Source organism: Stenotrophomonas sp. B1-1 (genome assembly GCF_010894375.1).
Classification (GTDB): Bacteria; Pseudomonadota; Gammaproteobacteria; order Xanthomonadales; family Xanthomonadaceae; genus Stenotrophomonas.
The window spans coordinates 112,532-226,117 of record NZ_JAAIUZ010000005.1; the positions used below are offsets into that span (position 1 = coordinate 112,532).

Annotated in this window: 98 protein-coding genes, 1 other RNA gene and 1 pseudogene (2 of these 100 only partly in view); 36 read left to right on the forward strand and 64 right to left on the reverse strand. The window is 67.2% G+C overall.

Features of this window, described 5'->3' with window-relative positions; translation table 11 throughout:
• From moeB to ndk, 8 genes are all read right to left on the reverse strand, one after another.
• A protein-coding gene (gene moeB / locus G4G00_RS03740; protein ID WP_164271332.1) for a molybdopterin-synthase adenylyltransferase MoeB crosses the window boundary here: on the reverse strand, nt 1-1,121 show its 5' portion. Its footprint begins 16 nt before the window's first position; only the first 1,121 of its 1,137 coding nucleotides appear in the window; its start codon is at nt 1,119-1,121; the stop codon falls past the left edge of the window.
• Between the two features lie 207 nt (nt 1,122-1,328).
• Nucleotides 1,329-2,726: a ribosome biogenesis GTPase Der gene (gene der, locus G4G00_RS03745; RefSeq protein ID WP_164271336.1), complete on the reverse strand. Its 1,398-nt coding sequence runs from the start codon at nt 2,724-2,726 to the stop codon at nt 1,329-1,331.
• A 15-nt stretch (nt 2,727-2,741) separates the two neighbouring features.
• Complete coding sequence (gene bamB, locus G4G00_RS03750) at nt 2,742-3,950, reverse strand: outer membrane protein assembly factor BamB (RefSeq protein ID WP_108752880.1); 1,209 nt, start codon at nt 3,948-3,950, stop codon at nt 2,742-2,744.
• Nucleotides 3,950-4,588, reverse strand: a complete 639-nt coding sequence (locus G4G00_RS03755; protein ID WP_164271339.1) for a tetratricopeptide repeat protein — start codon at nt 4,586-4,588, stop codon at nt 3,950-3,952. Before G4G00_RS03755 ends, bamB begins: the two co-directional genes overlap by 1 nt.
• Nucleotides 4,589-4,652: 64 nt before the next feature.
• Nucleotides 4,653-5,519 carry a RodZ domain-containing protein gene (locus G4G00_RS03760; RefSeq protein ID WP_164271342.1) on the reverse strand — a complete coding sequence of 289 codons (867 nt, stop codon included), beginning with the start codon at nt 5,517-5,519 and terminating at the stop codon, nt 4,653-4,655.
• A 19-nt stretch (nt 5,520-5,538) separates the two neighbouring features.
• Nucleotides 5,539-6,327 (reverse strand): type IV pilus biogenesis/stability protein PilW, encoded by a 789-nt coding sequence (gene pilW, locus G4G00_RS03765; RefSeq protein ID WP_108752877.1) that lies wholly within the window; start codon nt 6,325-6,327, stop codon nt 5,539-5,541.
• Nucleotides 6,314-7,519: a 23S rRNA (adenine(2503)-C(2))-methyltransferase RlmN gene (gene rlmN / locus G4G00_RS03770; RefSeq protein WP_164271345.1), complete on the reverse strand. Its 1,206-nt coding sequence runs from the start codon at nt 7,517-7,519 to the stop codon at nt 6,314-6,316. Before rlmN ends, pilW begins: the two co-directional genes overlap by 14 nt.
• A gap of 10 nt (nt 7,520-7,529) precedes the next feature.
• On the reverse strand, nt 7,530-7,955 hold the full coding sequence (gene ndk, locus G4G00_RS03775; protein ID WP_108749396.1) for a nucleoside-diphosphate kinase: 426 nt from the start codon (nt 7,953-7,955) through the stop codon (nt 7,530-7,532).
• A 423-nt stretch (nt 7,956-8,378) separates the two neighbouring features.
• Here ndk and G4G00_RS03780 point away from each other — a divergent pair, with 423 nt between their 5' ends.
• From G4G00_RS03780 to G4G00_RS03790, 3 genes are all read left to right on the forward strand, one after another.
• Nucleotides 8,379-9,044: a TetR family transcriptional regulator gene (locus G4G00_RS03780; protein WP_108752876.1), complete on the forward strand. Its 666-nt coding sequence runs from the start codon at nt 8,379-8,381 to the stop codon at nt 9,042-9,044.
• 26 nt (nt 9,045-9,070) lie between these two features.
• Complete coding sequence (locus G4G00_RS03785) at nt 9,071-11,443, forward strand: 3-hydroxyacyl-CoA dehydrogenase/enoyl-CoA hydratase family protein (RefSeq protein ID WP_108752875.1); 2,373 nt, start codon at nt 9,071-9,073, stop codon at nt 11,441-11,443.
• A 135-nt stretch (nt 11,444-11,578) separates the two neighbouring features.
• The gene (locus G4G00_RS03790; protein ID WP_108752874.1) at nt 11,579-12,787 is read left to right on the forward strand and encodes an acetyl-CoA C-acyltransferase; all 1,209 of its coding nucleotides are present in this window, start codon (nt 11,579-11,581) and stop codon (nt 12,785-12,787) included.
• Nucleotides 12,788-13,138: 351 nt separating this feature from the next.
• Here the strand turns inward: G4G00_RS03790 and galU are convergent, their stop codons facing one another.
• From galU to cmk, 8 genes are all read right to left on the reverse strand, one after another.
• Entirely contained in the window at nt 13,139-14,017 is an 879-nt protein-coding gene (galU, locus tag G4G00_RS03795) for a UTP--glucose-1-phosphate uridylyltransferase GalU (protein ID WP_108752873.1), read from the reverse strand.
• On the reverse strand, nt 14,017-15,927 hold the full coding sequence (locus G4G00_RS03800) for a nucleoside-diphosphate sugar epimerase/dehydratase (protein ID WP_164271348.1): 1,911 nt from the start codon (nt 15,925-15,927) through the stop codon (nt 14,017-14,019). Before G4G00_RS03800 ends, galU begins: the two co-directional genes overlap by 1 nt.
• A gap of 15 nt (nt 15,928-15,942) precedes the next feature.
• Nucleotides 15,943-16,920: a glycosyltransferase family 4 protein gene (locus G4G00_RS03805; protein ID WP_108752872.1), complete on the reverse strand. Its 978-nt coding sequence runs from the start codon at nt 16,918-16,920 to the stop codon at nt 15,943-15,945.
• A gap of 3 nt (nt 16,921-16,923) precedes the next feature.
• The gene (lapB, locus tag G4G00_RS03810; protein ID WP_108752871.1) at nt 16,924-18,102 is read right to left on the reverse strand and encodes a lipopolysaccharide assembly protein LapB; all 1,179 of its coding nucleotides are present in this window, start codon (nt 18,100-18,102) and stop codon (nt 16,924-16,926) included.
• Nucleotides 18,103-18,108: 6 nt separating this feature from the next.
• Nucleotides 18,109-18,393, reverse strand: coding sequence for a lipopolysaccharide assembly protein LapA domain-containing protein (locus G4G00_RS03815; RefSeq protein WP_108749389.1), 285 nt, complete (start codon nt 18,391-18,393; stop codon nt 18,109-18,111).
• A gap of 77 nt (nt 18,394-18,470) precedes the next feature.
• Nucleotides 18,471-18,776, reverse strand: coding sequence for an integration host factor subunit beta (locus G4G00_RS03820; RefSeq protein ID WP_005409286.1), 306 nt, complete (start codon nt 18,774-18,776; stop codon nt 18,471-18,473).
• 89 nt (nt 18,777-18,865) lie between these two features.
• Nucleotides 18,866-20,551, reverse strand: a complete 1,686-nt coding sequence (rpsA, locus tag G4G00_RS03825; protein ID WP_057498113.1) for a 30S ribosomal protein S1 — start codon at nt 20,549-20,551, stop codon at nt 18,866-18,868.
• A gap of 198 nt (nt 20,552-20,749) precedes the next feature.
• A complete protein-coding gene (cmk, locus tag G4G00_RS03830) occupies nt 20,750-21,427 on the reverse strand; it encodes a (d)CMP kinase (RefSeq protein WP_108749388.1) in 678 nt (225 codons plus the stop codon).
• 197 nt (nt 21,428-21,624) lie between these two features.
• Between cmk and ykgO the strand changes: the two genes are divergently transcribed.
• From ykgO to G4G00_RS03865, 7 genes are all read left to right on the forward strand, one after another.
• The gene (gene ykgO, locus G4G00_RS03835) at nt 21,625-21,750 is read left to right on the forward strand and encodes a type B 50S ribosomal protein L36 (protein ID WP_005409283.1); all 126 of its coding nucleotides are present in this window, start codon (nt 21,625-21,627) and stop codon (nt 21,748-21,750) included.
• Nucleotides 21,751-21,893: 143 nt separating this feature from the next.
• The gene (locus G4G00_RS03840; protein ID WP_108749387.1) at nt 21,894-22,223 is read left to right on the forward strand and encodes a hypothetical protein; all 330 of its coding nucleotides are present in this window, start codon (nt 21,894-21,896) and stop codon (nt 22,221-22,223) included.
• 39 nt (nt 22,224-22,262) lie between these two features.
• A complete protein-coding gene (locus G4G00_RS03845) occupies nt 22,263-23,300 on the forward strand; it encodes an agmatine deiminase family protein (RefSeq protein ID WP_108761817.1) in 1,038 nt (345 codons plus the stop codon).
• Nucleotides 23,301-23,597: 297 nt separating this feature from the next.
• Nucleotides 23,598-24,485: a carbon-nitrogen hydrolase gene (locus G4G00_RS03850; RefSeq protein WP_046983810.1), complete on the forward strand. Its 888-nt coding sequence runs from the start codon at nt 23,598-23,600 to the stop codon at nt 24,483-24,485.
• A 14-nt stretch (nt 24,486-24,499) separates the two neighbouring features.
• Nucleotides 24,500-25,030 carry a GNAT family N-acetyltransferase gene (locus G4G00_RS03855; protein ID WP_164271351.1) on the forward strand — a complete coding sequence of 177 codons (531 nt, stop codon included), beginning with the start codon at nt 24,500-24,502 and terminating at the stop codon, nt 25,028-25,030.
• Complete coding sequence (locus G4G00_RS03860) at nt 25,023-26,255, forward strand: TraB/GumN family protein (protein ID WP_164271354.1); 1,233 nt, start codon at nt 25,023-25,025, stop codon at nt 26,253-26,255. The genes G4G00_RS03855 and G4G00_RS03860 overlap by 8 nt, the downstream gene beginning before the upstream one ends.
• Before the next feature lie 48 nt (nt 26,256-26,303).
• Complete coding sequence (locus G4G00_RS03865; protein ID WP_164271357.1) at nt 26,304-27,149, forward strand: phytanoyl-CoA dioxygenase family protein; 846 nt, start codon at nt 26,304-26,306, stop codon at nt 27,147-27,149.
• 101 nt (nt 27,150-27,250) lie between these two features.
• Here the strand turns inward: G4G00_RS03865 and G4G00_RS03870 are convergent, their stop codons facing one another.
• The 3 genes and pseudogenes from G4G00_RS03870 to G4G00_RS03880 all read right to left on the reverse strand — a co-directional run bounded on the left by G4G00_RS03870 (nt 27,251) and on the right by G4G00_RS03880 (nt 35,000).
• The gene (locus G4G00_RS03870; protein ID WP_164271360.1) at nt 27,251-30,331 is read right to left on the reverse strand and encodes an efflux RND transporter permease subunit; all 3,081 of its coding nucleotides are present in this window, start codon (nt 30,329-30,331) and stop codon (nt 27,251-27,253) included.
• A pseudogene (locus tag G4G00_RS03875) lies at nt 30,328-33,780 on the reverse strand (efflux RND transporter permease subunit); the annotation flags it as partial. The gene G4G00_RS03870 and the pseudogene G4G00_RS03875, both read right to left, overlap by 4 nt.
• A 62-nt stretch (nt 33,781-33,842) precedes the next feature.
• The gene (locus G4G00_RS03880) at nt 33,843-35,000 is read right to left on the reverse strand and encodes an efflux RND transporter periplasmic adaptor subunit (protein ID WP_164271366.1); all 1,158 of its coding nucleotides are present in this window, start codon (nt 34,998-35,000) and stop codon (nt 33,843-33,845) included.
• A 217-nt stretch (nt 35,001-35,217) separates the two neighbouring features.
• On the opposite strand from G4G00_RS03880, the gene G4G00_RS03885 reads away from it, so the two are divergent.
• Complete coding sequence (locus tag G4G00_RS03885; protein ID WP_108752863.1) at nt 35,218-35,613, forward strand: c-type cytochrome; 396 nt, start codon at nt 35,218-35,220, stop codon at nt 35,611-35,613.
• A gap of 9 nt (nt 35,614-35,622) precedes the next feature.
• On the forward strand, nt 35,623-36,084 hold the full coding sequence (locus G4G00_RS03890) for a cytochrome c (RefSeq protein WP_108752862.1): 462 nt from the start codon (nt 35,623-35,625) through the stop codon (nt 36,082-36,084).
• A 224-nt stretch (nt 36,085-36,308) separates the two neighbouring features.
• Here G4G00_RS03890 and G4G00_RS03895 read toward each other — a convergent pair whose 3' ends face one another.
• From G4G00_RS03895 to G4G00_RS03905, 3 genes are all read right to left on the reverse strand, one after another.
• Nucleotides 36,309-38,192, reverse strand: coding sequence for an ATP-binding cassette domain-containing protein (locus G4G00_RS03895; RefSeq protein ID WP_108752861.1), 1,884 nt, complete (start codon nt 38,190-38,192; stop codon nt 36,309-36,311).
• A gap of 174 nt (nt 38,193-38,366) precedes the next feature.
• Nucleotides 38,367-38,744, reverse strand: a complete 378-nt coding sequence (locus tag G4G00_RS03900; RefSeq protein ID WP_164271369.1) for a hypothetical protein — start codon at nt 38,742-38,744, stop codon at nt 38,367-38,369.
• Nucleotides 38,732-39,649: a LysR family transcriptional regulator gene (locus G4G00_RS03905; protein ID WP_164271372.1), complete on the reverse strand. Its 918-nt coding sequence runs from the start codon at nt 39,647-39,649 to the stop codon at nt 38,732-38,734. Before G4G00_RS03905 ends, G4G00_RS03900 begins: the two co-directional genes overlap by 13 nt.
• 100 nt (nt 39,650-39,749) lie before the next feature.
• On the opposite strand from G4G00_RS03905, the gene G4G00_RS03910 reads away from it, so the two are divergent.
• A complete protein-coding gene (locus G4G00_RS03910) occupies nt 39,750-40,829 on the forward strand; it encodes a YeiH family protein (RefSeq protein ID WP_164271375.1) in 1,080 nt (359 codons plus the stop codon).
• A 126-nt stretch (nt 40,830-40,955) separates the two neighbouring features.
• On the forward strand, nt 40,956-42,332 hold the full coding sequence (dbpA, locus tag G4G00_RS03915; protein ID WP_108755980.1) for an ATP-dependent RNA helicase DbpA: 1,377 nt from the start codon (nt 40,956-40,958) through the stop codon (nt 42,330-42,332).
• A 349-nt stretch (nt 42,333-42,681) separates the two neighbouring features.
• Here dbpA and G4G00_RS03920 read toward each other — a convergent pair whose 3' ends face one another.
• Nucleotides 42,682-43,221, reverse strand: coding sequence for an adenine phosphoribosyltransferase (locus G4G00_RS03920; RefSeq protein WP_108752856.1), 540 nt, complete (start codon nt 43,219-43,221; stop codon nt 42,682-42,684).
• Nucleotides 43,222-43,520: 299 nt separating this feature from the next.
• Between G4G00_RS03920 and G4G00_RS03925 the strand changes: the two genes are divergently transcribed.
• Both G4G00_RS03925 and G4G00_RS03930 read left to right on the forward strand, forming a co-directional pair.
• Nucleotides 43,521-45,944, forward strand: coding sequence for a membrane-bound PQQ-dependent dehydrogenase, glucose/quinate/shikimate family (locus G4G00_RS03925; protein WP_164271378.1), 2,424 nt, complete (start codon nt 43,521-43,523; stop codon nt 45,942-45,944).
• A 101-nt stretch (nt 45,945-46,045) separates the two neighbouring features.
• Nucleotides 46,046-46,900, forward strand: coding sequence for an IclR family transcriptional regulator C-terminal domain-containing protein (locus tag G4G00_RS03930; protein WP_108751533.1), 855 nt, complete (start codon nt 46,046-46,048; stop codon nt 46,898-46,900).
• A gap of 102 nt (nt 46,901-47,002) precedes the next feature.
• On the opposite strand, the gene pcaC is transcribed toward G4G00_RS03930, so the two are convergent.
• From pcaC to G4G00_RS04010, 16 genes are all read right to left on the reverse strand, one after another.
• Entirely contained in the window at nt 47,003-47,386 is a 384-nt protein-coding gene (pcaC, locus tag G4G00_RS03935; RefSeq protein ID WP_108752854.1) for a 4-carboxymuconolactone decarboxylase, read from the reverse strand.
• A 21-nt stretch (nt 47,387-47,407) separates the two neighbouring features.
• Nucleotides 47,408-48,196: a 3-oxoadipate enol-lactonase gene (gene pcaD, locus G4G00_RS03940; RefSeq protein WP_164271381.1), complete on the reverse strand. Its 789-nt coding sequence runs from the start codon at nt 48,194-48,196 to the stop codon at nt 47,408-47,410.
• A 26-nt stretch (nt 48,197-48,222) separates the two neighbouring features.
• A complete protein-coding gene (locus tag G4G00_RS03945) occupies nt 48,223-49,566 on the reverse strand; it encodes a 3-carboxy-cis,cis-muconate cycloisomerase (protein WP_164271384.1) in 1,344 nt (447 codons plus the stop codon).
• Nucleotides 49,567-49,644: 78 nt separating this feature from the next.
• Nucleotides 49,645-50,208, reverse strand: coding sequence for a protocatechuate 3,4-dioxygenase subunit alpha (gene pcaG / locus G4G00_RS03950; RefSeq protein ID WP_164271387.1), 564 nt, complete (start codon nt 50,206-50,208; stop codon nt 49,645-49,647).
• A gap of 4 nt (nt 50,209-50,212) precedes the next feature.
• On the reverse strand, nt 50,213-50,923 hold the full coding sequence (gene pcaH / locus G4G00_RS03955) for a protocatechuate 3,4-dioxygenase subunit beta (RefSeq protein ID WP_108752850.1): 711 nt from the start codon (nt 50,921-50,923) through the stop codon (nt 50,213-50,215).
• 78 nt (nt 50,924-51,001) lie between these two features.
• Nucleotides 51,002-52,210 (reverse strand): 3-oxoadipyl-CoA thiolase, encoded by a 1,209-nt coding sequence (gene pcaF / locus G4G00_RS03960; protein WP_108751532.1) that lies wholly within the window; start codon nt 52,208-52,210, stop codon nt 51,002-51,004.
• A 7-nt stretch (nt 52,211-52,217) separates the two neighbouring features.
• Nucleotides 52,218-52,865 (reverse strand): 3-oxoacid CoA-transferase subunit B, encoded by a 648-nt coding sequence (locus G4G00_RS03965; protein ID WP_164271390.1) that lies wholly within the window; start codon nt 52,863-52,865, stop codon nt 52,218-52,220.
• Complete coding sequence (locus tag G4G00_RS03970; RefSeq protein WP_108752848.1) at nt 52,862-53,542, reverse strand: 3-oxoacid CoA-transferase subunit A; 681 nt, start codon at nt 53,540-53,542, stop codon at nt 52,862-52,864. Before G4G00_RS03970 ends, G4G00_RS03965 begins: the two co-directional genes overlap by 4 nt.
• 171 nt (nt 53,543-53,713) lie before the next feature.
• Nucleotides 53,714-55,033: an MFS transporter gene (locus G4G00_RS03975; RefSeq protein WP_164271393.1), complete on the reverse strand. Its 1,320-nt coding sequence runs from the start codon at nt 55,031-55,033 to the stop codon at nt 53,714-53,716.
• A 52-nt stretch (nt 55,034-55,085) separates the two neighbouring features.
• Nucleotides 55,086-55,973, reverse strand: a complete 888-nt coding sequence (aroD, locus tag G4G00_RS03980; protein ID WP_164271396.1) for a type I 3-dehydroquinate dehydratase — start codon at nt 55,971-55,973, stop codon at nt 55,086-55,088.
• Nucleotides 55,973-57,265, reverse strand: coding sequence for a carbohydrate porin (locus G4G00_RS03985; RefSeq protein WP_164271398.1), 1,293 nt, complete (start codon nt 57,263-57,265; stop codon nt 55,973-55,975). Before G4G00_RS03985 ends, aroD begins: the two co-directional genes overlap by 1 nt.
• 22 nt (nt 57,266-57,287) lie before the next feature.
• Nucleotides 57,288-58,799 (reverse strand): right-handed parallel beta-helix repeat-containing protein, encoded by a 1,512-nt coding sequence (locus tag G4G00_RS03990; RefSeq protein ID WP_164271401.1) that lies wholly within the window; start codon nt 58,797-58,799, stop codon nt 57,288-57,290.
• Between the two features lie 253 nt (nt 58,800-59,052).
• Nucleotides 59,053-59,430 carry a hypothetical protein gene (locus G4G00_RS03995; RefSeq protein ID WP_164271404.1) on the reverse strand — a complete coding sequence of 126 codons (378 nt, stop codon included), beginning with the start codon at nt 59,428-59,430 and terminating at the stop codon, nt 59,053-59,055.
• Nucleotides 59,431-59,573: 143 nt separating this feature from the next.
• Nucleotides 59,574-61,139, reverse strand: a complete 1,566-nt coding sequence (locus G4G00_RS04000; RefSeq protein WP_164271406.1) for a YdiU family protein — start codon at nt 61,137-61,139, stop codon at nt 59,574-59,576.
• A 31-nt stretch (nt 61,140-61,170) separates the two neighbouring features.
• On the reverse strand, nt 61,171-61,860 hold the full coding sequence (locus tag G4G00_RS04005) for a glutathione S-transferase (protein WP_164271409.1): 690 nt from the start codon (nt 61,858-61,860) through the stop codon (nt 61,171-61,173).
• Between the two features lie 117 nt (nt 61,861-61,977).
• Nucleotides 61,978-62,187 (reverse strand): cold-shock protein, encoded by a 210-nt coding sequence (locus G4G00_RS04010; RefSeq protein ID WP_004153307.1) that lies wholly within the window; start codon nt 62,185-62,187, stop codon nt 61,978-61,980.
• Between the two features lie 302 nt (nt 62,188-62,489).
• On the opposite strand from G4G00_RS04010, the gene G4G00_RS04015 reads away from it, so the two are divergent.
• On the forward strand, nt 62,490-62,978 hold the full coding sequence (locus G4G00_RS04015) for a YaiI/YqxD family protein (RefSeq protein ID WP_164271412.1): 489 nt from the start codon (nt 62,490-62,492) through the stop codon (nt 62,976-62,978).
• A 14-nt stretch (nt 62,979-62,992) separates the two neighbouring features.
• Here G4G00_RS04015 and G4G00_RS04020 read toward each other — a convergent pair whose 3' ends face one another.
• Nucleotides 62,993-63,871, reverse strand: a complete 879-nt coding sequence (locus G4G00_RS04020; protein ID WP_164271415.1) for a pseudouridine synthase — start codon at nt 63,869-63,871, stop codon at nt 62,993-62,995.
• 121 nt (nt 63,872-63,992) lie between these two features.
• Here G4G00_RS04020 and G4G00_RS04025 point away from each other — a divergent pair, with 121 nt between their 5' ends.
• From G4G00_RS04025 to G4G00_RS04035, 3 genes are all read left to right on the forward strand, one after another.
• On the forward strand, nt 63,993-64,541 hold the full coding sequence (locus G4G00_RS04025; protein ID WP_164271418.1) for a YaeQ family protein: 549 nt from the start codon (nt 63,993-63,995) through the stop codon (nt 64,539-64,541).
• On the forward strand, nt 64,538-65,722 hold the full coding sequence (locus G4G00_RS04030) for an NAD(P)/FAD-dependent oxidoreductase (protein ID WP_164271421.1): 1,185 nt from the start codon (nt 64,538-64,540) through the stop codon (nt 65,720-65,722). The genes G4G00_RS04025 and G4G00_RS04030 overlap by 4 nt, the downstream gene beginning before the upstream one ends.
• A gap of 91 nt (nt 65,723-65,813) precedes the next feature.
• Nucleotides 65,814-67,883, forward strand: a complete 2,070-nt coding sequence (locus tag G4G00_RS04035; protein ID WP_108754776.1) for an EAL domain-containing protein — start codon at nt 65,814-65,816, stop codon at nt 67,881-67,883.
• Nucleotides 67,884-67,991: 108 nt separating this feature from the next.
• Here the strand turns inward: G4G00_RS04035 and fabV are convergent, their stop codons facing one another.
• From fabV to queA, 6 genes are all read right to left on the reverse strand, one after another.
• Nucleotides 67,992-69,251 (reverse strand): enoyl-ACP reductase FabV, encoded by a 1,260-nt coding sequence (fabV, locus tag G4G00_RS04040; protein WP_164271423.1) that lies wholly within the window; start codon nt 69,249-69,251, stop codon nt 67,992-67,994.
• Nucleotides 69,252-70,093: 842 nt separating this feature from the next.
• Complete coding sequence (gene secF / locus G4G00_RS04045) at nt 70,094-71,074, reverse strand: protein translocase subunit SecF (RefSeq protein WP_108749354.1); 981 nt, start codon at nt 71,072-71,074, stop codon at nt 70,094-70,096.
• A gap of 16 nt (nt 71,075-71,090) precedes the next feature.
• On the reverse strand, nt 71,091-72,947 hold the full coding sequence (gene secD / locus G4G00_RS04050; protein WP_108752836.1) for a protein translocase subunit SecD: 1,857 nt from the start codon (nt 72,945-72,947) through the stop codon (nt 71,091-71,093).
• A 61-nt stretch (nt 72,948-73,008) separates the two neighbouring features.
• Nucleotides 73,009-73,353: a preprotein translocase subunit YajC gene (gene yajC / locus G4G00_RS04055; RefSeq protein WP_108749352.1), complete on the reverse strand. Its 345-nt coding sequence runs from the start codon at nt 73,351-73,353 to the stop codon at nt 73,009-73,011.
• Nucleotides 73,354-73,487: 134 nt separating this feature from the next.
• Complete coding sequence (tgt, locus tag G4G00_RS04060) at nt 73,488-74,618, reverse strand: tRNA guanosine(34) transglycosylase Tgt (protein ID WP_108755962.1); 1,131 nt, start codon at nt 74,616-74,618, stop codon at nt 73,488-73,490.
• A gap of 126 nt (nt 74,619-74,744) precedes the next feature.
• Nucleotides 74,745-75,776 (reverse strand): tRNA preQ1(34) S-adenosylmethionine ribosyltransferase-isomerase QueA, encoded by a 1,032-nt coding sequence (gene queA, locus G4G00_RS04065; protein WP_164271426.1) that lies wholly within the window; start codon nt 75,774-75,776, stop codon nt 74,745-74,747.
• A gap of 246 nt (nt 75,777-76,022) precedes the next feature.
• Between queA and G4G00_RS04070 the strand changes: the two genes are divergently transcribed.
• Entirely contained in the window at nt 76,023-77,519 is a 1,497-nt protein-coding gene (locus G4G00_RS04070) for an aminotransferase class III-fold pyridoxal phosphate-dependent enzyme (RefSeq protein ID WP_108755960.1), read from the forward strand.
• A 252-nt stretch (nt 77,520-77,771) separates the two neighbouring features.
• Complete coding sequence (locus tag G4G00_RS04075; protein ID WP_108749348.1) at nt 77,772-78,365, forward strand: TIGR00730 family Rossman fold protein; 594 nt, start codon at nt 77,772-77,774, stop codon at nt 78,363-78,365.
• Between the two features lie 19 nt (nt 78,366-78,384).
• Here the strand turns inward: G4G00_RS04075 and G4G00_RS04080 are convergent, their stop codons facing one another.
• Nucleotides 78,385-81,231 (reverse strand): EAL domain-containing protein, encoded by a 2,847-nt coding sequence (locus G4G00_RS04080; RefSeq protein ID WP_108752832.1) that lies wholly within the window; start codon nt 81,229-81,231, stop codon nt 78,385-78,387.
• 254 nt (nt 81,232-81,485) lie between these two features.
• On the opposite strand from G4G00_RS04080, the gene G4G00_RS04085 reads away from it, so the two are divergent.
• The 5 genes from G4G00_RS04085 (at nt 81,486) to G4G00_RS04105 (ending at nt 85,621) form a co-directional block, all read left to right on the forward strand.
• Complete coding sequence (locus tag G4G00_RS04085) at nt 81,486-82,004, forward strand: RNA polymerase sigma factor (RefSeq protein WP_234412775.1); 519 nt, start codon at nt 81,486-81,488, stop codon at nt 82,002-82,004.
• Nucleotides 82,001-82,960, forward strand: a complete 960-nt coding sequence (locus G4G00_RS04090; RefSeq protein WP_164271429.1) for a hypothetical protein — start codon at nt 82,001-82,003, stop codon at nt 82,958-82,960. Before G4G00_RS04085 ends, G4G00_RS04090 begins: the two co-directional genes overlap by 4 nt.
• 34 nt (nt 82,961-82,994) lie before the next feature.
• Entirely contained in the window at nt 82,995-83,591 is a 597-nt protein-coding gene (locus tag G4G00_RS04095; RefSeq protein WP_108752829.1) for a YigZ family protein, read from the forward strand.
• Nucleotides 83,584-85,356 carry an ABC transporter transmembrane domain-containing protein gene (locus tag G4G00_RS04100; protein ID WP_164271432.1) on the forward strand — a complete coding sequence of 591 codons (1,773 nt, stop codon included), beginning with the start codon at nt 83,584-83,586 and terminating at the stop codon, nt 85,354-85,356. The genes G4G00_RS04095 and G4G00_RS04100 overlap by 8 nt, the downstream gene beginning before the upstream one ends.
• 70 nt (nt 85,357-85,426) lie before the next feature.
• Nucleotides 85,427-85,621, forward strand: a complete 195-nt coding sequence (locus tag G4G00_RS04105) for a hypothetical protein (protein WP_108752827.1) — start codon at nt 85,427-85,429, stop codon at nt 85,619-85,621.
• 238 nt (nt 85,622-85,859) lie between these two features.
• On the opposite strand, the gene G4G00_RS04110 is transcribed toward G4G00_RS04105, so the two are convergent.
• The 3 genes from G4G00_RS04110 to G4G00_RS04120 form a co-directional block, all read right to left on the reverse strand.
• Complete coding sequence (locus G4G00_RS04110) at nt 85,860-86,984, reverse strand: prephenate dehydrogenase (protein ID WP_164271435.1); 1,125 nt, start codon at nt 86,982-86,984, stop codon at nt 85,860-85,862.
• Nucleotides 86,981-87,889, reverse strand: a complete 909-nt coding sequence (pdxY, locus tag G4G00_RS04115; RefSeq protein WP_164271438.1) for a pyridoxal kinase — start codon at nt 87,887-87,889, stop codon at nt 86,981-86,983. The genes G4G00_RS04110 and pdxY overlap by 4 nt, the downstream gene beginning before the upstream one ends.
• Before the next feature lie 752 nt (nt 87,890-88,641).
• On the reverse strand, nt 88,642-89,841 hold the full coding sequence (locus tag G4G00_RS04120) for an MFS transporter (RefSeq protein ID WP_164271441.1): 1,200 nt from the start codon (nt 89,839-89,841) through the stop codon (nt 88,642-88,644).
• 73 nt (nt 89,842-89,914) lie between these two features.
• Between G4G00_RS04120 and G4G00_RS04125 the strand changes: the two genes are divergently transcribed.
• Nucleotides 89,915-90,712, forward strand: a complete 798-nt coding sequence (locus G4G00_RS04125; RefSeq protein WP_164271444.1) for a helix-turn-helix transcriptional regulator — start codon at nt 89,915-89,917, stop codon at nt 90,710-90,712.
• A gap of 151 nt (nt 90,713-90,863) precedes the next feature.
• Here the strand turns inward: G4G00_RS04125 and dnaJ are convergent, their stop codons facing one another.
• The 4 genes from dnaJ to hrcA all read right to left on the reverse strand — a co-directional run bounded on the left by dnaJ (nt 90,864) and on the right by hrcA (nt 95,895).
• A complete protein-coding gene (dnaJ, locus tag G4G00_RS04130) occupies nt 90,864-91,991 on the reverse strand; it encodes a molecular chaperone DnaJ (protein ID WP_108749336.1) in 1,128 nt (375 codons plus the stop codon).
• A 154-nt stretch (nt 91,992-92,145) separates the two neighbouring features.
• Nucleotides 92,146-94,068 (reverse strand): molecular chaperone DnaK, encoded by a 1,923-nt coding sequence (gene dnaK, locus G4G00_RS04135; protein WP_108752822.1) that lies wholly within the window; start codon nt 94,066-94,068, stop codon nt 92,146-92,148.
• Nucleotides 94,069-94,251: 183 nt separating this feature from the next.
• Entirely contained in the window at nt 94,252-94,767 is a 516-nt protein-coding gene (grpE, locus tag G4G00_RS04140) for a nucleotide exchange factor GrpE (protein WP_108749334.1), read from the reverse strand.
• A 63-nt stretch (nt 94,768-94,830) separates the two neighbouring features.
• The gene (hrcA, locus tag G4G00_RS04145) at nt 94,831-95,895 is read right to left on the reverse strand and encodes a heat-inducible transcriptional repressor HrcA (protein ID WP_108752821.1); all 1,065 of its coding nucleotides are present in this window, start codon (nt 95,893-95,895) and stop codon (nt 94,831-94,833) included.
• Nucleotides 95,896-96,010: 115 nt separating this feature from the next.
• Here hrcA and recN point away from each other — a divergent pair, with 115 nt between their 5' ends.
• Nucleotides 96,011-97,687 carry a DNA repair protein RecN gene (gene recN / locus G4G00_RS04150; protein ID WP_108752820.1) on the forward strand — a complete coding sequence of 559 codons (1,677 nt, stop codon included), beginning with the start codon at nt 96,011-96,013 and terminating at the stop codon, nt 97,685-97,687.
• Between the two features lie 124 nt (nt 97,688-97,811).
• Here recN and G4G00_RS04155 read toward each other — a convergent pair whose 3' ends face one another.
• Nucleotides 97,812-98,729 carry a LysR family transcriptional regulator gene (locus tag G4G00_RS04155; RefSeq protein ID WP_108752819.1) on the reverse strand — a complete coding sequence of 306 codons (918 nt, stop codon included), beginning with the start codon at nt 98,727-98,729 and terminating at the stop codon, nt 97,812-97,814.
• A 93-nt stretch (nt 98,730-98,822) separates the two neighbouring features.
• On the opposite strand from G4G00_RS04155, the gene G4G00_RS04160 reads away from it, so the two are divergent.
• Nucleotides 98,823-100,088, forward strand: coding sequence for an SGNH/GDSL hydrolase family protein (locus tag G4G00_RS04160; protein ID WP_164271447.1), 1,266 nt, complete (start codon nt 98,823-98,825; stop codon nt 100,086-100,088).
• A 105-nt stretch (nt 100,089-100,193) separates the two neighbouring features.
• Here the strand turns inward: G4G00_RS04160 and fur are convergent, their stop codons facing one another.
• The gene (fur, locus tag G4G00_RS04165; RefSeq protein WP_108749330.1) at nt 100,194-100,601 is read right to left on the reverse strand and encodes a ferric iron uptake transcriptional regulator; all 408 of its coding nucleotides are present in this window, start codon (nt 100,599-100,601) and stop codon (nt 100,194-100,196) included.
• A gap of 103 nt (nt 100,602-100,704) precedes the next feature.
• Here fur and bamE point away from each other — a divergent pair, with 103 nt between their 5' ends.
• Nucleotides 100,705-101,094 carry an outer membrane protein assembly factor BamE gene (gene bamE / locus G4G00_RS04170; protein WP_108749329.1) on the forward strand — a complete coding sequence of 130 codons (390 nt, stop codon included), beginning with the start codon at nt 100,705-100,707 and terminating at the stop codon, nt 101,092-101,094.
• 36 nt (nt 101,095-101,130) lie between these two features.
• On the opposite strand, the gene G4G00_RS04175 is transcribed toward bamE, so the two are convergent.
• Both G4G00_RS04175 and G4G00_RS04180 read right to left on the reverse strand, forming a co-directional pair.
• Nucleotides 101,131-101,388, reverse strand: coding sequence for an RnfH family protein (locus G4G00_RS04175; RefSeq protein ID WP_108752817.1), 258 nt, complete (start codon nt 101,386-101,388; stop codon nt 101,131-101,133).
• 3 nt (nt 101,389-101,391) lie between these two features.
• Nucleotides 101,392-101,817, reverse strand: a complete 426-nt coding sequence (locus G4G00_RS04180) for a type II toxin-antitoxin system RatA family toxin (RefSeq protein ID WP_164271450.1) — start codon at nt 101,815-101,817, stop codon at nt 101,392-101,394.
• Between the two features lie 57 nt (nt 101,818-101,874).
• Here G4G00_RS04180 and smpB point away from each other — a divergent pair, with 57 nt between their 5' ends.
• Nucleotides 101,875-102,378, forward strand: coding sequence for an SsrA-binding protein SmpB (gene smpB / locus G4G00_RS04185; protein WP_065722998.1), 504 nt, complete (start codon nt 101,875-101,877; stop codon nt 102,376-102,378).
• Between the two features lie 229 nt (nt 102,379-102,607).
• Here smpB and G4G00_RS04190 read toward each other — a convergent pair whose 3' ends face one another.
• Entirely contained in the window at nt 102,608-103,180 is a 573-nt protein-coding gene (locus G4G00_RS04190; RefSeq protein WP_164271452.1) for a hypothetical protein, read from the reverse strand.
• A gap of 228 nt (nt 103,181-103,408) precedes the next feature.
• Between G4G00_RS04190 and ssrA the strand changes: the two genes are divergently transcribed.
• Together ssrA and G4G00_RS04200 are read left to right on the forward strand one after the other, a co-directional pair.
• Nucleotides 103,409-103,762: a transfer-messenger RNA gene (gene ssrA, locus G4G00_RS04195) on the forward strand.
• A gap of 163 nt (nt 103,763-103,925) precedes the next feature.
• Nucleotides 103,926-104,402 (forward strand): hypothetical protein, encoded by a 477-nt coding sequence (locus G4G00_RS04200; RefSeq protein ID WP_164271455.1) that lies wholly within the window; start codon nt 103,926-103,928, stop codon nt 104,400-104,402.
• 18 nt (nt 104,403-104,420) lie between these two features.
• On the opposite strand, the gene G4G00_RS04205 is transcribed toward G4G00_RS04200, so the two are convergent.
• Entirely contained in the window at nt 104,421-104,876 is a 456-nt protein-coding gene (locus tag G4G00_RS04205) for an isoprenylcysteine carboxylmethyltransferase family protein (protein WP_108754775.1), read from the reverse strand.
• A 108-nt stretch (nt 104,877-104,984) separates the two neighbouring features.
• Between G4G00_RS04205 and G4G00_RS04210 the strand changes: the two genes are divergently transcribed.
• Both G4G00_RS04210 and G4G00_RS04215 read left to right on the forward strand, forming a co-directional pair.
• Nucleotides 104,985-107,015, forward strand: a complete 2,031-nt coding sequence (locus tag G4G00_RS04210; protein WP_164271458.1) for an alpha/beta hydrolase — start codon at nt 104,985-104,987, stop codon at nt 107,013-107,015.
• Nucleotides 107,016-107,113: 98 nt separating this feature from the next.
• Entirely contained in the window at nt 107,114-107,968 is an 855-nt protein-coding gene (locus tag G4G00_RS04215) for an endonuclease/exonuclease/phosphatase family protein (RefSeq protein ID WP_108771469.1), read from the forward strand.
• A gap of 16 nt (nt 107,969-107,984) precedes the next feature.
• On the opposite strand, the gene G4G00_RS04220 is transcribed toward G4G00_RS04215, so the two are convergent.
• The 4 genes from G4G00_RS04220 to G4G00_RS04235 form a co-directional block, all read right to left on the reverse strand.
• Nucleotides 107,985-108,248, reverse strand: coding sequence for a hypothetical protein (locus G4G00_RS04220; RefSeq protein WP_108749314.1), 264 nt, complete (start codon nt 108,246-108,248; stop codon nt 107,985-107,987).
• Between the two features lie 165 nt (nt 108,249-108,413).
• On the reverse strand, nt 108,414-109,829 hold the full coding sequence (locus G4G00_RS04225) for an efflux transporter outer membrane subunit (RefSeq protein ID WP_164271461.1): 1,416 nt from the start codon (nt 109,827-109,829) through the stop codon (nt 108,414-108,416).
• Nucleotides 109,823-110,560, reverse strand: coding sequence for an SDR family oxidoreductase (locus G4G00_RS04230; protein WP_164271463.1), 738 nt, complete (start codon nt 110,558-110,560; stop codon nt 109,823-109,825). Before G4G00_RS04230 ends, G4G00_RS04225 begins: the two co-directional genes overlap by 7 nt.
• Nucleotides 110,561-110,626: 66 nt before the next feature.
• Nucleotides 110,627-113,586, reverse strand: the 3' portion of a protein-coding gene (locus tag G4G00_RS04235) for a multidrug efflux RND transporter permease subunit (protein ID WP_108752810.1). Its footprint extends 211 nt past the window's final position; 2,960 of the gene's 3,171 nt are visible here — the last part of the coding sequence; the start codon falls outside the window, past its right edge; it ends in the stop codon at nt 110,627-110,629.

Genomic DNA, 113,586 nt, shown 5'->3' on the forward strand with positions numbered 1-113,586 from the left:
AACGCGGCGTAATCGATATACCCCGGGAACACTGCGCCCGGCGCGCACACCGGGCACGTCGGGTCCGGCGCAATGCGGCTTTCCCGGAACCGCAGGCCCAGCGCATCGAACCGCAGCAACCGCCCGACCAGCGGCTCGCCAATGCCCAGCAGCAGCTTCAGCACCTCGGTGGCCTGCAGCACCCCGGCCAGGCCGGGCAGCACGCCCAGCACACCGGCCTCGGCACAGTTCGGCGCGAACTCCGGCGGTGGCGGTTCCGGGAACAGGCAGCGATAGCACGGCGCCACGCCACGCTGGCGGCCGGCGTCAAACACGCTTACCTGGCCGTCGAAGCGCTCGATGGCCGCATACACCAGCGGCACCGCGTGCTTGATGCAGGCATCGTTGAGCAGATAGCGCAGCGGGAAGTTGTCCGATCCATCCAACACCACGTCCACGCCCTGCAGTAGGCGATCGATGTTTTCGGACGTGACCCGCTCGCGCACGGCCTCCACGTCGATGCTCGGGTTCAGCGCCAGCAGACGCTCGCGCGCCGATTCCACTTTGGCTTGGCCGACGCTGGCTTCGGTATGCACGATCTGCCGCTGCAGGTTGCTGCGCTCCACGTGATCGTGGTCGACCAGGCGCAGATGCCCTACCCCGGCCGCCGCCAGATAGAAGCTGGCCGGTGCGCCCAGACCGCCGGCGCCGAGCACCAGCACGCGCGCCTGCTGCAGGCGACGCTGGCCGGCGTCGCCCACCTGCGGCAGCAGCAGGTGGCGCGAATAGCGGTCGTAGAAATCTTGATCAGCCGCGGAGAGCAACGGTTGCACCAGCGGCAACGCCTGTTCGCGCCAGGCCACGGTGCCGCCCGTCACGGAAGCGATGTTCGAATAGCCCGCCGCGATCAGCGCCTGGGCCGCATCGGCCGAACGCTTGCCGGTCTGGCAGATCAGCAGGATTTCCTGATTTGGCGCGGGCAGGTGTGCGGCCGGCTCGGCCAGCAGATCATCCTTGGCCACGCCACGCGCGCCCTCGGCCATGCCACCGGCACGTTCGTGCGCGTTGCGCACATCGATCAGCACCGCGCCATGGGCCAGGCGCGCGTGCGCCTGCTGCGGGGAACGCTCGGGAATGCTCATGGCGGCATTATCGCGCAGACCCCAGCGCGGTACAGTCGACCGTTGGTCGACTGCTTTCCGCCAAATGCCAGAACCCCGCGCTGCGCGCGGCAGTCGACTGACAGTCGACTCTACCCCGGTCTGCTTTTCCCGTCGGCTTCCGCACCCGGCTCCACCCCGTCGCGGCGTTCAAACAAAAAGGCGGCCCTGCGGCCGCCTTTTCATGGATTACTTGCCCTTCACGTGCTTCATCAAGCGCCGCTTGGCCTTGACCTGCCGCTCGGTGAGGACGTTCTTCTTGCCCTCGTACGGGTTGGTACCCTCGCGGAAGATGAAGCTCACCGGGGTGCCGATCAGCTTGAAGCGCTTGCGGAAGAAGTTTTCCAGATAGCGCTTGTACGATTCCTGCAGCTCCTTCAGGCGCGTACCGTGCACGATGAAGGTGGGCGGGTTGGAACCGGCCGGGTGCACGTAACGCAGCTTGGAGACATGGCCGCGGATGGTCGGCGGCGGGTTGGTCTCGTACGCCACTTCCAGCGCCTTGTTCACTTCGCTGGTGGTGAAGGTCTTGTTCGCCGATTCGTGCGCGCGGTGCACGGCGCGGAACAGTTCGCGCAGGCCCGAGCCATGCTTGGCCGAGATGCGCACCGATTCAGCCCACGGCACGAAGCCCAGCTTCAGCGACAGCAGGGTTTCGGCCTGCTCGCGCTGGTACTCGGTCAGGCCATCCCACTTGTTGATGGCGATCACCAGCGCACGGCCGGCATCAAGCACAGCGCCCAGCACGGTGGCGTCCTGGTCGGTCACGCCTTCGGTGGCGTCCAGCATCAGCACGGCCACCTGGCACTGCTCGATGGACTGCATGGTCTTGACCACCGAGAACTTCTCGACCACCTCGTCCACGCGCGAACGACGGCGCAGGCCAGCGGTATCGATCAGGCGATACTCGCGGCCGTCACGCTCCAGGTCCACCGCGATCGAATCGCGGGTGGTGCCCGGCACGTCCGAGGCGATCATGCGCTCTTCGCCCAGGATGCGGTTCACCAGGGTCGACTTGCCCACGTTGGGGCGGCCGACGAAGGCGATGCGGATGCGGTTCGGGTCGTTGTCCAGCTCTTCGCCGCTGCCTTCTTCGGGCAGGCGCTGGATCACTTCGTCCAGCAGGTCGTCCAGACCCTGGCGATGGGCGGCCGATACGGTCAGCATTTCGCCGAAGCCATAGCGGGCGAATTCCGAACGCACATTGTCCTCGTCGGTGCCGTCGATCTTGTTGATCAGCAGCAGCGTCGGGCGCGAGAGCTTGCGCAGCCAGGCCAGGATCTCATCGTCCATGGCCGAGGTACCCTCACGGGCATCCACCACGAACAGGATCAGATCGGCTTCGGCCGCGGCGGCACGGGCCTGGCGCGTGGTCGCGCCAGCCAGGCCTTCTTCTTCTTCGGCAATACCGCCGGTGTCGACCACCAGGAAGTGGTTGTCTTCATCCAGGCGGCACACGCCGTAGTTGCGATCGCGGGTGACGCCGGGCTGGTCATGGACCAGGGCGTCACGGGTGCGGGTCAACGCATTGAAAATGGTTGACTTGCCGACATTCGGCCGTCCAACCAGGGCGACCAAAGGCAGCATCGCGATTACTCCGTATTAATTTGCCAACCGGAAGGCGGTCAGCTTGCCATCAACGTTCTGCACCAGCAGCAATCCGTCGGCCACGATTGGCTGGGCCAGCAGGGCGTCACCGCCGCTCTTGGCCCGCGCCGCCAGTGCGCCATCGGACGTCTGCAGCCAGTGCAGGTATCCCTTGTAGTCACCCACCACCACGTAATCGCCCTGCAGGGCCGGGCCGGTGAGCGAGCGACGGGCCAGTGCGGTCTGCGACCACATGGCAGCGCCACTGGTCTTGTCCAGGCCGAACACCCCGCCCTTGTTGTCGGTTACGAACACATTGCCCGAAGACACCGCCACGCCACCGGCACCGCCGTGGTCACGCGCCCACAGCGGGCGACCGGTCGGGCCTTCGATGGCCATGGTCTGGTTCTTGAAGCTGCTGACGAACAGCGTGTTGCCTTCCAGCACCGGGGCGCCGTCGACGTCGGCCATGCGCTCCAGCTCGGTACGGCCTTCGCCGCTGGCCAGGCTCTGGTCCCACAGGGTGCGGCCGTCCTGCATGGCCAGCGCGGACACGGCGCCGTCATCCTTGCCGATGAACAGCACGCCCGGGCCGGTGACCACCGGCGCGTTGCCGCGCACGGTCAGGGCCGGCAGTTCGCTGGGGTTGAACCACTTCTGGGTGCCGTTGCCGGCATCGAAGGCGGTGACCCGGCCATCGTTGCTGCGCACGAACACCAGGCCGTTGGCCACGGCCGGGGCGGCGATGACTTCGTTGGGCACGCGGGCGCGCCACTTTTCGCTGCCATCGTTGATGTCCAGGGCAATGACCTGGCCGTCCAGCGTGCCGATCACCACCAGGTTCTCACCCACGCCGGGGCCGCCGGACAGGCGCAGCTTCGGCTTCTTCTTTTCCTTGGTCGGTTCCCAGGTCCAGACCTTCTTGCCGGTCTGCAGGTCGATGGCATGCACGCCGCCGGTAATGGCCGCGGCGAACACGTGGCCATTGGCCACCACCGGGCCCTGGCGCACGCCAATGCGCTGCTCGCCCTTGCCCAGGTTCACCGACCAGGCCTTGTTGACCTTCACGGTCGGCTCGAACTTCACCAGCTCGGCCGGTTCCTGCGCCTTCTTGGCGGCGGCATCCTTACCGGCGAACCAGCCCTTCATGGTGCTGCAGCCGGACAGCGCCATACCGAGCAGCAGCACGGAAGCGACGCGCGTGATCATGACCTTCTGACTCATCAAACCGACTCCGCAGGGGCGGCGACGGTGCCGCCAGCGTCCATAACCTTGGTTTCCAGCAGGCGCCGCTGCGGCGCTGCCACGTCCAGCGTTTTCAGCGCCTTCTCATACTGTTCGCGCGCGGCATCGCGCTTGCCCTGGGCCAGCAGCGCATCGCCGTGGATTTCCAGGCTGCAGCTGTCGGTGGCACTGCCCAGCAGCTTGATGGCCTCATCGCTCTTGCCGGTAGCCACCAGCAGGCGCGCCACGCGCTGGTCGACCACGCGCTGCAGGTCGCCTTCAACCTTGACCGCGCGCAGGGTGGCCAGCGCTTCTTCGTTCTTGCCCGCGTCTACCTGGGCCTTGGCCAGCTGCAGGGCGGCCAGATCGCCGTAGATGCTGGACGGGCCAGCCTCCAGCGCCTTCACCGCCTTGGCGGCGTCGTCCAGCTTGTTCTGTTCCAGGCCGACCAGGGCTTTCTGGTATTCGACATTGGCCGTGGCCAGCTTGCCGCCCTGTTGCTGCTGCCACCACTGCCAGCCGGCAATGGCACCGATGGCGATGACTACGCCACCGATGATGCTGGCGCCATTGCTCCGCAGCCAGCTGCGGACGCGTTCACTTTGTTCGTGCTCGTCGAGCAGATCGTCGATCGCCATGCGTACTCTCGCCCCGCCCATCGGGAGGGACCATTGGGATTATCGAAGGTGGTGAAACCGCGTCTCAGTGTGAAACCGGGACAACGGAGCCTTCAGAGGATACCTGAAAGCGGGCCACGTTGGCTCGCTGGTAGGGGCTCAGATCGACGATAGCGCCGTTCTGCTGAACCTGCACCGCCGAGGCATTGCCCAGGGTGACGCGGGTTACCTGGCCGGGGGTGAAGCTGCGGCGCTCGCCGGCCTTGATCAGGGCCTTCTCGACCGTGCCGCCATCGGGGCCGGCAATATCCACCCAGCTGTCGCCACTGAACTGCATGTCCAGGTTTGCGGCGGCCGGCGCAGCGGCCGGGGCCGGGCGCGGCACCGGGGTGAGCGAGGCCACGTACGGCGCGGCCGGCTTGGCAGCCGGGGCGGCCACCGGCGCGCTGGCCACGGCGGCATCGCTGCCTGCCACCGGCGGGGTGACCGGCACGGCGGCCGGGATGGCATCCAGCGAGGCGGTGCTGGGCGCCGACGGGGTGCCATCGAAGTGGCCGCGGGTGGCGAACCACACCGGCACCGCCAGCACGGCGGTAATGCCGACGTACAGCGCACGGCGGCCGAGGTTTTCGGCAATGCGGCGCGCACGCGGGGTATGGGTATGGCTGACCAGGGTGGGCGGTACCACCGGCCCCACCTGGGCCTGTTCCAGCAGCTGGCTGATATCCACGTTCAGCAGGCGCGCATAGCTGCGCAGCTGGCCGCGCACGAACACCGGCGCACCCAGCTTCTGCCACTGCTCTTCTTCCAGGGACTTCACCACCTGGACGGGCATGCGCAGGCGCGTGCCAACGTCTTCAAGGGTCAGCCCGGCCGCCTCGCGGGCCTGGCGCAGGCGGGTGCCGCAGCCGGCCGCAGTATCGAGAGCGCTCACAGTCTGGTCATCAATCACAATGCATCAACCCTGGAGTTTAGGAGCCCGCATCCTGCGGAAATTCCTGTCGAATGCGCTGCAGATAACGATCAGATGCCGCCTGATCGCCCAGTCGCGCTTCGATGTCAGACGCAAGTTGTAACACGGAACGCGTGGCCGGTGCAGCCGCAATCCTACGTTCGGCGAAGGCCCGCGCGGCCATGTACTGGCCCTGGCGGAAGCTGAGCTGGGCCATCGCTTCCAGCGCCACCGGGTTCTGCGGTGCATGCTGCAGCGAGGTCCGCAGGTCGCGTTCGGCACGCTCGACCTGGCCGGCATCGAGCGCACAGCCCCCGGCGTTGGCCAGTGCCGCGGCGGGGGTGGCATAGCCCGGCGCCTGCAGGGCGCGGTCGAACCAGACCAGCGATTCGGCGGCCTGGCCGTGCTGGCACAGCCAGGCGGCGTAGTTGTTCAGCACATCGCCGCGCTGCGGGGCCAGTTCGGCGGCGCGGCGGAAGCCCTCACCGGCCTGCTGCTGACGGCCACGGCGGTCGTCCACCCCGGCCTGCAGCATCAGCGCATCCACGCCGTTGGGCTGGATCTTCAGCGCCTGCCGGGTCTTGCGCTCGGCCTCATCAAGGTTGCCGACCTGCAGGTCACGGGCGGCCAGCGCCAGCATGTCGTCGTACTTGAACTGCTGGCGCACGTTGGGGTCGTCGCGCACGGTGTGCACCGGGGCCACGCCGCCGGGGCCGATGGGAATTTCAGAAGTGGTGGTACAGCCGCTGGCAGCCACTGCCAGCATGCCTGCGAACAGGGCCGGCAACCGGCGGTCAGGCCGCTGCATCACTCCCCTTCCCTGCCTGCAGCGTCTTGTTGAACTCTGCCTGGCGGCGCGTGCGGTCCATCACCTGGCCCTTCAACTGGCCACAGGCCGCGTCGATGTCGTCGCCACGGGTGCGGCGGACCATGGTCAGCACGTTGCTGTCCAGCAGGATCTTCTGGAAGGCGCGGATATGCGCTTCTTCGGAACGCTCGTAGCGGGTGCCCGGGAACGGGTTGAACGGAATCAGGTTGACCTTGCCCGAGTCCCTGGCCTGCACCGCGTTGTCGAACTGGTGCATCAGGCGGGCCAGCTCGCGCGCATGCTCGGGCTTGTCGTTGATGCCCTTCATCAGGGTGTACTCGAAGGTGACCGACTCGCGGCGCTTGTTGGCGCGCAGGTAGCGGGCGCACGAGGCCATCAGATCGGCGATCGGGTACTTCTTGTTCAGCGGCACCAGCGTTTCGCGCAGCGCGTCATTCGGCGCATGCAGGGAAACGGCCAGCGACACGTCGCTTTCGGCGGACAGGCGATCGATCTGCGGGACCAGCCCGGAGGTCGAAAGCGTCACGCGCTTGTTGGCCAGGCCGTAGCCCAGGTCGTCGCGCATCACGCTCATGGCGCGCACGACGTTGTCGAAATTCATCAACGGCTCGCCCATGCCCATCATCACCACGTTGGTGAGGCGGCGCATCTGGTGCGGCACGTTGCCCAGGTGGCGCGCCGCCACCCACACCTGGCCGATGATCTCGGCGGTGGTCAGGTTGCGGTTGAAGCCCTGGGTCGCGGTGGAGCAGAACGTGCAGTTCAGGCCGCAACCGACCTGCGAGGACACGCACAGCGTGCCGCGGGTCTTGTCGGGGATGTACACGGTCTCGATGGCGTTCTTGCCATCCACGCCCATCGCCAGCAGCCACTTGTGGGTGCCGTCGGCGGAGGGCTTGTCGAACACGATGTTGGGAACAACGACCTCGGCATGGGCCTGCAGCTTGGCGCGCAAGACCTTGCCGAGATCGGTCATTTCATCGAAATCGGTGACGTAGCGATGGTGGATCCACTTCATCACCTGATGGGCACGGAATTTCTTTTCGCCGAGTTTTTCGACGAAAAACTGTTCCAGGCCCGCGCGATCGAGGTCGAGCAGGTTCTGCTTGCCAGCCGTGGGTGCCGACTTCGGCAGCGGCTGGATGGCGGGGGACTGTACGACCTCGTTCACGGCATCACTCTCAGCGCGAAACGACTTCGGTGGCGGCGAAGAAGTAGGCCACTTCAATGGCGGCGTTCTCGACCGAGTCCGAGCCGTGGGCGGCGTTGGCATCGATGGAATCGGCGAAGTCGGCGCGGATGGTGCCCGGCGCAGCGTCCTTCGGGTTGGTGGCGCCCAGCAGGTCGCGGTGGGCCAGGACGGCGTTCTCGCCTTCCAGGGCCTGGATCATCACCGGGCCGGAGATCATGAACTCGACCAGCGCGTTGAAGAACGGACGCTCGCGGTGCACGGCGTAGAAGCCTTCGGCTTCACGGCGCGACAGCTGCTTGTACTTGGCGGCCACGACCTTCAGGCCGGCCTTCTCGAAGCGGGCGTAGATTTCGCCGATGACGTTCTTGGCAACGGCGTCCGGCTTGATGATCGAAAGGGTGCGCTCCAGCGCCATGGGATGTCTCCAATGGAATCGGGCCGCTGATGGCCCGAAGGGTAACATGAAAAAAACCCGCGTCGGGACGCGGGCTTAGCCTGATAAACGTGCGCGGATTGTAAAAGATCCCGCGTAGTAGTGCCAGCCCATGGCTGGCAGCCGCGCGGCCGCCCGGGTCAGACACCCGCAGGGGCTCTGACCCCCTTCCCCAGCCCGGCCAGGGGTCACACCCCAGGGGTCAGATCCCCGCAGGGGCTCTGACCCCACCACGACCCGCCCGGCCATGGGGTCGGAGCCCCTACGGGGATCCGACCCCATTCCCCGCCTCCCCGCGGGTGAACGCCCTGTAACTCGCCCGGCAGATTTGCTGCACTGCAAAATGCCATACGCCCCCGTCTGGTCCTAGTATCAAACAATCGTTTGATTAAGGTCCGCCGCCCCATGGCCAAACCCGCCCACTTCTCGACCAAGGACCGAATCCTCGGTGCCGCCGAGGAGCTGTTCGCCCAGCACGGGTTCGCCGGCACGTCCCTGCGCCAGGTCACCAGCCAGGCCGATGTGAACATCGCGGCGGTGAATTACCACTTCGGCTCCAAGGAAAACCTGGTCAACGAGGTGTTCCGCCGCCGCATGGACGAAATGACCGCCGCGCGCCTGGCCCAGCTCGAACGCGCCCGCAGCGAACACCCCGGCCAGCTGCGCCCGGTGCTGGCCGCCTTCGTGGAACCGGCGCTGGCCATGGCCCAGGACCGCCAGAGCGGCGGCGCCTTCGTGCGCGTGATCGCCCGCGCCTACGCCGAAAAGAACGACAACCTGCGCAAGTTCCTGTCCGACCACTACGGCCACGTGCTGCGCGCGTTCGGCAAGGCCATTGCCGAATGCGTGCCCGGCCTGAGCAAGGAAGAGCTGTACTGGCGGCTGGATTTCCTGGCCGGCTCGCTCACCTACGCCATGGCCGACTTCGGGCTGATCAAGCGACCCGCCGGTGTCACCGAAGCGGCGCATCGTGCCCATGCCGCCCACGAACTGATCCATTTCGCCGAAGCCGGGTTCCGCGCCGCCGCACGCGACAGCGCCCTGCCCGCTTCCATTGATTCCACCCAGTAACTGCTGACCAACAAAGGCCCTACACCATGTCCAATTCCCTGCTAGTCCGCCGCGCCGCCGTGCTGGGTGCCGGCGTCATGGGTGCCCAGATCGCCGCCCACCTGACCAACGCCGGCGTCGATACCGTGCTGTTCGACCTGCCTGCCAAGGAAGGTCCGGCCGATGGCATCGTGCTGAAGGCAATCGCCAACCTGGGCAAGCTGAGCCCGGCGCCGCTGGCCAGCAAGTCGCTGGCTGAAGCCATCACCCCGGGCAACTACGAAACCAGCCTGGAACAGCTGAAGGACTGCGACCTGATCATCGAGGCCATTGCCGAGCGCATGGACTGGAAGCAGGACCTGTACAAGAAGATCGCCCCGTTCGTGGCCGACCACGCGGTGCTGGCCTCCAATACCTCCGGCCTGGGCATCAACAAGCTGGCCGACGTGCTGCCCGAGCAGCTGCGCCACCGTTTCTGCGGCGTGCACTTCTTCAACCCGCCGCGCTACATGCACCTGGCCGAACTGATTCCGGCCACCACCACCGACAAGGCGGTGCTGGAAGGCCTGGAAGCCTTCCTGGTCACCACCCTGGGCAAGGGCGTGGTGTACGCCAAGGACACCCCGAACTTCATCGGCAACCGCATCGGCGTGTTCTCGATCCTGTCCACCATCCACCACACCCAGCAGTTCGGCCTGGGCTTCGATGAAGTGGACGGCCTGACCGGCCCGCTGGTGGGCCGCCCGAAGTCGGCCACCTACCGCACCTCCGACGTGGTCGGCCTGGACACCATGGCCCACGTCATCAAGACCATGGGCGACACCCTGCCGAATGACCCATGGCATGAATTCTTCAAGTCGCCGAAGTGGCTGGACGCGCTGATTGCCAAGGGCGCGCTGGGCCAGAAGACCGGCGCCGGCATCTTCCGCAAGGTCGGCAAGGACATCGTGGTGCTGGACCTGGAAAAGCAGGACTACCGCGCCGCCGATCGCACTGCTGCCCCGGAAGTGGTCGAGATCCTGAAGATCAAAAACCCGGCCGAAAAGTTCGCCAAGCTGCGCGAAAGCCAGCACCCGCAGGCGCAGTTCCTGTGGGCGACCTTCCGCGACCTGTTCCACTACAGCGCCTACCACCTGGCCGATATCGCCGAAACCGCGCGCGACGTCGACCTGGCCATCCGCTGGGGCTACGGCTGGTCGCTGGGCCCGTTCGAAACCTGGCAGGCCGCTGGCTGGAAGCAGGTGGCGCAGTGGATTGCCGATGACATCGTGGCCGGCAAGAGCATGAGCAGCGCCCCGCTGCCGGATTGGGTGTTCGATGGCCGCGACGGCGTGCACGCCGCCGAGGGCAGCTACAGCCCTTCGCGCAACGCCAAGCTGCCGCGCTCGTCGCTGCCGGTGTACCAGCGCCAGCGCTTCCCAGATCCGCTGCTGGGCGAGCAGTTTGCGCCGGGCGAGACCGTGTTCGAGAACGACGGCCTGCGCATGTGGCACGACGGCGATGGCATTGCCGTGGTCAGCTTCAAGACCAAGATGAACACCGTCTCCGACCAGGTGCTCGATGGCCTGCAGGAATGCGTCAGCCGCGCCGAGAAGGATTTCCAGGGCCTGGTGATCTGGCAGCAGAAGGAACCCTTCTCCGCCGGTGCTGACCTGGCTGGCGCGCTGGGCCTGCTGCAGGCCGGCAAGGTCGACCAGTTCGAAGAAATGGTGGCCAACTTCCAGCGCACCAGCCAGCGCATCAAGTACTCGCTGGTGCCGGTGGTGGCCGCGGTGCGTGGCCTGGCCCTGGGCGGTGGCTGCGAATTCCAGATGCACAGCGCCAAGACCGTGGCCTTCCTGGAAAGCTACATCGGCCTGGTCGAAGCCGGCGTGGGCCTGCTGCCGGCCGGTGGCGGCCTGAAGGAACTGGCCGTGCGCGCCTCGCAGGCGGCCGGTCCGGGCGGTGATGTGTTCGCCGAACTGAAGAAGACCTTCGAGACCGTGGCCATGGCCAAGGTGTCCAACTCGGCGGTCAACGCCCAGGAACTGGGCCTGCTGCGCAGCACCGACAAGGTGGTGTTCAACAGCTACGAGGCGCTGTACATCGCCAAGGCCGAAGCGCGTGCGCTGGCCGAAGCCGGTTACCGCCCGCCGCTGCCGGCACGCCGCATCCAGGTGGCCGGTGACGTGGGCATCGCCACCTTCAAGATGATGCTGGTCAACATGCTGGAAGGCCGCTTCATCAGCCCCTACGACTACGAGATTGCCGAGCGCATCGCCACCGTGCTGTGCGGCGGCAAGGTCGACCGCGGCACCCTGGTGGACGAAGAGTGGCTGCTGACCCTGGAGCGCAAGCATTTCGTTGAACTGGCCCAGCAGGAAAAGACCCAGGCCCGCATCGCGCACATGCTGAAGACCGGCAAGCCGCTGCGCAACTGATTACCTGCTTCTGGTAGGTGCCCACCTTGGTGGGCACACCTCCGCCTCTGGTAGGTGCCCACCTTGGTGGGCACACCCTGATGTGGCAGTCGAGCATGGCTCGACTCTACAAATCCTATTCAAGAGATCACTGCAATGACCAAGCAAATCCAGGACGCCTACATCGTCGCCGCCACCCGTACCCCGGTAGGCAAGGCGCCCAAGGGCATGTTCCGCAACACCCGCCCCGACGACATGCTTGCGCACGTGCTGCGCAGCGTCGTCGCCCAGGCCCCGGGCGTGGACGTCAACCGCATCGATGACGCCATCATCGGCTGCGCCATGCCCGAAGCCGAGCAAGGCATGAACGTGGCGCGCATCGGCGTGCTGCTGGCCGGCCTGCCCAATACCATCGCCGCACAGACCGTGAACCGCTTCTGCTCGTCCGGCCTGCAGGCCGTGGCGCAGGCTGCCGATGCGATCCGCCTGGGCAACGCCGACCTGATGCTGGCCGGCGGCACCGAATCGATGTCGATGGTGCCGATGATGGGCAACAAGATCGCGATGGCACCGAGCGTGTTCGACAACGACCACGTGGCCATTGCCTACGGCATGGGCATCACCGCCGAAAAGGTGGCCGAAGAGTGGAAGGTCTCGCGCGAAGAGCAGGACGCCTTCGCCCTGGCCTCGCACCAGAAGGCCATGGCCGCCATCCAGAACGGCGAGTTCAAGGATGAGATCAGCCCGTACGAGATCGTCTCGCACCTGCCGGACCTGGCCGATGGCCAGCGCATCATCACCCGCAACAAGATTGCCGACACCGACGAAGGCCCGCGCCCGGATTCTTCGGCTGAAGGCCTGGCCAAGCTGCGCCCGGTGTTCCGCAACGGCCAGTTCGGCGGCACCGTCACCGCCGGCAACTCGTCGCAGATGAGCGATGGCGCCGGTGCGGTGCTGCTGGCTTCGGAACAGGCGATCAAGGATTACGGCCTGACCCCGCTGGCCCGCTTCGTCAGCTTCTCGGTGGCCGGCGTGCGTCCGGAAGTGATGGGCATCGGCCCGATCGCCGCGATTCCGAAGGCACTGAAGCAGGCTGGCCTGACCCAGGACCAGCTGGACTGGATCGAACTGAACGAAGCCTTCGCCGCGCAGTCGCTGGCGGTGATCCGCGATTGCGGCCTGGACCCGAGCAAGGTGAACCCGCTGGGCGGCGCGATCGCCCTGGGCCACCCGCTGGGTGCGACCGGCGCGATCCGAACCGCCACCCTGCTGCACGGCCTGCGCCGTCGCCAGCAGAAGTACGGCATGGTGACCATGTGCATCGGCACCGGCATGGGCGCCGCGGGTATTTTCGAAGCGCTGTAACCCCGCTTTGTAGAGTCGAGCCACGCTCGACTGATGTATGAAAAGCAGTCGAGCATGGCTCGACTCTACCGGGGTCAGAGCCCTTTGCGGCGCAAAGGGATCTGACCCCAACAAGCAAAAAAGGCAGCCAATGGCTGCCTTTTTCGTTTCTGCACTTGCCTTTGATTCCGCCCTTCCCGTCCGCGCCACCAGCCAACTGTCGAGAGGCGGGGGCGGGCCGATGCAGGACCGCAGGCGCCATGGATGGCGCCTACGAGCCCCCAAGGATGGGTTTACGGCGTGTCCTGCAGCGGCCCGCCCCCGCCTCCCCGGGGAGACAGGAAGGCGCTGCACGGAGCGCCTGATAAACCCTTACTCCGCCAGCATCGCTGCCAGCTTCTCGCGGGCCGGGCCGGCCAGCTTCGGGTTGTCCAGCGCGAAGCGGATCGTCGCTTCCACCAGGCCCAGGTGCGTGCCGCAGTCAAAGCGGGTGCCCTCGAAGCGGTAGGCATCCACCGGTTCCTGCGCCAGCAGCGCAGCAATCGCATCGGTCAGCTGGATCTCACCACCGGCACCACTGCCGGTCTGTTCCAGCAGCTCGAAGATCTTCGGGCTCAGCACGTAGCGCCCCACCACCGCCAGATCGCTCGGCGCGTCTTCCGGCTTGGGCTTTTCCACGATCTGCGAAATGCGGCCCTTGCGGCCATCAAACGCCTCGGTGGCGACGATGCCGTAGCTGGCGGTCTTCTCGTGCGGCACGTCTTCCACCGCAATCACGCTGGCACCGCTGGCCTCGTTCAGATCGGCCATCTGCTTCAGCGCACCGGCGCCGCGGTTCCAGATCAGATCGTCGGGCAGCAGCACGGCGAAGGGCTCATCGCCGATCACCGCCTTGGCGCACAGCACCGCATGGCCCAGGCCCAGCGCCTCGGCCTGGGTGACGAAGATCGCGCGCACGCCCTCGGGCAGCACGTGGCGGATCAGCTCCAGCTGTTCCTGCTTGCCGGCACGTTCCAGCTTCTGTTCCAGCTCGTAGGCCTTGTCGAAGTAATCGGCCACGGCGTGCTTGTAGCGGTTGGTGATGAACACCAGGGTGTCACAACCCGCCTCGATCGCCTCGTCCACCGCATACTGGATGAGAGGCCGATCGATGATCGGCAGCATTTCCTTGGGAACCGTCTTGGTGGCGGGCAGGAAACGGGTGCCCAGGCCTGCCACCGGGAAAACTGCCTTGCGAATGCGCTTGCTCATTAGTGCCTGCTGGCCTCTCGTGCGGGGAATGGCACGACTTTAGCGGACGAGATGTAAGCGTCCTGTTCGATTGGCGAGAATTCGGGCATGGTCGCGAACAGGATTTCCTGGATGGCGCCGGTGTCATAGCTCACCGTTGCCTCGCGCAGCTTCGGCACGTTGCCCAGCACCAGATCACGCGAGAAGGTACGCACGCCGGCCTCCAGCACCTTGGGGTGCGAGGTCGGTCGGTAGTCTTCGTCGGAATAGAACAGCGTCTCGTGCAGCTTTTCGCCCGGGCGCAGGCCGGTGTAGATGATCGGAATATCCTTGTACGGCTGCTTGCCGGCGAGGCGGATCATCTGTTCGGCCAGCACGCGGATCGGCACCGGCTCGCCCATGTCCAGGGTGTAGATGGCACCGTGCGATGCCGACGCGGCCGCCTGCAGGATCAGCTGGCAGGCCTCGGGAATGGTCATGAAGTAACGGGTCACTTCCGGATCGGTCACCGTGACCGGGCCGCCGCGCAGGATCTGTTCGCGGAACAGCGGCACCACGCTGCCGGCCGAGGCCAGCACATTGCCGAAGCGCACGGTCACGAAACGGGTGTGCGTGGACTTCTGGTCCAGGCTCTGGCAGATCATTTCCGCATAGCGCTTGCTGGCACCCAGCGCATTGACCGGGTCGACCGCCTTGTCGGTGGAAATGAACACGAAATGCTCCACGCGCGCTTCCAGGCAGGCGCGTGCCACGTTTTCAGTCGCCAGGATGTTGTTGCGCACGGCTTCGCGCAGCTGCCGTTCCAGCACCGGCACGTGCTTGTAGGCGGCGGCATGGAAGGCGGTATCGACCGGGTGCAGCGACAGCGCATGGCGCATCACCGCCGGGTCGCCACAGTCGCCCAGCACGGCCTCCACTTCGATATCGGGGAAGCTGCGGCGCAGCTCGCCTTCGATGGTCAGCAGCAGCAGCTCGCTGATTTCCACCAGAACGATGCGGCCGGCGCCATGGCGCGCGCACTGGCGGCACAGTTCCGAACCGATGGAACCACCGGCGCCGGTGACCATGACGGTACGCCCGCCCAGCCAACCGCGGATCAGGTTCCAGTCCGGCATGATCGGCTTGCGACCCAGCAGGTCCTCGATCGCCACTTCCTTCAACTGGCCCGGCAGCGACTGGCCCTGCAGGATGTCGCTCAGCTTGGGCACGGTGCGGAACGGCACGCCGGTGCTTTCGCAGATGGCGACCACGCGCTGCATGCCCACCGCATCGAGCGAGGGAATGGCGATGACCAGCAGCTTGGCCGCGCTTTCGCGCACCACCGCCGGGGCATCGTCCAGGGTGCCCAGGATCGGCAGGCCCTGCAGCTTGGCGCCACGCAGGTGCGGGGCGTCATCGAGCAGGCCCACCGGTTCGAAGTTGCCCGAACGGCGCAGGTCGCGCACCAGCGTTTCAGCGGCCTGGCCGGCGCCCAGGATCAGCACCCGGCGCGCGGTCGAATCGGACTGCAGCGACTGGTAGTCCTTCCATGCGCGATACAGCAGGCGCGGCGCACCCAGCAGGGCCGACAGTGCGAAGGGATAGATGACCAGCACCGACATGGGCACGCCGTTGAAGCGCTTCCAGGCCAGCACCAGCACGATGGCGACCAGGCCGATGAAGCTGGCCTTGAAGATGTTCAGCAGGTCGCTGACGCTGGCGAAACGCCACAGGCCGCGGTACAGGCCCACGCGCCAGAACACGATGCCCTGCAGGGCCAGCACCAGGGTGGTGTCGACATTCCACAGCGGCAGCGCCGGGGCGTCGGCCAGGATCGAGTAGCGACCCGCATGCAGCAGCTGCCAGCAGGCCCAGACCATGAACAGGTCGTGGCAGACGATGGCCGTGCGCGGCAAAAGACCGAGGATTCTGTCCCGCCAAGGTGAAGACATATTTCGCTTAATTCCTTATCGATTGCGCAATCCATTGCGCAGGAGGAGCCAGAGCAGAGTCAGCGCGGCAAACCACGCGACCGCTACGACAGCCTCCCACCTCGGCTGCAAGCTGGAGCAAACATTGAACACTGTAATACTGAACAGGCCCAAAACAAAGTACATCCCTGTGACCTGTGCGTGGCTGGCTCCTGCCTGCACTGCACGCTGGTAGACATGCTGGGTGTGGGGTTCCATCCAGCGTTGCCCGGAGAGCATGCGCGCCAACAGTGTGAAGCCTGCGTCCACAAGGAAAGGTGAAATCGGCACCAGCAGCAGCATCCACTGGATGTTGGTCTTCAGGCTGGCGATGGCCAATACGACTGACACCGCATAGCCCAGGGCGCCGCTGCCGACATCGCCCATGAAGATCTTCGCCTTGGGGAAATTGAACGGCAGGAAACCCAGGCAGGCCAGGCCCAGGGCAATGGCGGCCAATGAATAGGGCCATGGCAGCACCGGCGCCAGCCCCAGCGCGGCGATCACCGCCTGGCTGCTGGCGATGCCGTTGATGCCGTCCATGAAGTTCCAGATGTTGATGAGCGAGGTGGTGAAGAACAGCACCAGCGCGGCCAGCAACCAGCTGCCGCCATGCAGCTTCACCAGCCCGGCCAACAGCGCGGCGGCGACCACGTGCACGCACAGACGGCGCACCGCCGGCAGCGGGCGATGGTCATCCCACCAGCCGATGCCGGCCACCAGCACCAGGCCCAGGCTGGCGACCAGCACACTGCCTGCGGCGTCGGGCCAGGCCCACATCGCGGCACCTGCGGCCACCAACAGACTGATGACGATGGCGATGCCGCCACCGCGCGGGGTGGCCACGCTATGGCTGCGCCGTTCGCCCGGCTGGTCCAGCAGTTGCCGGCGCAGGGCGTAGCCCCGCGCGGCCCACGTCAATCCGGCGCTGAGCAGGGCCAGGCCCAGCAGCGCACCCATCACCAGCCACGGCATGGCTCAGAGCACCGCGTAGTTCAGCAGCGGCTTCACGGTGCCCCACTCCTTGCAGCTCGGGCACTGCCAGTGGTGGGTACGCGCACCGAAGCCGCAGCGCGTGCAGCGGTAGGCCGGGTTGCGCACCAGCAACTGATCGGTGATGTGCTTCAGATCGTGCAGGGTGGCGGTGGAATCGGCGCCCTCGGCCAGGGTCAGATCGATCAGCGCCGATTCGCCACGCACCGACGGGCGGTCCTTCAACTGGCGGCCCAGGTAGGCACGCGCCGGGGCCACGCCTTCCTGCTCTTCCATCAGGCGGGTGAGCGCCAGCACCGGGGCGATGCCACGGTAGTGCTCTGTCATTTCCGACAGGAACGCGCGGGCACCGCCGAGGTCACCCACCTTGCGGTAGTTCTCCATCAGCGCCGGCAGCAGCTCGGGCAGGTATTCGGGGTCGTTGCGGGCGGCGCGTTCGAACGCACGCACGGCGGCTTCGGCATTGCCGGCATCCGTTTCCAGACGGCCTTCAATGATGCCGGCGCGCACCGACATGGCATCGGCCTGGTAGGCGCGGGCGATGGCCGCCCTCGCCTCGTCCAGCTTGCCGGCACCACGGAAGCGCTCGGCCAGCTCGCACTCGAACTGACCGATCAGCTTGCCCATCGGCTCGCCGGTCACGTCTTCGAAGCGGGTGGCGTTGTCGATCGCCTTTTCCCAATCGCGCTCGGCCTGGTAGATGCCGATCAGGTGCTTGAGCGCCTGCGGTGCGCGCTGGTCCAGCTGCGCCAGTTCGGTGAACACGGTTTCGGCACGGTCCAGCAGGCCGGACTTCATGTAGTCCTCGCCCAGTGCCAGCAGCGCCTGCACGCGCTGCGCGTCGCTCAGGTCGTTGCGGTTCACCAGGCCCTGGTGCAGGCGGATGGCACGGTCCACTTCGCCGCGGCGGCGGAACAGATGGCCCAGCGCGACCTGGGTCTCGAAGGTTTCCTTGTCCAGTTCGGCGATATGCAGGAACAGTTCGATGGCCTTGTCCGGCTGCTCGTTCAGCAGGTAGTTCAGGCCACGGAAATAGGTACTGGACAGGCGGCTGACCTGATTGTCACCGTGGCGTTGACCGCCACGCCGGCCGATTACCCAGCCTGCAACAGCAGCCAGCGGCACGAACAGGAAAAACCAGAACCACTCGGTGACGAAATCCATCTTCGATCAGCGTCCATCAAAAGATTGGGGGGAAGTAACCGGGGCCGACGTGGCGGCCACCGACTTGTTGGCGCGGCGCAGCTGGCTGTAGAGCGGAATGACCACGCTTACCAGCACCAGCCCGGCACCGACAACCACGCCGACCAGCAGTGCGGCGATCAACGCCACGCCAACCGACGTATGCAACTGGGTGAACAACAGGTTGATCGACATGTCGGTCATGTTGACCGCGCCGATGATCAGGCCAAGGATCAGGACTGCCAGCAGCACCAGCAGACGGAAAACCTTCATGCGACAGCTCCAATGGCAGGAGCCTGTAGCTTATCCGACTGGCGGGAAAAATCGCACGTCGTCGCGCGACAGGACCTTCAGGCCGGATCGGCGTCCAGCGGCAGCACGCTGCTGACCCGCTCGCGCAGTTCCTTGCCCGGCTTGAAATGGGGAACGTGCTTGCCCGGCAGGGCCACCGATTCGCCGGTCTTCGGGTTGCGACCCAGGCGCGGCGGCCGGTAGTGCAGCGAGAAGCTGCCAAAGCCACGTATTTCGATGCGATCCCCGGCAGAGAGGGAACCGCCCATCATTTCCAGCAACGACTTCACCGCCAGATCGACATCATCGGCCTTCAGGTGCGCCTGGCGGCGCGCAAGGATTTCGATCAGTTCGGATTTGGTCATCGCTGGCTCACATCAGGGGTCACTCAGCCTGAAACGGCCCGGGCAATGCCCGGGCCGTCCAGGAAACAACGAACAGCTACAGGCCGATATTACTCGGACTTGTTGCCGTTCAGCTGTGCACGCAGCAGCGCGCCCAGCTGGGTGGTGCCGCTGGAAGCCGAAGAGGACTGGTATTCCTCCAGCACTTCGCGCATTTCAGCGTCGTCCTTGGCCTTGATCGACAGCTGCAGGGTGCGGCCCTTGCGGTCCATGCCCACGAACTTGGCTTCGACCTTGTCGCCGACCTTCAGGTGCTGGGTGGCGTCGTCAACGCGCTCGTTGGCGATGTCGCGTGCCGAGACGTAACCTTCGATGCCGTCAGCCAGCTCGATGATCGCGCCCTTGGCGTCGACTTCCTTCACCACGCCTTCGACCTTGGAGCCCTTCGGATTGGCAGCCATGTACTGGCCGAACGGATCCTGCTCCAGCTGCTTCACGCCCAGGGAGATGCGCTCGCGTTCCGGATCGACGGCCAGGACAACGGCGTCCAGGGTGTCGCCCTTCTTGAAGTTGCGAACGACGTCTTCGCCGGTGGTGTTCCAGCTGATGTCGGACAGGTGGACCAGGCCGTCGATGCCGCCGTCCAGGCCGATGAAGATGCCGAAGTCGGTGATCGACTTGATCTGGCCCGACACCTTGTCACCCTTCTTGTGGGTGGCAGCGAAGGTTTCCCACGGATTGGCGGCAACCTGCTTCATGCCCAGCGAGATACGGCGACGCTCTTCATCGACGTCCAGCACCATCACTTCGACTTCGTCACCAACCTGCACAACCTTGGACGGGTTGACGTTCTTGTTGGTCCAATCCATCTCGGAGACGTGCACCAGGCCTTCGACGCCCGGCTCGATCTCAACGAACGCGCCGTAATCGGTGACGTTGGAGACCTTGCCGAAGACGCGGCTGTTGGCCGGGTAACGACGGGCGATGTTATCCCACGGATCTTCGCCCAGCTGCTTCAGGCCCAGCGAAACGCGGTTGCGCTCGCGGTCGAACTTCAGCACGCGCACGTCCAGCTCGTCGCCGACGTTCACGACTTCGGACGGATGGCGCACGCGCTTCCATGCCATGTCGGTGATGTGCAGCAGGCCGTCGATACCGCCCAGGTCCACGAACGCGCCGTAATCGGTCAGGTTCTTGACGACACCCTTCAGGATCGCGCCTTCCTGCAGCTTGTCCATCAGCTGCTCGCGCTCTTCCGAGTGCTCGCTTTCGACGACAGCGCGGCGCGAGACCACGACGTTGTTACGCTTGCGGTCCAGCTTGATGAGCTTGAATTCCAGCTCCTTGCCTTCCAGGTAGGCCGGATCGCGCACCGGGCGCACATCGACCAGGGAACCCGGCAGGAAGGCGCGGACATCCTTGATGTCCACGGTGAAACCACCCTTGACCTTGCCGCTGATGCGGCCGGTGATGGTTTCGTTCTTTTCCAACGCTTCTTCCAGCTCGTCCCACACCATCGCGCGCTTGGCCTTCTCGCGCGACAGGACGGTTTCGCCGAAGCCGTTCTCGATCGAGTCGAGGGCGACCTTGACGATGTCGCCTTCGGCGACGTCGATTTCGCCAGCGTCGTTACGGAACTGTTCGATCGGCACGATGCCTTCGGACTTCAGGCCAGCGTTGATCACCACGACGTCGCCGCGGACTTCAACAACGGTACCGCTGACGATGGCGCCCGGCTTCAGCTTGGCCAGGTTGGCCTGGCTGGCTTCAAACAGTTCGGCAAATGATTCGGTCATTAGATTTACTCTGTTGGACACATGGGTCGGTGGCGTCCCCTTCAGGGGAATGGCGACCGCCCGCCTGTTGGTCGACCCCGGAAACGCAGGTCGTGTGTAGTAGGAAAACCGCCACGCATCATTGCGCGACGGAGCTTGTACAGCACTGCATTGCGCGACCACCACCGGTGTTGCTGGCAGTGCTCCTGCGCGAACGGATCAGGCAGCCGGAACCGGAAGCAGATCCATCACTCTGGCAACGACATCTGCGATGCCGATGCCTGTGGTGTCGATGAGGACGGCATCGTCTGCCGGCTTCAGGGGCGCCACGGTACGCTGAGCATCACGGGCGTCGCGGGCCATGATCTCGCGCAGGAGGTCATCAAAGCTAACAGAAACCCCCTTGTCTTTCAACTGCTTATGCCGGCGCTCGGCGCGCTCCTCGGCACTGGCGGTCAGGAACACCTTGTAGGGGGCGTCGGCGAAGATGACCGTGCCCATGTCGCGGCCGTCGGCGACCAGGCCCGGCAGCTCCCTGAATGCGCGCTGGCGCTCCTTCAGCGCCGAACGCACCTCGGGAATGGCGGCGATGGCCGAGGCCAGCGCACCGGTGGTCTCCAGGCGCAGCTCGTCGGTGGCATCGGTGCCGTTCACCAGCACGCGCATGGCGTCGCCCTGTTCAACAAACTGAACGCGGGTGTCGAAGGTGCAGCGCACCAGGGCCGAGGCGTCGGAGGTGTCGATATCGGCCCAGCTGGCGGCCACGCCCACCGCCCGGTACAGCGCGCCCGAATCCAGGTAATGCCAGCCCATGCGGCGCGCCACGATGCGGCTGATGGTACCCTTGCCAGCCCCGGACGGGCCGTCGATGGTCAGGACGGGAGCGAGTGGATTCATGGGGGTCCTTGCGCGTGTGAAGGGGCCATTCTAGCCCCTGCCAGACGCCCTGCGCGGCGACTTTCGTGCAACCACTTGAAACCACGGAGAAAAGCCCGGTAGAATGGCGGGCTTGAACGAGCGTCAACTGCCGATTGTCTTTCGCATATCGCGGCCACGCTCCACCCGAACAACTACTGTTTACGCCGAGGTATGCCATGAAAGTCCTGTCCTCCCTGAAGTCGGCGAAGGCCCGTCACCGTGACTGCAAGGTCGTGCGTCGTCGTGGCAAGATCTTCGTCATCTGCAAGTCGAACCCGCGTTTCAAGGCGCGCCAGCGCTAAGCCTTCCGGCCTTCGGGCCCAGGCTGCCCCACGCGGGGCGACCCGATGCAAAAAACCGCCTTCGGGCGGTTTTTTGTTTATGCGGCTTTTTTCCGCCGTTTTTGCTGTAATCGCCTTTCTTGACCACTGGGGAGTAGTTCGAGATGAAGCGTTACCTGTCCACCCTGGCCGTACTGGCCACCCTGGCCGCCGCCACGCCGGCGCTGGCCGACACCCTGCTGATCGACCGCGCCCGTGAAAAGCCGGCCACCGCCCTGCCCGTCCGCGGCCAGAGCATGCAGCAGGTGCAGTCGCAGTTCGGCGCGCCGAGCGAACAGCTGCAGCCGCGCGGCGGCCAGAAGCGCCAGTGGCCGACCATCCACCGCTGGGTCTACCCGCAGTTCACCGTCTACTTTGAAAAGCAGAAGGTGATCGATGTGGTGGCCAACCAGGCCGACCCGAACGAAATCGGCCCGAAACCGCCGATCCGTTGATCCCCCACCCCGCCCGTGGCGGGCCCGTGTAGCGAGACCATGAACCAGAACCTTCGTTTTCCTGCCGAATGGGAAGCCCAGAGCGGCGTCCTGATTGCCTGGCCCACCGCCGACACCGACTGGGCCGACCGCCTGGGCCAGGTGGAAGAGACCTACATCGCCCTGGTTGCGGCCATCACCCGCTTCCAGCCGGTGCTGATCTGCGTGGCCGATGACGATGTGGAGACCTATGCCGAAATGCGGCTGCGCTCCAACCGCATCGACATGGACAAGGTGCGCTTCACCACGGCGGCCTACGACGATACCTGGCTGCGCGATTCGGGCCCGATCACCCTGCGCCGCGCCGACGGCGGCTTCCAGCTGCTGGACTTCCGCTTCACCGGCTGGGGCGGCAAGTTCGACGCCACCCTGGACGACCAGCTGGTGGGCGTGCTGGACCAGGCCGGTGTGTTCAACGATGCACCGGTGCGCAGCATTCCGTTCGCGCTGGAAGGCGGCGGCATTGAAACCGACGGTGAAGGCACCCTGCTGACCACCTGGAAGTGCCTGCACGAACGCCACCCGGACCGCGACCGCGAAAGCCTGAGCGCCGACCTGGCCGACTGGCTGCAGCAGGACCGCGTGCTGTGGCTGGACCATGGTTACCTGGAAGGCGACGACACCGACGCCCACATCGATACCCTGGCCCGCTTCGCCTCGCCTGACAGCATCGTCTACCAGGCCTGCGACGACCAGAGCGATTCGCACTACGCCGAACTGCAGGCGATGGGCAACGAGCTGGCCGCGCTGCGCACCAAGGACGGCAAGCCGTACCGCCTGTTCCCGCTGCCGTGGGCGCAGCCGGTGATCGACGAAGGCCGCCGCCTGGCCGCGTCGTACGCCAACTACCTGATCGTCAATGGTGCGGTGCTGATGCCGGCCTACGGCGATCCGGCCGACGACCTGGCCCGCGACGTGCTGGCCCTGGCCCACCCGGGTCGCGAGATCGTGCAGGTGCCCTGCCGCTCGCTGATCTGGCAGAACGGCAGCCTGCACTGCATCACCATGCAGTTGCCGCAGGGCCTGCTGAAGGCCTGATGCAACATCGCCGGGCCTCGCGCCCGGCACCGCATTGGATGCAACATCGCCGGCTCCGCGCCCGGCACCGCCTTGGATGCAACATCGCCGGCTCCGCGCCCGGCACCGCCTTGGTAGAGTCGAGCTTGCTCGACTTGCTTTTCGCGTAGACCGCGCGAAGAGCCAGTCGAGCAAGCTCGACTCTACAGAGCAGTCGAGCATGGCTCGACTCTACAAAGGCGGCCCATTCAGCGGCCAACACGCCGCGGCGCGCCATCCGCGCTAACATGCAGGTTTTCCCCCGCAGGAACGCCCCGCATGAACTCGCGCAGCCCCCTTACCGTCGCCCTGATCCAGGAGCGCAACCACGGCGATGCCGCCGCCAATCTGGCGGTGATTGAAGCGCGTGTGGCCGAGGCGGCTGCGCAGGGCGCGAAACTGGTGCTGCTGCAGGAACTGCACAACGGCCCGTACTTCTGCCAGCACGAATCGGTGGACGAGTTCGACCTGGCCGAGCCGATTCCCGGCCCCAGCACCGAACGCCTGGGCGCGCTGGCCAAGAAGCATGGCGTGGTGCTGGTCGGCTCGCTGTTCGAGCGCCGCGCCGCCGGCCTGTACCACAACACCGCCGTGGTGTTCGAAAAGGACGGCACCCTGCTGGGCAAGTACCGCAAGATGCACATCCCCGATGACCCGGGCTTCTACGAGAAGTTCTACTTCACCCCGGGCGACATCGGCTTCAAGCCGATCGATACCTCGGTGGGCCGCCTGGGCGTGCTGGTGTGCTGGGACCAGTGGTACCCGGAAGCGGCGCGGCTGATGGCGCTGGCCGGTGCCGAACTGCTGCTCTACCCCACCGCCATCGGCTGGGACCCGGACGATGTGCAGGATGAAAAGACCCGCCAGCGCGACGCCTGGGTGCTGAGCCACCGCGGCCATGCCGTGGCCAACGGCCTGCCCGTGCTCAGCTGCAACCGCGTGGGCCACGAAGCCTCGCCGCTGGGCGCGTCGGGCATCCAGTTCTGGGGCAACAGCCACGTGCTGGGCCCGCAGGGTGAATTCCTGGCCGAAGCCGGCACCGACGCCACCGTGCTGGTTTGCGACGTGGACCTGCAGCGCAGCGAGCACGTGCGTCGCATCTGGCCGTTCCTGCGCGACCGTCGCATCGATGCGTACGGTGATCTGCTGAAGCGCTACATCGACTGATCCGGAGACCCGGCATGGCCGTCCTCATCCGTGATGCCGGCCCGGCCGACATTGCTGCGATCACCGCGATCTACGCGGTGGAAGTGACCGATTTCGTCAACACCTACGAGTACGACATTCCGGATGCGGCCGAGATGCTGCGCCGCATGCGCGACATCATCGACCGCGGCTTCCCCTACCTGGTGGCCGAGATCGACGGCCAGGTGGCCGGCTATGCCTACGCCAACACCTACCGCACCCGCGTGGCCTACCAGTGGACCGTGGAAAATTCGGTCTATGTCGATGCCGCCTTCCAGGGCAACGGCGTGGGTACGCACCTGCTGCAGGCACTGATCGATGCCTGCACAGCGCGCGGCTACCGGCAGATGGTGGCGGTGATCGGCGAACCTACCAACACTGCCTCCATCAAGCTGCACGAACGCTTCGGCTTCCACCTGGTGGGCGTGTTCCAGGGCCTGGGCCGCAAACACGGCCGCTGGCTGGACACCGTGCAGATGCAGCGCGCGCTCGGCGACGGCGCCGACACCGCCCCTTCCAATGAATGACCCCATGACTGAAACCCTTCCCGAAACCGGCGACGATCTGTTTGCCGGTCAGCCGGTGCGCGTTGTCGAGCGCGACGGCGTGCGCTACACCCTGCTGGGCACCGCCCACGTTTCCCACGCCAGCGTGGAGGCCGTGGAAAAGGCCATCGACAGCGGCCGCTTCGATGCGGTGGCGGTGGAACTGGACCCGCAGCGCCTGCAGGCACTGAGCGATCCGGACACGCTGGCCAAGCTGGACCTGGTGGAAGTGATCCGCAAGGGCCGCGTGGCCCTGTTCGCCGCCAACCTGGCCTTGTCGGCCTACCAGCGCCGCCTGGCCGAGCAGCTGGGCATCGAGCCCGGCGCCGAGCTGAAGCGTGCGGTGGACCTGGCGCGCGAGCGCAACCTGCCGGTACACCTGATCGACCGCGAAGTGGGCCTGACCTTCCGCCGCGCCTCGCAGCGCCTGGGCTTCTTCGGCAAGCTGAAGCTGGTGGCCGGGCTCGGCGCCGGTCTGTTCTCGTCCGAAGAAGTGGGCGAGAACGAGATCGAGAAGCTGAAGCAGGGCGACATGCTGGAATCGAGCTTCGGCGAGTTCGCCAGCGAAAGCCCGGCGCTGTACGAAACCATCATTGGCGAGCGCGACCGCTACATGGCCACCCGCCTGCGCGAGGAACACACCCCGCTGCAGCGCGAGGTGCTGGCCGTGGTCGGCGCCGGCCACCTGGCCGGCCTGGCGCGCTACCTGGAAACCGACAACGACGCACCGGCAGCGCTGCGTGCCGAGCTGGAAGCGGTGCCGAAGAAGCGCAACATTCCCTGGTTCACCCTGGCCATCCTGGCCATCGTGGTGACCGGCATTGGCGTGGGCTTCTACCGCGGCGGGCTGGGCGTGGGCACCGAACTGCTGGCCACCTGGGCGATGTACACCGGCGGCCTGGCGGGCCTGGGCTGCCTGCTGGCCGGCAGCCACCCGCTGAGCATCCTGACCGCGATCGTGGTGGCACCGTTCAAGCCGTTCCGCCTGAGCATTCCCACCGGCGCGTTCTCGGCGCTGGTGGAAGCGCGCCTGCGCAAGCCGGCCTACGAGGATTTCCTGAAGCTGCGCGACGATGCGCAGAGCCTGAAGGGCTGGTACCGCAACCGGGTAACCCGGGTGGTGCTGACCTTCATGCTGACCAACCTGGGCAGCATGCTGGGCCTGTGGCTGACCGCCGGCCGGGTGTGGGGCAAGGTGGCAGGCTGAAACCAGGGCCTGCACTGCAGGCCTACGCGTTGAGGAGACGATTGAGCAATGGATGCATATGAAGCGCTGATGCGCGATGGCTACGTGGTGGTTCGCCAGGCGATCGCACCGGCACTGGTGGAAGACATCAACCAGCGCATCGCGCGGTTCAAGCAGCGCAACGCGAAAGCGGTGACGCGCAACCTGGATGACCACCAGCGCCTGTACCGCATCGTCAACCTGCACCTGGTGGTGGATGCGATGACCGCGCTGCTGACCGACAACGCGGCCATCGATGTCTGCGACCGCTTCTTCGGTGAGCCCACCACGCTCTACACCAGCCTGTACTACGAGCGCGGATCGGAGCAGTCGCTGCACCGCGACACGCCCGTGTTCTGCACCTCGCCGGGCGAGCGCTACATGGGGGTGTGGACGGCGCTGGACGCGGTGGATGACAGCAACGGTCCGCTGCGCGTTGTTCCGGGCAGCCACCTGCTGCCGCCCATCGACCTGCAGGCACTGCGAAAGAAAGTGTTCGGTGACGGCCCGGTCAGCCCCATGGCCGGGGAAGGTTGGGCGGGCTACCAGGACGCGGTGGCGCGCCAGTGCGAGGAAGCCGGGCTGCAGGCGCAGGCGGTGCATGTGCAGCCGGGCGATGTGATTGTCTGGCACCCGCAGCTGTTCCATGGCGGTGCGCCCCACCCGTCGGCCAGTACCCGCCGCAGCGTGGTGATGCACGTGACGCCCAAGGCGATGCCGGTGGGCCACATGGACGTGTTCTACGGCCAGACCGCGCTGCCTGAAAAGGCCCCGTGGCGTTACTACCGCCGCGGCCAGCGCGAGATCGCGCGGTTCGGCCATGTCGATTTCGGTCACGAGTACACGCGCCGGACCTGGTTCCTGCGCAAGGCCTGATCGGCAGGAAAAAAAGGGGGAGACCGCCCCACTACGACCGGTCTCCCCCCACCACTACACACGGTGTTGCCGCCATTGGCGGTAGTCGAGCAAGCTCGACGCTACGCAGCGGTGGCCGCGGTTTTGTCGAGGCCGCGGGCGCGGCGGATCAGGCGCACGGCGGCGTTGCGCAGGTCGTCCAGCAGGGCGTAGATCGTGGGCAGGAACAGCAGGCTGACCACGGTGGAGAACGCCAGGCCGCCGGCAATCGCGCGCGCCATCGGGGCGTATTCCGGGCCATCGCCGAACATCTGCGTGTTGGTCAGCGAGATCGGCACCATTGCCAGGATCGCTGTGCCCATGGTCATCATGATCGGGCGCAGGCGCTCGCGTGAGCCTTCCACCAATGCCTGGGTGCGGCCCATGCCGCCACGCCGCAGGTTGTTGATGTGCTCGATCATCACGATGCCGTTGTTCACCACCACGCCCATCAGCACCAGGATGCCGATGAAGGACATGATGCCGAACGAGGTGCCGGTGATCCAGAACAGCCAGAACACGCCGAAGATCGAGAACAGCACGCCGCTCATGATCGCCGCCGGGAACAGCAGCGATTCGAACACCGCGGCCATCACGACGTAGATCATCACCAGCGCGATGAGCAGGTTGAACACCATCTGCTGCATGGCTTCATCGTCGTTGCCGTAGTCGCCACCGTCGAAGCTGTAGCCATAGCCGGCCGGGAAGTTCATCGGCTTGAGCACGGCCTCGATCGCCTTGCGGCCGTCGGGTGCGGTGATCTTCTCGGCCAGGTTGGCCTTGATGGTGAGCGTGGTCTGGCGGTTGGTGCGGCCGATCTGGGTGGCCGAGGACCCCACATCCACGCTGACCAGGCTCAGCAGCGGCACGCTGCGGCCATCGCCGGTGCGCACGCTGAAGCCGGCCAGGTCTTCCGGGCTGCTCTGTTCAGCACCGGCGAAACGCACCCAGACCGGCACTTCGTTGTCGCCACGCCGGAACTCGCGCATGGGTGCGCCACGCAGGGCCAGGCCGACGAAGCTGGCCACCTGTTCGGCGTTGAAGCCGAAGGCGGCGGCACGTTCGCGGTCGACGTGCACCTTCAGCTCGCCGCCCTTTTCGCCGTTGTCGATGCGCACGTCGCGCAGCTCGCTGCGCTGCGCCAGCAACGGCAGCACTTCCTGGCCGATCTCCTGCAGCAGGGTGCTGGAATCACCCACCAGCTGCACCTGCACGCCCTGGTTGCCACCGCCGCCGCCATCGCCGCCCTGGTTGCCGACGAAGTAATCGGTACGAGCGGATTTGGGCAGCCCCTTGCGGATCTCTTCCTGCAGCGCCTTGATGTCCTTGGCGTGCTTCTCGTCCAGGGTGACCACGGTGGAGCTGCCTTCCTGTTCGCTGTACCAGGAATACACCTGCTGCACGTGCAGGCGCTCGCGGTTCTCTTCGATCCAGGCTTCCACGCGGCCCACTTCCTCGGACATCTGCCGGTAGGTATACGCGCCCTTCCACATGTAGCCGATGAAGATGTCCTTGCCACCCTCGCCGCCAAACATGTCCACCTTGGTCAGCTTCATCGGCACCAGGCTGACCAGCACCACCAGCACGATGCCCAGCAGGCTCCAGCCACGGTGGCGCAGCGACCAGTCCAGCAGCTTCGCGTAACGGTGCTGCAGGCGCGCGATCACGCCGGTCTGCGAATGCACCAGCTTGGGCGTGGCCATGCGCGCGGACAGCATGGGAATCAGGCTGACGGCCACCAACCACGAGGCCAGCAGCGAGACCGAGATGGTGATCGCGATCTGCGCCATGAAGATGCTGATGTTGTTGGTTTCGCCAAACAGGTTGGGCACGAACACGATGCAGTGGCACAGGGTGCCGGCGCTGAGCGCGATGGCCACGTTGCGGGTGCCGATGATCGAGGCCAGCCGCGGCTGCCCGGGCATGCGCTCGCGTTCCTGGTAGATGCTTTCCACCACAACCACGGCGTTGTCCACCAGCATGCCCACCGCCAGCAGCAGGCCCATCATGGTCAGGATGTTCAGGGTGACCCCGGCGAAGTACATGAAGCCCAGGGTGATGGTGAAACAGATCGGAATGGCCAGGGTGACCATCAGCGTGGACGGCCAGTGGCGCAGGAAGAAGAACAGCACGGTGACCGACAGGATCAGGCCGACCGCACCGGCTTCGGCCAGTTCCAGCAGCGAGGAGGTGACCGCCTTGCCCTGGTTGTCGATCACCTTGATCTGCACATCGCGCATGGAATCCTGCGCGCGGATCGCTTCCACTTCGGCCAGCGCCGCGCGTGAGACTTCCACCAGGTTCGCACTGCGCTCCTTGTAGATGTCCAGGCCCACCGCCGGGTTGCCGTCCAGCCGGCGGCCGTAGTTCATGCGCGCCGGCTTCAGGCGCACATCGGCGATATCGCCCAGGCGCAGGCCGGTGGCATTGATCACCAGGTCGCGCATTTCCTGCAGGTCGGTGATCTCGCCCACCGGCTGCACGCGCACGCGCTGGCCGTTGTCGTCGATCTGCCCGGCCGAGATCGAGAAGTTCAGCGTGCGCAGGCGCTCGCTCAATTCGTTGATGCTCAGCCCATGGGCGTTCAGCCGGTTCGGGTCGATGGCGATCTCGACCTCGTTCGGCGGCGCGCCGGTGATGTCCACGCGGGCCACGCCGGGAATGCGTTCGATGCGCCGCTTGAACTCGCGGTCCAGCATGTCATACGCGGTGGTCAGGTCGGTGGTGCTGGCCAGGCGTACCTTCAGCACCGGCTGGTCGCTGCTGGACCACTTGAACACGTTGTAGCGCTGCAGATCGTCGGGCAGGTCGCTGCGGATCGCATCGATGCGTTCGCGCGCATCGGACGCGGCAATGGCGATGTCGCGGTCCCAATCGCTGAACTCGATGAAGATCGACGCCGCCTCGGCGGTGGCCGACGAGCGCATGCGCTTGATACCGGTCATGGTGGCCAGCGACTCTTCCACCGGGCGGATGATGGTGCGCTCCACCTCTTCCGGCGTGGAGCCGGTGTAGGGAATCTGCACGAACAGGAACGGCGCGGAGATGTCCGGCAGCGCTTCCAGCGGCAGCCGGAACGAGGCGATCAGGCCGACCACCACCAGCGACACGAAACACATGATGGTGGTGACCGGGCGACGGATGGAAAACTCGGCAACGCTCATGCCGGTTCCTCCGCGCCCGCCGCGCTGCCGGTGGCACCGTGCAGGCCTTCACCGGCGTGCTTGCGGCCGCGTTCGCGGTAATAGGCATCGCCGCGGCGGTCCATCAGGTCGTACACCACCGGAATGACCAGCAGGGTGAGCAGGGTGGACACCAGCAGGCCGCCGATCACGGTGATGGCCATCGGCGCGCGCACCTCGGCGCCCTCGCCCATCGCCACCGCCAGCGGCAGGAAGCCGAACAGCGTGCACAAGGTGGTCATGATGATCGGCCGCAGGCGCGAGCGTGCCCCTTCCACCAGTGCTTCGTGCTTGGCCACGCCGGCTTCGCGCAGCTGGTTCACCTTGTCGATCAGGATGATCGCGTTCTTGGTGACCAGGCCGACCAGCAGGATCAGGCCGATGAACACCACCACCGAAATGGGCTTCCCGGTCAGCATCAGCGCCAGGATGGCGCCGACCAGCGCCAGCGGAATGGTGAACAGGATGACGAACGGGTGCAGCAGCGATTCGAACTGCGAGGCCATCACCAGGTAGACCAGGAAGATGGCCAGGCCGAAGGCGAAGATCAGCGAGGTGGCGGCCTGCGCCAGTTCTTCGCCCTGCCCGCCGATATGCAGGCCCACGCCGGCACCCAGCGGCTGTTCGGCCACCATCTGCTGCACTTCGCGCATGGCCGCGCCCAGATCGATGTCGCGCAGGTTGGCCGAGACCACCGCCACGCGGGTCTGGTCGGCGCGGTGGATCTCGCTGGGGCCACTGGTGGCGATGACGTCGGCCACTGCATCCAGGGTGACCGGACGGGTGCTGCCCGGATTGACGATCAGCCGGCGGATGCTGTCCACGCTGGCGCGGTCGCCTTCCTGGGCACGCACCAGCACGTCGATCTTGCGGTCGCGGAAGCTGTAGCGCGTGGCCACGTCGCCGCGCACCTTCTTCACCACCACATCGGCGATCTGGCGGGTGGTCAGGCCCAGCGCACCGGCGCGTTCCTGGTCGAAGCGGATCTGGATTTCCGGGAAGCCCTCTTCCACGGTGGATTTGACGTCGGCGTAGTGCGCGTTGCCACGCAGCAGCGCGGCCAGGCGCTGGCCGGCCACTTCCAGGGTGGCCATGTCCTGCCCGCGCAGCTCGATTTCCAGCGGCGTGGAGAAACTGAACAAGGCCGGCCGCGCGAAGTCGACCTGCGCGCCCGGGTGCTGGCCCATGCTGTCACGCAGGCGCTCGGTGATCTCCGCTTCGGTCTTCGCGTTGCCGCCACCGGCCATCACCACGGTCAGCTTGCCGATGTTCTCACCGCTTTCGGTGGGGCTGGCATCCAGCCGGGTGCCGCTGCCGCTGACGCCGTACAGCGAGGCCACGCCCTGGCTCTGGCCATGGGCCAGCTGCAGTTCGCGCACCAGCGCATCGGTCTGCTTCAGCGGCGTGCCGGCGGGCAGCTTCACGGTCATTTCGAAGCGGTCCTGGGCCAGCTGCGGAATCAGGTCCGCGCCCAGCATCGGCACCATGGCCATGGTGGCCACGAAGGCCAGCCCGGCCAGGCCCAGCACCTTGCCCGGATGGGCCAGGGCATTGGGCAGCAGGCGCAGGTAACCGCGCTCGGCGCCAGCATAGGGCTTCATGGCGATATCGCTGGCCTTGCGCATGACCGGGCCGACCACGGCCACGATGCCGCGCCACACGCGCACCACCAGCCAGGCCAGGGCAAAGAAGCTCCAACGCACGCTGGCCACGAACCCGCGACGGCCCAGCGCAACCGGCTTCTGCCAGCGGCTGTCCGGCCGCCACGCTTCGGCGCCGGGTTCTTCCGGGAACGCCAGCGGCGGGCGGCCCTTCAGCGAACTGAGCATCGGGATCAGGGTCATCGACACCAGCAGCGAAATGGCAATGGCGATGGCCACGGTCAGCGCCTGGTCGCGGAACAGCTGGCCGGCAATGCCATCGACGAACACCAGCGGCAGGAACACGGCGATGGTGGTCAGGGTGGAGGCCACCACCGCCATGCTCACTTCACGGGTGCCGACGATGGCCGCCTGCAGGATGCCCAGGCCACGTTCGCGCGCCTTGGCGATGCTTTCCAGCACCACGATCGAGTCGTCCACCACCAGGCCGGTGGCCAGGGCCAGACCGCCCAGCGACATCACGTTCAAGCTCAGGCCAAGCTGGCCCATGAAGAAGAACGTGGCGATGATCGACACCGGCAGCGACAGGCTGATGACGAAGGTGGACCAGCCATCGCGCAGGAACAGGAAGATGATGAGGATGGCCAGCAGGCCACCGATCACCGCGTCCTTTTTGACATCGGCAATGGCGTGTTCGATGAAGCGCGACTGGTCCTCGATGGTGGTCAGTTCGGCGTCGGACGGGAAGGTGCTCTTGATCTGTTCCAGGCGCGTGCGCAGGGCCTGCGCGGTGGCAACGGTGTTCGCATCGCCTTCCTTGTAGATGGCCAGCTCCACCGACTCCTTGCCGCCCAGGCGGATGATTGCTTCGCGTTCCTTGTAACCCTGGCGCACGGTGGCCACGTCTTTCAGGCGCACGGGCACACCGTTGGCGACCACGCTGGAATTGCCCGAAGAGGCACTCTGCGCGGCCGACGCAGCGGCAACGGCGGCGGCCGAACCGGTGGAGGCGGCGATGGTGAACATCTGCTGCAGGGCCGAATCGGCGGCACTGCCGTTGGACGACTGGGTGGTGACCAGCAGGTTGCGGATCTCTTCCAGATCGGCGAACTGGTTGACGGTACGCACCAGGAAGCGCTGCGAGCCCTCCTCCAGGCGGCCGCCGGAGATGTTGATGTTCTCTTCCTTCAACCGCTTGATGACGGTGTCGATGGGCAGGTTGAGCTGGGCCAGCTTCTGCTGGTCGATGTCCACCTGGATCTCATCCTCCAGGCCACCGCCGACCTTCACCGCGGCCACGCCGGTCACCGGTTCCAGCTTCTTCTTCAGGTCTTCGTCGGCATAGCGGCGCAGGCCGGTCAGTTCGCGGATCGCGTCTTCATCGCTGGCCGGGGTGGCCTTGGTCGACAGCACCAGGCGCATGATGGGCTCGGTGGACGGATTGAAGCGCAGCAGCACCGGGGCCTTGGCCTCCAGTGGCAGGTTCAGCGCTTCCATCTTGTCGCGCACTTCCAGGCTGGCCTGGTCCATGTTGGTACCCCAGGCGAATTCGAGCACGACATCGCTCTGCCCGGTGCGCGAAACCGACTTCAGCTTGCGCAGGTTCTTGACCACGCCCACCGCTTCTTCCACCGGCTGGCTGATCAGGCTTTCGATTTCGGTCGGTGCCGCGCCGGTGTATTCGGTGCGCACGGTGAGCGTGGGATAGCTCAGGTCCGGCAGCAGGTTCACTTTCAGGTTGCTCAGCGCGATCAGGCCGAACAGCAGCAGGGTGACCGTGCACATGGCGATGGTGACGCGGCGGCGGGTGGCGAATTCCACCAGGCCGCCGCGCATGCCGGAGGCGGCGCCGTCGCTCGCCGGCGAGGCACCGTGGTCGTGGCCCGGGGCGGTCATTGCTGGCTCCCGGCCTTGTCTGCGGGCTTGGCCGCGGCCACCGTGGCCGGCTTGGCCTTGGCCTTGGCGTTGGGATCGGCGATGACCTGCACGGCCGTGCCATCGCGCAGCGCCACCTTGCCGGCCGTGACCACCTGGTCACCGGCGGCCAGGCCTTCGCGGATTTCCACCCAAGGGCCTTCGGCGTAGCCCAGCTTCACCGGTACGCGGGCGACCTTGCCGGCGCGCACGCGGAACACTGCCGGTTCGCCATCGTCCAGCAGCGACAGGCGCGGCACCACCAGTGCGTCGGCGCGCTGGTCGTAGTCGATGCGGATGCGGCCGAACATACCCGGCTGCAGGGCGTGCGCGGCGCCATCGAAGGCACTGACCACGCGGAAGGTGCCGCTGCCCGAATCGACCACCGGCGCGATGCGGTCCACCGTGCCGGTGAAGCTCTGCCCCGGCAGTGCATCGGCCGACAACGTGACCGGCTGGCCGGCACGCAGGGTGGCCAGTTCGCGCTCGGGCACGTTCAGCGTGGCCTCCAGCCGCGAGTTGTCGACGATGCGGAAGATGGGCGTGTTGATCTGTACGAAGTTGCCGGTCTTGATCGAGCGCGAAGCGATGACGCCGGAGATCGGCGCCACCACCGTGGTGTAGGACAGTTCCAGCGTGGCCAGGCGGTACTGGGCGCGCATGTTTTCCAGGTCGTAGCGCAGCTGGTCCACGTCGGCGGCGCTGACCATCTGCTGGCCCACCAGCTTCTGCGCGCGCTGGTAGTTGTTTTCGAGCTTGCGCAGCTGCGCTTCGCTCTGCGCCACGGCCAGGCGTGCGCGATCGGGGTCCAGGCGCACCAGCGGCTGGCCGGCGGAAACCCGCTGGCCCTCTTCCACCAGCACCGCCAGCGCCACGCCGGAGGTCTTGGCCACCACCTGCGATTCGGCGCGCGGTTCCAGCGCAGCCGTGCCGGTGTAGCTGGCCGCCACGGCGCGATGGCTGGCCACGGCCACTTCCACCGGTACCGCATCGACCTTCTTCTCGTCCTTGGTTTCGGCCTTGGCCTCGTTGTTGGGCCCGGCGGCACAGCCACTCAGCAGCAGGGAGGTGGTGAGCAGCAGCGCGGCAGCACAGGTTGCGCTGCGGGGGCCCGGCAGCAAGTTGGAGTACGACATCGTCAGGTCCCTGGAAGATGCGTGGACGGGGGTGTGGACAGGTGTGCTACCAAAGTAATGCACCACTTCACGGCCACACCATATCCCAAAGGTCATGGTGCCTTCACGCCGCTGGTCGGACCGCCCCCATTTCAGCTAGATGAAACCTGCGGCTATACTCGGGACCGTTCCGTACCCCACGCCGGAACGACCAGACCCGAATCCCGGAAACGACATCATGCGCCCGCAGCCGCTCGCCGCTTGTCTCGCTCTGGCCGTCCTCCTGCCCCTTGGGGCCGCCGCACAGCCCGCTCCTGCTTCTGCACCTGCCACACCCGCACCGGCCCCGGCACCTGCCGCCACGCCGGCGCCTGCCGCACCCAGCGGCAATTTCGACAATGGCCGGGTGCTGGCCTACACCTGCCAGGGGTGCCATGGCATCACCGGCTACAAGAACGCCTACCCCAGTTACCGGGTGCCCAAGATCGGTGGCCAGAGCCAGCAGTACCTGACCCAGGCCCTGACCGAATACCGCCAGGGCAAGCGTCGGCATCCGACGATGCAGGCGCAGTCGATGAGCTTCAGCGAACAGGAGATCGCCGATCTCGCTGTTTACCTGTCCACCGTCAAGTAAGGCCCGCCCATGTCGAAAGCCGCGCATCCCGTGCGTCACGCCATCGCCCTGTCCGTCGCCCTGCTGCTGGCCGCCTGTTCGCAGTCGCAGGTGGAAAACAGCGAAAAATCCGCCGCCGACCCTGGCCATGCCAGTGGCGAGCACGGCTCGTCATCGTCGGCCGGCCTGCCGGCCGGGCGCGAAGCCGCCGGCGAGGCCCGCGCCAAGGTGAAGGGCAAGGCCACCAACCAGAGCTGCATCGATTGCCATGGTGCCGACGGCAACGCGCCGATCGACCCGACCTACCCCAAGCTGGGCGGCCAGTACGGCGATTACCTGGCCCATGCGCTGCAGGCCTACCGCGCCGGCGACCGAGAACATGCCCTGATGACGCCGCAGGCCAAAGACCTGAGCGACCAGGACATTGCGGATCTGGCGGCGTACTTCGGCAGCCGGACCAGCCAGCTGCGGGACCTGCACGGGGTGAAATGACCCCGCCATCCACGCATGGCGTGGATCTACCGGGCATCGGCGTTGGTAGGTGCGGACCTTGGTCCGCACGAATCCGCCATCCACGCATGGCGTGGATCTACCGGGCGCCGGCGTTGGTAGGTGCGGACCTTGGTCCGCACGAATCCGCCATCCACGCATGGCGTGGATCTACCGGGCGCCGGCTTTGGTAGGTGCGGACCTTGGTCCGCACGAACCCCAGGCGATCAGCCTTCCAGCTCTTCCCAGCGCGCGTACGCCGCGTCCAGCTCGGCCTGCACCTTGGCCAACTGCTGGGTGTGGGCGGTCACTTCGGCGCTGCTGCGGGTGTAGAACGAGGGGTCGTTCATCGCCGCGGTCAGGCCTTCCACATCGCCTTCCAGCTTTTCGATGGTCTTGGGCAGCTGCTCCAGCTCGCGCGCTTCCTTGTAGCTGAGCTTGCGCTTGGCGGCGGCCGGTTCGGCAGCGGCCGGTGCCGGCGCCACGGCCGGCGCCAGCTTGGCCACCACCGGTGCTACCGGGCTGCTGATGCTGGCCGCGTAGCGCTGCCAGTCGCTGTAACCGCCCACGTATTCGCCAATCACGCCGTCGCCTTCCATCACCAGCGTGGAGGTCACCACGTTGTCGATGAAATCACGGTCGTGGCTGACCAGCAGCAGCGTGCCGGTGTATTCGCCCAGCAGCTCTTCCAGCAGCTCCAGGGTTTCCACGTCCAGATCGTTGGTCGGTTCGTCCATCACCAGCAGGTTGGATGGCTGCGCGAACAGCTTGGCCAGCAGCAAGCGGTTGCGCTCGCCACCGGACAGGCGGGTGATCGGCGCACGCGCGCGCTCGGGGGTGAACATGAAGTCCTGCAGGTAGGCATGCACGTGCTTGCGCTTGCCATTGAATTCGAGGAAATCGCGGCCTTCGGCCACGTTCTCGATCGCGCTCCAGTCTTCGCGCAGCACCGCACGGTACTGGTCGAAGTAGGCAATCTGCAGGTTGGTGCCGGCGTTGACTTCGCCCTTGGCCGGCTGCAGCTCACCCAGCAGCAACTTCAGCAGTGTGGTCTTGCCGCTGCCGTTGGGGCCGATCAGGCCGATGCGGTCGCCACGCAGGATGGTGGTGGTGAAGTCGCGGACCATGGTGCGCTCGCCGAAGGCGAACGAAATGTCCTTGACGTCGATGACCTTCTTGCCGGAGCTGACGCCCTGGGCGGCTTCCATCTTGACGTTGCCACTGAGGTCGCGGCGCTGCGAGCGCTCGGTGCGCATCGCCTTCAAGCGGCGCACGCGGCCTTCGTCGCGGGTGCGGCGGGCCTTGATGCCCTGGCGGATCCAGACTTCTTCCTGCGCCAGCAGCTTGTCGAAGCGGGCGTTTTCCTGCGCCTGCGCGTTCAGGCGTTCCTCGCGGCGGCGCTCGTAGTTGGCCCAGTCGCCCGGCCAGCTGGTGACCTGGCCGCGGTCGATTTCGACGATGCGGGTGGCCAGCGCGCGCAGGAAGCGGCGGTCATGGGTGACGAACACCACGCTGCCGCTCCAGCCCTTCAGGAAGGCTTCGAGCCAGTCGATGGCTTCGATGTCCAGGTGGTTGGTCGGTTCGTCCAGCAGCAGCACATCTGGGCTGGACACCAGCGCGCGGGCCAGCAGCACGCGGCGCTTCATGCCGCCGGACAGGCGGCCGAATTCGGCTTCGCCGTCCAGGTCGAGCTTGGTCAGGGTTTCGCTGACGCGCTGGTCCAGGCCCCAGCCGTTGGCGGCATCGATCTTGGCCTGCACGTTGCCCAGCGCTTCGCCGTCGAATTCCTCGGCATGGCTGAGGTGGTGGAATTCGGCCAGCCACTGGCCCAGTTCGCCCAGGCCGTCGGCCACGACGTCGAACACCGAACCGGCGGCGCCGTGCGGCACTTCCTGTTCCAAGCGGGTGACGCGCACGCCCTGCTGCACGCGCACTTCGCCGTCATCAGGCTTGTGGTCGCCGGACAGCAGCTTGAGCAGGGTGGATTTGCCGGCGCCGTTGCGGCCGATCAGGGCGATGCGTTCGCCCGGCTCGATCGACAGTTCGGCCTTTTCCAGCAACAACGGGCCGCCGACGCTGAAGTCGACGTTCTGCAGAGTAATCAGAGGCATCCCCATAGTGTAAGGGTTGGGGAGGTCAGCCGGAATCTCGGCGGGTAGCGTCGACGGGTAGAGTCGACTGTCAGTCGACTGCTCTCTGACGCCCGCGCTGCCCGCGATAGTCGACCAACGGTCTACGCTACCGCCCCGGCTCCGGCAGCTTCCGGCGCTCGATCGGGGCGGGGCTCAGCGTGCAGCCTTGATCTTTCTGACCTCAGGGGTCAGGGCAAAGCAGTCGTCGAATGGCTGCCCCTCCAGCGCCCAGTACTCGATCAGGGCGTGGTGCTCGTGACGATCCTGACGCAGCGCGGCGAGTACGGCGGCAATGCTGCGATCATCCGGCCTGGCACCCGCGCCAAGCAGATCATTGCTTACGTCCAGGGCCAGGGTCATCAGCGCATGCCTGACGTCCGGCGGATAGCCGCTGTCGTGATATGCCGCCAGGTACCGGTCCAACCAGGCGTCGGTCCGATACGGGTCGGGCAGTTCGTAGGCCCAGTCCTGGCTAAGGCTGTCAGCGGGTGGCAGGCCCAGGTCGCGGCTGAGTCTCTCTATCGCTCGCATGATCCGTTCGGGTTGCCAATACGCGGTGGCAGGGTTGCATCCCCCAGCAACGCCTGCAACCCCGGCAGCCAATGCTTGCCGGGGTGGCGTACCAGCCACAGGGTGCGCTGCAGGGCGGGCAACGGGGTGTCCAGCACCTGCAGGCGGCCCAGCGCCAGCGGCTCTTCCACCGCGTGGCGCGACAGGCAGGCCACCCCCAGCCCGGCGATGGCAGCCTGCTTGATGGCTTCGGTGTTGCCCAACTGCAGGGTCTGGGCGAAACCGTGCAGGTGCGGCAGCAGGGCCTGCTCCACCGCTTCGCGGGTGCCGGAACCGGGCTCGCGCAGCAGCCAGCGGGCGGCGCGCAGTTCGTCCAGCGACCAGCGCGCGGGGGCGTCTGCGGCAGCAACGATCACCAGCGGGTCCTGCTGCCACGGCGTTACCTGCAGGCCGCGCTCGTGGCACGGGCCTTCGATCAGGCCAGCGTCCACGTCCAGCCGCTGCACGGCGGCCACCACGCCGGCGCTGTTGTCGATGCGCAGGTCGACTTCGGCCTGCGGGGCCTGCCGAAGCAAGGCCGCAATGCGTGCGGGCAGCAGGTAGTTGCCGATGGTCGTGCTGGCGGCCAGCACCAGGCGCAGCGGTGCGCCCCGCCCCGGCGTGCCGCCTGCCGCCAGGTGGCGTTCCAGGTCGGCGGCGTTCGCCAACAGGGTGCGGGCCGGTTCCAGCAGTGCCCTGCCATGCCCGTTCAGCACCAGGCGACGGCCGATGCGGTCGAACAACGGCGTACCGAAGTGCGCTTCCAGCTCCTGCAGGGCCGCGCTGCTGGCCGATTGCGAGAGGGCGATCGCCTGCCCGGCGGCCGTGGTGCTGCCGTGGTCGGCAATGGCGACGAAGACCTGTAGCTGGCGCAGGGTCAGGCGCATGCGATTACCTGCTTGATAGGTAGTTTTCACCCATAGTATTCGTTTTACAGGTAGGCCGCGCGGGCGCAGGCTGAGCGCACCTCCTCCATGCCCGCCCGCCATGAACGCCCCTGCCCTGACTCCCTGGTCCCTGCCCGCTCTGCGCCAGCGCTGGCAGCCGCGCCTTCCCGGCCTGCTGCTGGTGGGTCTGCTGGCCGGGGCGTCGCTGTACCTGGCCGAGCTGCCGTGGCTGCAGGCGCATGGCCTGAGCGCGCTGACCGTGGCCATCGTGGCCGGCATCGTGGTCGGCAACACCTTTTACCCGCGACTGGCCCCCGCCAGCGCAGCCGGCGTCGGCTTTTCCAAGCATTGGCTGTTGCGCGCGGGCATCGTGCTGTACGGACTGCGCCTGACCTTTCAGGACATTGGCCAGGTGGGCGTGGCCGGCGTACTGATGGATGCGCTGGTGGTGGCCAGCACCTTCGGCCTGGCCTGCTGGCTGGGCGTGCGCGTGTTCAGGATGGAGCGCGAAGCGGCGATGCTGATCGGTGCCGGCAGCGCGATCTGCGGCGCGGCGGCGGTCATGGCCGCCGAACCCGTGGTGCGCGGGCGCGCCGCGCAGGTGACCGTGGCGGTGTCGACGGTGGTGGTGTTCGGCACGCTGGCCATGTTCCTGTACCCGGCCCTGTTTGCGCTGGCACAGTCGCATGGCTGGCTGGCCATGGACGCGCGCCAGTACGGGCTGTTCACCGGTGCCACCGTGCACGAGGTGGCGCAGGTGGTGGCCGCCGGGCGCGCGGTGAGCGAGGCCGCCGCCGATACCGCCGTGATCACCAAGATGGTGCGGGTGATGCTGCTGGCGCCGTTCCTGGTGGGGCTGTCGCTGTGGCTGGCGCGCGGCGGCAAGGCGGCTGGTGAAGGCACGGCCCCGCGCATCGTGGTGCCGTGGTTCGCGTTCGGGTTCGTGGCGGTGGCCGGTTTCAATTCGCTGCATGTGCTGCCGGCAGGTTTGCAGGCCGGGCTGGTGCAGCTGGATACGGTGCTGCTGGCGATGGCGATGGCCGCGCTGGGCCTGACCACCCATGTGTCTGCACTGCGCCAGGCCGGGCTGAAGCCGCTGCTGCTGGCGCTGGTGCTGTTTGCGTGGCTGCTGCTGGGTGGGTTGGCGATCCACCAGGGCGTGCTGGCGGTGCTGGGCTGAGGGCAGTGCCGACCAACGGTCGGCACCCACCAAAGGTAGGGCGGTCGGCACCCGCCAGTAGATCCACGCCATGCGTGGATGACCGCCGCACCACGGGCGCTTGGCCGCAGACAGGTACAATGCGCCATGACTGACTTTTCGACCCTGCCGCTGAGCCCGGCCCTGCAGCCCGGCCTGGACGCCCTCGGCTACACCACGCTTACGCCGATCCAGGCGCAGAGCCTGCCCGCCATCCTGGACCGCCGCGATGTGATCGCACAGGCGCCGACCGGCAGCGGCAAGACCGCCGCCTTCGGCCTGGGCCTGCTGCAGGCCATCGACCCCAGCCTGATCCGCGTGCAGGCGCTGGTGCTGTGCCCGACCCGCGAACTGGCCGACCAGGTCGGCAAGCAGATCCGCAAGCTGGCCACCGGCATTCCCAACCTGAAGCTGCTGACCCTGGTCGGTGGCGTGCCGCTGGGCCCGCAGCTGGCATCGCTGGAAGGCCACGACCCGCATGTGGTGGTGGGCACCCCCGGCCGCGTGCAGGAACTGGCCCGCAAGCGCGCACTGAACCTGGGCGCGGTGCGCACGCTGGTGCTGGACGAAGCCGACCGCATGCTGGACATGGGCTTTGAAGAACCCATCCGCGAGATCGCCGGCCGCACCCACAAGGATCGCCAGAGCCTGCTGTTCTCGGCCACCTTCCCCGACAGCATCCGCGCCATCGCCCGCGACCTGCTGCGCGATGCGGTGGAAGTCACCGTGGAAGGCGCCGACCAGGCCCCGGCCATCCGCCACCTGTTCTGCGAAGTGGAACCGGCGCACCGGCAGAAGGCGCTGGCCGGCCTGCTGCTGAAGTACACGCCGGAATCGGCGGTGGTGTTCTGCAACACCCGCAAGGATGTGGACGAAGTGGCCAACTCGCTGCAGCAGTTCGGCTTCTCCGCACTCGCCCTGCATGGCGACATGGAACAGCGCGACCGCGAGGAAGTCCTGCTGCGCCTGGCCAACCGCAGTTGCAACGTGCTGGTGGCCAGCGACGTGGCCGCCCGTGGCCTGGACGTGGAAGAACTGGCGGCGGTGATCAACTACGAACTGCCGACCGACGTGGAGAGCTACCAGCACCGCGTGGGCCGTACCGGCCGTGCCGGTGCCAGCGGTCTGGCGATCAGCCTGGTGGCAGGCCGCGAGAAGACCCGTGCCGAGGCGATCGAAGCACAGATGGGCCAGCCGCTGGATTGGCAGAAGACCCCGTTGGCGACCTCGCGCCCGGCCGAACTGCCGCAGGCGGCCATGCGCACGCTGCGCATCGATGGCGGCAAGACGGACAAGCTGCGCCCCGGCGATATCCTGGGTGCGCTGACCGGCGATGCCGGCCTGTCGGGCAAGCACATCGGCAAGATCGCGATCTTCCCCACCCGCTCGTACGTGGCCATCGCCCGCGAACAGGTGAACAAGGCCGTGGCGAAGCTGGAAGCCGGCAAGATCAAGGGCCGCCGCTTCCGCGTGCGGATGATGTGATCGGGTAGGCGCCACAGTGATCCGGTAGGCGCCAACCTTGGTTGGCGCTCCACAGATGGCGCGAGCAGCAGTGCCAACCAAGGTTGGCACCTACCAAAGCAGATCACCGCCATCTGGTAGTTGCCAACCGGTGCCAACCAGAGCGAATCACCGCGATCTGGTAGTGGCCAACCTTGGTTGGCGCTCCACAGATCGCGCGGACAGCAGTGCCAACCAAGGTTGGCACCTACCAAAGCGAATCACCGTGGTCTGGTAGTCGCCAACCTTGGTTGGCGCTCCACAGGTCGCGCGAACAGCAGTGCCAACCAAGGTTGGCACCTACCAAAGCCTACCGGCTCAGGCTCCCCGCTCAGAACACCAGTTCGGTGTGCAGCGGCAGATCAGCTTCCCAGCGGCCACGGCCACCCAGGCCGTCCAGTTCCACCAGCACGCCGGCGCCGACCACGTCCACGCCCAGGCGGCGCACCAGCGACAGCGCGGCGACCAGGGTGCCGCCGGTGGCCAGCACGTCATCGATGATGGCCACGCGCGCACCGGCGTGCAGCGCATCGGCGTGCACCTCAATGCAGTCGCTGCGGTATTCCAGCGTGTATTCCTCGCGCAGCACCTTGCCCGGCAGCTTGCCCGGCTTGCGCACCGGCACGAAGCCCACGCCCAGTTCCAGCGCCATGGCCGCGCCCAGGATGAAACCGCGCGATTCGATACCGACCACCGCATCCAGCTTCTGGTCGCGCCAACGATCGGCCATGGCCGTGATCGCGCCGCGGAAGTCTTCGCCGTGCGCGAGCAGCGGCATGATGTCCTTGAACAGGATGCCGGGCTTGGGGAAATCAGCGATATCGCGCAGGCGCGAGGCCCAGGCGGGGACGGCCACGGTGGCGTCGGTCATTGCAGCTACCAGCTTGTATGGCGGCATAGGGTAACCGGTTCGCCTGAACGCTGCCCGTTCCCGGCATGGGCGCGCCGCAACGTTCCATTCGTGGCCTGCCCGATGTCACGCCAAAATCGCACATACGTGCGATAATCGCCCTAACCGGCCATTCACTCCGCCTGCGCCATAAGCAGGTCACTGCCTGCCCGCCCGCTGGACGGCCCGCAGCCAGGGATGCCGAACGGTCCCCGCCACGCCTGGCGCGCGCGGGCCTTCCCCCACGGCCGTGGGGTTTTTCGATACGAGGTTCATGCAACGTGGACGAGACGACGAAAGTTCCGGCCCTGTGCCGGGTGCTGCTGGTTCTGCTCGGCATTCTGGTGGCACTGTTCGGCCTGGCCCTGCTGGTCGGCGGTGTACGCCTGGCCCTGCTGGGAGGTAGTTGGTATTTCCTGCTGATGGGTCTGGCATCGGCGCTGGCCGGTGCCCTGCTGCTGGCGCGCCGCCCGGCCGGTGCGCTGCTGTACGGCGCCGCCTTCGTGGCCACCGTGGTGTGGGCGCTGGTCGATGCCGGCTGGAATTTCTGGCCGCTGGTCTCGCGCCTGGTGATGCCGGCGGTGCTGGCCCTGCTGGTGGCGTTGGCCTGGCCGCTGCTGCGGCGCAGCCGTGGCGCAGGGGCCGGCCGCGGTGCCTACGGCGTTGCCGCCGTGCTGCTGGTGGGCCTGCTGGCCACCGCGGTGTCGGCCTTCCAGCCGCGCCCGGTGGTGTCCGCCGCCGGCGATGTGCCGCCGGTGGTGCCGGTGGCCAAGGGCAGCGAGCAGCGTGACTGGATGCATTGGGGCAACACCACCGCCGGCACCCGCTTCGCCGCGCTGGACCAGATCACCCCCGACAACGTGCAGCAGCTGCAGGTGGCCTGGACCGCGCGCACCGGCGATGTGCCGGAAAGCAACGGCTTCGGCGCCGAAGACCAGAACACCCCGCTGCAGATCGGCGACACCCTCTACCTGTGCACCCCGCACAACCAGGTGATCGCCATCGATGCCGATTCGGGCACGCAGCGCTGGGCCTTCGATCCCAAGGCCACTGCACCGAACTGGCAGCGCTGCCGCGGCCTGGGGTACTTCGACAGCAGCACCGCCATCGCCGCGCCGGCCGCTGCGGTCGAGCCGTCCGCACCGGCCCCCAGCGTCGCCGCTGCAGTGGGCCAGCCGGCGATCTGCGAAAAGCGCATCCTGATGACCTCCATCGATGCCCGCCTGTTCGCGCTGGATGCCAAGACCGGCGCGCTGTGCCCGGACTTCGGCAGCAACGGCGTGGTCGACCTGAAGGTGGGCATGGGCGAGATCAAGCCCGGCTTCTACACCCTGACCGCCGCACCGCTGGTGGCCGGTGACCTGATCGTGGTCGGCGGCCGCGTAGCCGACAACATTGAAGTGGGCGAACCGTCCGGCGTGGTGCGTGCGTACAACGTGCGCACCGGCGCGCTGGCCTGGGTCTGGGATCTGTCCAAGGAAACCCCGGACGTGCCGCTGGATCCGTCGATCCACTACACCCGCGCCACGCCGAACGTGTGGACCTCGATGGCCTACGATCCGCAGCTGGGTCTGGTCTACCTGCCCACCGGCAACACCACGCCGGACCAGTGGGCCGGCGAGCGCACCCCGCAGGACGACAAGTACAGCTCGGCCGTGGTCGCGCTCGACGTAGCCACCGGCAAGGAGCGCTGGGTCTACCAGACCGTGCGCCATGACCTGTGGGATTACGACCTGCCCGCGCAGCCGACCCTGACCGATGTGCCCGACGGCAAGGGCGGCACGCTGCCGGCCCTGCTGCAGATCACCAAGGCCGGCCAGATCTTCATGCTGAACCGCCAGACCGGCCAGCCGATCACCGAAGTGCGCGAGATTCCCGCACCGCAGGGCAACGCCCAGGGCGAGCGCTACGCCGCCACCCAGCCGCTGTCGGTGGGCCTGCCGCAGATCGGCGCGCAGACGCTGACCGAATCGGACATGTGGGGCGCCACGCCGATCGACCAGATGCTGTGCCGCATCCAGTTCAAGCAGTTCCGCTACGACGGCATGTACACCCCGCCGGGCGAAGACCTGGCCCTGCAGTGGCCCGGTTCGCTGGGCGGCATGAACTGGGGCAGCGCCTCGGTCGACCCGACCACCGGCTACCTGTTCGTGAACGACATGCGCCTGGGCCTGTGGACCAAGCTGATTCCGCGTGCGCAGATGACCAGCGGCGATGGTGGTGTGGAAATGGGCGCCGCTTCGCAGACCGGCACGCCATATGGCTCGCTGCGTGACCGCTTCCTGTCCAAGCTGGGCATTCCCTGCCAGCAGCCGCCGTTCGGCACGATGTCGGCCATCAATCTGGCCACCCACAAGCTGGTCTGGCAGGTGCCGGTGGGCACGGTGCAGGACACCGGGCCGATGGGCATCAAGATGCACCTGCCCATCCCGATCGGCATGCCGACGCTGGGCGGTTCGCTGGCCACGCAGTCGGGCCTGCTGTTCTTCGCCGGCACCCAGGATTACTACCTGCGCGCCTACGACAGCCGCAGCGGCAAGGAAGTCTGGAAGGCCCGCATGCCGGTAGGCAGCCAGGGCACGCCGATGACCTATGTCTCGCCGAAGACCGGCCGCCAGTACGTGGTGATTTCCGCCGGTGGCGCGCGCCAGTCGCCGGACCGCGGCGATTACGTGATCGCCTACGCGTTGCCGCAGAGCAAGTGAACCGTGTCCACGCCGTGGCCCATCGTGGCCACGGCGTGCGGGTACCGATCCTGCGGCCCAGCGCTTACCATGCAGGGCTTACGTAGATGAAACCGGTTGCCATGCCTGCTGTTCCTCCCAGCCGCCGCCCCAAGCGTTCCCCGGCCCCGCCACAGGAGCGCGGGCTGGCCCATGAGTTGATGCAGCAGATCCAGGGCAACCAGGGCGATCCGGATTTCATGACCTCGCTCGGCCGCGGCCTGGCCGTGTTGAGCGTGTTTTCGCAGCATCCGCGCGAAGTGACCATGTCACAGATCAGCAGCGACACCGGCATCTCGCGTGCGGCGGTGCGCCGCGTGCTGTACACGCTGGAAAAGCTGGGCTATGTGGGCGAACAGGGCCGCGGCTATGTGCTGCTGCCGCGCGTGCTGGGGCTGGGCGGCGCCTACGTGGCGTCTTCGTCGATGACCGCCGCCGCGCAACCGGTGCTGGATGCACTGCGCGACGACGTGCACGAATCCTGCTCGCTGGGCGTGCTCGATGGCGACGACATCCTGTACATCGCGCGTGCCGAGACCGTGCGCATCATGTCCATCGGCCTGCGCGCGGGCAGCCGCCTGCCGGCGTACTGCACCTCGATGGGCCGGGTGCTGCTGGCGGCCCTGCCGCGCGACACGCTGGAAGGCTATCTGGAACGCACGCCCCTGCGCCCGCGCACCGAGCGCACGATCACCCGCATGGATGATTTCCTGGAAACGCTGGAGAAGGTCCGCCGCGAAGGCGTTTCACTGGTGGACCAGGAGCTGGAGATCGGCCTGCGTTCGATCGCCGTGCCGGTGCGTTCGCGCAGTGGCGAGGTGATTGCCGCGTTGAACATCGGCACCCAGGCCGGCCGCGTGAACCTGGGCGTGATGCAGTCGCAGTTGCTGCCGCGCCTGCGCGAAGCCGCGCAGCAGCTGGGGTCGTTGCTGCATTGAGCCAAGCCCCGGGGTCGGATCCCTTTCCGCAGGAAAGGGCTCTGACCCCAGTCGTGAGTGGGGTCAGAGCCCTTTGCGTTGCAAAGGGATCCGACCCCGATCTCATTCGGCCGCCTGCTCTTCCAGGATCGGCTTGGCCAGCGCGAAGGCGTGGTTGGCCGCAGGCACGCCGCAGTAGATGGCGGCCTGCAGCAGCACTTCCTTGATCTCTTCCGGGGTCACGCCATTGTTGCGTGCCGCGCGGATATGCAGCTTGAACTCTTCGTCGTGGCCCAGCGCCACCATCATCACGATGGTCAGCAGCGAGCGGGTGTGCCGCGGCAGGCCGTCGCGCGTCCACACCGTGCCCCACGCCGTGCGCGTGATGAATTCCTGGAATTCAGTGGTGAAGTCCGTGCGCGCCTGCAGCGAGCGTTCCACATGGGCTTCGCCCAGGACCTGGCGGCGTACCGCCAAGCCGGCTTCGTAGCGTTCCTGTTCGTCCATCGTCGTCTACCTGTGCAAGTGTCAGTGCGTGGCCTGCGCCAGATGCGCGGCCAATGCAGCGGTGAAGGCCTGCGGTGATTCCAGGTTGCAGATATGCCGGCCGGCCACCTGCGCATACGCGCCCTGCGCTGCGCCGCTGGCAATGGCCTGCAGATCGGCCGGCACGCAGACCGGATCGTCATCGCCGGCGATGGCCAGCAGCGGCACCTGGATGCGCGCCAGCACATCGCGGAATTCGGCCGTGCCCACCGCGTTGCAGCAGCCCACGTAGCCTTCCACTGACGTGGCGAGGAAGCGCTGCAGGATGTCTTCCACCTGGCTGGCATGGGTCTGCGCGAAGCCGGCCGTGAACCAGCGCTCGCGCGTGCCATCGACCAGCGGCAGCAGGCCATCGTGCTGCACCTGGGCGATGCGTGCCTGCCAGCTTTCGGCGCTGCCGATCTTCGCGGCGGTGGCAGCCACGGTGAGCGTGCGCAGGCGGTTGCCAGCATGCACGCCCAGCCACTGGCCGGTCAGCCCGCCGATGGACAGCCCGCAGAAGTGGCTGCGCTCGATGCCCAGGTGATCCCACAACGCCAGCACGTCGGCGCCCAGCTCGGCCACGCTGTACAGGCCAGGCGGCGCGCTGGACTGGCCATGGCCACGGCGGTCATAGCGCAGGATGCGGTACTGCGCCGACAGCGCCTGCACCTGCGGCGCCCACATGCCCAGGTCGGTGCCCAGCGAGTTGCAGAAGGTCAGCCAGGGGCCGTCTTCACGGCCCTCGGTCTGGAAGTGCAGGCGATGCTGCGGAAGCTCGAGAAACGGCATGCTGGCTCCAGCGAAGTACGTGGGGATCAGGCGCGTGCAAGCACGCGGTCGATCCAGGTATCGGCCATGCCGCGCCAACTGTCGGCGGCGAACAAGGCATCGAGTTGTTCAGCGGAAAGCTGCGCGGTCACCTCGGGCATCTGCGCCAGCACCGCACGCAGGTGCTGCGAATGGCCCAGTGCGCGCTGCGCGGCCTGTTCCACCAGCGCGTGCGCGGCGGCCTTGCCGATGCGCTCGCCCAGGGTGACCGCTACGGCTTCGGCATAGAGCAGGCCGCCATGGCTGTCCAGGTGCTGCAGCATGCGCGCGCGATCCAGTTGCAGGCCCTGCACCACCACGGTGACCTGGGCCAGGCTGCCGGCACACAGGCGCACGATCTCCGGCACGGTTTCCCATTCGGCATGCCACTGCCCGGCCGCACGTTCGTGCGGTTGCGGCATGGCGCTGTACAGCGTGGACAGCAGGCCCGGCACACGGGTGGCAGCGGCAATGGCGGCCACGCAGCCCACCGGGTTGCGCTTGTGCGGCATGGCCGACGATCCGCCCTTGCCCTCGCCTGCCGGCTCGAAGGCTTCGGCCACTTCGGACTGCATCAGCAGCACGATGTCGGTGGCGATCTTGCCCAGGCTGCCGGTCAGCAATGCGAACGCGCTGCTCAGCTCGGCCACGCGATCGCGTGCGGTGTGCCAGGGCAGTGCCGGCACTGGCAACTGCAGTTCCTCGCCCAGCGCCTGGGCAACGTCCAGGCCACGGTGCTGCAGCGAGGCCAAGGTGCCGGCGGCACCACCGAACTGCAGCACCAGGGTGTCTTCGCCCAGGGCCAGCAGACGGCGCTGGCTGCGCTGCAGGGCATCGAGCCAGCCGGCGGCCTTCAGCCCGAAGGTGACCGGAACCGCCTGCTGCAACAAGGTGCGGCCCGGCAGGCCGGTACCGCGCTCGGCGTCGGCCAGCTGCGCAAGCGCCGTACACAGCGTCTGCAGGCGCGACAGCACGTGCTCACGCGCGGCGCGCAACTGCAGCACCGCACCGGTGTCGATGATGTCCTGGCTGGTCGCGCCCCAGTGCACCCAGCGCGCCGCCTCGGCGTCGTTGGCCTTGACCTGCGCGGTCAGTGCCTTCACCAGCGGGATGGCGGGGTTGCCGGAAAGCGCGGTGGCGGCTGACAGCGCGCTCACATCGTAATGCGCTGCATTGCAGGCCGCCTCGATGGGGGCCATCGCCGCCTGCGGAATCACCCCGCAGCGCGCCTGTGCGCGGGCCAGCGCGGCTTCCACATCCAACATGGCCTGCAGCCGTGCCGCATCGGTGAACGCCACGTCCACGGCAGGCTCGCCGAACAGGCCGCCAAGCAGCGAAGGAGTCGGGTTCATCAAAGTAGATCCTTCCGGGGTTGCCCCAGCTTACCCGCGCCGGCCGTGACCGGCGTGGGCAAGCGACAGCCCGGGCGTTCAGTAGGCAAAGAACACGGTCTCGTCGGGGCCCTGCATGCGCACGTCCCAGTGGTATACGCCCTGGCCCTGCGCCTGCGCGACCAGGGTGTGGCGGCGCTCGGCCGGCACCAGCGCCAGGATGGCATCGTCGCCATTGCTGGCTTCGTCACTGAAGTAGATGCGGCCGCGGGTGGCCTGCAGCAGGCCGCGCATGAACACCAGCACCACCAGGTGCGGGGCCTGCGCTTCACCGCGCAGCCCCGGCACGCGGCCGGGCTTGACGGTGCTGAAGGCAAAGCGGCCCTGGTCGTCGGTCGGCACCCGGCCCCAGCCATCGAAGCTGGGATCGTGGTCGTCGCGGCGCGGGTCTTCGGCATGCGCGTAGATGCCCTGTGCGTCGGCCTGCCAGATTTCCAGCACGGCATCGGACACCGGCACGCCCTCGCCATCGAACACCTGGCCCTGCACCTGCACACGCTCGCCCTGCGCCTGCGCCGGTGCGATGTCGACGCGGTACAGCGGTTCCAGGCCCAGGCGGTAGTACGGGCCGACGGTCTGCCACGGAGTGGATTGGAAGCTCATGGTCTTACTCCCACACGGTCATCTTGCGACCGCGCAATACGATGTCGAAACGATAGCCCAGCGCGAATTCATTCGCGGTGGTTTCCCAGTCGAACGAGGACACCATGCGCTCGCGGGCCTTGGCGTCATCCACGCAGTTGTAGATCGGATCGAACGCCAGCAGCGGGTCGTTGGGGAAGTACATCTGGGTGACCAGGCGCTGGCCGATGCCTTCGCCGTGCAGCGAGAAGTGGATGTGCGCCGGGCGCCAGGCGTTGTAGTGGTTGCGCCACGGGTACGCGCCCGGCTTGATGGTGGTGAAGCGGTAGCGGCCTTCGCTGTCGGTCAACACCTGGCCGGTGCCCTTGAAGTTCGGGTCCAGCGGTGCGTCGTGCTGGTCGCCCTTGTGCAGGTAGCGCCCGGCGGCGTTGCACTGCCACACCTCGACCACCGAATTGCGCACCGGCCGCCCGTTCTCGTCCAGCACGCGGCCACTGACGATGATGCGCTCACCCAGCGGCTGGCCGGGGAAGCCAGCAGTGAGATCGGCGGCGTGCGCGCCCAGGGTGATGCGGTTGATGCTCGGCCCCGTCACTTCGGAAAGGGTGACCGGAATGGCAATCGGATCGGTGCCCGGGCCGCGCTTGGCGGTACTGGCATACGGCAGGTGGATGCGCGGCGGCTGGCTGCCGGGATACGGCTTGCGGTAGCCGCGCAGGTCGGTGGGATCGCTCATGGCGTACTCCTGTTGGCGAGCGGCCCCAGGGCCGCGGCTGTCATGCTGGTTACGGGCAGATTATGGAATGCGAGGGGGTCACACGCGCTCGATGGCCAGGGCCACGCCCTGCCCCACGCCGATGCACATGGTGGCCAGACCACGGCGGCCGCCGCTGGCTTCAAGCTGGCGCAGCAGGGTCAGCGCCAGGCGCGCGCCGCTCATGCCCAGCGGATGGCCCAGCGCAATGGCACCGCCGTTGGGGTTCACGTGTGCGGCATCGTCGGCCAGACCCAGCTGGCGCATGCAGGCCAGGCCCTGCGAGGCGAAGGCTTCGTTCAGTTCGATGGCATCGAAATCGGTGATCGACAGGCCCAGCCGTGCCATCAGCTTCTGGCTGGCCGGCACCGGGCCCATGCCCATGATGGCCGGCTCCACGCCCGCGCTGGCGAAGCCGAGGATGCGCGCGCGCGGGGTCAGCCCCAGCGCCTTGACCTGTGCGCCCGAGGCCAGCAGCAGTGCCGCCGCGCCATCGTTGATGCCCGACGCATTGCCGGCGGTCACCGTGCCCGGCTGGCGGAACAGCGGCTTCAGTTTGGCCAGTGCTTCGGCGGTGGTATCGCCACGCGGGTGTTCATCGCGGTCGACGGTCACGGTCTCGCCGCGCTTGCGGCCCGGCACATCCACCGCCACGATCTCTCCGTCGAAGAAGCCACGCGCCTGCGCCGCGGCGGTGCGCTGCTGGCTGCGCAGGGCGAACGCATCCTGGTCGTCGCGGCTGATGCCGTAGCGCTCGGCCACGTTCTCGGCGGTCTGGCCCATCGTTTCCACGCCATGCAGTTCACGCAGGCGCGGGTTGATGAAACGCCAGCCCATGGTGGTGTCTTCGATCTGCTGGTCACGGGCGAACGGCGAGGCCGCCTTGCCCATCACGAACGGTGCGCGCGACATCGATTCGACGCCGCCGGCGATGGCCAGACCCAGCTCGCCCGCAGCGATTCCACGCGCCACGGTACCGATCGCATCCAGCCCCGAACCACACAGGCGGTTGATCGTGCTGCCCGGCACGCTTACCGGCAGGCCGGCCAGCAGCAGGCTCATGCGCGCCACGTTGCGGTTGTCTTCGCCGGCCTGGTTGGCGCAGCCCAGGTAGACATCCTCGATCAGCGCCGGGTCCAGCTGCGGGTGGCGCGCCAGCAGGGCCTTCAGCGGAATCGCGCCCAGGTCATCGGCGCGAACGCCGGACAGCGCGCCGCCGTAGCGGCCGATCGGGGTACGGATGCCATCGACGATGTAGGTCTCGTGCAGGCTCATCTCAGGCTCCTTCGGCCAGTGCCAGCGGCAGGCCGGTCAGTTCACGCAGTTGTGCGATGTCCATGCCTTCCACCATTTCCAGCACGGTGGCGCCGCCGGGGCCGAGGTCGAACACCGCCACATCGGTATACACGCGCGATACGCAGCGCAGGCCGGTAAGCGGGTAACTGCAGTCGGCCACCAATTTGCTTTCACCCTTCTTGGTGAACAGGTCCATCATCACGAAGACCTGCTTGGCGCCGATGGCCAGGTCCATGGCGCCGCCCACGGCGGGAATGGCGTCGGCCGCACCGGTACTCCAGTTGGCCAGGTCACCCTGCACCGACACCTGGAAGGCGCCCAGCACGCAGATGTCCAGGTGGCCACCCCGCATCATCGCGAACGAGTCGGCATGGTGGAAATAGCAACCCCCGGTGAGCAGGGTGACCGGCTGCTTGCCGGCATTGATCAGGTCGGGGTCTTCGTGGCCGGGCGCCGGCGCCGGGCCCATGCCCAGCAGGCCGTTTTCCGACTGCAGGAAGATTTCCTTGTCGGTCGGCAGGAAGTTGGCCACCGTGGTCGGCAGGCCGATGCCCAGGTTCACGTAGGCACCTTCGGGAATATCGCGGGCCACGCGCGCGGCCATCTGTTCGCGGCTGAGCTTGTTCATGCCTGTACTCCTGCTGCGGCCACCGGCACCACGCGCTGCACGAAGATGCCGGGCGTCACCACCGCTTCCGGGTCCAGTTCGCCCAGCGCCACCACCTCACGCACCTGCACGATCGCGCAGCGTGCGGCCATCGCCATCAGCGGGCCGAAGTTGCGCGCAGTCTTGCGGTAGACCAGGTTGCCCCAGCGGTCGCCGCGGTCGGCCTTGATCAGCGCGAAGTCGGCATGCAGCGGATATTCCAGCACGTAGTGGCGGCCATCGATCTCGCGCGTTTCCTTGCCCTGGGCAAGTTCGGTGCCGTAACCGGTGGGAGTGAAGATAGCGCCCAGACCGGAACCGGCCGCGTGGATGCGCGCGGCCAGGTTGCCCTGCGGCACCAGTTCCAGCTCGATTTCACCGGCGCGGTAGGCCGCATCGAAATGCTGCGAATCGGACTGGCGCGGGAACGAACAGACGATGCGGCGCACGCGCTTGTGCTTGATCAGCGCGGCCAGGCCGGTATCGCCGTTGCCCGCATTGTTGTTGATGATGGTCAGCTCGCGCGCGCCCTGCGCGATCAGCGCATCGATCAGCTCGTCGGGCATGCCCGCGGTACCGAAGCCACCGATCATCACGGTGGCCCCATCGTGGATATCGGCCACCGCTGCTTCGGCGCTGGCCACGGTCTTGTCGATCACTGCATTGCTCCTTGCCCTGCCCTTCGCTGGTACCTACCAGCGCGGCGCACGGCCACTGCGACGGGAAAACATGACGCGGACATGGTGCGCACAGGCCCCTGCCCGGTCAATCCGATATTCGGCCATTCAATCCGATAATCGCACATTGCCTGCATGGCTCCGGAAGGCGGTTCAACGCCGGTTCTGGCCCACGCCCACGCGCAGCCCCAGGCACGCCCAGGCGGCCAGCAGCAGCGGCAGCGCGCACAGCACATACAGCGCCGACGGCGGCCAGTGGCCATCCACCAGCACGCCCACGGTAAGCGGCGACAGAATGGCGCCGACCCGGCCGATGCCGATCGCCCAACCCAGGCCGGTGGTGCGCACCTGTGCGGCGAACACCACCGGTGCGGCGGCGTACAGCCCTGCCATGGCAGCAAACAGCGCGGCACCAATCACGAAGGCCAACGGGAAGGCCACGTTCAACTGCGTGTTGAACGCAGCAAAGCCCAGCATCGCCACCATCGCCAGCAGCAGCGCGCCGGCGGTCAGGCGGGACAGCGACCAGCGCGAGGCCAGCCAGCCGAACAGGCTGCCGCCGACGATGCCGCCCAGGTTCAGCAGCACGCCACCGGTGATGCCCTGCTGCGCCGAAACACCTGCAGATACCAGCAGCTTCGGGGTCCAGCTCAGCACGAAGTAGAACGCGAACATATGCAGGAAGAACGCCAGCGCGATCAGCAGCGCGACACGGCGCAGATCACCCACGAACAGCGCGGCGTAGCCCTGCGGCTGGCCATCGCGCACCGGTGCCGGCGGCAATGCCTGCAGCGCCGGCATCTGCATGCGCGACAGCAGCGCGTTCAAGCGCGGCAGCGCATCGGCCGGGCGCCGTGCCACCAGGAAATCCAGCGATTCGGGCAGGCACTTGAGCACCAGCGGGATGCACAGCAGCGAGGCACCCGCGCCGATCAGGAACACGCTGTGCCAGGACCAGTGCTGCAGCATCCACGCCGCCAGCACGCCACCGGCAGTGGCGCCAATGGGATAACCGGTTGCCTGCAGGGCCACGGCGGTGCTGCGCCACTTGGCGTTGGCATACTCGGCGGTGATCACCCCTACACCGGCCAGCATGCCGCCAATGCCGATGCCGGTGAACACGCGCAGCGCGCCCAGCTGCCAGGCGTTGCCGGCCAGCGCCGACAGTGCCATGCCCGTGGTCAGGATCAGCAGGCAGCACACGATCATCGGCCGCCGGCCCCAGCGGTCAGCCAGCGGCGCCAGCAGGAACGAGCCCAGCGCCATGCCGACCAGGCCGGCACTGAGCATCAGCCCCAGCACCTTGCCCGACAGTTCCCAGTCCGCCGACACGTGCGGCGCAGTGAAGGCCATGACCATCACGTCGAAGCCATCGAGCATGTTCAGCAGCACGCAGATGGCGATGGCGGTCCACTGGAAGGGACTCATCCGTTCCAGGACGAGCGGCGGTGCAGCGGCGGAGGCGTGGCTCATGGTGCGGTTTCCTGCAACAGCGTGAAGCGGCGGAACATCCGGCGTGGTGGTCTCAGCGACCGGCCTGGCTGGAAGCGTGGATGACCTGCAGGACGTCCTGCAGTTGTTCGACTTCAACCTGGCCCGGCGCCGACGGCGTGCCGATCATGCCGAAGGTCAGCGCCTGGCCGAAGGTTTCCCCGGCCAGTCGCGAGACCACGCCGGTGCCGCCCATCGACATGGTCAGCAGCGGCTTGTCACTGCGCTGGCGTACCTGCCAGGTGGCGTCCAGCAGGGCCAGCACATCGCCGGCGTCGCGCGGCATCACCGCGATCTTCAGCACGTCCGCGCCCATCGCCTGCTGATTCAGCAGGCGCGCGACGATCTCCTCGCGCGGCGGCGTGGCCTGGAAATCGTGGTTGGACATCACCACCTTCACCCCCGCCTTGTGCGCCTGCGCCACCAGCGCCTGCACTACGTTCGGGTCGCGGAACATTTCCACATCGATCAACTGGGCAAAGCCACCGCGCAGCAGCGTGGCGTACAGCGCGCCGTAGTCGCGGTCACTGATCGCCTTCGCACCGCCTTCGGCCTTGGTACGGAAGGTGACGATCATCGGCTTGCCGCCCAGCGTGGCCTGGATGCGCTTGCCCAGCGCCACCAGCTTGCTGCCATCGGTGGCGATATCCAGGTAATCGATGCGCCATTCGGCCAGGTCGGTGTGCGTGCTGGCGGCGATGGCCGCGGCCTGCTGCAGGGCGAGTTCGGCACTGGCACCGGTAATCGGCACGATGGTGCGTGGACTGCCCTCGCCGATGCGCAGCGAGCCCACCTGCAGCACCGCCGGCGGCGGTGCGGCCAGGGCCAACACGGGGGAGGTGCACAGCGCACCGGCGAGGACAAGGGAGGCAAACGGAATACGCATGGCAGTCACCAGGGCGTGGAAGGAGCGCGCGACCATCAGAAGGTCACCTTGGCCTGGACACCCACGGCCCAGGCGTTGTCGGTACCGCTGTAGTTGAACGTGCCGGGATTGACGATGTACTGCACGTCGGGGCGGATCATCAGCCACGGGTTGACCTGGAAGCTGTAGGACAGTTCGAACAGCTCCTCGGCCTGGCTCAGGTTGTACAGCGGCGAATCCACCGGCACGCCACCGGCGGCCAGCGAAGCGCGGCGCGCATCCACCAGGCGGTCGTTGATGTCGGCGCCCACGTAACCCAGCGCGATGCTGTCCTGCGCGCGCGAACCGATGCCCTGGTACACACCACCCACTGCATACCAGCGCTTGATCTGCGCGGTATCGGCGTCGGACACCATGTACTGTGCGAACGCCGTCAGACCGCGGCTGGGGTCGGCCGACTCCTGGGTCAGGCGCTGCTCGGCCAGCACGTAGGCGCCGTGGCGTCCGGTGGTGGGCGAGGTATCCAGGCCGCGCTGGTCCACGCGCGAGGTGTCGTAGTAGCCGCCGAACTTGTAGACGCCGGCGTAGCGGCTGCCCTTGGCCGGGGTCCAGGTCACTTCCACCGGGAACAGCGAACCGGTGGTGCCCGAGGCGAACGGGCGGAACGCATTGCGTTCGATGTTGCCGCCCAGGTTCGGATTCACCTGGAACCAGCCGGTGCGCACGTTCAACGCCGGGCTGACCTGCTGCGCCACTTCACCGCCCCAGCGCGCCACCGGGTAGTTGTACCAGCCGCTGTTGCCGGACATCGCCAGCGGGTGCGCGCAGAACGCGGCGTTGACGAAATGGGTCAGCAGGCTGTGCAGGCCGAACTGGTTGCCCATCGCGTAGTAGCCCAGCTTGTAGTACGACTGGCCACCGTTGAAGGTCTGGTCGTAGCTCAGTTCGGTCAGCCGCGTGTACTGGCCGCCGTAGGCTTCCTGGATCGGGAAGCGGTTGCCGACCAGATCGGCCGAGGTACTGCGGCCACGCCGGTCATTGAGCGTGAAGTGGAAGGCACCGCCGTCCCAGCCGGCCAGCTTGCCCATGTCCAGGTCCATGCCCACGCGCACCTGCTGCGCATAGCGGGCGCCGGTTTCACCGTAGCCACCGTCCACCACACCCATGGCCTCGCCCACGTAGTCGCCGCGGAAGGCAATGCCGCGCTCGTACAGATCGGTGCGGGTACCGCCCCAGTCGCCGGTGAGCGTCTTGCCCGCGTAGCGATTGCTGGATTGCGCGCTGGCGACGGCCGGCAGCAGGGCCATCGCGGCCAGTACGGCCAGGGAAACAGGCTTTGCAGGAATCATGGTCAGGGTCTCGGAAAGGTGATCAGCGCAGCGACAGCGGCGCGCTCAGGGGCGACGTGGCGCCCTGCGGCGAGGTGACCGTGGCGGTCACACCGCCCAGATCCGCAGCATCGGCGCCATTGCCCAAGGGGAAGGTGAAGGTGCCGTTGCCCTGGCTGTCGGTACGCGCCTGCACGGTGCCCAGCACGCGCTCGGCTTCGCTGCCGTTGGCCGCACGGTTGCCGAACACTTCCACCTGGTAGTGGCTGTCCGGCTGGCCGTGGAAGCTGCCGGTCAGGCTGCGCTGGGCGCCCTTGCCGTGCACCGCAACCAGTTGCGGCGCCGCCTGGCCCAGGTTGGCCAGCGGCTGGCAATCGGCCTGGCCGGCGGCGCTGCAGATGCGCGCACGCTTGGCCGGATCGGTGTCCACGCCGCGCCCGCGCGAGCCGACGAAGCTGGCATGTTCCAGCCCCGGCACACCGAACACGATGGCGCCGCGCGGCTGGCCCTTCACGCAGGCACCGCCGGCTTCGCAGCGCTCGATCGGCAGACCGTTGCCGAAGATGCGGTTGGCGCTGAAGCGGTTCGGCACACTGACCGGCTGCGGGCGCACGCCAATGCCGATGCCGTTGCCGGTGATGGTGTTGCCATCGACCACGTTGCCGCTGCCGGTGATGCTGAGCCCGATCGAGTTGCCGGTGAAGGTATTGGCCGCGATGTAGTTGCGGTTGCCCCAGTTGATCTGCAGGCCATCGGAGTAATCGACGAAGCGGTTGTGCACCACGCTGTTGTCATTGCCCCACAGGATCTCGATGCCCTGCGACGGTTCCGGGTTGGCCTTGGTGGACTGGAACAGGTTGTCGGCCACCAGGTTCCAGGCAGCGCCGCGGGTCAGTTCCAGGCCATCGCCGTTGTCCAGGAACACGTTGCGCACGATGCGGTTGTGCACCGTGGTGGTGGCGGTGGACTGGCCCTTGCCATCGTCGCCGGTGAGCATGATGCCGGCACCGCCCTTGTTGGCGACGATGCGGTTGTCATGGATTTCGCTGTGGCTGGCGCGGTTGATCAGCACGCCGATGCAGAAGTTGCGGATCTCCAGGCCGGTCAGTTCGACGCCCTGGGTATCGCGCAGCACCAGGCCAGGCAGCGTGGTAGTGCGCACATTGGTGCCGGACTGGCCCGGCTCGGCACCCGGGCAGGCATCGGTGCCGGTGCCGGTCACGTAGGCCGAGCCATCGATGGCCACGAACTGGCCGTCGCGTGCCCACGGCGTGCCGACGATCTGCACCGGGCCCTTGATTTCCGGCAGCGGCGAGGCCGGCTTGATCACGTACGGGGCAGCGCCCACCGCATCGATTTCAATGCGGTAGCGGCCCGGCGTGGCGTTGGCGGTATTGATGGCCCAGCGCAGCGAGCCGGCGTTGCTGTCGTCGGCGTAGCGATCGACACGCAGCACCTGCAGCGCTTCACGCGGCGGTTCGGCCTGGTAGGCCAGCGCCAGCGACGGCAGCAGGGCAAGCAGGGACAGGGAAACGACAGACAGACGACGGCACATGCGATCACTCCGCACAGGTGAAAGAGATCCAACGGTCTTCCCCTGCACCTGGCTTCAGCACCGTGACCGATGCTGCCCTCGCCCCGCCAGGGGTGGATCGCTTGGACTGCTATGAAACTGCGGAAGTGAAATTAGGTTTATCGCACTGCACCATTCAAGTGCGGTAATCGACTGTGCGTGCGAATATCGCACTGAATAGGTAATACGTTGGTTGTAGGGGGGTTCTTTGCAGGGCTTGCAGCCCTGCACCCGCTCAATGCAACGGCAACGGCGAAAGCAACAGCAAGAGCAACAGCAACAGCGGCATTCCGTGGGATGGCGGGGCGGTGTCGAATTGCGGGGACGCCGCAAGTACGTCCTTGTAGGCTTGGCAGCCGCATCCATGCGGCTGACACCCCGCAATCCGACACCGCCCCGCCTTCGACAGATTCACGCGGCGGTTGGTATCTGCGCCAATTGTCCCGCGCGGCTGTTGGTAGGTGTCGACCTTGGTCGACACATCTTTCAGATATCGAACGAATTCATCCGTGTCGACCAAGGTCGACACCCACCAGAGCAGAATGCCGTTCCAGCAGATCGCGGGAAACTGTCGAAGGTGGGGCGGTGTCGGATTGCGGGGTGTCAGCCGCATGGATGCGGCTGCCAAGCCTACAAGGACGTACTTGCGGCGTCCCCGCAATCCCACACCGCCCCGCCATCCCACGGAATGCACGCTTTTGACGTTGCTGTTGCATTGAGCGGGTGCAGGGCTGCAAGCCCTGCAAGAGAACTCCCCTACGAACTGCAGGACAGCATCGAGCAGCCGGCGCGGTGCTCGGCCCAGGCCGGCCGCTTGCCTGCGTAATGTTCCAGCCCCGGCCGCTGCGTATACGGATCGCGCAGCACCTCCTGCAGCGCATGCACGCCCCCCAGGTCGCCCTGCTCGGCGCGATCGATGGCCTCCTGCGCCAGCCAGTTGCGCAGCACATACAGCGGATTGGCTGCCGCCATCTTCGCCTGCCGCGCTTCGGCCGACAGCGGGTCCACACGCAACCGCGCCGCGTAGTCCTGCAGCCACTGCTGCAACGGCGCCTGCACCGCCTGCCGTCGCGCCTGGTCGTAGTACACATCGCCCAGTGCGGCCACGTCCGGCGCGGTCACATCCACGCCCATCAACGCACGCCACGCCAGGGTCATGTCCATGCCGCCGTCCTGCAGCAGCTGCTGCCAGCGCAGGTACAGCTGCAAGTCCTCGTCGTCAGCCGCCGCCAGCCCCAGCTTGGCCGCCGCATCGCGCCGCGTGCAGGCCACGAAGGTGGACTGGAACGCCGCAAGCCCCGCCTGCAGCGGCTGCACATCGGCGAACAACGGCGACAGCGCCTGCGCCAGCCGGTTGAGATTCCAGTACGCCACCTGCGGCTGGGTGCCGAAGCGGTAGCGGCGCCCCTGCGCGTCGGTGGTGTTGGGTGTCCAGTCCGGGTCGTAATCCTCCACCCAGCCGTAGGGGCCGTAATCGATGGTCAGGCCGAGCACGGACAGGTTGTCGGTGTTCATCACCCCATGCACGAAGCCGACGCGCATCCAGTGCGCCATCAGCTCAGCGGTGCGCACGGCAATCTGCGCGAACCAGTCGCCGTACAGCGCCTCCCCCTCCCCCTGCAGTTCAGGGAAATCGCGGGCGATGCAGACGTCGGCCAGTTGTTTCAGCAGCGTGGTCTCGCCGCGCGAGGCAGGCAGTTCGAACGTGCCGAAGCGCATGAACGACGGCGCCACGCGGCAGACGATCGCGCCGGGCTCGGCGCGCGGGTGGCCGTCGTAGAACATGTCGCGCACCACGTCCTCGCCGGTGCCGACCAGCGACAGCGCACGCGTGGTCGGCACGCCCAGGTGATGCATGGCTTCGCTGCACAGGAATTCGCGGATGGACGAGCGCAGCACGGCGCGTCCATCGGCGCCGCGCGAATAGGGCGTGGGCCCGGCGCCCTTCAACTGCAGCTCCCAATGGCGCCCGTCGGCGGCCACCAGCTCACCCAGCGATATCGCACGCCCGTCGCCCAGCTGCCCGGCCCAATGACCGAACTGGTGTCCACCGTAGTTGGCCGCCCACGGCTGCATGCCGTCGTACAGCGCGTTGCCGCCGAAGACCTGGGCGAAGTCGACGCCCTGCACATCGGCGGCGTCGAAGCCAAGCAACGCGGCAACCTGCGGCGACCAGGCCAGCACGGTCGGCGCCGCGACCGGGGTCGGCAGCACCGATGACCAGGCCGCCTCGCGCACCTCGCGGCGGCGTGGGCCGGATTCGGGGTCGCCCGGCAGGGCGGTCAACAGGCGGTTGTCGAAACGGGGGGCGTGGGTATCCATGCCAGCAGGATGGGGGCGGTCGGCCCCGGCCTCAATCGCCGCGCAGGGCCTGCAGTGCCCCGCCGTGGGCCTCGGCGCGCTGGTAGGCCGGGCGCTGGCCGATGCGTTTCAGGAAGCCCCGCAACGCCGGCTTGTCGTCCAGGCCGCCGCCACGGGCGGCCGCGGCCTGGATCGGGAAACTCATCTGGATATCGGCCGCACTGAACCGTTCACCGGCGAACCACGGGCTTTCGGCCAGGCGCCGCTCCATCCAGTCCAGATGCAGGCGGCGCTGCGGGCCGATGAAGCTGCGCTCGGCCTTGTCGGCGATGCGGCGTGCGATCGGGCGGGCGAAGAACGGCATCGGTGCGCTGCGGATCCGCCCGACCACCAGGGTCAGCAGCAGCGGCGGCATGGCCGACCCTTCGGCGTAATGCAGCCAGTAGCGATAGGCGATGCGCTCGGCACTGTCGGCCGGCACCGGCGACGGCGACAGCACGCGCTGGGTGTCGTAGCGGTCGACCAGGTAGTCCAGGATCGCGCCGGATTCGGCCAGCACCTGGTCACCGTCCTGCAGCACCGGTGCCTTGCCCAGCGGATGGATCTGCCGAAGCTCCGGCGGCGCCAGCAGCGTCTTCGGATCGCGCGGGTAGCGCCGCAGTTCGTAGTCCAGCCCCAGTTCTTCCAGCATCCACAGCACGCGCAGTGAACGCGAGTTTTCCAGGTGGTGGACGATGCGCATGCGGAAACTCCTGAGGTAAGCCCGCATCGTACCGCGCGCGATGCATGCACCTCGCAAAAAAAAAACGCCGGAAGCTTTCGCTTCCGGCGTTCTGGCTACCAAACGGTAGCAGACGGATTAGACCGCCTGCACCTGGTCAGCCTGCATACCCTTCTGGCCCTGGACGGCGATGAAGGTAACCTTCTGGCCTTCCTGCAGGGTCTTGAAGCCGGTGCCCTGGATGGCACGGAAGTGCACGAACAGGTCCGGGCCGCTTTCCGGGGTGATGAAGCCGAAGCCCTTGGCGTCGTTGAACCACTTGACGGTGCCGGTCTGACGATCAGACATTTGACTAACTCCTGAAACACATGTTGAAAAAATCGCAGCCACCGGGAATCGGGGCCGAGACTGAGTTGCAGGCGTTGGTAAAGCGGATCGATGAGCGGATCGTGAGATCAACTGCACCAGGCCACGATTCACGGTGACCCTAGCAAACACAGTGGATCGAACGATACGCGTGTTTTCAGCAAAAAGCGATAGCCCCGGCATTCAGCGGCAGAGCCCCGCCCGCTAGGCGTGACAAGGGCTGGGCCCAGATCAGGGCTAAACCCGAGTCCCTATTCAGGTTTTTCCTACCCTACACTGGGCTGATGACTGAAGCTGAAACCCCCGCTGAACACGCCCGCCCACGCATCTGGGTCGATGCCGACGCCTGCCCGACGGTCATTCGCGACATCCTTTTCCGGGCCGCCGAACGGGTCGGCCTGGAGCTGACCCTGGTGGCCAACCAGTGGCTGCGCACCCCGCCCTCGCGCTGGATCCGCTCGCTGCAGGTGCCGCAGGGCCTGGACGTGGCCGACAGCGCCATCGTCGAACGGGTGGCCGCCGGTGACCTGGTGGTCACCCAGGACATCCCGCTGGCGGCGCTGGTACTGGAAAAGAAGGCCGTGGCGCTGAACCCGCGCGGCCAGCTGTACACCGCCAACAACATGGCCGAGCGCCTGTCCATGCGCAATTTCATGGAGGAACTGCGCGGTGCGGGCGTGCAGACCGGTGGCCCGCCGCCGCTGGGCGCGCGCGACCGCCAGCTGTTCGCGGCCGAACTGGACCGCTGGCTGGCCCGGATCAAACCACGCTGATCAAGCCGCGATGATCATGCCCGCTCTATCGGGTCCGGCGGCCAGCGCAGCGAACGCTCGCTGCTGAACACACGGCGCTCTCCACTCAGCGGGTCCTGGAAGGCCAGGGCTCGGGCCAGCAGCTGCAGCGGCGGCGCATCGTCAATCGGCCGCAGCTGCGGGTACAGGTCATCGCCCAGGATCGGTGCCCCCAGCGCCGCCATGTGCACGCGCAGCTGGTGCTTGCGCCCGGTTTCCGGCCACAGCCGGTAGTGCCAGGCCGCGCCGTGCTCGGCAATCACCTCGATGCGGGTGCGCGCATTGGGTTCGCCTGGCACTTCGGCCATGCGGAAGAAGGGCTCACCCGGCACGATCCGGCTCAACCGCTGCTGCGGGAACGGCAGCCCTGGCAGGGCCGGCGCCAGTGCCTCGTAGATCTTTTCGATGCGCCGTTCACGGAACAGGCGCTGGTAGGCGTCGCGCGAATCGGGTCGCTGCGAGAACAGCACCAACCCGGCGGTCAGCCGATCCAGCCGATGCAGGGGCACCAGGTCGGGATTGCCGGTACGTGCCACCAGACGCGCCAACAGGGTCTCGCGCACATAGCCCCCGGCCGGGGTGACCGGCAGATAGTGCGGCTTGTCGGCCACCAGCAGATGCGCGTCCTGGTACAGCACCGTCTCGCTGAACGGAATGACCGGCTCCGCGCTGACTTCGCGGAAGTAGACGATCTCCAGCCCGACCTGCCACGGCTGGTCGGCCGCAAGCGCCCTGCCCTGCGCATCCTGCACCCGCCCACGCGCGAAACGGTCCAGCCACTGGCCGCGGTCAATGCGCGGAAAGCGCACGCACAGACCGTCCAGCAGGGTCGGCCAGTCACCGGGGGGCAGCTGCAGGCGGCTGGGCAGGCTCATCGAACACACACACAGGGAAGTCGCGGCCAGAGTGCCACCGTTGACACCGCGCAGACACCCCTGCAACGGACACCCCGCCAGCAAACCTCTATCATGGGCGGTCTTTGCCCCCGGAACGCCCATGGCCCTCACCGCCACCATCCGCAAGGCCGAACTGCAGATCAGCGACATGGATCGCGGCTACTACGCGACCCACAACCTGACCCTGGCCCAGCACCCGTCGGAAACCGACGAGCGCCTGATGGTGCGCCTGCTGGCCTTCGCCCTGAACGCCGATGACCGCCTGGAGTTCGGCCGCGGCCTGAGCACCGACGACGAGCCGGACCTGTGGCAGCACGACTACACCGGCGACATCCTGCAGTGGATCGACCTGGGCCACCCCGACGAATCGCGCATCCGCAAGGCCAGCAACCGCAGCCGTTCGGTGCAGGTGGTGAACTACGGCGGCAACGCGTCCGATATCTGGTGGACCAAGCAGGGCAAGGGCCTGGCCCGTTTCGACAACCTGTCGGTGGTCGACCTGGACGGCGCCTTCGTTGAACAGTGGGGCCAGCAGATCCAGCGCGCCATGCGTTTCAGCGTGCTCATCCAGGACGGCGAAGTGCAGATCCTCAACGACCAGATCCAGCTGGACGTGATTCCCAGCTGGCGCAAGCGCGCCAAGGCATGAGCATTACCCGCTGCGACGTGGTGGTCATCGGCGCCGGTGCCGCCGGGCTGATGACCGCGCTCACCGCCGGCCGCCGCGGGCGCCAGGTGCAGGTGCTGGACCACGCCAACAAGGTCGGCAAGAAGATCCTGATGTCCGGCGGCGGGCGCTGCAACTTCACCAACACCGGCACCACCCCGGCCAACTTCCTGTCGGCCAACCCGCATTTCTGCAAATCGGCGCTGGCCCGCTATTCGCCGTGGCACTTCATCGACATGGTGGAGAAGCACGGCATCGCCTATCACGAAAAAGAGCTGGGCCAGCTGTTCTGCGATGTCTCATCGAAGCTGATCGTGAAGATGCTGGTGGAGGAGTGCCAGGCCGCCGGCGCGCAGATCCGCACCCAGTGCAGCATCGAGCGCATCGAACACGGCAGCGATGGCTTCCGCGTGCACACCACGCAGGGGCTGTTCCATTGCGCATCGCTGGTGGTGGCCACCGGCGGGCTGTCCATTCCCAGCCTGGGCGCCACCGGCTTCGGCTACGAACTGGCCCGCCAGTTCGGCCACAACGTGCTGCCCACCCGCGCCGGCCTGGTGCCGCTCACCCTCAGTGGCAAGCACCAGGAACGCCTGGCCGAGCTGAGCGGGGTGGCCCTGCCGGTGCAGGCGCGCTGCAATGGCAAGAGCTTCCAGAACTTCATGCTGCTCACCCATCGTGGCGTCAGCGGGCCGGCCATCCTGCAGATCTCCTCGTTCTGGCAGCCCGGCGACACCCTGGAGATCGACCTGCTGCCCGGTCAGGACGCCGGCGAGTGGCTGCGGCAGATGAAGCGCGAGCGCCCTGCCGCCGAACTGCGCACGGTGCTGGGCGAGGTACTGCCCAAGCGGCTGGCGCAGCGCCTGTGCGAGCACTGGCTGCCGGACCGGCCGGTGCGCCAGCTCGACGAACCGGTGCTGCGCCAGGCCGCGCAGGTGCTGGGCGCGTTCCCGCTGGTGGCCAGCGGCACCGAAGGCTACCGCACCGCCGAAGTCACCCTGGGCGGGGTGGATACGGCCGAAGTGTCGTCTTCCACGTTCGAATCCAAGCGCGTGCCCGGCGTGCATTTCGTCGGCGAGGTGTTGGATGTGACCGGCTGGCTGGGCGGTTACAACTTCCAGTGGGCGTGGGCCAGCGGTCACGCCGCCGGCAGCGTGGTGTGAACCGCATCGCCGTTCGGTGCTCGGCCGGGGCCAGCGCATGGACGTGCCGCCGCGCATCGTGTATCTAGGTTCGCAGATTGGGGAGCAGTGCATGCAGAACGCGAACGACATCACCATCCGCCTGCTGATCGTGGACGACAGCGGCGAAAACGCAGAAGCCATCGTCAGCACCCTGCGCAACAGCGGCATTGCCGTTCGCCCGTGGCGCCCACAGGATTCGGCCGAACTGTCACAGGTGCTGGCCAGCCAGGCCATCGATCTGGTGCTGGCCTCGCCGTCGCAGGGCATCCCCCTGCCACTGGTGGCCCAGCACATTGCCGCCAGCGGCAAGGATATTCCGCTGGTGCTGCTGGCCGACCGCATCGACGAAGACGAACTGGTGCAGGCCAGCAGCAACGGCGTGCGGGCCCTGGCCCTGCGCCAGCGCAACGAGCACCTGCTGGCCGTGGTGCGTGACCAGTGGGTGGATCTGCAGGCACGCCGCGGCCTGCGCCGCATCGAAGCACAGATGCGCGAGACCGAACGCCGCTGCGACGCGCTCATCGCCTCGTCCCGCGACCCCATCGCCTACGTGCATGAAGGCATGCACATCCGCGCCAACGACGCCTACCTGGGCATGTTCGGCTACGACGAATTCGACGATATCGAAGGCATCTCGCTGCTGGACATGGTGGCCGCACAGCACGTGGATGGCTTCAAGCAGCTACTGAAATCACTCAGCCGCGGCGAAGCACCGCCCCCGCAGTACCAGCTGGATGCCCGCCACCAGGACGGCAGCGCATTCCCGGCCACCATGGAATTCACCGCCGCCACCTATGAAGGCGAGGCCTGCCTGCAGGTGGTATTCCGCCGCCGCCTGGAACTGGACACCGAACTGGCGCGCGAAGTGGAAGACCTGCGCCAGCGCGACCAGGTCACCGGCCTGCTCAACCGCCCCACCTTCATGCTGCAGGTGGAAGATGCGGTGGCCCAGGCCGGCCGCAGCGAAGGCCAGTTCGGCCTGCTGCTGGTCGAGCCGGACCACTACGCCCGCCTGATCCCCGATATCGGCCTGGACTCGGCCGACACCCTGATCGGCGCCTTGGCCGGGCTGCTGGCCGAGGTGGTGGGTGACCAGGCGCAGCTGGCGCGCTTTGGCGAACACAGCTTCGCCGTGCTGCAGTCGGGCCCGTATGCGCAGACCGAAGCGCTGGCCGAACGCATCCGCGCCGCCTATGCCGCGCATGTGTTCAGCATTGGGGCGCGCTCGGCCACGGTCACGGTCAGCGTGGGTGGCGTGCAGGTGGGCGAAAAGATCGCCAGCATCGGCCAGGTGCTGGCCCGCGCCAGCGAATGCACCCAGGCCGCCGCCGCGCTGGGCAATACCTGCCGCATCTTCGACCCGGCCGCTGCCGACCGCGTTGAAGAAGAGCGCGTGCAGCGCTGGGTGGCACGCATCCGCGAAGCGCTGGCCGGTGAAGGCTTCCAGCTGCACTACCAGCCGGTGCTGAACCTGCAGGGGGAATCGCTGGAACTGTACGAGGCCTACCTGCGCCTGGAACACAACGGCGAGCTGCTCAGCCCCACGGCCTTCCTCGGCATTGCCGAAGAACATGGCCTGCTGGCCGACATCAATCGCTGGGTGGTGTCCCGCGCGATCAGCGTGCTCGGCGCGCGCGCGCGCGAGGGCCATGCCACGCAGATGCTGGTGAAGGTGACGCCCGAATCCTTCGATGACCCGAAGATGATCGCCACCCTGCGCCGCGAACTGCAGGCCCACGGCGTGCCAGGCGAACGGCTGTGGCTGCACGCGCCCGAGGCCAAGGTGTTCACCCATCTGCGCGCCGCACAGCAGTTCCTGGCCGAAGTTGCCCCGCTGGGCTGCCGCATCGGCCTGGAGCAGTTCGGTTCGGGGCTGGATTCGTTCCAGCTGCTGGCGCACTTCCAGCCGCAGGTGCTGAAGCTGGACCGCAGCTTCACCAGCGACCTGGTGTCGACCCGCGAGAACATCGATCTGATCAGCCAGATCACCGCGCGTGCGCAGGAAGCCGGCATCCGCACCGTCGCCGAGTTCGTCAGCGACGCCAATTCCATGACCCTGCTGTTCAGTGCGGGCGTGGATTACGTGCAGGGTGATTTCGTCGGCCCTGCCCTGCCGGTCATGAACTTCGAGTTCGGCTGAGCGGCATGCGCCGGGCCGCAGATCGGCACCGGTAGCGCCGGGCCATGCCCGGCGGGCGCAGCGGCATTCAAGGCATCCGCCGGGCCATGCCCGGCGTTACCTCGGCTCTCAGGTCAGATCGACCAGGTTAGCGATCTTCACGTCCGGATTGACGTCGGCCTCGTAGTCCACGCCTTCCACGCCAAACCCGAACAGGCGCAGGAAATCGGCCTTGTAGCCGGCCAGATCACTGATCTCGTACAGGTTCTCGTTGGTCACCTGCGGCCACAGTTCCAGCACCTTGCCCTGCACTTCCGGCGCCATTTCCTTGTAATCGGCACGCAGGCGGCCTTCCTCGTCCACCAGCGCAACCTTGCGCCCCTGGCCATCGACCAGATCGTGGCGCAGGCGGTCGACGGCCACGCCGTCAGCCTTGCCGCCGTACAGGATGTCGTACAGCACATCGAGCTGCTCGATGCAGCCTTCGTGCGTGCCCTGCGCCTTCATCACCTTGAACAGCAGCGACAGGTACAGCGGCATGGTCGGAATGGCCGAGCTGGCCTGGGTCACCACGGCCTTGAGCACCGACACGCGGGCGTCGCCACCGATCCTGGCCAGCGTTTCGCGCAGGCCCAGCACCTTGTTGTCCAGGTCCTTCTTGGCGGCACCAATCGAGCCATTCCAATAGATGGCCTGGGTGATCTCCTCGCCCACGTAGGTGAAGGCGGTGGTGGTGCAGCCATCGGCCAGCACGCCGGCATCGGCCAGCGCGTAGATCCACATCTGCCAGTCTTCGCCGCCCATCACCGCAACGGTGCCGGCAATCTCTTCCGGGGTGGCCGGCTGCAGGGTGGTTTCGGTGATCACTTCCTTGTCGGTGTCCAGGCCACGCAGGGTGATCTGTTCGCCGATCGGCTTCAGCGTGGAGCTGATGATCTCACCGGTCTTGGGGTGCTTGCGGCGCGGCGCGGCCAGGCTGTAGACCACCTGGTCGACCTGGCCCAGGTCGGCCTTGATCATCTCGATGGTCTTGGCCTTCACTTCATCGGAGAAGGCATCGCCGTTGATGCTCTTGGCGTACAGGCCGGCTTCGTCGGCGTACTTGTGGAAGGCGGCCGAGTTGTACCAGCCGGCGGTGCCCGGCTTGGTTTCGCTGCCCGGGCGTTCGAAGAAGATACCGAGGGTGGCCGCGCCGCTGCCGAAGGCGGCGGTGATGCGTGCCGCCAGGCCATAGCCGGTCGATGCGCCGATGACCAGCACGCGCTTGGGGCCGTTCTGGATGGGCGGGCGGGCGCGGATGTAGTCGATCTGCTGCTTGACCGCGGCCTCGCAGCCGGTCGGATGGGTGGTGACGCAGATGAAGCCGCGGACGCGCGGTTTGATGACCATGGATACCTCGGGTTGGCAGATGCGGCGCACGCGGGCGCACGCGAACCGCAGGATCGTAGTGCGCGGGGGACGATTGCACAACCGACGCAGGCGTAGGGTGGGGTTTCTCTTTTGCAGGGCTTGCAGCCCTGCACCTGCCGTGGATCAACATCAACGTCAAAAGCGGGCGAACCGTGGGTTGGCGGGGCGGGTCCGGTTGCGGGGGACGCCGCAAGTACGTCCATGTAGGCTTGGCCGCGGCATCCATGCCGCGGACACCCCCGCAACCGGACCCACCCCGCCTTCGACAGTTTTTCGCGATATGTCGGAACGGCGTTCTGGCTTGGTCGAGACAGGGGTCGGATCCCGTTGCTCCGCAACGGGCTCTGACTCCAGGCGGATCTCGATATCTGACAGATGTGTCGACCAAGGTCGACACCTACCAACAACCTGTCGGAGCAGCGCTCTGCTCTGGTAGGTGTCGACCTTGGTCGACACAGTAGAGCCACGCCATGCGTGGATGATTCGTTCGATATCTGAACGATGTGTCGACCAAGGTCGACACCTACCAACAGCCGCGCGGAACAACAGGCGCCGTTACCAACAGCCGCGTGAACCTGTCAGAGGCGGGGCGGTGTGGGTGGGCAGGACCGCAGGCGCCATGGATGGCGCCTACGAGCCTACAGGGACGTACTTGCGGCGTGTCCTGCCCACCCACACCGCCCCGCCATTCCACGGACACCGAGCTTTTGACGTTGCTTCAGTCGAGCATGGCTCGACTCTACAGAGGTGCAGGGCTGCAAGCCCTGCCCACAAAAAACCCCGCTTGCGCGGGGTTCTCTGTGTGCTGCGTGCCGTAAGGATTACGGGCGACGCTCCAGGGCTTCGATGTCCTTCGCCTTGGGCAGCAGGTCCTGCTTGCTTACGCGCAGGAAACCGATCGTCAGCATCGGCACGGCCACCAGGATCGAGGACAGCACCACGATCACCGCACCGATCATGTGCGTCTCGGCCAGGCCTTCCATCGAGCTACCGCCGTACAGGTACAGCGCCAGCGCCGACAGGAAGAACATCACCGCGGTGATCACCGTACGCGACAGCGTCTGGTTGATCGAACGGTTCAGCACTTCCATCGGCTCCACGCGCAGGCTGCGGAAGTTCTCTCGCACGCGGTCGAACACCACGATGATGTCGTTGATCGCAAAACCCATCACCGACAGCAGGCCGGCCAGCACCGTCAGGTCGAATTCGCGACCCAGCAGCGACACGTAGGCCACGGTGACCAGCAGGTCGAACAGCGCCACGATGCTGGCGGTGACGGCGAACTTCCACTCGAAGCGCACGGCGATGTAGATCAGGAAGCCGGCCAGCATGAAGATGGTGGCGTACAGGCCATTCATCGCCAGGTCCTTGCCGATCTGCGGACCGACAAATTCATTGCGCAGCACGGTGGCCTGGTTGTCGGCCGAAGAGACCGCCTTGACCACGGCGGCCGCGGTGGCCTTGTCTTCAGCCGACGCGCCACCGGTACCCGGGGCGTGCTCGCCGTGCGGGGCCAGGCGGATCAGAAGGTCGGTGTTGCCACCCACGCTCTGCACCTGCGCGCCGTCGAAGCCGTTCTGCTCCAGCTTGGTACGGACGTCCTCGACGTCCACCGCTTTGTCGAAGCGCGCTTCGATCAGGGTGCCGCCGGTGAAGTCCAGTGCGTAGTTGAAGCCCTTCACGCCGATGATGGCGATCGAGGCAATGAACACGGCGATCGTGACGACCATGGCGACATGGCGCCACCGCATGAAGTCGATCTTGGTGTCGTTCGGGAGGATGTGCAGCGGAAACAGTTTCATTGTGCGTGTCGTCCCGTCAGATGGCCACGTTCTGGAGCTTCTTGCGACCGCCGTAGATCAGCGTCGCCAGCGCGCGCGACACGGTGATCGCGGTGAACATGGAGGCGAAAATACCGATGATCATGGTCAGCGCGAAGCCCTTCAGCGGGCCGGTGCCGAAGGCGAACAGGGCCACGCCCACGATCAGGCCGGTCAGGTTGGCGTCCAGGATGGTGCCCGAGGCGCGGTCGTAACCGGTCACGATGGCGGTCTTGCCCGGCACACCGGCACGCAGTTCCTCGCGGATGCGCTCGTTGATCAGCACGTTGGCGTCCACCGACAGGCCCACCGACAGCGCCAGACCGGCGAAGCCCGGCAGGGTCATGGTGGCACCGAACAGCGACATCACCGCCACCACGATCAGCAGGTTGAACAGCATCGCGATGGAGGTGATCAGACCGAACACGCGGTAGTAGATGCTGAAGAACACCAGGGTGAACAGGAAGGCGTAGACCACCGCGGTGATACCGTTCTTCACGTTCTCGGCGCCCAAGCTGGGGCCGACCACGCGCTCTTCCACGAAGTCCATCGGCGCAGCCAGCGAGCCCGACTTCAGCAGCTTGGCCAGATCTTCGGCTTCCTTCTTCTGCAGACCGGTGGTCTGGAAGTTCTTGCCGAACACGCCGTTGATGTTGGCCACCGAGATCACTTCCTCGTTGACCTTGAAGCCACGCACTTCCTGGCCATCGACCACGGTCACCGTCGGCACGCGCTCGGTGTAGACCACGGCCATCGGCTTGTTCACGTTGGCGCTGGTGAAGTCGAACATGCGCTGGCCGCCGACATTGTTCAGCGTCACGCTGACCGCCGGCGAACCACTGGTCGAATCGGTCACCGCCTGCGCGGCCACCATCTGGTCGCCGGTGACGATCACGCGCTTGTTCAGCAGGATCGGGCCGCGGCCATCACGCTGCTGGTAGACCTTGGCTTCCGGCGGAATGCGGCCCGACGCGATGGCATCCTGCGCGTTACCTTCCACCACCGCACGGTATTCCAGGGTGGCAGTGGCACCGATCATGCGCTTGGCTTCGGCGGTGTCCTGCACGCCGGGCAGCTGCACGACCACGCGGTCAGCACCCTGGCGCTGGATGATCGGCTCGGCCACGCCCAGCTGGTTCACGCGGTTGCGCAGGGTGTTGATGTTCTGCTCGATCGCGCCGTTGGCGATCTGCGCGATCTCCGCGTCCGGCACGGTCACGGTGATGCGGTTGCCAGAAACGTCATAGCCCAAGGTCGGCTGCGCGGTGCCCAGCGCCACGCGGGCACGGCTGGCCGCATCGGCGCCAGCCGACGGGCTCAGGTTGGCCACGATGGTGTTGTCAGCGCGGCGTTCCACCGACTGGTAGGCGATGCGCGCATCACGCAGGGTGCTGCGCACGTCTTCGGTGTAGGCATCCAGGCGCTTTTCCAGCGCGGCCTTCTGGTCGACCTGCAGCACGAAGTGCACGCCGCCCTGCAGGTCCAGGCCCAGCACCATCGGGCGACCGCCCAGGTTGGCCAGCCAGTCCGGCACGGTGGAGGCCAGGTTCAGGGCCACGGTGTAGTTCTCGCCCACGCTGTCGCGCAGCGCATCGCTGGCGGCCGACTGCGTCTTCAGGTCCGGCAGGCGGACGATCAGGCTTTCCCCTTCCTTCTCCGCGCCGATCGTGTTGATGCCGGCCTTCTTCAGGTCGGCCAGCACACGGTCGCGCAGCGCATCGTCAACCTGCCCGCCACGGTTGGCGGTGATCTGGATGGCCGGGTCCTTCTGGTAGATGTTGGGCAGCGCGTACAGGGTGCTGAGCGCCAGTACGATCAGGATGACGACGTACTTCCAGCGTGGAAATTCGAGCATTGCTTGGGTCCCGCGCGGCGCCATCCCCGGCGCCGCGGTTGTGCATCGGAAAGGGAGTGGCTTACTTGGCCGAGTTCAGGGTACCGGCCGGCAGCACGTTGCCGACAGCGCCCTTCTGCACGCGGATGCGCACGTTGTCAGCCACTTCGATGGTGATGAAGTTGTCGCCGATGTCGGTGACCACGCCGGCGATGCCGCCGTTGGTCAGCACTTCGTCGCCACGCTTGATCTTTTCCAGCATGGCCTTGTGCTCCTTCTGCCGCTTCATCTGCGGGCGGATCATCAGGAAGTACATGATGGCGATCAGGATGATCGGGAACAGCAGCGTGGTCAGGCCCATGCCCTGCGGTTGGCCGCCGGCGGCCTGGGCGTGGGCGGCGGGAATCAGGAAGGCAAGCAGGTTCATCGTTGGTCCTTTGGTTGGGCGGCGCTCCCGTCCGTTCACGGGCGGGGGTGTCGACCGCGGATCTGGGTCAGCCTTGAAGTATGCCACGGCCCCGGACGTTCGTCCTTGGGCCGTTCGGCAGGGGTACCACGGGGTTACAGCGGGGGCGCCACCGCCCCACGGGCCGCATAGAAGGACTCGCGGAAGGCCTGGAAGGTTCCCGCCTCGATGGCCGCGCGGATGTCGGCCATCAGTTTTTCGTAGTAGAACAGGTTGTGCAGGGTGCCCAGCATGGGCGCCAGCATCTCGTTGCAGCGGTCCAGGTGGCGCAGGTACGAGCGGGTGTAGCCGCCGGTGCAGGCCACGCAGCCGCAGCCCGGCTCGATCGGGTCCATGTCGCGGGCGTACTGCGAATTGCGGATGCGTACGGTGCCGAACGAGGTGAAATAGTGGCCGTTGCGGGCGTTGCGGGTCGGCATCACGCAGTCGAACATGTCCACGCCGCGGGCCACGCCTTCCACCAGGTCTTCCGGCCGGCCCACGCCCATCAGGTAGCGCGGGCGGTCGCTGGGCAGCTCCGGGTCCAGGTGGTCCAGCATGGCATTGCGTTCGTGTTCCGGCTCGCCCACGGCCAGGCCGCCAATGGCGTAGCCGTCGAAGCCGATGGCCTGCAGGGCGTCGGCCGAGCGGCTGCGCAGGTCGGTATGCACCCCACCCTGCACGATGCCGAACAGTGCCGCGTCGTTGCCCAGCTCGTCGTGGGCGTTGCGGCTGCGCTGGGCCCAGCGCAGGCTCAGCTCCATCGAACGGCGCGCCACCTCTTCGGTGGCCGGGTACGGGGTGCACTCGTCGAAGATCATCACCACGTCCGAATCGAGCACCTTCTGGATCTTCATGCTCTCTTCCGGGCCCAGGAACACGCGGGCACCGTCGGTGGGCGAGGCGAAGGTCACGCCCTGCTCGGTGATCTTGCGGCGGTGGGCCAGCGAGAACACCTGGAAGCCACCCGAATCGGTCAGGATCGGGCCGTCCCAGCGGCAGAAGCCGTGCAGGCCGCCGTGGTCGGCGATGATGTCCAGGCCCGGGCGCAGGTACAGGTGGAAGGTGTTGCCGAGGATGATCTCGGCGCCCAGCGCACGCACCTGGTCCGGCAGGATGCCCTTGACCGAGCCGTAGGTTCCCACCGGCATGAAAGCAGGCGTTTCCACCGTGCCACGCGGGAAGGTCAGGCGGCCACGGCGGGCACGGCCGTCACGGGTCTGGAGCTGGAACTGCAGTCGGGACATGGAGCGGTCATTCAGGCAAATAGTTGCCTATTGTCTCCCATCCGGGCGTGCGCACCAAGGTGCGCACCTACCTTGGGTGGTTCGGGGCGTGCGCACCAACGGTGCGCACCCACCACGGATGGATCGTCAGCCCGCCTGCGGGAACAGCAGCATCGCGTCGCCGTAGCTGAAGAAGCGGTAGCGCTGCTCGATCGCGTGCTGGTAGGCCTCGAACACCCGCTCACGGCCGGCGAAGGCCGAAATCATCATCAGCAGCGTGCTTTCGGGCAGGTGGAAGTTGGTCACCATCGCATCGACGCTGCGGATGCGGTAACCCGGGGTGATGAAGATCTGGGTCTCGCCGGCGAACGGCAGCAGCTCGCCGTCACGCATCGCACTTTCCAGCGCGCGCACCACGGTGGTGCCCACGCCGATCACCCGGCCACCGGCCTCGCGCGTGCGCCGCACCTGCTGCACCAGTTCGGCGCCCACGTTCAGCCACTCGCGGTGCATCACGTGGTCCTTCAGGTCATCCACCCGCACCGGCTGGAAGGTACCGGCGCCCACATGCAGGGTCACGTGGCCGAACGCCACGCCCTTGTCCTTCAGTGCGCCCAGCAGGGCCTCATCGAAATGCAGGCCGGCGGTCGGTGCGGCCACGGCGCCCACTTCGCGGGCGAACACAGTCTGGTAGCGCTCGCGGTCATCCTGGCCCGGTTCGCGCTGGATGTACGGCGGCAGCGGCAGCCGGCCGGCATGCAGCAGCCACTGCTCCAGCGATTCGGGCACATGGAACTGCAGCAGGTAGAACTCGCCATCGCGGCCCAGCACTTCGGCCTCGCCGCCGGCGTCCAGGGCAATGCGGCTGCCGGCCTTGGGCGACTTGCTGGCGCCCACCTGGGCCCGCACCTGCTGGCCGCCCAGCAGGCGCTCGATCAGGATCTCCACCCGCCCGCCGCTGGCCTTCTGCCCGAACAGGCGCGCCGGAATCACCCGGGTATCGTTGAACACCAGCAGATCGCCCGGCTGCAGCAGCGACGGCAGGTCGCGCACCTGCACATCGGTGAAGGCGGCGGGCGCCGGCGGCACCACCATCAGGCGGCTGGCCGAACGCTCGGCCAACGGCGCCTGGGCAATCAGTTCGGCCGGCAGGTCGTAATGGAAATCGGACTTCTTCAAGGCGGTGGCGGCATCAGGTCGACAATGGCGCGCATTGTACGTCCAGCATCGGCCAGGCAGCGCGCATCGTGGCGAACGTCGGGCATTATGCTGCTATGCAGCAGGTTTCTGCGGGGTTATCGCGCAAAAAAACAAGTGCTAGCATCGGGAAGGAAGTCCGCTGCACGAGCCTGCCCCAAAGCGCGCGTGATGACGCGCGTTCTGCATTTTCAGGCCCGTGTGAACCATCGTTTCAGGAGATCTGCAATGAGCTTCATCGAACGTCTTGCCCCCCTGCGCACCCAGCCCGGCACCCGCCTGACCACCGGCCTGGACGATGCCACCCTGACCGCCCTGGCCGACCGCCACCCGCAGCTGGTTGCCGCGGTGGACGCCGCCGCAGCGGAATTCGCGCGCGTGCAGGGCGAACTGGGGCCGCTGCTGGCACAGGACGAGCAGGCCCAGATCGAGGCCATGCAGGACGGCTTCGTGAACTTCTATGCAGATGATGCGGTGACCCCGTACGTGGCACTGGCTGCACGCGGCCCGTGGGTGGTCACCCTGAAGGGCGCGGTGCTGTACGACGCTGGCGGCTACGGCATGCTCGGCTTCGGCCACACCCCCGATGCCGTGCTGGAAGCGATGGCGCGGCCGCAGGTGATGGCCAACATCATGACCCCCAGCCTGTCGCAGCAGCGCTTCATTACCGCCCTGCGCGCCGAAGTCGGTCACCGCCGTGGCGGCTGCCCCTATGCCCGTTTCATGTGCCTGAATTCCGGCTCGGAAGCGGTCGGCCTGGCCGCGCGCATCGCCGATGTGAACGCCAAGCTGCAGACCGACCCGGGTGCGCGCCACGCCGGTGCCGCGATCAAGCGGGTGGTCGTCAAGGGCAGCTTCCACGGGCGCACCGACCGCCCGGCGCTGTATTCCGATTCCAGCCGCAAGACCTACCTGCAGCACCTGGCCAGCTACCGCGGCGAGGATTCGGTGATCACCGTAGCGCCCTATGACGAGGCCGCCCTGCGCCAGGTCTTCGACGATGCCGCGCGCAACCAGTGGTTCATCGAAGCGGTGTTCCTGGAGCCGGTGATGGGTGAAGGCGACCCGGGCCGTTCGGTGCCGCCGGCCTTCTATGCCCTGGCCCGCGAACTGACCCGTGCCCACGGCAGCCTGCTGCTGCTCGATTCGATCCAGGCCGGTCTGCGCGCCCATGGCGTGCTGTCGGTGGTCGATTACCCCGGCTTCGAAGGCCTGGACCCGCCGGACATGGAAACCTATTCCAAGGCACTGAACGCGGCCCAGTATCCGCTGTCGGTGCTTGCAGTGACCGAACATGCCGCCCAGCTGTACCGCAAGGGCATCTACGGCAACACCATGACCAGCAACCCGCGGGCGCTGGACGTGGCCTGCGCCACCCTGGCCCAGCTGACCCCGCAGGTACGCGCCAACATCGCCGAACGCGGCGCCGAAGCGGTGCGCAAGCTGGAGCAGCTGAAGAACGAGCTGGGCGGGCTGATCACCAAGGTGCAGGGCACCGGCCTGCTGTTCTCGTGCGAACTGGCCCCGCAGTTCAAGTGCTATGGCGCCCACTCCACCGAGGAATGGCTGCGCCAGCACGGCATCAACGTGATCCACGGCGGCGAGAACTCGCTGCGGTTCACCCCGCACTTCGGCATGGACAGCGACGAGCTGGACCTGCTGGTGGGCATGGTCGGCCGCGCCCTGCGTGAAGGCCCGCGCCGCCAGCAGGCCGCCGCCGCCTGATCTGTAGAGTCGAGCCATGCTCGACTGCGCCGTTGCCGCCAGCCTTGGTAGAGTCGAGCTTGCTCGCCTGGCTTTTGCCGATATCCGGACGAAACGCAGTCGAGCAAGCTCGACTCTACGAAGCACGACGGACAGCGCGCAGTCGGGCACAACCCCGCCCGAGGCCTCATAATCACGACACACCCCGCCCGCAACCGCTGAACCGGTTGCCGGCGGGGCGTTTTCGTTTCCGCATCAAGAGACAGGCACACCATGAAGTCGATCTGCGTCTACTGTGGCTCCAACGCCGGCAGCAAGCCGGCCTATACCGAACGCGCCATCGCGCTGGGCGACCGCATCGCCCGTGACGGCATGCGCCTGGTGTATGGCGGCGGCAACGTCGGCCTGATGGGCACCGTGGCCAATGCGGTGCTGGCCGCCGGCGGCGAAGTGACCGGCGTGATTCCGCGCCAGCTGGCCGACTGGGAAGTGGCCCACCGTGGCCTGACCGAACTGGAAATCGTCGGCTCCATGCACGAGCGCAAGTCGCGCATGTTCGATCTGTCCGACGGCTTCGTCGCCCTGCCCGGCGGCTTCGGCACCATGGAAGAAATCTTCGAAATGCTGACCTGGCGCCAGCTGGGCATCGGCAACAAGCCCTGCGCCTTCCTGGACGTGGACGGCTTCTACGCGCCGCTGATCGGCATGATCGATCGCATGGTCGAAGAGCGCTTCCTGCACCCGGAACAGCGCCAGGACCTGTGGTACGGCTCGGACATCGAGGAAATGCTGGTCTGGATGAAGAACTACCAGCCGGCCCAGGCCTCGAAATGGATCGACGAAAAGCGCCGCGCCGCGCTGCGTTGATGCACCCGCGCGCGGCGGCTCAGGCCACCGCGCGCGTCCACGGCGCCGGGCGCCCCAGCAGGTAGCCCTGGCCGTAGTCGCAGCCCAGCTCCAGCAGGCTCTGCCGCTGCGGCTCGGTCTCAATGCCTTCGCCGATGGTTTCAATGCCCAGCGTGCGCGCCAGCGACAGCACGCCTTCCACCAGCGCGCGCGTGCTCTGCGCTTCCGGCCCGTGCAGGCCGGCAATGAAGCTCTGGTCGATCTTCAGCGTGCTGATCGGGAACCGGTGCAGGTAGGACAGCGCCGAGAAGCCGGTACCGAAATCGTCCAGCTGCACCTGGATGCCGCGCTCGCGCAGGCCCTTCAGCGTGCGCAGCGTATGCGGGCCATCGTCCAGCAACGCCACTTCGGTGATCTCCAGGCGCAGGCGCCGCGGATCGGCATCGCAGGCTTCCAGCAGGCCGAACAGGCGCGCACTGAAATCGGCCGAGCGGAAATGCCGCGGTGACACGTTCACCGACACATAGCCGCGGCCGCCATCGGCCAGGCCGGCGATCACCTGTTCGTAGATCAGCCAGTCAACCTGTTCGATCAGGCCGCTTTCTTCGCCCAGCTCCAGGAATGCACCGGGCAGCAGCAGGCCACGGCGCTCGTGCTGCCAGCGCAGCAACGCCTCATGGCCGACCACTTCGCCATCGGCCAGGCGCACGATGGGCTGGTAGAACGGCACGAAATCGCGGTTGTTGATCGCCCGCCGCAGGTCCGCTTCCAGGTCCAGGCTGCGCATGGCCTGCTCGCGCATGTCCTCGTCGAAGATCGCACAGCGGTCGTGGCCCTGCGCCTTGGCGCGGTACATGGCCGCATCGGCGTCGCGCAGCAGCTCTTCACCGGTGCGGTAGTGGCTGTTCCACAGCGCAATGCCCAGGCTGCCGGACGGGAACAGCTCGCGCCCGGCAATCCAGACCGATTCCTGCAGCGCCAGCAGCAGCCGCTGGCCGAACTCCAGGGCCTGCGAAAGGCCGCTGGGGCATTCCAGCAGCACGGCGAATTCGTCGCCGCCCAGCCGCGCCACCACATCGTTGTCACCGGCCATGGAGACGATGCGCTTGGCCACTTCCACCAGCATGCGGTCGCCCGCAGCGTGGCCGATGCTGTCGTTCACCAGCTTGAAGCGATCCAGGTCCAGGAACAGCACCGCGAACACCGGGCCACCCTCGCGCCGCGCACGCGCCAGCGCGTCCTGCAGGCGGTCCAGCAGGTGCAGGCGGTTGGGCAGGCCGGTCAGGGCATCGTGCATGGCCTGGTGGGTCAGCCGCTGCTCCGCGCGCAGGCGCTCGGCAATCTGGCCCAGCAGTTTGTCGTTCACCTCGGCCAGTTCGCGGGTGCGCTCTTCCACGCGCTTTTCCAGCTCGGCGTGGGCCAGCCGCAGGTTCTGCTGGTCGCGCTGACGGGCCAGCCCGGTGCCGATGTTCTGCGCCACGAAGGTCAGCAGGCGCTGGTCGTGCACGCTGAAGGAGATCTGCGCGCTGTAGCTCTGCACCACGATGGCGCCCACTACTTCGTCATCGCGCAGCAGCGGTACGCCCAGCCAGCACTGCGAACGCGCGCCGTGCTCGCGCACCTCGCCGGCGTCGAGCAGCGCATCGATCTGCGCGCGCGAGGCCAGCAGCGGGCAGCGGTGGCGCACCACGTACTCGGTCAGGCCGTGGCTGAAGGCGCGCGGTGCCCGGCTGGCGTTGTGCTCGTCCACCGAATAGACGAAATCCAGGCCATTGCCGCGGGCGTTGACCAGCGCGATGTAGAAATTGCGCGCATCCAGCAGGCGCCCCACCACCCCGTGCACCTGGCCGTAGAACTGGGCAAGGCTCTCGGCGGACATGGCCAGTTCGGCAATGTTGTACAGCGCGGTCTGCAGCTGCTCGGCGCGGCGGCGCTCGGCCACTTCATCCTGCAGGCTGCGGTTGGCCCGCTGCAGTTCCAGGGTGCGGCGCTCCACCTGCTGTTCCAGCCGCACCTGCGCCTGGCGCCGGTCCATCGCGGTCTGCACGTGCTGGGCGACGAAACCCAGCAGCGCGCGCTCGGCCTCGCCATAGCGCGCACCGGCTTCGTAGCTCTGCACCACGATGGCGCCGCAGACCCGGCCGTCGCGCAGCATCGGCACGCCCAGCCAGTCCTCGCTTTCCGGCCCGCGCTGCGGGTCGTATTCCAGCCCGCCCACCTGCGCCAACAGGACGCGCGAGGGGCCACTGAGCGGCCGCCCATGCTGCAGCAGCGCCACCGTCAGGCTGTGCGGCATGTCATCGGCGGCATAGCCGCGTGCCGGATCGGCTACGAAATCGTCCAGCTGGTCGGCGAAGTACAGGAAGCGGATCTGCCGGCGCACATCGTCGTATTCCACGATGTAGCAGTTCTCGGCATACATCAGCGATCCCAGCACGCCGTGTACGTGGCGCAGCATTTCGCCCATTTCCAGATCGGCACCGGCCAGGTCGGCAATCTGGAACAGCGCCTGCTGCAGGCGCTCGGCCTGTTCCAGCGCGCGGATCTGCCCGGCCTGGCGGCCGCGCTGCAGGGCCAGTTCCATCGACTGCCGCGCCATGTCCCACCACGCCGGTGCGGGATCGGCGCCCTGCACCTGCAAGCGCAACTGCGCGCCGTCGTGGTCCCACTGCTGGCAGCCGGCATCGACCGCGCAGGGCGACGACCACAGCACCGCCCCGGCCCCGCCACCGGCCGGCCAAGCATCCTGGCCGCGGCCCAGCTGCGGGTCGTCCCAGCCCACGCGCACGCTGGCTTCCGCTGGCAGCAGCGCATGCAGCGCGCGCACCAGCGCCGTGCTCAGCACGGCCTCGTGTGGTGATTGCGGCTGCACGCGTTCGGCTTGCATGGACAAAATCACGTTCTCTTGGCACTGCAACGCAGCGCCTCCCCTGAGTCACCGAGCATAGCGCGCCACCGGGGGGGAAATGGAAGCCCAACAACCCCGATTCGCATGGCGGGCCGTTATTGCGTGCACCTTCGAACGCAATGCGCCCTTTGAACGCTGCCCTGCCCCTGCCTGCCACCGGCTATGCGCCACCGCCCGCAGCGCTTACTCTGTGCAGCGTGGACGCCGCCGCCCTGCCAACCGACGAAGCCTTGATGCTGGCCTGGGCCGGTGGCGACCTGCATGCGTTCGAAAGCCTGTATGCGCGGCATCGCAAGCGCCTGTTCGGTTTCCTGCTGCGGCAACTGCGCGACAACGCGCTGGCCGAGGAGATCTTCCAGGACGTCTGGCAGCGGGTGATCAGCGCGCGCGCCGGCTGGCAGCCTGATGCCGCATTCAGCACGTGGCTGTTCCGCATCGCCCACAACCGGCTGAACGATCATTGGCGCGCGGCGCGACACCGGCCCGCCGCACCGGCCGATGCCGACCTGCGCCTGGCTGCACTGGAAGACGGGCACACGCCGGAAGCTGAACTGTCTGAATTCGAGCAGCGCCGGCGCATCCAGCGCGCGATGGAAGACCTGCCGCCGGAACAGCGCGAAGTGCTGCAACTGCGGCTGGAACAGGAACTGAGCCTGGAGGAGATCGGCCAGATCACCGGCGTTGGCCGGGAGACTGTGAAATCGCGGCTGCGCTATGCGATGGACAAGCTGCGTGCGGGACTGAACGCATGAACCGAGACGATCCACTGACCCCGGAAGAACGCGCACTGGCCGGCCTGCTGGGGCGCCGCAGCGAACAGGCGCCGCCGGCATCGCTGGACGCGACCATCCTGGCCGCCGCACGCGCCGCGGTGCAGGATACGGCGCCCCCTGCACAGGGCGCGGCCGCAACGCCGCGGCCGGTTGATCGGGCCCGGCGTACGCGCAAGGGTGGGCGCTGGCCGGCGGTGTTCGGCATCGCCGCCTCGACCGTGCTGGCCGTGGGCATCGCCTGGCAGATGCGGCCGGAACCCCCTGCGCCACCGCCGATGGAAGCCACTGCGCCGGCCCAGGCCGAACATGCAGCCGCAGACGCCGCAGCAGCTGCGCCCGCAGCCGAGCCTGCGGTGGTCGGCCGCGCCGCCGAACCGGCGACCCTGCCGCCCCCGCCACCGGCCCAGGCCGCGCCTGCACCGCAGAGGGCGCAGCGCGCGCCCCCGCCGGCAGCACCCGAACCGCAACCGGCGGCCGCAGCGGTGGCCAAAAATGTTGTTGCGCCACCGGCACCGCCAGCACCTCCGGCACCGCCCGCGCCCGTCGCGTACGCCGCGCCCGCGCCTGCAACGGAAGCCGTCGCAGCGGACAGCGCCGACATGGCCACAGAAGCAGCACCGGCAGCCGCCGCACGCCAACAGCAGCGCGAAGCACCGGCCGCCTTCAAGGCCAGCCCGGCGCCGGCCAGTGCGCCCGCCGCCCGCGCGCCCGGGGTGATGCTGCGCCGCTCCAGCGATGCCGGGCTGAGCGCACAGGACGTACACGCCGAAGTACTGGCCGATGCGAAACTGCCGCGCCGGCAGTGGCTGCAGAAGATCCGCGAGCGCCGCGATGCCGGCCAGCGCGACCTGGCCCGCATCAGCCTGGAGCGCTACCTGCAGCAGTACCCGGAATCGCGCCTGCCCAAGGACCTGCGCCCGCTGCTGGACGACTGAGGCAAGCAGGCAGCAACGCCGTAGAATGCGTGCAATGCCCGATACCCTCGCCCAGCCCGTCAGCCATACGCTGGAGATCAAGCACAGCCGTTTCACCGCCCATGCCGCGCCCATCGACGGTGCCGCGGCGGCGTTGGCGTTCCTGCAGCAGGTCGCCGTGGCCGACGCCACCCACAACTGCTGGGCCTACCGGCACGGCCAGGATTACCGGTCCAGCGATGATGGCGAGCCCGCCGGCACAGCCGGTCGGCCGATCCTGGCCGCCATTGATGGCCAGGGCTTTGATCGGGTGGTGGTGGTGGTCACGCGCTGGTACGGCGGCATCAAACTGGGCGCCGGCGGCCTGGTACGCGCCTATGGCGGTACTGCCGCAGAATGCCTGCGCACCGCGCCACGCCAGCCCCTGGTGGAACTGGCACGGCTGCAACTGGCCGCCGCTTTCGAGGATCTGGGCGCCCTGCACGCTGCCCTGCCCGCGCACGGGGCCGAAAAACGCGATGAACAGTTCGACAGCCACGGTGTGCGGCTGCGGGTGGAATTGCCCGCAGAGCAGGTGGAAGCATTGAAAACGCGCCTGCGCGACGCCACCCGTGATCGTATCCGCATCTACAACGACGACCTGCATGACTGACAAGGACGACGCCACCGCCTCGACCCCGCCGCTGCGCCGCCTGGGCAGCCTGCGCACGCTGTGGCCCTTCGTGCGTCGCCACCGCGGCCTGTTCAGTGCCTGGCTGGTGGCGCTGGCCATCTCCTCGGCGGCCACGCTCAGCCTGCCGCCGGCGGTCAAGCAGATGATCGACCATGGCTTCAGCAGCGGCGGCCAGATCAACCGCGCCTTCGCCCTGTTGATGCTGGTGGCCGTGGTGATGGCTTTGGCCACCGCCGCCCGCTTCTACTTCGTATCGCTGCTGGGCGAAAAAGTGGTGGCCGACCTGCGCAGCAAGCTGTACGCACACCTGATCCAGCTGGGCGCCGGTTTCCACGACCGCAGCCGCAGCGGCGAACTGGTCTCGCGGCTGACCGCCGACAGCGAGCTGCTGCGCAGCGTGGTCGGCTCCACCATGTCCGTCGCCCTGCGCAGCAGCGTGACCGTGGTCGGCAGCCTGGGCATGCTGTTCGTCACCAGCCCACGGCTGGCCGCATGGTCACTGCTGGGCATTCCGCTGGCGGTGCTGCCGATCATCATCGGCGCACGCAAGCTGCGCACGGTGGCGCGCAACAGCCAGGACCGCATTGCCGATGCCAACAGCCTGGCCAGCGAAACCCTGGGCGCGGTGCGCACTGTGCAGGCGCATGCACGCGAGCCATACGAACGCGGCCGCTTCGACCACGCCCTGGCCGATGCCATCGGTGCCGCGCGCCGGCGCATCGGTGCGCAGTCGCTGGTCACCGCCAGCGCCATCCTGCTGATCTTCGGTGCCATCGTCGGTGTGCTGTGGCTCGGCGCCCACGACGTCATCGCCGGCCGCCTCAGCGCCGGCACCCTGGGCCAGTTCGTGCTGTATGCCCTGATCGGTGGCGGTTCGGTTGGCGCACTGGCCGAAGTGTGGAATGAACTGCAGCGCGCCGCCGGTGGCATGGGCCGCATCGGCGAGCTGCTGCAGGAAGACATCGAAATCCGCGCGCCCGCGCAGCCGCGTGCGTTGCCGCAGCCGCTGCGCGGCGAGATCCAGTTCGACGATGTGGTGTTCCACTACCCGCAGCGGCCTGACCAGGCCGCACTGGACCACTTCAGCCTGCACGTGCGCCCCGGCGAAACCGTGGCCCTGGTCGGCCCCTCCGGCGCCGGCAAGAGTACGGTGCTGTCGATGCTGCTGCGCTTCCACGATCCCGAACAGGGCCGCGTCTGCGTGGACGGCATCGACGTGCGCGAAACCGACCCGGCCGCGCTGCGCGCGCAGTTGGCACTGGTGCCGCAGCAGCCCACGCTGTTCGCCGCCAGCGCACGCGACAACATCCGTTACGGCCGCCTGCAGGCCAGCGATGCCGAGGTGGAAGACGCCGCCCGCGCCGCCGAAGCCGATGCCTTCCTGCGCGCCCTGCCGCAGGGTTACGACAGCGAACTGGGCGAGCGCGGTGCCCGCCTTTCCGGCGGCCAGCAGCAGCGCGTGGCCATTGCCCGTGTGTTATTGAAGGACGCACCGATCCTGCTGCTGGACGAAGCCACCAGCGCGCTGGATGCGCAGAGCGAACATGGCGTGCAGCAGGCACTGGAACGCCTGATGGCCGGGCGGACCACGCTGGTGATCGCACATCGCCTGGCCACCGTGCTCAAGGCCGATCGCATCGTGGTGATGGACCACGGCCGCATCGTGGCCGAAGGCACCCATGCGCAACTGCTGGCCGAAGGCGGCCTGTACGCTGAACTGGCGCGCCTGCAGTTCATCGATTGATGACGCCCCGCTAACGCGGGGCAGCCCACGCTGGAATCGCAGCGAACCGGCTGCATGCAGGAGCTGGGCGATGTCGTTCCGTCAGTTTCCCGCCGTGGACAGCCACGGCGAAACCCATGTCATCATCGAATTCAAGTCCGACGCCGATGGCAGCGGGCATGCGTCCGAGGCCACCCCGCGCTACGAACTGGACGATGGCCGGCACTTGGTGCGCAACGGCCGCGAATTCACCACCACCGGTGGCGAACTGCACCTGACGATCTGATCGGCCCGCCCGGCATGGCCCGATCACCGGTAGGTGTCGACCTCAACGGTAGGTGTCGACCTCAACGGTAGGTGTCGACCTTGGTCGACACAGGGCCTCGGTCGAGCAGGCTCGATGCTACAAAAAGGTGTGGCCAATTTTTCACCAACCGTCTTGACAGCATTGCCTGCCAAGGGCTGCGCGCGGTTATCCACACCTTTACGCAGAAACCATCCACATCCCCTGTGGATGAATGCGACTAGTCCAGCACCCGGCCGATGCCACTGGCATCGACGTCCGCCGCCGCCAGGGCGATGGCAGCGGCATCACTGCCGGCCACGAAGCCGATGCGGAAGTGCACTTCGCCGGCCGGCGTGCGCGAGGAATGGATCGACGCCAGGCTGATGCCATGCTGCTCGAACACGTTCAGCAGTTCTCGCAGCGAGCCGGGGCGATCTTCCGGCAGGTGCACCGACAGCGCGTTGCGCTCGGTCAGGTCGGCCAGCAGGTAACCCACCCGCTCGAAGGTGTAGTTGCCCGCCGCCAGCGCGGGCTCGCCGAAGGCCGCGTGGTTGGCCGCTAGCGACTGCTCGCGGAACGCATCGCGCGCCGCATCGTCGCCCTGCCCCACCTGCACCTGCAGGCGCTGCAGATGACCGACCAGCTTTTCCAGCATCGGCGCCACATACGGGTTGCCGAACTGGATGTCCTCGTAGATGGACGGGTTCAACGACAGGATGCGCGAAATGATCGCCGTGTCCAGTTCGAAGGACGCCGAGCGGTACGGCATCATCGCGGCCAGGTCACCCAACTGCGGCTGGTACTCGCGCAGCACGCCGGCCTGGGCCAGATGGGTGGCATGCACCATCGCCTGCACCAGCGCCATCATCTGGTCGTGGTGCTGCGGCGTGGCGCGCACGCATTCGGCCTGCAGGGCGCTGCACAGCGCATCCACCCACGGCTGCCACTGCTGCAGCCGCGCCTCGCAGACCACCATCACCCGGCCTTTCAGCGTGGGCGCCTTCGGCGGCGCGGTCATCGGGTGCAGCCCGACCACCTCGGCCTGCGAGGCCAGCATGGCCTGTACCGGTGCTTCCTTCACCGAGGTCACGTCCAGCCACAGCCGCCCAGCCTCGCGCCCGCCCGACTGTTCCACGTAGCGGGCAATCAGCGCCGGCGTATGCCGGATCGGTGCGGAGAACACCAGCACATCGGCCTGTGCCAGCAACTGCTCCGGCGAATGTGAGCTGGGGTCGGCCGGGTCATGGCCGATCACCTGCAGCTGCATGTGCCGCTGGAAGAAACGGCTGAGCCAGCGCCCGTAGGCGCCGGCGCTGCCAACGATGCCGACCGTGCGCGGCGTGCGTGCCTGCGAAGCGGTCATGCCAGCCGTTCGGCCTGGAAGCGGGCGCCGTCGGCCAGCGCGGCCGGGGCCGCTGCGATCACATCGAATTCCTCGAAGCCCTGCGCCAGCGTCGCTTCCAACGCCGCATGGGTGCCGGCCACGGCACGCGAGATCGCCTGCTGCATCGATTCCCCACGCAGCAGGAACGACACGACCAGGGCCATCAGCACATCGCCGGTGCCGGCCACATCCACCGGCAGCAGCGGCGAGGTCCAGCGCCAGGTTTCCTCGCGGCCCACGGCCAGGGTGACCAGTTCGCCCGGGTTGCCGCCAACGCTGTGCGCGATCACCCAGTGCGGGCCGCGATCAAGCAGCGTGCGCGCGGCGGCAATGGCATCGGCCTCGGCCAGCGCGGGCATGCCGGTCAAGCGATTCAGCTCGAAGGCATTGGGCGTGACCAGCCACGCGTGCGGCAGCAGCCGTTCGGCAAAGATGGCTTCCAGCCCCGGCTCCACGTAGGGACCGGTATGGGTATCGCCGATCACCGGGTCCAGGCAGTAGCGCAACTGCGGGCAGGCCGGCAGCAGGGTATCCAGCCAGTCGGCAAACGCCGCGCCATTGGCGGCGCTGCCGAAATAGCCTGAGACCAGCATCTTCGCCCGCTGCGGCAGGCCACGTTCGGCGGCACCTTGCAGCAGGTCGGCGAACCAGTCGGCGGGCAGCACGCGGCCGCGGGTGGTGTCGTAGAAGGGCGCGTTGCTGAGCAGAACGGTCGGCACTTCGGCAACGCGCAGGCCCAGCGCGCGCATCGGCGGCACCGCGGCGCTGTTGCCTGCGTGGCCGTAGACCAGTTGCGACTGGACCGAAATGACGTCGATCGGCGAGGGCCCGTCGGGCCGCTGGCGACGACCGTGGAGCAAGTGGTTTTCGAGGGATTCGCTCATCCCCGCATTCTACGCCCAAGGGAGTTTTCGGCAGGGCTTGCAGCCCTGCACCCCTGTAGAGTCGAGCCATGCTCGACTGAAGCAACGGCAACGGCAACATTGCGTGGGATGGCGGGTCGGTGTGGGTGGGCAGGACACGCCGTGAATCCATCCATGGAGGCTCGTAGGCGCCTTGCTCGCGCGCGCAATCCTGCGCGCCCGGCAAGACCGGGGTTGGGCGTCCTGCCCAACCCGCCCGAGGCATGCCTCGGGCCCATGGCGCCTGCGGTCCTGCCCACCCACACCGCCCCACCTCTGACAGTCCCCCGCAGCTGTTGGTAGGTGTCGACCTTGGTCGACACAGTAGATCCACGCCATGCGTGGATGAAATCTGTCAAATATCGACATTCAAAATGGGGTCGGAGCCCGTTACGCAGCAACGGGATCCGACCCCGTGTGGTTCCAACAGATCGCGGCAATCTGTCGAAGGCGGGGCGGTGTCGGATTGCGGGGTGTCAGCGGCATGGATGCCGCTGCCAAGCCTACAAGGGTGAGGGCGCTTTGCTTGCGAAGCACTGCTTCGCAAGCGCCCGAACGCACAGCCGCCAGCGGCTGGGCCGGGCCCCGGAGGGGGACTTGCGGCGTCCCCGCAATCCGACACCGCCCCGCCTACCCACCGGAAACCCGCTTTTGACGTTGACGTTGCTTCAGTCGAGCATGGCTCGACTCTACAGCAGGTGCAGGGCTGCAAGCCCTGCAGACCAACACCCCCCTCAGTGTGCAGCCGGCCGCGACGGTGGCAGCCAGGCCGCGACGATGCCCAGCAGCGGCAGGAACGCGGTCAACTGGTAGACGAACTCAATGCTGGTCTTGTCCGCCAGCAGGCCCAGCACCGCTGCACCCAGCCCGCCCATGCCGAAGGCAAAACCGAAGAACAACCCCGACACCATGCCGATCCGGTGCGGCATCATTTCCTGCGCGTAGACCACGATGGCCGAGAACGCCGACGACAGCACGAAACCGATCAGCACCGCCAGCACCGTGGTCCACAGCAGATCGGCATGCGGCAACGCCAACGCGAACGGCGCCACGCCCAGGATCGAGGCCCAGATGATCGGCTTGCGGCCAATGCGGTCACCCAGTGGCCCGCCCAGGAAGCCACCAGCCGCCGATGCCACCAGGAACGCGAACAGATGCAGCTGCGCCTGCGCCACCGGAATGCCGAAGTGGTGGATCAGATAGAAGGTGAAGTAGCTGCCGATGCTGGCCATGTAGAAGTACTTGCTGAAGATCAGCACCAGCAGGATGGCCATCACCCGCGCCACCGTGCGCCGGGGATGACGCGGGGCGACCGTGCCCTGCCCGGCCGGCCGCGGCGTACCCAGGTGCAGCGCGTACCAGCGGCTGACATAGGTCAGCAGGGCAATGCCGACCAGCGCCGCGCCGGCAAACCACGATGCGGCGTGCTGGCCGTACGGCACGATCACCGCCGCGGCGATCAGCGGGCCCAGCGCGGTGCCGAAATTGCCGCCCACCTGGAACACCGATTGCGCGAAGCCATGGCGGCCACCCGAAGCCAGGCGCGCGATGCGTGAGGCTTCCGGGTGGAAGATGGCCGAGCCGACGCCCACCAGCGCCGCGGCCAGCAGCACCATCGCGTAGTTCGGTGCGAAACCCAGCAGCAGCATGCCGCACAGGGTCGAGGCCATGCCGATCGGCAGCGAATACGGCGCCGGCTTGCGGTCGGTGGCAAGGCCCACCAGCGGCTGGAAGATCGACGCGGTCAGCTGGTAGGTGAGCGTGATCAGGCCGATCTGGGTGAAGCTGAGATTGAAACCGCCCTTGATGACCGGATAGATGGCCAGGATCAGCGACTGCATCATGTCGTTGACCACATGGGAGGTGGAAATCGCCGCCAGCACGCCCGGGGACGTGCTGCGGGTGCGTGGAACCGGGGAAGCCAAGCTGGACATGGTGCGCAGTCAGGATGGGGGCGAGCCACGCATGCTACGGTGCCCGTCCCTTCCCTTCCGCCGCGTTCTGGTCATGCCATATCGCAAAAAGGACACGCCCTGCGCGATCCGGGAGTCCGCGCCCTGGAACGAGGTTCCCGGCCACCGGCCGGTGACCTGCCGGGTGAAGGACTACCCCGCCGGCACCCGGGTGTCGCCGCACCGGCATCGCCGCCACCAGCTGGTGTATGCCATGTCGGGCCTGATGGTGGTGCGCTCGGAAGTAGGCCGCTGGGTGGTGCCGTCCACCCGCGCGATCTGGATGCCGGCCGGCATGGCGCACGGGGTGGACTGCATTGCCGATGTGCACATGCGCAGCCTGTACATCGATCCCGCCTTCGCCCCGGAGCTGGCCACCGAACCGTTCGCGGTGCAGGTGGCGCCACTGCTGCGCGAACTGCTGCACGCGGCCAGCCAGATCCAGGGCGAGCACGAAGACGACAGCCGCGACGGCCGCGTGGTGCGCCTGCTGCTGGACGAGCTGCATCGCATGGATGTGCTGCCGCTGCACCTGCCAACGCCGGCCGATCCGCGCCTGCAGCGCATCTGCCAGCACATCCAGAAGCACCCCGGTGACGAGGCCACGCTGCAGGACTGGGCGCAGGCCCTGGCGGTGGACGTGAAAACCATCCAACGCCATTTCGCCAGCGAGCTGGGCATGACCTTCGGCCAATGGCGGCAGCAGGCACGGCTGCTGGCGGCGATGGAACGCCTGGCCGTGGGCGAAAAGGTGATCGATGTGGCGCTGGCCATGGGCTATGACAGCCCCAGTGCGTTCACCAGCATGTTCAAGCGGCAGCTGGGGCAGACGCCGGCGGCGTTTTTCCGTTGATTCCTCGAACCACATCCACGCATGGCGTGGATCTACCAGAGAACAGTCCCCCTGGTAGCGCCGGGCCATGCCCGGCGGAATGCGTGCGATGTCCACAAACAGAAACGCCGGGCATGGCCCGGCGTTACCGTTCACCGTCTGCGGTGAAACCTCAGGACGTCATCCGGTCCCAGAAGCCCTTTACACCGTCCATGAAGGTGGCCGACTTCGGCGAGTGCTTGCGTGCGTCCTCACCGTTGAAGGTCGCCTCGAACTGCTCCAGCAGCTTGCGCTGGTCAGCGGTCAGGTTCACCGGGGTTTCCACCACTACGCGGCAGTACAGGTCGCCTTCGCTGCGGCTGCGCACCGAACGCACGCCCTTGCCGCGCAGGCGGAACAGCTTGCCGGTCTGGGTTTCGGCCGGAATGCGGATTTCCGCTTCGCCGCCCAGGGTAGCCACGCGCACGGTATCGCCCAGCGCGGCCTGCGAAATGCGGATCGGCACTTCGCAGTGCAGGTCGTCACCGTCGCGCTGGAAGATCGCATGCTCGCGCACGCGCACTTCCACGTACAGATCGCCCGGCGGCGTACCGGCCGGACCGGCCTCACCTTCGCCGGACAGGCGGATACGGTCGCCGGTGTCGACACCGGCCGGCACCTTCACCGACAGCACCTTGTCTTCTTCCACCCGGCCGTTGCCGTGGCAGGTCTTGCAGGGCTTGGCGATGATCTGGCCACGGCCGTTGCAGTTGTGGCAGGCCTGCTGCATGGCGAAGATGCCGCGCTGGATGCGCACCTGGCCACGGCCATGGCAGACGTTGCAGGTCTCGACCTTGCCGTCTTCCGAACCACTGCCATCGCAGTCACCGCATTCGGCCAGGGTCGGAATCTCGATGCGGCGCTCAACGCCACGCACCGCTTCTTCCAGGTCCAGCTCCATCACGTAGCCGATGTCGGCACCGCGACGGGCCTGGCGCGGGCCCGCGCCGCCGCCACCGAAAATATTGCCGAAGATATCGCCGAAGATATCGTTCATGTCCGGGCCGCCCGGACCACCGCCACCGCCCATGCCGTGCTCGAACGCGGCGTGGCCGTGGGCATCGTACATGCGGCGTTTGTTGCCGTCGGACAGCGTTTCGTAGGCTTCCTTGCACTCCTTGAAGGAGGCTTCGGCCGCCGCATCACCCGGGTTGCGGTCCGGATGGAATTTCATCGCGCAACGACGGTAGGCCTTCTTCAGCTCTTCGTCGGTGGCGGTGCGGGCAACGCCCAGCACTTCGTAGTAATCGCGCTTGCTCATAGGGTGAATCAGCTTCCGGAAAGTCGGGATTCGTCAAAGCGGAAGAGCGGAACCAGGTCCGCTCTTGCGTCGGGCGCCCCGACACGCCGGGTGGCGGTCAGGACCCTGATGCGACAACGGGACGCTGCCAGGCAGCGCCCCGTGTCGGTCCGGATCAGGACTTCTTGTCGTCCTTGACTTCGGTGAACTCAGCGTCCACCACGTCATCCTGCGCCTTGCCTGCGTTGCCGGCGTCGGCACCCGGGGCACCGCCCTGGTCAGCCGAAGCAGCAGCGAACAGCGCCTGGCCGGCTTCTTCCAGCACCTTCGACTTGGCTTCGATCTGTGCCTTGTCGTCGCCCTTCATCGCGGTTTCCAGATCGGCCAGGGCTGCTTCCACCTTGCCGATGACATCGCCGCCCACCTTGCTGCCGTGCTCGGTGATGGCGCTGCGGGTGCCGTGGATCAGGGCATCGGCCTGGTTACGGGCCTGCACCAGTTCCTGGAACTTCTTGTCTTCTTCGCGGTTGGCTTCGGCATCGGCCACCATGCGCGCGATTTCTTCCTCGGACAGACCCGAACCGGCCTTGATCTCGACCTTCTGTTCCTTGTTGGTCTTCTTGTCCTTGGCCGACACGTGCAGGATGCCGTTGGCGTCGATGTCGAAGGACACTTCCACCTGCGGCAGGCCGCGCGGGGCCGGCTCGATGCCGGACAGGTCGAACTTGGCCAGCGACTTGTTGAAGCGGGCCTGTTCGCGCTCACCCTGCAGCACGTGCACGGTCACGGCCGACTGGTTGTCTTCGGCGGTGGAGAACACCTGCGAAGCCTTGGTCGGGATGGTGGTGTTCTTTTCGATGATCTTGGTGAACACACCGCCCATGGTTTCGATGCCCAGCGACAGCGGGGTCACGTCCAGCAGCAGCACGTCCTTCACGTCGCCGCCCAGCACGCCGCCCTGGATCGCCGCACCCAGTGCCACGGCTTCGTCCGGGTTGACGTCCTTGCGCGGTTCCTTGCCGAAGAACTCGGTCACCGCCTGCTGCACCTTCGGCATGCGGGTCTGGCCACCGACCAGGATCACTTCGCTGATGTCGCTCGAACGCAGGCCGGCATCGTTCAGGGCCACGCGGCACGGCTCGATCGACTTCTTGATCAGGTCTTCCACCAGCGCTTCCAGCTTGGCGCGGGTCAGCTTGATGTTCAGGTGCTTCGGACCCGAGGCGTCGGCAGTGACGTACGGCAGGTTCACTTCGGTCTGCTGGGCGCTGGACAACTCGATCTTGGCGCGCTCGGCAGCATCCTTCAGGCGCTGCAGGGCCAGCGGATCCTTGCGCAGGTCGATGCCCTGGTCCTTGTTGAACTCTTCAACCAAGTACTCGATGACGCGGTTGTCGAAGTCTTCGCCGCCCAGGAAGGTGTCGCCGTTGGTGGCCAGCACTTCGAACTGCTTTTCACCATCGACGTTGGCGATTTCGATCACCGAGACGTCGAAGGTGCCGCCGCCCAGGTCGTACACCACGATCTTGCGATCCTTGTTGTCACCCTTGTCCAGGCCATAGGCCAGCGCGGCCGCGGTCGGCTCGTTGATGATGCGCTTGACGTCCAGGCCGGCGATGCGGCCGGCGTCCTTGGTCGCCTGGCGCTGGCTGTCGTTGAAGTAGGCCGGCACGGTGATGACCGCTTCGGTGACCTTCTCACCGAGGAAGTCCTCGGCGGTCTTCTTCATCTTTTCCAGCACCTTGGCCGAGATTTCCTGCGGGGCCATCTTCTTGCCGTCGCTGGTGGCCACCCAGGCATCACCATTGTCATGGGCCAGGATGCTGTACGGGACGTGCGCGATGTCCTTCTGCACTTCGGCGTCGGTGAACTTGCGGCCGATCAGGCGCTTCACCGCGTAGAAGGTGTTCTTGGGGTTGGTCACGGCCTGGCGCTTGGCCGAGGCACCGACCAGCACTTCGCTGTCCTTGGTGTAGGCGACGATCGACGGGGTGGTGCGATCGCCTTCCGAATTCTCGATGACGCGGGCCTTGCCGCCGTCCATGATCGCCACGCACGAGTTGGTGGTGCCGAGGTCGATACCAATGATCTTGCCCATGGGGGAGACTCCTGAAGAATGCTTGTTGGGTTCAGTCCGGCCGTTGTGCCGGTGGATGAATGGGATGTGGGGGAGGCTCGTGGAACATTCAAGCCATCCCCCGAACGCTGTGTTCAGCGCCTGGAAAACATTGCGGGGGGCGGGTAGCGCCGGGCCCTGCCCGGCGGCCGTGCGCCCAGCCGGTCAGTCGGCGGCCACCACCACCAGCGCCGGCCGCAGCAGGCGCTCGTTCAGCAGGTAGCCCTTCTGGAACACGGTGACCACGCTGCCGGGGGCGGCGCCGGGGGTCGGCACCTGGCTGATGGCCTGGTGGTGTTCCGGGTTGAACGGCTGGCCGGTCGGGTCCAGCAGGACCAGGCCATTGTCGGCGGCGACCTTCAGCAGCTGCTTGTAGGTCAGCTCCAGGCCCTCGCGCAGCGGATGGGCGTCATCGCCAGCGGCCTTCAGGCCGGCATCCAGGCTGTCGAACACCGGCAGCAGCTCGCCCAGCAGCTTTTCGTTGGCGAACTTGCGGGCCTGCTCGATGTCGCGGGCCACGCGCTTGCGCTGGTTGTCCAGGTCGGCGCGTTCACGCAGGGCGTCGGCCTTGATCTGCTCGATCTCGGCGCGCAGGCGCTCGGTTTCGTCACTCACGCCGGCCGCAGCCGCTGCATCGGCCGCGCTCTGCTGGGATTCGATATCGGGGTTTTCGTGGTTCATGTCTGGGTCCCTGGCGGTCACAGCCCGCCTCCACTCACCCTAGTGTGGGCGGGATGCTGCGTTTCAAGCGTCGGATGTGCCCGGGGTGCGCCCGGACGGCGAAAAGGCCGCGCCCAGCACGTCGGCGGTGGCCTGCACCAGCGGAATCATGCGGTCGTAGGCCATGCGCTTGGGCCCGATCACCCCCAGCACGCCCAGTACCTGGCCGTTGGCGGTATAGGGCGCGGTGACCAGCGAGACGCCCTGCAGCGGCATCATGCCGGTCTCTTCGCCAATGAAGATGCGCACGCCCGGGGCCTGGATGGTCCGTTCCAGCAACTGCAGGATCTCGCGCTTACTGGAAAACAGCTCGAACAGTTCGCGCAGCCGTTCCAGGTCGGACAGGTCCTGCACCCCCATCAGCCGGGTCTGCCCGGCCACCAGCATGTCGTCGGCCGGCGGCTGCAGGGCCTGCTCGGCCAGCTCGATGCTGTGCGCCAGCAGCTGCTCCAGCTCGGAACGGGCATCGCGCAGCTCCAGCAGCAGGCGGGTGCGGATCTCGGCCAGCGGCAGGCCGGCGAAATGCGCGTTCAGGTAATTGGCGACCTGTTCCAGCTGGCCCGGGGCGAAGTCCTGGCGGGTCTCGATCACCCGGTTCTGCACTTCATTGTCGGCAAACACCAGGATGGCCAGCACCCTGCGCCCGTCCAGGGCCACGAAATCGATCTGCCGGAAGGCGAACTGCTCGCGCCGCGGGGCACTGACCACGCCGACGAAATGGCTCATGGCCGACAGCAGCTCCGAGGCGCTGCCCAGCAGGGCCTGGGTGCTGCCGCCGCCGGCCAGCTCCAGGCGCAGCCGGGCAAGCTCGCCCTCGCCCGGCGGCTGCATCTGCAGCAGGCTGTCGACGAACACCCGGTAGCCGTGGGCGGTTGGAATGCGCCCGGCCGAGGTATGCGGCGAGGCCAGCAGGCCCAGGTCTTCCAGGTCGCCCAGGATGTTGCGGATGGTGGCCGGACTGACTTCCAGCCCGGCCACGCGCGCCAGCGTCTGCGAGCCCACCGGCTCGCCGTCCTGGATGTAACGCGCGATGAGCGTGCGCAGCAGATGGCGCGCGCGCGGGGCTAGCTGGTCGGCGGAACCGTGCATGGAATCAACCTGTGAGACACGGACACTAGATAATGGCGGCGCAGCACCTTGGCAAGTCATTGGACCACCCGGCCGCACATGCTAGCGTTGCGCGGCTGCAGACACCCCATTACCCATGCTCAGACATCTTTCGATCAAGGATTTCGCCGTCGTCCGCGCCACCGAACTGGAATTCGGGCCCGGCATGACTGTCGTTTCAGGCGAGACCGGCGCCGGCAAGTCGCTGATGGTCGACGCACTGGGCTTCCTGTCCGGCCTGCGCGCCGACAGCGGCGTGGTCCGCCACGGCGCCGCCCGCGCCGAGCTGTCGGCCGAATTCGCCCTGGACCAGCTGCAGGCCGCCCGCCAATGGCTGGCCGACAACGAGCTGGACGACGACGAGCAATGCCAGCTGCGCCGGGTCATCCGCGCCGATGGCGGCTCGCGCGCCTGGATCAACGGCCGCCCGGTCACCCTGGCGCAGCTGGGCGATCTGGCCGCGCACCTGGTGGAAATCCACGGCCAGCACGAACAGCAGGCGCTGCTGGCGCGGCCATCGCAGCTGGCCCTGCTGGACGCCTTCGCCAACAACGAAGAGGCCCGCCGCCAGGTGCGCCGTACCGCCGCTGCCTGGCAGGCGCTGGTGGACGAATCGCTGGCGCTGTCGCAACAGGGCGACGTGAGTGACCGCATCGGTTTCCTGGAACACCAGCTGCGCGAACTGGACCGCGAGGACCTGGAACCGGAATCGATTGCCGCCCTGGGCGCCAGCCACCGCCGCCAGGCCCATGCCAGCGCCCTGCTGACCGCCTGCCAAGCCGCCAGCAACCAGCTCAACGGCGACGACGGCAGTTCCGCGCTGGACCTGCTGCAGCAGGTGCGCCACGACCTGTCGCGCCTGATAGAACACGACGCGCGCCTGGGCGAGGTGGACGGCCTGATCGAAAACGCCTCGATCCAGCTGCACGAAGCCCTGTCGCTGCTGGACCGGGTGCATGACGACCTGGACGCCGACCCGGAACAGTTCGAAGAGAACGAGCGCCGCCTGGGCCGCCTGCACGACCTGGCGCGCAAGCACCGGGTGCCGATGGACGAGCTGGGCGCGCAGCGCGAGCGCATGCATGCCGAAGTGGAACAGCTGCGCGGCGCCGACGAGCGCCTGCAGCGCCTGGCCGGCGAGATCGACAAGGCTGTGGCCGCCTGGCGGGTGCAGGCCGAGGTACTGACCGCCAGCCGGCGCAAGGCGGCCGCCGAACTGTCGGCCACCACCACCGGCATCATTGCCGAGCTGGGTATGGGCGGCGGCCAGTTCCTGATCGAGCTGGAACCGCAGGACGCCGGCAAGCCCGACCCGCAGGGCGCCGAGCGCGTCGAATTCCTGGTTGCCGCCAACGCCGGCCAGCCGCCGCGCGCCCTGCGCAAGGTGGCCTCCGGTGGTGAACTGTCGCGCATCTCGCTGGCGATCGAAGTGGCCGCGCTGGATCTGGACGCGGTGCCGACCATGGTGTTCGACGAAGTGGATTCGGGCATTGGCGGCGCCGTGGCCGACATCGTCGGCCAGAAGCTGCGCGCACTGGGCGAGAAGCGCCAGGTGCTGTGCGTCACCCACCTGCCGCAGGTCGCTTCCAAGGGCCACGCCCATTACCGGGTCAGCAAGGCGCCGGTGGAAGGCATGACCCAGAGCGCGGTGGAGAAGCTGGACACCAAGGCCCGCGAGGAAGAACTGGCGCGCATGCTGGGCGGGGTGGAAGTGAGCAAGGAAGCACGCGCGGCCGCGCGCAAGCTGTTGGTCGCGTCGAGCTTGCTCGACTGAGCACGCGCATCCACGCATGGCGTGGATCTACGGGGTGCCAAGTCTGTAGAGTCGAGCCATGCTCGACTGCTTCTGGCGTCAGACCAAGAGCAGTCGAGCATGGCTCGACTCAACCAAGCCGGGGTCACGCCAAGGGTTTGGCCAGATCCACGTGTTCCACCAGGAAATCCAGCAGCGCGCGCACCCGCAGCGGCAGGTAGCCGCCCTGCCCCACGAACACGGCGTGCACTTCTTCCAGATCACCGGGATTGGCGTCTTCCAGCACCGGCAGCAGGCGCCCGGCAGCCAGGTCGTCGCGTACTTGGAAGGCCGCCAGCCGCGCCATGCCCAGACCGCCCAGCACCAGCTGGCGCAGCGCGTCGCCATTGCCGGCGCGCAGGTTGCCCTGGGTCGGCACCCGCACCTGTTGGCCGTCGTGCAGCAGCGGCCAGCCCTGCAACGTCCGCGCATGGCCGATATCCAGCCGGTTGTGTGACAGCAACGCATCGGCGTCGGCAGGCAGGCCGTGCCGGGCCGCATAGGACGGCGCTGCCACGATCATCATCCGCGTCGCGCCCAGCTGCCGCGCCACCAGACTGGAGCTCTTCAGCGGCCCGGCGCGCACGGCCACATCGGTGCGCTGTTCCAGCAGATCGATCACCTCGTCATTCAGGCTCAGGTCCACCCCCACCTGCGGGTGCGCCTGCAGGAACGCCGGCAGCAGCGGCAGCAGGAAATGGCGCCCGAACGGCACGTTGGAATTCAGCCGCAGCCGCCCACGCGGTTCGGCATGGGCGCTGGCGCAGCGTTCGGCCTCTTCCAGGTCGGCCAGCACGCGCAGCCCGCGCTCGTAGAAGCTGCAGCCTTCCGGGGTCAACTGCAGTTGCCGGGTGGAGCGCTGCAGCAGGCGCGTGCCCAGCCGTTGTTCCAGCCGCGCCACCAGCTTGCTGACCGCCGAAGGCGTCATGTCCAGGCTGCGCGCGGCGGCGGAAAAGCCCCCGGTCTCGATCACCCGCACGAACACTTCCAGTTCGCCGGATCGGTTGATGTCGGGGCGCGCCATGGTGAATCCTGTTCACAGATGATTGTCCGTGCGCAGTCTAGTTCACAGGTGGCGCAACGGCCACGCTGGCTATCCCTTCCGAGGACGCCTGCCATGCGCCGTTACCTGCTTGCCGCCACCGCCCTGCTGCCGCTTTCCGCCCACGCGGGCCCCGCCCAGCCCCATTGGGTGGCCAGCTGGCAGGCCAGCCCACAGCCGGTCTGGGGCAAGGACTTCCTGTTCCCCGCCCTCATTCCGGCCAGCCTGCACGACCAGACCTTCCGCCAGACACTGCGCCTGAGCCTGGGTGGCAGCGCACTGCGGGTGCGCCTGAGCAATGCCCACGGCCGCCAGCCGCTGCGGATCGACCGGGCCAGCGTGGCCAGCCAGCCCGGTGCGACGCCGTTGCCGCTGGCCTTCGATGGGCATCCTGACGTCGTGATCGGCCCCGGCCAGGACCGGTTGAGCGACCCGCTGCCAGTGATCACCGCCGATCAGCAGGCACTGCAGGTGAGCGTGTACGTGGCTGGGCCGACGCCGCTGCAGACCTTCCACTGGGACGGCCGACAGACCAGCTGGATCGCCCCCGGCAACCAGAGTCTGGCCAGCGCCCTGCATGCCGCCAGCACCACCACCGCGCGCCTGTTCGTGAGCGGCATCGAGGTCGCGGCCCCGTCCGCGGCACGCAGCGTGGTGGTGATCGGCGACTCGATCAGCGACGGGGCCACCGCCAGCCTGGACGCTGACCAGCGCTGGACTGACCATCTGGCCGCGCGCCTGGCGCCGCACGGGGTGGCCGTGGTCAATGCGGGAATCTCCGGGGGGCGCCTGCTGCGTGATGGCATGGGGCTGTCCGCCCTCGCCCGCTTCCAGCGCGATGTGCTGGACCTGCCCGGCACCGCCAGCGTGATCGTGCTGATCGGCATCAACGACATCAGTTGGCCGGGCACCGCGTTCGCCCGCGACCAGCCCCGGCCGACGCTGGCCGACCTGCAGGCCGGCTACCGCACCCTGGCGCAACGGGCCCAAGCGCGCGGCGTGCGCGTCATTGGCGCCACCCTGCCACCGTTTGCCGGCGCGCTGCCGGGCACCCCGCTGCAGGACTACTACCAGCCGGACAAGGACGCGCTGCGTCAGCAGCTGAACGCCTGGCTGCGTACCGACAGCCCATTCGATGCGGTGATCGACCTGGATGCCGCCCTGCGCGACCGGGCGCAACCGTCACGGATGGCCGCAGCCTACGATTCGGGCGACCACCTGCACCCAGGGGATGCAGGCAACCGGGCCATGGCCGAGGCGGTGGATCTGGGCGTTCTGACAGAACCCTCCACGCATGGGGGGACGGGGGTCAGAGCCCTTTCCTGGCGGAAAGGGATCTGACCCCGGGGTCGGATCCCCTTGCGCCAGCAAGGGGCTCTGACCCCAGCAACGAAAAACCCCGGGCCAGGCCCGGGGTCTTCGCACATCACAGCAGGCGGGAAACCGTTACTTGCGCTTCTTGCGCACGTACAGCACCAGCGAATGCTCTTCCAGCTCGTAGCCATGCTCGGCCGCGATCTTGCGCTGCAGCTCTTCGATTTCGTGGCTTTCGAACTCGATGATCTTGCCGCTGTCCACATCGACCATGTGGTCGTGGTGGCCGCCGCGGTCCAGCTCGTAGACGGCCTGGCCGCCTTCGAAGTTGTGCTTCAGTACCAGGCCGGCGGCCTCGAACTGGGTCAGCACCCGATACACCGTGGCCAGGCCGATCTCATCGCCGTGCTCCAGCAGCTGGCGGTAAATGTCTTCGGCGGTCATGTGGTGCTGGGCGTTGCGCTGCTCGAGCAGCGCCAGGATCCGCATCCGCGGATGGGTCACCTTCAGGCCGACTTTGCGCAGGTCGTGGGTTTCCATAGGTCTCCGTTCATTGGCGATTTAGCGCCAGCTGCCTCGGATTGGGTCGCGGTGGCACGCCGGGAGTGTATCATCGGTTCGATTTCCCCAAACGCCCTTTCCGATGCGCAATCTCCTGCTGGTCGCCACCATCGCTCTGTCCACCACCGGGTGCGGCATCATCTACAAGCAACCGATCTACCAGGGCAACCTGATCCGCGAGGACGCCGTTGCCAAGCTGCAGGTCGGCCAGAGCAAGCAGCAGGTGAATGCGCTGCTGGGCACGCCCTCGGTGCCCGATCCCTTCCATGCCCAGCGCTGGGACTACACCTCCAGCGAGCGCGTGAACCGCCTCGGCCGTACCGAAGTGAAGAACTTCACCGTGTACTTCGAAAACGACGTGGTCACCCGTTGGGAAGGCGATTACTTCCCGGCCAACGACAAGGCCTTGGCCCAGCAGACCGTGCGCCAGTTCGGCCGCAACCTGCCGAAGGACAAGAAGAAGGGCCGCTGAGCCCCTCTTCGCCGCGCCGCCTGGCGGTGGCGCGGTTCAGTCGCCGCGTGCGCGCTTGCGCCGGTTGTCCTTGGGGTCGGCCAGCAGCGGGCGCAGCAGTTCCACCCGGTCGCCGTCGTGCAGCACCTGCTGCGGGCGGGCCAGCACGCCATGCACGGCCAGCGCCGGGCAGTCGGCACTGCCTTCCAGCGCGGCGGCAGCGACCGCATCGGCCACGGTGGCGCCCTCTTCCAGTTGCAGCCGGCGCGCCAGCACGCGCTGCGGCCAGGCCAGCACCACCTCGACCTCGATCATCGCTCAGCCCTCGTCGGCCACGCGCACGAAATCGTTGACCATGCGATCGGCCAGCCCCTGGAAGCCGATGGCCAGCGCCGGCCCCAGCAGGCGTGAGCTGGGTTCGAATTCCAGGGTCAGGGTCACCTTGCAGGCATCCTCGGCCAGGGCATGGAACTCCCAGCGGCCGTGCAGCTGCTTGAACGGGCCGTCGCGCAGCTGCATATCAATGCTGTGCGGGCGCTGCAGGGTGTTTTCGGTCTGGAACCAGGTGCTGAACGAGCCCAGGCCCAGGTCCAGGCGGGCCACCAGCCGGTCCTCGCCTTGTTCCAGGATGCGGGCATCGGAACACCAGCGGAAGCGGCGCGGATAGGCCTGCACGTCGTTGACGAGATCGAACATGCAGGCGGAGGAATGTTCGACCAGGGCGCTGCGGCGGATAGTAGGCATAAAGAAGGAACGTCTCGGCAATCGACCGGGCGGGCCCGAATCGGAGACAATACGGAAATGAGCAAGAACAGCGGCAAGGATAAAGCAAAGAACGCGACGGCCAACAAGACCATCGCGTTGAACAAGCGTGCCCGCCACGAGTACCACATCGAAGAGCGCTTCGAGGCGGGCCTGGCCCTGCAGGGCTGGGAGGTGAAGTCGATCCGCGCCGGGCGCGGCAACATCATCGACGCCTACGCCTACGTGAAGCAGGGCGAGATCTTCCTGATCGGCGCGCAGATCACCCCGTTGATCCAGGCCTCGACCCACGTGGTGGCCAACGACCGCCGCGAGCGCAAGCTGCTGCTGCACCGGAGCGAGATCGACAAGCTGGTCGGCAAGGTCGAGCGCGATGGCTACACGATCGTGCCCACCGCCATGTACTGGAGCAAGAACAAGATCAAGCTGGAAGTGGCGCTGGCCAAGGGCAAGCAGACCCACGACAAGCGCGATGCCGCCAAGGACCGCGACTGGGCCATCGAAAAGCAGCGCGTCATGCGCCGCGGCAACCGCGACGCCTGAAGCACCGCCCCGCACCGGTAGAGCCGAGCCATGCTCGGCTGCTGTTGCCTGGCTTCGTAGAGTCGAGCTTGCTCGACTGCCCTGCTTCGTAGAGTCGAGCTTGCTCGACTGCTGTTGCTTGGCTTCGTAGAGTCGAGCTTGCTCGACTGTCGCGGACCGATCAGTCGAGCAAGCTCGACTCTACCCAGGGCGTGGATCAGTCGAGCAAGCTCGACGCTACCCGCCCCGATCAACCGGCCAGCATCCCCCGTCCGCCCAGGCGCCGCGCCAGCGCTGCATGCATCACCGCCAGGTGCATCACCACCGCCAGTTCCGGCGCATGCCGGTCATCGCCGGCGCGCCACTGCTGGGCCAGGCGCGCCGCGTCGGCCGGCAGCAGCGACAGCAGCTGCACATCATCCAGCGCATCTGCCGCACCCTGCAGCTGCCGCGCGGTCTGCCGCGACTGCCACACATGCACGCCCATGCTCAGGCTCGCCAGCGACATCAGGGTCAGCGCCAGCCCGTGCTCGAACCATTGCGCCAGCACGTCCGGCCCCCACATCAGCGCCGCCAGCACGGCCAGCGCCGGCAACCGCCAGCCCAGCCAGTGCATGCGCCCGCGCTGCGGCCAATGCACCACCACCGCACTGGCCACCAGCGCCGCCGCGGCCGTGGCCGGCAACTCACTCAGCCAGGTGGCCGCCATCAGCATCGCCATGACCGCCCACACCCAGGCCGGCGGCACCGCCCGGCGCTGGTAGTCGGCGCCCACCGGCCCGACCAGTTGTCGCAGGCTGCGCTGTTGCTTGGCTTCGGTCACCCACTGTCTCCGTGTCGATCCTGGCTCGGATGGTCGCTGCCAGTGTGTCGCAATTTCGTGCCAAGGAAGTTAGCAATCCGCTATGACAAAGGCTCTACAACCTGTTGCGGATTGAAAAACCGGCGAAGGTGACGGTTCAGCATTTTTGCCGTAGCATTACGGGCGTTGGGCAGGCCTGTGCCGTGGCAACACGGAACCGGCCTTGTACCTTGCAGCACTGTAGAAACCGGGGGTGCATTGGTTTCGACGGGGGTTGTGAAGTCGCCTGGCGCATGCCGAGGGGGTAGCTTTCCTCGTAAATCCAGCTGCAAAACTCTAGTTGCCAACGACGACAACTACGCTCTGGCCGCTTAAGGCCTAAGCCTCGAAACCGCTTGTGTCCATGCTCGCGGTGTAGAGTCACTATCATGGAATCGCGCTGGGCGGCTGCCTGTCAGTCCGGCACTAGAACACAACAGGCTGGTCCCCGGGTGCGCTTTGCACACCGTGCTGCTCGGGGGCGAGATCCAACGGTGAGCTAAGCATGTAGTGCTGGGGATGGAGTGCCTTCGGACGGCGGTTCAATTCCGCCCACCTCCACCATCTGTATGGCCTGTCGAGGCCGCAAGAAGCCGGATCTCCCACCAAGGGGTTCCGGCTTTTTTGTTGCCGCTTCCCTGCCTGCGGTGACAGCCCACCCGCACCTGCCGCACACTGCAGAACCGACGGCCACACGCCCTGCCCGGCCACCCCAGAAGGATCTGCAATGAACCTCCACCTGCCCGCCCTGCTGCTCGCCCTGGCCACTGGTACCACCACCACCGCCGCCGCCGCGCCCGCCACCAAGCCCACCGCCGCCCTGGAAACCCTGCTGGCCTGCCGGCCCGGTTCCGATTTCACCCAGGCCCAGGCCGAACAGGCGCTGCGCTCGGCCGGGCTGACCCCGGTTCCGGGCGGTGTGTTCCAGCCCAAGGGCGGCAAGGTGGCGCTGCTGGGCGGCAGCGTGACCAGTGCCGATGTCAGCGTGATTGCCGGCGGGCAGAAGAGCATCCATGTGTACCTGCAGGGCATCACCGCCGCGCAGGTCGGCCGCAGCCTGTCGGTCACCACGGTGAACGACGATGCCGACAGCGAAGCGCCCTCCTACATCCGCAGGGTCGATGCACGCCACACCCAGCACGTGGGCGCGGCCGACGATTACGAGGGCTATTCGGCCGCGGTCAGCTGCCAGATCTCGCCGTAACCCTGCGCGGCACGGCGCCTACAGCCAGCGCCGCACCTGGCTGCGGAATGCCTCGTAGCGGGCACCAAAGCGCGCGGCCAGCGCGCGTTCTTCCGGCACGATCTGCAGGCGGGTGATCCAGGCCACGAACAGCGGCACCACCAGCAGCGCCAGCGCGTTGCGCAGCAGCAGCATCGCGCCCAGCAGCACCAGCGCCTGGCCCAGGTACATGGGGTTGCGGCTGTAGCGATAGATCCCGCTGGTCACCAGCACCGTGGTCGAAGTCGGCCGCAGTGGGTTCACCGTGGTGCGCACGCGGCCGAAGGTCCACTTCGGCAGCAGGTTCAGCAGCAGGCCCAGCACGCCGATGGAAACCGCTGCCCAGGCCGGCACCGGCAGCGGCCACCGGGCCAGCAGGCCGCCCAGCGCCCAGCCCGCCAGGCCGCACAGCAGCATGACCAGCGGGGGCGGAATGCGGGTTTCCAGCAGGTGCATCGGCATCCCCGGGTGTAAGCGCAAGGCCCGCAGTGTCACACACGCCACCACTTTCTTCCGCGTTGACGCCGCTCCGGCTAGAGTGGCGCCACTGCGCAGGAGGACCGCATGGCATTACCCGGTTTCACCGTCGTTCGCCACATGGCGCTGGCCGCCACCGCCCTGCTGCTGCTGAGTGGCTGCGCCACGCTTCGCCAGTTCGGCCCGTCGGTGCAGGTGGGCACGGTCACCCCGGGCCAGTACATCGCGCTGAAGCGCGGTGACATCCTGACCAGCGGCAAGCTGAGTGCGGCTACCTGGGAAACCCTGCGCGTGGCCGGGCTGGATGAAACCGCGTGCGCCAAGCCGGGGCCGGCCTGCATCGAGGCGATGGAAGCCAGCATCGTGGTGCGCGAGGAGGACAAGCGTTCCAGCCTGGCCGAACTATGGCTGCAGTATGCGATGAGCCTGCCCGCGCCCAAGCGCGAATCGCCGGCCGCGGCACGTGCGGCGACGCCGACGCAGCCGCTGGCCCCGCTCGATGCCGGTTTCCAGCCGCGGCTGGATGCGTGGATGCAGGTGGCCCGCCAGGCCTACGCGTATCTGTTCTTCACCGAGCGCACCGCCAACCAGCGCGGCTTCGAAGACCGCCAGACCCAGGTGCGCGATTACTACAACCTAGCCGTGCAGGAAGCATCGGTGATGCTGTTCGAGGTGTATTCGCGCGGCGACGCCGGCAGCGACCGTTCTCGCCTGCAGGTGGGGCCGTGGACCTTCGTGCTGGCCCCCGATGCCGACGGTGCCACCCAGGACGGCCGACAACTGGTCGAGCTGGTGCCGGCCGCGTCGATGTCCTTCACCGGCACCCTGCGCAGCGTGCACCGCCGCGATGGCTTCGGTGCCGAGCTGGTGGCGGTGATGGCCGACCCCACGGAGCAGCCTGCCGCGCCAGCGCCCGCGCCGGGCAGCCCGCAGGCGGCCGCCGCCGCGACCGTGCGCGACTGGAGCGAGATGCCCTCGCCGTCGATGACGGTGCTGCTGCGCTTTGCCGGCGCCAACCTCTGGGAAGTGCTGCACGACAACGCGCCCACGCTGGAAATCCACGACCCCTACCAGGTGTCCGAAGTGCAGCTGCACGGCGAACAGGTGCCGCTGGCAGCCAACTTCACCGCCGGCTACGCGCTGTGGCTGGCGCGCTCCAATTTCAGCCGGCAGTCGCTGCGCTCGCTGTTCGGCGGCAAGGGCGGCATCGAGCGCCCGCATCTGTTCATGATGCAGCCGTTCGACCCGGACCGGCGCGTGCTGCTGATGATCCACGGCCTGGCCAGCAGCCCCGAAGCGTGGGTGAACGTGGCCAACGAACTGATGCGCGACGAAGAGATCCGTCGCGACTTCCAGATCTGGCAGTTCTACTACCCCACCAACATGCCGATCGCGCTCAGCCACGATGCGATCCGCCACACGCTGGACGATGTGCTGGCGCACTTCGATCCGGCCGGCAAGGATATGGCTTCGCACGACATGGTGGTGGCCGCGCACAGCATGGGCGGGGTGATCTCGCGGCTGTTGGTTTCCTCCTCTGGCGACCATCTGGTGCAGACCCTGCTGGACACTGCGCAGATGTCGCCGGTGCAGCGCGAGCTGCTGCGCACGCGCGGCGCGCCGCTGCTGAACTTCCAGCCGGAACCGGAAATCTCGCGGGTGGTATTCATCGCCACCCCGCACCGTGGCACCGATGTGGCCGGCACGCGCCTGGGCCGATGGATCGGCAAGTTCGTGCGCCTGCCGTTGACCGTGCTGGAAGACGTGGCCAGCCTGGCCAACGACGGCCAGATCGAACGCAACGATGACAAGCACGGTTACCGCATGAACAGCATCCAGAACCTGGACAAGGACGATGCGTTCATCAAGGCGGTGGCCGACCTGCCGATGGCGCCGAGGGTGCGCTACCACTCCATCATTGCCCGCTCCAGCGCGCAGGGCCCGCTGCAGGACAGCAGCGATGGCCTGGTGCCCTACTGGAGCTCGCACCTGCCGCATGCGCAGTCTGAAAAGGTGATCGTGTCCGGCCACAGCGTGCAGGAAGCGACACCTGCCATCGTCGAACTGCGGCGCATCCTGCACGAGGACATGCAGGCGCACGACGCGCCACACGACTGAAGCCCCTGCCGGCGACCAGCGGCCACACCCGGCATATCCGCCGGGTGCCATCCGTGCGATCCTCTGGAATCGTTTTCATGGAATGGAGGGATTCCACGATGTTGCAGCACGTCCGCCGCACCGCGCTCTGCGCGCTGTTGGCCCTGGCCCTGCCGGCCGCCGCCTGGGCTGCCAGCCCGGCACCCCTGAAAGTCATGTCGTTCAACGTGCGCACGCCGGCCGATACCGAGCCGGGCAAGCGCTGGCCGGACCGCCGCGATGCGATGGTCAAGGTCATCCTGGAGGCCCACCCGGCGGTGATCGGCACCCAGGAACTGGTGCCGGAACAGGCCAGCTACCTGGCCGAGCATCTGCCGGGCTACCGCTGGTTCGGCAAGGGCCGCCGCGGCGGCGACGGCGACGAGCACATGGGCGTGTTCTACGACAGCAAGGTGCTGGCGATCGAGCAGTCCGGCGACTTCTGGCTGTCGGACACCCCGGACGTAGCGGGCAGCATCACCTGGGGCAACCTGTACCCGCGCATGGTCACCTGGGCGCTGTTCCGCCGCCTGGACGACGGCCGCCGCTTCTACTTCATGGACACCCACCTGCCCTACCGCGACGAGGATGAGCCGCGCCGGCAGAAGGGCGCCGAGCTGATCGCCCAGCGCGTGGCCGGCCTGCCGGCAGATCTGCCGGTGGTGCTGACCGGCGACTTCAACAGCGAACCGGGCAGCGGCACCTACCAGGCCTTCACCCGCGTGCTGCAGGACACCCGCACCCAGGTGGCCGCACCGAAGGGGCCGCGCAAGACCTTCCATGATTTCACCGGCACGGCCACCACGCAGCTGGACTGGGTGCTGGTGCGCGGCTTCCACGCGCGCAGCTTCACCACCGACGACCGCCGCATCGGCGGCGTGCTGCCCTCGGACCACTTCCCGCTGGTGGTGGAACTGGACTGGCCGACACCCTGACCGATACGCCCCCTGCTCAGGGCGGGGGGCGCTTGTCCAACAGGCGGAACAGCGCCTGGTGCTGGTCGCGCGCCTGGAAGATGCGTGCGGCTACCGCCAGGAACAGGGCCACGCAGATCAGGCCGACGCCGAGCATGGAATCGGGCAGCCGCATGAAACCCACTGCGCCGGTCAGCGCGGCCAGCACCATCAGCACCACCACCGCCACCGACAGCCCTGCCCCAGGCAGGCCGGGATCGCCAAACAGCATCCGCTGGGTGGATCGCTTCTCGTCACGCATCGCCGGTCCTTGCTGGGGGGGGTGTCCCACTAGGTACACCGCGCAGGCAGATTCCGGCAGAGTCAGAAACGACATGGCGCCGACAGGCGTTGCCGCCAGACCGTGCAGCGCGCGGGCATCACGCCGCCAGCCACGCTGGATACGACGTGATGCCCTTGCCTGCTGTCAGCGGCTGGCCACCGCCGGTTGCGGCGCCTGGCCCCAACCGCCCAGTGCCTTGTAGACACCGACCACGCTGACATTCACTTCCGCCTCGGCTGCGGCCAGCGCATCGTCGGCGGCCAACTGGGTGCGCTGCGCATCCAGCAGGGTCAGGAAGTCTTCCGAACCTTCGCGGAAGCGGATCTGCGCCAGCGATTCGGCACGTCGTGCCGCCTGCGCCTGCTCGACCACGATCGCCAGACGCGCCTGCTGCTTGGAATAGCGGGTCAGCGCGTTTTCGGTGTCTTCCAGGGCCAGCAGCACCGCCTGTTCGTACTGCGCCGCCACGCCTTCGGCTTCGGCCTTGCTGGCACGCAGGCGCGCCTTCACCGTGCCGAAGTCGAATGCAGCCCAGCTGATCGACGGGGTGAGCGACCACGCCTTGTTGTTGCCGTTGACCAGGCCGCTGGCATCGCCGCCGAGGAAACCGACGAAGCCGGACAGCGACAGGCGTGGGAACAGATCGGCGGTGGCCACGCCGACCCGGGCAGTGGCAGCAGCCAGGCGGCGTTCGGCCATGCGCACGTCGGCACGCTGGCGCAGCAGCTCGCGGGTATCGCCCAGCGGCAGCGCCTTGGCGAATGCCGGCACGTCATGCGGGGCCAGCATCGCGGTCAGCACTTCCGGGCGCTGGCCCAGCAGTACGGCCAGGCGATTGCGCGACTGTGCCTCGGCCACTTCCAGCAGCGGAATGTCGGCCTCGATCGCCTTCAGGCGCGCACGGCTGCTCTGCACGTCCAGTTCGCTGCCGGCGCCCAATTCCCAGCGTGCTTCGGTCAGCTTCTGCGTATCGCGCAGGTTTTCCAGCGTGTGCTGGGCCACCGCGATGCGCTTCTGGGTGCCACGCAGTTCGAAGTAGTTGCGCGCCACCTCGGCCGCCACCAGCACCTGCGCGTCGGCCAGGTTGGCCTGCTCGGCGCCCAGGTCGGCACGCGCGGCTTCGGCGGCACGGCGCTTGCGACCGAACAGGTCCAGTTCCCAGCCGGCATCGAAGCCCAGCTGGTAGCTTTCGCTGAACACCCGCTCGCCGCCCTGCTGTGCATCGGGCTGCTTGCGGCGGTCGTAGCTGCCACCGGCGGTGACATGCGGGGCCTGGTCGAAGCGGCTTTCCACGAACACTGCGCGGGCCTGGCTGACGCGGGCCACGGCCACGCGCAGGTCCAGGTTGTCCGACAGGGCGCCGTGCACCAGCTCTTCCAGCACCGGATCGTCGAACTGCGCCCACCAGCTGGCCACCGGCGCGGCCGTGCTGAACACCGTCTGCTGCGCGCTCTGCAGGGCCACCGGTTCCTGCATCGGTGCCTTGTAGTTGGGGCCGACGGTTACGCAGCCGGCCAGCACCAGGCTGGACACGGCGGCGGCCAAGGTACGGATCACCACGGCAGCACCTCGCCCAGGTAGGTGAAGCTGCCGCTGGCGCCGGCCTCGCCGATCAACGCCATTTCCACGCTGGAACGCGCGCCTTCGCTGATTTCGATTTCGCCGTTGCCACCGTTCATGTCGGTCTTCACGTAACCGGGGTGCACGGTGTTGACCTTGATCGGCGTGTTGCGCAGCTCGTAGGCCAGGGCCAGGGTCCAGCTGTTCACCGCCGCCTTGGAGGCGTTGTAGGCGGGAATCTTGAAATCGTAGATGCCCGAGTTCGGGTCGGCATGCAGGGTCTGCGAGCCGAGCATGCTGGACACGTTGACGATGCGGCCCGACTTGGCCTGCTTGACCAGCGGCAGGAAGGCCTGGGTAACGGCCACCAGTGCATACACGTTGGTGTCGAAGGTGCGGCGCCAGGTATCGAGCGACTGCTCGGACGGTGCCTGCGCCGGGTTCTCGATCATGATGCCGGCGTTGTTCACCAGGATGTCCAGGCGACCGTGGCGCTGGCGCACCTGTTCGGCGGCTTCGGCAATGCTGGCCGCATCGGTCACGTCCAGCTGGATGGCCTCCACGGACAGGCCTTCGGCCTGCAGCTGCAACGCCTGTTCCACCGCCGTTTCGCGCTTGCGACCGGCCAGCAGCGTGTGCACGCCGGCCTGCGCCAGCTGGCGCACGGTTTCCAGGCCGATGCCGCGGGTGGCGCCGGTAACCAGGGCAATCTTGTTCTGATGGGTGTTCATGGGGTCATGCCTCGATAGGGGAAAGCGGGCGCCGGCACCGGGCCGGCGCAACCGCTGTTTTCCAGGTCAGTGATGGATGGTCGGTTCGCCGTGCTGCACCAGCTGGCCACCGCCGTTGCGGGTGACGAACTTGCGCAGGGCGACGTAGAACACGGGGGTCAGGAACAGGCCGAACAGGGTCACGCCCAGCATGCCGGCGAACACAGTGATGCCGGTAACCGAGCGTACCTCGGCACCTGCGCCATGCGACAGCACCAGCGGCACGGTGCCGGCGATGAAGGCGATGGAGGTCATCACGATCGGGCGCAGGCGCAGGCGGCAGGCTTCCAGGGCGGCCTCGACAATGCCCTTGCCGCCCATTTCCAGCTCGCGGGCGAACTCGACGATCAGGATCGCGTTCTTGCACGCCAGGCCCATCAGCACCACCAGGCCCACCTGCACGAACACGTTGTTGTCACCGCCGGTCAGCCACACGCCGAACAGGGCCGACAGCAGGGTCATCGGTACGATCAGGATCACCGCCAGCGGCAGCGACCAGCTTTCGTACAGCGCAGCCAGCACCAGGAAGGCCAGCATGATCGCCACCGGGAAGACGATGAAGGCGGCCTTGCCCTGGGTTGCCTGCTGGTAGCTCAGGTCGGTCCATTCGGTGGTCATGCCCACCGGCAGCACCTTGCCGGCGATCTCGGTCAGCTTGTTCATGGCTTCGGCCGAGGACAGCACGCGCGGGTCGGCTTCACCGGCCAGGTCGGCGGCCGGGTAGCCGTTGAAGCGCAGCACCGGGTCCGGGCCGTAGGTCTGCTTCACGGTGACCATCGAACCGATCGGCACCATCTCGCCACGGTCGTTGCGGGTACGCAGCTTGCCGATGTCTTCCACGCTTTCACGGAACGGACCATCGGCCTGGGCGATCACCTGCCAAGTACGGCCGAACTGGTTGAAGTCGTTCACGTAGGCCGAGCCCAGGTAGGTCTGCAGGGTGTCGAACAGCTCGGTGAGCTGCACGCCCTGCGCCTTGGCCTTCACCCGGTCAACTTCCGCATCCAGCTGCGGCACGTTGGCCTGGTAGCTGGTGATCGGGAACGCCATGCCCGGGGTCTGTGCCACTGCACCCTGCATCGACTGCACCGCATTCTGCAGGGCGCCATAGCCCAGGTTGCCGCGGTCTTCGATGAACATCTGGTAGCCGTTGCCGTTGCCCAGGCCGAGGATCGGCGGCGGCATCATCGAGAACGCGAAGCCTTCCTGCAGGCCGGCGATCTTCTGGTTGATCTCGGCATTGATCTGCGCGGCGGTACGGCCGTGGCGCTCGTTGAACGGCTTGAGCGGGATGAAGGCCACGCCGGTGTTGGGCGTGTTGGTGAACTGCAGCGCGTTCAGACCCGGGAACGAGATGGTGTGGGCCACGCCATCGGTTTCCTGGGCGATCTTGGCGACCTTGCGCAGCATTTCATCGGTACGCGCGATCGACGAGCCTTCCGGGAGCTTCACACCGGCAATCAGGTACAGCTTGTCCTGGGTGGGAATGAAGCCCGGCGGCACCAGCTTGAAGATCACACCGGTACCCACCAGCAGGATCGCGTAGACCACGAACACCGCACCACGACGGCCGAGGATCTTCGAAACGCCACGCTCGTACTTTTCCGAGCTGGACTTGAAGAAGCGGTTGAACGGGCGGAACACCCAGCCGAACAGACGGTCGATCAGGCGGCTCGGGGCGTCCTTGGGCGCACCGTGCGGCTTCAGCAGGCGCGCGGCCAGCGCCGGCGACAGGGTGAGCGAGTTGATGGCCGAGATGACCGTGGAGATGGCGATGGTGACGGCAAACTGCTTGTAAAACTGGCCGGTGACACCGGACAGGAAGGCCATCGGCACGAACACCGCGCACAGCACCAGCGCAATAGCGATGATCGGCCCGGACACTTCGCGCATGGCCTGGTGCGCCGCCGCGGTGGGCGACAGGCCTTCTTCGATGTTGCGTTCAACGTTTTCCACGACCACGATCGCATCGTCCACCACGATGCCGATCGCCAGCACCAGACCGAACAGGCTGAGCGTGTTGATCGAGAAGCCCAGCAGGTACAGCGCAGCGAACGTACCCACCACCGACACCGGCACGGCGATCAGCGGAATGATCGACGCGCGCCAGGTCTGCAGGAACAGGATCACCACCAGCACCACCAGGGCGATGGCTTCCAGCAGCGTGGACACCACGGCCTTGATCGAATCGCGCACGAAGATGGTGGTGTCATACACCGCTTCGTACTTCACGTCGGCCGGGAACGTCTTCTGCATCTCGTCCATGGTGCCGATCACAGCATCACGGATTTCCAGCGCGTTGGCGCCGGGCGACTGGAAGATGCCGATGCCTACCGCGTTCTTGCCATCCAGCTGCGAACGCAGGGTGTAATCGCCGGCGCCCAGTTCCAGGCGGGCCACATCGGACAGGCGCACGATTTCGCCATCGGTGCCGCTCTTGAGCACGATGTCGCCGAATTCCTGCTCGCTCTTCAGTCGGCCCTGCGCGTTGATCAGGGTCAGGAACTGGCTGTTGGGCAGCGGTTCGGCACCGAGCTGGCCGGCCGAGACCTGCACGTTCTGTTCGCGCATGGCGGCCACCACGTCGCTGGCGGTCAGGCCGCGCGCGGCCACCTTGTCCGGGTCCAGCCAGGCGCGCATGGCGTAGTCACCGCCACCGAAGATCTGCGCATCACCCACGCCCTGGATGCGTGCCAGCGCGTCCTTCACGTGCAGGCGAGCGTAGTTGCGCAGGTACAGCGTGTCGTACTTGCCATTGGGCGAGGTCAGGTGCACCACCATCAGGAAGGTGGGCGACTGCTTCTGCGTGGTCACGCCCTGCCGGCGCACGTCTTCGGGCAGGCGCGCCTGCGCCTGGGCCACGCGGTTCTGCACCTTCACCGCCGCTTCGTCCGGGTCGGTGCCCGGGCGGAAGGTGATGGTCATCTGCAGCACGCCGTCCGAACCGGCCACCGACTTGAGGTACATCATGCCCTCGACGCCGTTGA

Excerpts from the sequence above, each read along its gene's own strand:
- G4G00_RS03755 (WP_164271339.1), bottom strand. The coding sequence starts at position 4,588 with ATGGCGATCGACGATCTGCTCGACGAGCACGAACAAAGTGAACGCGTC.
- G4G00_RS03900 (WP_164271369.1), bottom strand. The coding sequence starts at position 38,744 with ATGCGAGCGATAGAGAGACTCAGCCGCGACCTGGGCCTGCCACCCGCT.
- G4G00_RS04000 (WP_164271406.1), bottom strand. The coding sequence starts at position 61,139 with ATGGATACCCACGCCCCCCGTTTCGACAACCGCCTGTTGACCGCCCTG.
- G4G00_RS04020 (WP_164271415.1), bottom strand. The coding sequence starts at position 63,871 with ATGAGCCTGCCCAGCCGCCTGCAGCTGCCCCCCGGTGACTGGCCGACC.
- G4G00_RS03920 (WP_108752856.1), bottom strand. The coding sequence starts at position 43,221 with ATGACCGACGCCACCGTGGCCGTCCCCGCCTGGGCCTCGCGCCTGCGC.
- ykgO (WP_005409283.1), top strand. The coding sequence starts at position 21,625 with ATGAAAGTCCTGTCCTCCCTGAAGTCGGCGAAGGCCCGTCACCGTGAC.
- G4G00_RS04010 (WP_004153307.1), bottom strand. The coding sequence starts at position 62,187 with ATGTCTGATCGTCAGACCGGCACCGTCAAGTGGTTCAACGACGCCAAG.
- G4G00_RS03890 (WP_108752862.1), top strand. The coding sequence starts at position 35,623 with ATGTCGAAAGCCGCGCATCCCGTGCGTCACGCCATCGCCCTGTCCGTC.
- G4G00_RS04110 (WP_164271435.1), bottom strand. The coding sequence starts at position 86,984 with ATGACCGCTTCGCAGGCACGCACGCCGCGCACGGTCGGCATCGTTGGC.
- G4G00_RS04030 (WP_164271421.1), top strand. The coding sequence starts at position 64,538 with ATGAGCATTACCCGCTGCGACGTGGTGGTCATCGGCGCCGGTGCCGCC.
- G4G00_RS04210 (WP_164271458.1), top strand. The coding sequence starts at position 104,985 with ATGGCATTACCCGGTTTCACCGTCGTTCGCCACATGGCGCTGGCCGCC.
- G4G00_RS04200 (WP_164271455.1), top strand. The coding sequence starts at position 103,926 with ATGAACCTCCACCTGCCCGCCCTGCTGCTCGCCCTGGCCACTGGTACC.
- G4G00_RS04005 (WP_164271409.1), bottom strand. The coding sequence starts at position 61,860 with ATGCGCATCGTCCACCACCTGGAAAACTCGCGTTCACTGCGCGTGCTG.
- G4G00_RS03895 (WP_108752861.1), bottom strand. The coding sequence starts at position 38,192 with ATGCCTCTGATTACTCTGCAGAACGTCGACTTCAGCGTCGGCGGCCCG.
- G4G00_RS04175 (WP_108752817.1), bottom strand. The coding sequence starts at position 101,388 with ATGATCGAGGTCGAGGTGGTGCTGGCCTGGCCGCAGCGCGTGCTGGCG.
- pdxY (WP_164271438.1), bottom strand. The coding sequence starts at position 87,889 with ATGAGCGAATCCCTCGAAAACCACTTGCTCCACGGTCGTCGCCAGCGG.
- bamB (WP_108752880.1), bottom strand. The coding sequence starts at position 3,950 with ATGAGTCAGAAGGTCATGATCACGCGCGTCGCTTCCGTGCTGCTGCTC.
- G4G00_RS04215 (WP_108771469.1), top strand. The coding sequence starts at position 107,114 with ATGTTGCAGCACGTCCGCCGCACCGCGCTCTGCGCGCTGTTGGCCCTG.
- G4G00_RS03860 (WP_164271354.1), top strand. The coding sequence starts at position 25,023 with ATGAATGACCCCATGACTGAAACCCTTCCCGAAACCGGCGACGATCTG.
- G4G00_RS03805 (WP_108752872.1), bottom strand. The coding sequence starts at position 16,920 with ATGCCGTGGCTGGTGATGGGTGCGCTGCTGGGCCTGGCCCTGCTCAGC.
- yajC (WP_108749352.1), bottom strand. The coding sequence starts at position 73,353 with ATGAACCTGCTTGCCTTCCTGATTCCCGCCGCCCACGCCCAGGCCGCC.
- G4G00_RS03845 (WP_108761817.1), top strand. The coding sequence starts at position 22,263 with ATGAACCAGAACCTTCGTTTTCCTGCCGAATGGGAAGCCCAGAGCGGC.
- pcaH (WP_108752850.1), bottom strand. The coding sequence starts at position 50,923 with ATGAGCGATCCCACCGACCTGCGCGGCTACCGCAAGCCGTATCCCGGC.
- G4G00_RS04180 (WP_164271450.1), bottom strand. The coding sequence starts at position 101,817 with ATGCCTACTATCCGCCGCAGCGCCCTGGTCGAACATTCCTCCGCCTGC.
- G4G00_RS04070 (WP_108755960.1), top strand. The coding sequence starts at position 76,023 with ATGAGCTTCATCGAACGTCTTGCCCCCCTGCGCACCCAGCCCGGCACC.
- G4G00_RS04015 (WP_164271412.1), top strand. The coding sequence starts at position 62,490 with ATGACTGAAGCTGAAACCCCCGCTGAACACGCCCGCCCACGCATCTGG.
- hrcA (WP_108752821.1), bottom strand. The coding sequence starts at position 95,895 with ATGCACGGTTCCGCCGACCAGCTAGCCCCGCGCGCGCGCCATCTGCTG.
- G4G00_RS03840 (WP_108749387.1), top strand. The coding sequence starts at position 21,894 with ATGAAGCGTTACCTGTCCACCCTGGCCGTACTGGCCACCCTGGCCGCC.
- G4G00_RS03930 (WP_108751533.1), top strand. The coding sequence starts at position 46,046 with ATGCCTGCTGTTCCTCCCAGCCGCCGCCCCAAGCGTTCCCCGGCCCCG.
- G4G00_RS03790 (WP_108752874.1), top strand. The coding sequence starts at position 11,579 with ATGACCAAGCAAATCCAGGACGCCTACATCGTCGCCGCCACCCGTACC.
- secF (WP_108749354.1), bottom strand. The coding sequence starts at position 71,074 with ATGAAACTGTTTCCGCTGCACATCCTCCCGAACGACACCAAGATCGAC.
- dnaK (WP_108752822.1), bottom strand. The coding sequence starts at position 94,068 with ATGGGCAAGATCATTGGTATCGACCTCGGCACCACCAACTCGTGCGTG.
- G4G00_RS03850 (WP_046983810.1), top strand. The coding sequence starts at position 23,598 with ATGAACTCGCGCAGCCCCCTTACCGTCGCCCTGATCCAGGAGCGCAAC.
- rpsA (WP_057498113.1), bottom strand. The coding sequence starts at position 20,551 with ATGACCGAATCATTTGCCGAACTGTTTGAAGCCAGCCAGGCCAACCTG.
- G4G00_RS03880 (WP_164271366.1), bottom strand. The coding sequence starts at position 35,000 with ATGTCGTACTCCAACTTGCTGCCGGGCCCCCGCAGCGCAACCTGTGCT.
- G4G00_RS04035 (WP_108754776.1), top strand. The coding sequence starts at position 65,814 with ATGCAGAACGCGAACGACATCACCATCCGCCTGCTGATCGTGGACGAC.
- G4G00_RS04025 (WP_164271418.1), top strand. The coding sequence starts at position 63,993 with ATGGCCCTCACCGCCACCATCCGCAAGGCCGAACTGCAGATCAGCGAC.
- lapB (WP_108752871.1), bottom strand. The coding sequence starts at position 18,102 with ATGGATTTCGTCACCGAGTGGTTCTGGTTTTTCCTGTTCGTGCCGCTG.
- G4G00_RS03995 (WP_164271404.1), bottom strand. The coding sequence starts at position 59,430 with ATGCGGCTGACACCCCGCAATCCGACACCGCCCCACCTTCGACAGTTT.
- G4G00_RS03885 (WP_108752863.1), top strand. The coding sequence starts at position 35,218 with ATGCGCCCGCAGCCGCTCGCCGCTTGTCTCGCTCTGGCCGTCCTCCTG.
- grpE (WP_108749334.1), bottom strand. The coding sequence starts at position 94,767 with ATGAACCACGAAAACCCCGATATCGAATCCCAGCAGAGCGCGGCCGAT.
- G4G00_RS03785 (WP_108752875.1), top strand. The coding sequence starts at position 9,071 with ATGTCCAATTCCCTGCTAGTCCGCCGCGCCGCCGTGCTGGGTGCCGGC.
- pcaD (WP_164271381.1), bottom strand. The coding sequence starts at position 48,196 with ATGCCGTTTCTCGAGCTTCCGCAGCATCGCCTGCACTTCCAGACCGAG.
- tgt (WP_108755962.1), bottom strand. The coding sequence starts at position 74,618 with ATGTCCCGACTGCAGTTCCAGCTCCAGACCCGTGACGGCCGTGCCCGC.
- G4G00_RS03820 (WP_005409286.1), bottom strand. The coding sequence starts at position 18,776 with ATGACCAAATCCGAACTGATCGAAATCCTTGCGCGCCGCCAGGCGCAC.
- aroD (WP_164271396.1), bottom strand. The coding sequence starts at position 55,973 with ATGGTCGCGCGCTCCTTCCACGCCCTGGTGACTGCCATGCGTATTCCG.
- G4G00_RS04155 (WP_108752819.1), bottom strand. The coding sequence starts at position 98,729 with ATGGCGCGCCCCGACATCAACCGATCCGGCGAACTGGAAGTGTTCGTG.
- G4G00_RS03855 (WP_164271351.1), top strand. The coding sequence starts at position 24,500 with ATGGCCGTCCTCATCCGTGATGCCGGCCCGGCCGACATTGCTGCGATC.
- secD (WP_108752836.1), bottom strand. The coding sequence starts at position 72,947 with ATGCTCGAATTTCCACGCTGGAAGTACGTCGTCATCCTGATCGTACTG.
- G4G00_RS04230 (WP_164271463.1), bottom strand. The coding sequence starts at position 110,560 with ATGAACACCCATCAGAACAAGATTGCCCTGGTTACCGGCGCCACCCGC.
- dbpA (WP_108755980.1), top strand. The coding sequence starts at position 40,956 with ATGACTGACTTTTCGACCCTGCCGCTGAGCCCGGCCCTGCAGCCCGGC.
- G4G00_RS04220 (WP_108749314.1), bottom strand. The coding sequence starts at position 108,248 with ATGCGTGACGAGAAGCGATCCACCCAGCGGATGCTGTTTGGCGATCCC.
- bamE (WP_108749329.1), top strand. The coding sequence starts at position 100,705 with ATGCGCAATCTCCTGCTGGTCGCCACCATCGCTCTGTCCACCACCGGG.
- ndk (WP_108749396.1), bottom strand. The coding sequence starts at position 7,955 with ATGGCGCTGGAGCGCACCCTTTCGATCATCAAGCCGGACGCCGTTGCC.
- G4G00_RS04125 (WP_164271444.1), top strand. The coding sequence starts at position 89,915 with ATGCCATATCGCAAAAAGGACACGCCCTGCGCGATCCGGGAGTCCGCG.
- recN (WP_108752820.1), top strand. The coding sequence starts at position 96,011 with ATGCTCAGACATCTTTCGATCAAGGATTTCGCCGTCGTCCGCGCCACC.
- G4G00_RS03815 (WP_108749389.1), bottom strand. The coding sequence starts at position 18,393 with ATGAAGGTTTTCCGTCTGCTGGTGCTGCTGGCAGTCCTGATCCTTGGC.
- G4G00_RS04160 (WP_164271447.1), top strand. The coding sequence starts at position 98,823 with ATGCGCCGTTACCTGCTTGCCGCCACCGCCCTGCTGCCGCTTTCCGCC.
- G4G00_RS03865 (WP_164271357.1), top strand. The coding sequence starts at position 26,304 with ATGGATGCATATGAAGCGCTGATGCGCGATGGCTACGTGGTGGTTCGC.
- pcaG (WP_164271387.1), bottom strand. The coding sequence starts at position 50,208 with ATGAGCTTCCAATCCACTCCGTGGCAGACCGTCGGCCCGTACTACCGC.
- G4G00_RS04085 (WP_234412775.1), top strand. The coding sequence starts at position 81,486 with ATGCTGGCCTGGGCCGGTGGCGACCTGCATGCGTTCGAAAGCCTGTAT.
- G4G00_RS03965 (WP_164271390.1), bottom strand. The coding sequence starts at position 52,865 with ATGAACAAGCTCAGCCGCGAACAGATGGCCGCGCGCGTGGCCCGCGAT.
- G4G00_RS04205 (WP_108754775.1), bottom strand. The coding sequence starts at position 104,876 with ATGCACCTGCTGGAAACCCGCATTCCGCCCCCGCTGGTCATGCTGCTG.
- G4G00_RS03945 (WP_164271384.1), bottom strand. The coding sequence starts at position 49,566 with ATGAACCCGACTCCTTCGCTGCTTGGCGGCCTGTTCGGCGAGCCTGCC.
- smpB (WP_065722998.1), top strand. The coding sequence starts at position 101,875 with ATGAGCAAGAACAGCGGCAAGGATAAAGCAAAGAACGCGACGGCCAAC.
- G4G00_RS04100 (WP_164271432.1), top strand. The coding sequence starts at position 83,584 with ATGACTGACAAGGACGACGCCACCGCCTCGACCCCGCCGCTGCGCCGC.
- cmk (WP_108749388.1), bottom strand. The coding sequence starts at position 21,427 with ATGAATCCACTCGCTCCCGTCCTGACCATCGACGGCCCGTCCGGGGCT.
- G4G00_RS03975 (WP_164271393.1), bottom strand. The coding sequence starts at position 55,033 with ATGAGCCACGCCTCCGCCGCTGCACCGCCGCTCGTCCTGGAACGGATG.
- G4G00_RS04075 (WP_108749348.1), top strand. The coding sequence starts at position 77,772 with ATGAAGTCGATCTGCGTCTACTGTGGCTCCAACGCCGGCAGCAAGCCG.
- G4G00_RS03905 (WP_164271372.1), bottom strand. The coding sequence starts at position 39,649 with ATGCGCCTGACCCTGCGCCAGCTACAGGTCTTCGTCGCCATTGCCGAC.
- G4G00_RS04080 (WP_108752832.1), bottom strand. The coding sequence starts at position 81,231 with ATGCAAGCCGAACGCGTGCAGCCGCAATCACCACACGAGGCCGTGCTG.
- fabV (WP_164271423.1), bottom strand. The coding sequence starts at position 69,251 with ATGGTCATCAAACCGCGCGTCCGCGGCTTCATCTGCGTCACCACCCAT.
- G4G00_RS04095 (WP_108752829.1), top strand. The coding sequence starts at position 82,995 with ATGCCCGATACCCTCGCCCAGCCCGTCAGCCATACGCTGGAGATCAAG.
- der (WP_164271336.1), bottom strand. The coding sequence starts at position 2,726 with ATGCTGCCTTTGGTCGCCCTGGTTGGACGGCCGAATGTCGGCAAGTCA.
- G4G00_RS03800 (WP_164271348.1), bottom strand. The coding sequence starts at position 15,927 with ATGTCTTCACCTTGGCGGGACAGAATCCTCGGTCTTTTGCCGCGCACG.
- pilW (WP_108752877.1), bottom strand. The coding sequence starts at position 6,327 with ATGCAGCGGCCTGACCGCCGGTTGCCGGCCCTGTTCGCAGGCATGCTG.
- dnaJ (WP_108749336.1), bottom strand. The coding sequence starts at position 91,991 with ATGAGCAAGCGCGATTACTACGAAGTGCTGGGCGTTGCCCGCACCGCC.
- G4G00_RS04090 (WP_164271429.1), top strand. The coding sequence starts at position 82,001 with ATGAACCGAGACGATCCACTGACCCCGGAAGAACGCGCACTGGCCGGC.
- pcaC (WP_108752854.1), bottom strand. The coding sequence starts at position 47,386 with ATGGACGAACAGGAACGCTACGAAGCCGGCTTGGCGGTACGCCGCCAG.
- G4G00_RS03910 (WP_164271375.1), top strand. The coding sequence starts at position 39,750 with ATGAACGCCCCTGCCCTGACTCCCTGGTCCCTGCCCGCTCTGCGCCAG.
- G4G00_RS03870 (WP_164271360.1), bottom strand. The coding sequence starts at position 30,331 with ATGAGCGTTGCCGAGTTTTCCATCCGTCGCCCGGTCACCACCATCATG.
- G4G00_RS03985 (WP_164271398.1), bottom strand. The coding sequence starts at position 57,265 with ATGATTCCTGCAAAGCCTGTTTCCCTGGCCGTACTGGCCGCGATGGCC.
- G4G00_RS04105 (WP_108752827.1), top strand. The coding sequence starts at position 85,427 with ATGTCGTTCCGTCAGTTTCCCGCCGTGGACAGCCACGGCGAAACCCAT.
- galU (WP_108752873.1), bottom strand. The coding sequence starts at position 14,017 with ATGAGCAAGCGCATTCGCAAGGCAGTTTTCCCGGTGGCAGGCCTGGGC.
- G4G00_RS04120 (WP_164271441.1), bottom strand. The coding sequence starts at position 89,841 with ATGTCCAGCTTGGCTTCCCCGGTTCCACGCACCCGCAGCACGTCCCCG.
- G4G00_RS03990 (WP_164271401.1), bottom strand. The coding sequence starts at position 58,799 with ATGTGCCGTCGTCTGTCTGTCGTTTCCCTGTCCCTGCTTGCCCTGCTG.
- G4G00_RS03780 (WP_108752876.1), top strand. The coding sequence starts at position 8,379 with ATGGCCAAACCCGCCCACTTCTCGACCAAGGACCGAATCCTCGGTGCC.
- fur (WP_108749330.1), bottom strand. The coding sequence starts at position 100,601 with ATGGAAACCCACGACCTGCGCAAAGTCGGCCTGAAGGTGACCCATCCG.